The following is a 112,265-nucleotide window of genomic DNA, read 5'->3' on the forward strand; positions in this document are numbered from 1 at the left end:
CCGCCACTTCTGACCGGATGGCTCAGAGTGCCAGCTTTCTCTTCAGACCTGAACGATCCGAAGTTGCCAGCGCATGGTGGTTGGTATGCCCTGTCTGTTCATGCGTAACATGAACGGGTCATTTCGGTGGTATTGATGGCATGAGCCGTGCGCGGTCGGCTTGGTAAGGCTCACGCGACAGCGTGCCATGGCGCTGGTGCTGGTGGCTCTTCCAGTCGGCCATTTCGTGTTGGTGCGCCCGAAGAGTTCGCGCGTTTGGGCGGTGAACCTTCTGACACCATGCCCCTTTGCTTTCGGCCTGCGGCCCGCCACTTCGGCGTTTGTCGCCTTGCCGCAGGATTCCGATTGATAAATCGGCCCGATGCTTTCATCGTCCGACGGCATTCCGCACGAACCGGGTACTGTCATGGACGCACATCATGCTTGAAGAGGCTCAAACACGAACGCTGGCCCTTCAGGCGAGGATGAAGGACCTGAACATCCGGCAGGCGGTGTTCACCGACGAGAGTTCCATTGCCTATCTCGCCGGGTTCTGGGGGTATCTCGGGATTGAGTTCGGGCGGCCCACCATGCTGGTTGTACACGCCGAGGACGCCCCGGTTGTGATCACCCCGCTGATGGAAAGCGAAATGGTGGCGGCCATGACCTGGGTCGAGGATGTGCGGGTCTGGGAGGACATGGGGCAGCGGACCTGGGGGCGCGCTTTGGCTGGTGCTTTGGGTGAGGCACCCGGCGAGATCTGGGTCGAAAAGAGCAGCATTCCGGCCATCGTGCGCAACCACCTGGACGAGGCCTATCCGGGTGTGCCGATCCGGGATATCTCTGCGGTTCTGGGCGACATGCGGATGATCAAGTCACCGTTCGAGATTGCGGTGATGAAAGAGGCGGGGCAGATCGCCGGGGCGATGATGGCGGCTGCGCATGACAGCCTGCGGGAAGGCGCACAGGAATACGAAAGCGCGTTGGCCGTGATCGATGCGGGGACGCGCCGCGCTGCCGCTTTCCTAACGGACAAGGGCTGGGAGCGTTTCATTTCGCCGATGATCCACAACCTTCAGATCCTGCAAAGCGGTCAGGACACCTCCATGGTGCATCGCCGCGCGTCGGTGCGCCACTACCGCCGTGGCGACCCGGTCTACTTCTGCTTTTGCAACATGGCGCAGTTCAAGCAGTACAAGTTGGGGTTTGACCGCATGTTTCACATAGGCGAGGCCAGCGACGAGGCCGCGCGCGTGCAACAGGCGGCCATCGATGCCCAGCAGGCGGCCATCGCTTCGATCCGCCCGGGTATCGAGGCGCAGGAGGTCGCTGCTGCGGCCAACGAGATCTACGCGTCGCGCGGTTTCGAGACGGGGTACCGGACGGGCCGATCCATCGGCATGGCCTATCTCGAGGCGCCGGAGCTGAAAACCGGAGACCGGACCATCCTGCAACCGGGAATGACCTTTGCCGTAGACGGAGGCATCTCCATCGATGGCGTCACGGCAGGGCGTATCGGGGATTCAATCGTGGTGACAGACACCGGCTGTGAGTACATCACGCACTACCCGCGTGAACTCCTGATCACCGATCACTGAGAATGGAGCGCGCCTTCCGTCTTGCCGTTGGCCAGGCACCTGCCGAATTGTCCTCGACCGGGGATCGGCTTGATTGGCTGCGGGACAGTTTGCCCGGCGTTGCGGACCACGGAACAGACTTGCTGCTTCTGCCGGAGCTGTTTGCAACCGGCTACAACATTGCGGACCAGATCGCGCACAGGGCCGAACCGGCCAATGGTAAAATCGCGCAGGCGATCGCAAAAATGGCCGTGGATCACGGAGTTGCCATTCACTACGGGTTCCCCGAGGCCGACGGGGACACCGTGTTCAATGCGGCGCAATGTTTTGGGCCGGACGGACGTCGTTTGGGCGGACACAGGAAATTGCTGATCCCACCCGGTTTCGAGCGCGCGCATTTCACACAGGGTCAGGGCTGTACGCTGTTCACGTATCGCAATGTCCGCATCGCCACGCTCATCTGCTATGATGCGGAGTTTCCTGAAACGGTACGGCATGTGGCGGCTTTGGGGGCGCAGCTGGTCCTTGTGCCAACAGCCCTTGGTGCAGAATGGGATTGGGTCTCGCAACGGATGATCCCGACGCGGGCCTATGAAAACGGCGTGTTTCTTGCTTACGCCAACAGCGCCGGGACTGAAAACGGAATGACGTTTCTGGGACAGAGTTTCATCGCAGCTCCGGGTGGCACTGAACTCGCCCGTGCCGGTTCACAACCGGAGATCATCCGCGGAACGCTGGAAATCGGTAAAGTCGCCGCCGCGCAAGCCCGGCTTCCCTATCTTGAAGATCGCAATTTGCTGGCGTCTGATATCCGCCAGGGCGGTCAGGCACGAAACCCTTCCGGTGCTTCCCGGGGAAGCTGAGCGATCAACCAGTCTTTGAACTGTCTGGCAAAGGCGTTCTCTTTGGCCACTGACAGGTAGTATCCTTCGTTTCCCGTGATCGATGCCGGGTGCGCCCGTTCCAGAAGATCGGTTTCGATCGCGTGTTTGATCAACAACTCGCTGACCAAAGCGACGCCATTGCCGTTTGCGGCAAAGTGGAGGGCCATGCCGTAGGAGTCAGCGAAGATCTGCGGCTCGGGGACCGGTCCGATCTGACGTGACCAGTCTTTCCACCCACTTGTCGTGCCGACGGACTCGATGAGCGGCAATTCATTCAGGTCGCCGGAACGTCTGGGGGACTTGAGGGCGACAAGCCGGTTCGGCGTCAGCAAGTCCGCGTTGTGTCCGACCTGCTTCTCCGATCCGAAACGGATTTCCACGTCCGCGCGGGCCGAGTTGAAATCGTCCGGCCAGATCGCGCTCAGAAACCGCAGTCGAATATGCGGGTGCTTTCTCGAGAAGTCTTCAAGATTGGGTGCGATGATCCACTGGGTCACACTGACCGAAGCTGCAATGGTCAGCAGGTTCTCGGCCGGGCCTGCATCAAATTTGTCCGTGGCTGCCGACAGTGTCCCCAGAGCCGAGCCCACCTGGGGCAACAGCTTTCTGCCTTCATCGGTCAGAGCCAGGCCGCGCGCGTGACGGATGAACAAGGCGACCCGCAGCCGTGTTTCCAAGGCTTTCACCTGTTGGCTGACTGCCGATTGGGTCAGGCCGATTTCGTCACCGGCGGCGGTGAAGCTCAGATGTCGGGCCGCGGCTTCGAAGGCGCGGAACCACGTCAGCGGTGGGAGGGATTTCTTCATGGGTCAAGTCAGCCATTAGCCTTTTTAATACCTAAGCCCACAAATCATTCGTTTGTCAAAATGGCGGCGTTCCTGAACATGACGTTTCAGCGAACAGGAGAGCGGTATGCAGCCCGAGATCAGAAAGATCGTGACCTATGATGAGGAGGTGTTCATCGAAGGTTTCAAGGCCGCAGTCCCCCCGTGGCGCATGTTCGCGGTTGCAGCGGTTGTCCGCAATCCGTGGGCAGGGCGTTTTGTTGAAGATCTCAAGCCTGAAATCCAGGCCTACGGCCCGGTTCTGGGTGAGATGATGACCAATCGGATGATCGCTTTGGCGGGCAGCGGCGATGGGATCGAGGCCTATGGCAAGGCGGCTGTGGTGGGTCTGAATGGCGAGGTCGAACATGCGTCGGGTCTGATCCACACGCTGCGGTTCGGGAATTTCTATCGCGAAGCCGTGGGCGCAAAGTCCTACCTTGCCTTCACCAATACGCGCGGGCCGGCAAATGCGCCGATCATGGTGCCGCTGATGGACAAGAACGATGCAGGACGGCGGTCGCATTACCTGACCATCCAGTTCTCAATCCCGGATGCGCCGCGTGACGACGAGATCGTCGTCGTGCTGGGCGGCGCGACCGGTGGCCGACCGCATCACCGGATTGGAGACCGTTACCAAGACCTCAAGGATCTGGGACATGATCTGGACAACCCGGCCGCGGTCTGAGTTTGGCAGCCTGCGGGCGATCAAGACCGGGCAGGGGCCGCTTGTGCTGCTGATCCACGGCGTCGGTCTGCGCGCTGAGGCGTGGGCTGCACAGATCGACGCGCTCTCGCTGCAGTATCACACGGTCGCGGTGGATATGCCGGGCCATGGGCAAAGCCCATCGCTGCAAGGGCGACCCGGCCTGTCTGACTATACCGATGCCATCGCGGATGGACTGGACACTCCGGCGCTTGTCATTGGCCATTCCATGGGTGCGATGATCGCGTTGGATCTGGCTATTCGTCACACGCATCTGGTGCGCGGTGTGGCCGTGCTGAACGCGATTTATCAGCGGGATCAGGCGGCTTCTGACGCCGTGAAGGCCCGGGCGAACAGTCTTGACGGTGTAACCGTGGCCGATCCGTCCGGACCTCTGGATCGCTGGTTCGGTGATACGCCCTCGTCCGAGCGCACGGCATGCAGGGCGTGGTTGACGGATGTCGATCCCGCTGCGTACCGCTTGGCCTACACCGTGTTCGCCCATGAAAACGGTCCCGACCCAGCCGCGCTGGCGGCGATGTCCTGTCCGGCCCTGTTTCTGACCGGGCGGGATGAGCCCAATTCGACCCCTGCGATGTCGGAGGCCATGGCCGATATTGCGCCTAAAGGCCGGGCGCAGATCGTCGAAACCGCCGCGCATATGATGCCGATGACCCATGCGGATGAGGTGAACGGCGCTCTGCTGCGTTTTGCGCAGGAGGTCCGACTGTGACCGCATTTGACCCATGTGCCCTGACCCGCAGCTTCGGTCTCTGCCTCGGAGAGGCACAGCGCGGCGATGTGCACAGCATCACCGAAAGGATCTGATCCATGGAGTTTTCGCTTTTCGCGCATATGGAGCGCATGACACCCGATCAAAGTCATGAACAGCTGAACTCTGAGTTCATCGAGCTGTGCAAGATGGCCGATGACGCCAGGATGCGGGCGGTTTGGACCGGGGAGCATCATGGTATGGATTTCACCATCACTCCGAACCCCTTGCTGGCGCTGGTCAATCTGGCCAACCATACCCGCCATGTGAAGCTGGGCACGGGAACCGTGATCGCGCCGTTCTGGCATCCGATCAAACTGGCGGGTGAAGCGGCATCAGCCGATCTGATCACCGGAGGCCGGATCGAGTTGGGCATCGCGCGGGGTGCCTATTCCTACGAGTATGAACGTCTCATGCCAGGCATGGATGCCTGGGAGGCCGGGCAGCGGATGCGCGAAATGGCTCCGCTGATTCCAAAACTGTGGGAAGGTGACTGCGCGCATGAGGGCGAGTTCTTCCGGTTTCCGGCAACCACGTCGGCCCCGAAACCGGTGCAGGAGGGTGGCCCGCCGATCTGGATCGCCGCGCGCGATCCCAACAGCCATGAATTCGGCGTCCACAACGGGTTCAACATTCAGGTGACGCCGCTTTGGCAGGGGATCGAAGAAATCGAGACCCTGATGGACCGTTTCAATGCCGCCTGCGACAGCTACGAGGGCAAGCGGCCCAAGATCATGCTTCTGCATCACACCTATGTCGGCAAGGACGCGACGGATGTCGAGCAAGCCGCGAGGGAGCTATCGCGCTTCTATTGTTACTTTGGGGCATGGTTTCAGAACAAACGCCCGGTCCGCCAGGGACTGATCGAGGAACTGAGCGAAGAGGAAATGGCGGCCAACACGATGATGGCACCCGAGAATATCAAGCGCGATCTGACAATCGGAACCTCGCAGGAGGTGATCGACCAGATCAAACGCTACGAAGATCTGGGTTATGATGAATACTCGTTCTGGATCGACAGCGGCATGAGTTTCGAGCGCAAGCGGGACTCGCTCGCGCGGTTCATCGACGACGTTATGCCAGCCTTTCAGTGAGGGACCAGATGGGACAGAAACCACATTACCAGCTTTTCATTGACGGTATCTGGACCGAGGGAGCCGGGGCGCAGGTCATGGCGTCCGAGAACCCGGCCACGGGGGAAAACTGGGCCACGTTCGCCTGCGCAGCGCCGGCGGATGTGGACCGTGCCGTTGCCGCTGCGCGGCGGGTTCTGGACGATCCGGCATGGCGGGACATGACGCAGACGCAACGGGGCAAGCTTCTTTACAGACTGGCCGATCTGATCGAGGAGAATGCACAGGCCATTGGCCGTGTGGAAACCACGGACAGCGGCAAACTGTTGGCCGAGACGGCGGCGCAATCCGCCTATGTGGGTGACTACTACCGCTACTACGCGGGACTGGCTGACAAGATCGAAGGCGCGGTGCTGCCCATAGACAAGCCCGACATGCACGTCTTCACCCGGCGCGAACCCATCGGCGTGGTGGCGGCCATCGTCCCCTGGAATGCGCAGATGTTCCTGACCGCGACGAAGCTGGGTCCGGCACTGGCCGCAGGCTGTTCGGTGGTTCTGAAAGCCTCGGAAGTGGCCCCGGCGCCGATGCTTGAATTCGCGCGGTTGATCGAGGCGGCAGGATTTCCGCACGGTGTGGTTTCGGTCATCACCGGGGATGCAGAGAACTGTGCCATCCCGCTGACCCGTCACCCGGATGTGGACCGGATCGCCTTTACCGGAGGCCCGGAAACCGCGCGGCATGTGGTGCGCAATTCGGCCGAGAATTTTGCTGTCACGACGCTGGAACTTGGTGGCAAGTCGCCCATCCTCGTGTTCGAGGATGCCGATCTTGATGGCGCGGCCAATGGGTTGATCGCGGGGAATTTCGGAGCGTCGGGGCAAAGCTGTGTCGCTGGAAGCCGAGGCTTGATCCAAAGAAATGTCTTTGACGATCTCGTTCAGCGGATCGAAGAGAAAATGCGGGGCATCATCATCGGTGACCCGCTGGCCGCAGATACGCAGATCGGTCCGCTTTGTACCAATGCACAGGTCGCAAAGATCGAAGCCACACTTGAGGCCGCGCGGGCCGGTGGCGCGCGCATCCGGTTTGGCGGTGCGCGTATCGATCGGCCGGGCAATTACATGGCGCCGACCCTGGTCGAATGCCCGGACACCAGTATCGCAACATTGAAAACCGAAATGTTCGGCCCGGTGATGTCGTTGCTGCCGTTCGACACCGAGGACGAGGCCATCGCCATCGCCAATGCGACACCTTTCGGGCTTGGCTCCGGGGTGTTCACCCAGAACGTCGCACGCGCGCATCGGGTGTCCGCGCGACTGAAAGCGGGGATCTGCTGGGTGAACACGTACCGTGCCGTGTCACCGATCGCGCCGTTTGGCGGGTATGATCAATCCGGATACGGGCGCGAGGCCGGGATCGAAGCCGTGTTGGATTACACGCGCACGAAGACCACGTGGATAAACACGTCAGACAGCCCGATGGCCAATCCGTTTGTGATGCGGTGAGGGCGTCACTCCCGCGCGTTGCACGGCCAGATGTCGTCCGCCGTCATCGGAAATGGGAAAGCCCCTTCTTGCGTGCGGACTCGACCCAGTTCGGGACGAAGGGCACGATCTTGTCCTGCGTCGGCACCATCATTTCGATGAAATTCGCCCCGGGATGCGCGATGGCCTCGGCCAGGGCCGGTTCGATCTGGTCTTCCGACGTGATGCGGGTCGCGCGGAAGCCAAAGCCTTCGGCGACCTTCACATAGTCGACGGCACCAAAATCGGTTGTCCAGGGGGCGTCGACATCGTCGAGCAGGATCGCTTCTCCCCGGATCCAGCCGTAGCTGTCGTTGCGCATCAGGACCACGGTGATGTTCTTTCCGCTGCGCCGGATGGTTTCGAAATCGCCCAGCACGAAGGCGAGCGAGCCATCCCCGGTGAGGCAGATCACCGGGCCGCTGCCTGCAAAGGCCGCGCCGATTGCGGCGGGCACGGAATAGCCGAGGGCGCCCATGGAATAGTTGGTCAGGTATCGCCGCCCGGCTTCGCGCACCGACATCAGCGCCGAGGGATAGATCGCCGCAACGCCGGGTTCGGCGGTGACAATGGCATCGGCAGGCAGAAGCCGGTCAAGGGCCTGCGTGAACCGGACGGGGGAAAACGTGCCTTCGGGCATCGGGATATTGGCGTTGAATACCGAGTCGAGCGCCGAACGCTTCACGTCGGTCAAATCCAGCGCGGGGCGGTTCAGATCCGGATGATCGCGGCGAAGCAACTCGAGCATGTAGTCCAGAGTGGCGCGTGCATCGCCGACCAATCCGACCGCCAGCGGGAAGTTGTTGCCCATATGCGCCTCGGCAATGTCGAGCTGCACGAAGGTCTTGGTCTTCGGGTCCCCGTAGAGTTTCCAGTGATTGGTCGAACTGGAGTCGGTGTTCGACCCGATCAGGAACACCGTGTCGGCCTCGTGGGCATAGTCGTTGGCATAGGCCATGCCGCCGCGCGCCCCGATGACGCGAAGGGCAAGTGGGTGGGTTTCCGGCACCGTTCCCTTACCCGGCGTGGTCGTGGCAACAGGAATCTGCAACAGCTCGGCCAGATCCAGAACCGCCTGTCCGGCCCCCGAAATCAGCGCGCCCTGCCCACAGACGATGATGGGCTTGCGGGCTGCGAGCAGCAGATCGATGGTCTGTCTGATCTTCGCATGATCAGCCACCGGACGGTGCGCCGGATAGACCCTGTAGTCGGGTTCGGCATAGAGGTCGGTGATCTCGGCTTCGTCGTGAAAGATATTGATCGGAACCCGCACATGCACCGGCGCCGGACGACCCGAGGTCGCCACCCGAAAGGCGCGGCGCAGCAGGAACGGGATGTCTTGGACGCGAGTCAGGTAGAAGGATTCCTTGCAGATGCTCGCATAGAGCGCCGTCTGGTCGAGTCCGGTCAGACCGTGCTTCTTGTCCTGGTTCACCGGGATGTCGGAGCTGAAGAAGATCACCGGAACGGAGGACAGATAGGCTTCGGCAATGCCCGGAGCGCAATGGGCGACGCCGGGACTGGGGGCTTCGAGAACGGCCGGGCGGCCCGTGACCTTGGCATAGGCTTCGGCGGCAAAGGCGGCGGTGCGTTCGTCGCGGGTCAGAACGAATTCGATGGACGAGGACTCCTGCCATTCCTTGTACCAGCCGATGGTCGTCTCGCCGGGCAATCCGAACACGCAACCCACCTCGTGCAGTTCCAGCATCCGCAGAATGACCTGTGCGCCGTTCATCCGTGTCATGCGCTTTCCTTCATGGTTAGTACGTGTCGGCCCCCGCAATGGCACGGGGGCGGAGTGTTTTGCCCAGCAGTATGGGCGTGAGATACATCGGGATCTGGTAGCAGCCAATAAACAGCAGCACCCGGTCCATCACTTCGGGCGGCAAGGCGACAAGAAACAGTGCGATGTTTCTGTTGCCGGCGATGATGCTGGTGCCGGTGCGGTCGCGGGTTTCATCGTCGACCGGCATGAAGCGATGCGCCAGAAGCTGCATCCCGAAGTTGATCGCGCAGGCAAAGGCAAGCCATCCCGCGAACTGCATGGGTGTCGACAACAATGCCGGGCCTGCGGCACTCATCAGGCCAATGACGATGACGCCCAGCAATATGGCCGACATTCCGTCAAGCGACGCGCGGCCCCCGTCGCCCATGTCGCGCCAGACCAGCAATCGCAGGGCGAACGCCGATCCGACCGCGCCGAAAATCACAGCGATCAGACGGGCGGTGCCGAGCAGAGCTTCGGCGGGCGACTCAACAATCGGTGACAGCGTCAGCACGATGAAGGCCGTCACCGGAAACAGCGCGGTTCCGATCAGCAGGATGCGCATGGCCACTGAAGGATCCTGACCCATCAGGATGGTGAAATTCGCGCTTCCGGTCACGGAAGGCGCCGCCAGAACGAGAACCAGCGCCATGCCCACCGGGGTTGTGGCCATGCCGATGGAGGCCAGACCTGCAAGCGCGAGAAGCGGTGCAACCACTTGGTATATGGCAACCGTTCGCAAGGTGTGACCGATGGCCCTGAAGCCCCCAAGGGTCGCGCGCGGCCCGATGCGCAGAGCCGCCACAAAAAGAAGGATGCTCACCAACTCTGGCAGGTATGGTCGCAGAGTCTGGGCGAGGCCCGGCAGGGCCAGACCTGCCAAAAGGCCCGCGACGAGGCTCCATCGACCGTGCCGGGCAACGAAACCGAGCAGTTGCACTATCGTTGTCGAATGTTTTCGGGCAACCAGGTCGCCAGTTCGGGGAACGCGATCAGGACAAAGACCATGACGACCATGATCAGGAACATCGGGATCGCGGCCTTGGCGATGAAGTTCATCTCGTGGGTTGTCATGCCCTGAAGCACGAAAAGGTTGAACCCGATCGGCGGTGTGATCTGCGCCATTTCCACGACGACAACGATGAAGATGCCGAACCAGATGATGTCGATGCCAGCCTGACGGATCATCGGTTCGACCACTGCCATCGTCAGCACCACGGAAGAAATGCCGTCAAGGAACATGCCGAGGATGATGTAGAAGACCAGCAGGGCCATCAGCAACTCGAAGCGGCTCAGGTCAAGCGAGGCGATCAGATCGGCCAGTCCTCGGGGCAGGCCGGTGAACCCCATGGACAGCGAGAGGAACGCTGCGCCTGCGAGGATCAGCGCGATCATGGCCGAGGTGCGCACCGCGCCCATCAGGCTTTCTGTGAATGTCTCCCAGTTGAGGGAGCCTTGGGTTGCGGCCAGCACCATCGAGCCGATGACGCCAAACGCGGCGGCCTCGGTCGCGGTGGCAAAGCCGAGGTACATGGAGCCGATGACCACGAGGATCAGGCAGATCACCGGGATCAGAAAGCGCGAGTTCTTGACCTTTTCGGCAAAGGTCATGGGGGCTTCGGGGGTCGGATTGAAATCTTTCGAGACGAAAGACATGATCGCAACATAGGCCATGAACATCGAGGCCAGCGCCAGTCCGGGCAGAATACCGGCCATGAACAGCTTGGTGATCGATTCATTGATCGTGACGCCGTAGACGATCAGCGTCAGCGAGGGTGGGATCATCAGGCCCAGCGTCGCCGCGCCGGCCAGGGTGCCGATGACCATGTTTTCGGGGTAGTTGCGTTTGCGCAGTTCCGGGATGGACATCTTGCCGACGGTGGTCAGCGTTGCAGCGGAAGAGCCGGACACGGCCGCAAACACGGTGCAGCCGACGATATTGGTGTGCACAAGCCCGCCCGGCAGCCGCGCAAGCCACGGCGAGAGGCCACGGAACATGTCCTCGGACAATCGCGTTCGGTAAAGGATCTCGCCCATCCAGATGAACAGGGGCAGGGCGGTCAGCGTCCAAGAGGAGGACGCGCCCCAGATGCGGGTGATCATCGCGTCGCCCGGTGGGCGCGAGGTGAAAAGCTCCATCCCCACAAAGGCCACGCCCATCAGCGCGAGGCCGACCCAGACACCGGAGCCAAGGAGGAAGAACAGGACGAAAAGGAAGATTGCGATCGGGGCAAGCTGTTCCATGATGCGTTACTCCGCGTGGCTCTGGTCGACCAGATCGGATTTGATCCTGTGATTGCCGGTCAAAAACAACTGGATCAGGTGATCCCAAAACGCGATGGCCAGAAGAATGGCGCCGACTGCCATCGAGATCTGGGGAATCCAGATCGGTGTCTTGTCGAGGCCCTGGCTGATCTCGTTCCAGCGCCATGACACGTAGGTGCCCTTGACCGCGTACCATGCGAAATAGGTCGCGATCAGGGTTCCCATCGCAAAGCAGAAGGTCTCGCCCCAGCGGCGCATCCGGCCCATGGCGCTAAGCACCAGCGACACCCGGATATGCGCGCCGTGGTTCAGCGCGTAGGCAAATGCAAAGAACGACGCGGCGGCCATGCAGTAGCCGGCGTAATCGGTCGCTCCGGGGAAGGTCGTGCCGGTCCAGCGCGCCAGCATCTGAAGGACGATGATGGTCAGAATGGCGATCAGGAAGACCGACGCAATGATCCCTCCCAACAGATAAAGAAAATCAAGAATGCGCCTGAGCGCGCGCGCTGCCGCCATTGTCCCGGTCCCGTATATTCATGGTGTGAAGCGGGCCAGAGCGACGTCTTGAACAAGACGCATGCTCCGGCCCGTTCGTTTCAGATCAGTTGCCAGCCTTGTAGGCGTCGACGATGGCTTTGCCCGCGTCGCCCGCACCGGCCAGCCATTCCTCGGTCATGGTCGCGCCGATGGCTTGAAGTTCGCTAACGAGAGTGTCGCTGGCGGGCTCCACGGTCATGCCACCTTCACGCAGACCGTTCAGGGTGAAGTCGGTATAATCCTTGGATCGCGCCAGTCCTTCCGCCTTGGCAGCGGCAGCGCAGTCGTTCATCACGCCCTTGGTGGCGTCATCCAGACCGTTCCAGGCATCCATGTTCACGAACACCGCGTTGCGGGGCAGCCATGCGTCCACGATGTAGAAGTGGTTCAGATGCTCCCACACCTTGCGGTCGTATCCGGTCGCGCCGGACGAGATCATGGAGTCGGCCACGCCCGTTGCGAAGGCCTGGCTGATTTCCGCCGCTTCGATCTGGACCGGGATCATGCCGGTGAGTTCTGCCAGACGCGCTGTCGCGGTCGAATAGGAGCGGAACTTCACGCCATTCATATCCGCGACCGAGTTGACCGGATCCCGGAAGTAAAGGCCCTGCGGCGGCCACGGCACCGAATAGAGATAGTGCAGATTGTCTTCTGCCATGACCTCGGCAACTGCGGGGCCTGCGATTTCCCAGAGCTTTTCATGTTCGTCAAAGGACGACACGAGGAACGGGATGGAATCCACGCCATAGAGCGGGTTCTCGTTCTGGTGCGCAGACAGAAGGCGCTCGCCGATATTGGCCTGACCGGTCTGGACGGCGCGCTTGATCTCGTTGCCCGGGAAAAGCGAGCCCGACGGGTGTGTCACGATCTCGAGATTGCCGCCCGTTCCATCGGTCACGCATTTCGCGAAGTTCGCGCCCACTTCCGAGTGGAAGTTCGTGGCGGCATAGGCCATCGGCATGTCCCAGGTCTCGGCCATGGCCGGTGCGGCCACCGAGGCCGCGAGCGCGGCACCTGCGGTCCAGTTCATGAGGTTTTTCATTCTTGGTCTCCCTGTGGTTTGGTACGGATCTTTTTGTGTTGTGATCCCGTCACGCAGAGTAGCGTGCGGGGGAATAGGGGCTCAGGTCAATATTCGGTGTGGTTTTCGACATCATTTGCGCAACGATCCGGCCCGTTCGGGGGCCGCCCGTCAGGCCGACGTGATCGTGACCGAAGGCAACAAAAGCTCCGGCAAGCCCGGGCGCTTCGCCGATCACCGGGATCGAATCCGCCATCGACGGGCGATGGCCCATCCATTCGACGGTTTTCTTCCAGGTGATGCCCGGAATGGCCGCGCGGATATTGCGCTCCAGCAGCTCGAACGGTGCGCGCGAGGGTGCCGCGTCCAGACCGCCGAATTCGACGATCCCGGCAAGGCGCAAACGGCCGTCCATCGGCGTGGCGACGAATTTGCCTGAGGCGACCATGACCGGTGCGCGCGGCATCACGGAGGGTTCCCACAGTTCAAGGTGGTAGCCGCGTTCGCTTTCCAGCGGTGCTTTCAGGCCAAGCTTGGATGCCAGCGGTTTTGACCACGCGCCCGTGGCCAGTACCACGGCGTCGCAGGCAATCGTGTCTCCACCCGCCCGCACGCCCGTCACGCGGCCATTCTCGCGCACGAAATCCGCCACCTCGGCGCGGATGATTTGCGCGCCCTGCGCCTCGGCATGGGCAGCAAGCGCCTTGACATAGGCCCCCGGATCGGAAATCCGGCCGTGGTTTTCAAGGCGCGCTGCGAGGCCGATGTCCGGCGCAAAAACAGGGTCATAGGCGCGGAACGCATCGCCCTCCAGAACATCCCAGTCAAAGCCGTGTTCCTTGCGGACGGACCAGCCGAAGGCGTCCCCATCATAGTGTTTGCGGTCGCGGTAGAGGTAGAGGTAGTCGCTTGGCACGATCCACTTCTCGGCACCCGTGCCTGCGGCAAGGGCCTGATGGTCGGCCAGACTGTCGCCGATGATGGGGGCCAGCGCCGCCGCCCGCCTGCGCACTGTGGCTTCGTTTGCGTGGCCCATATAGGACAGCAGCCAGGGCGCCAGCCGGGGCAGGTATCCCCATTTCAGGAACAGGGGCTGATCGGGGCTGAAGAGCATCCCCGGAGCCTTCTTCCACAGGCCCGGCACCGTGACGGGAATGATGGAACAGCTTGCCAGCACGCCGCCATTGCCGTGGCTTGCCCCCGCCGCCGGTCCCTCGCGGTCGATCAGGATGACGTCATGCCCGCTGCGGTGCAGCCAGATGGCGGTGGACACACCCACGATGCCCGCGCCGATGACGGCGATTTTTCCAGCCGTGCTCATGCGGCCAACCCCTTGGCGATGCCGTAGTGATTGAGCTTGTCCACATCGGGTCTGATCCCAAGGCCCGGCCCGTCGGGCACCTGAACCCGTCCTCCGTCACAGGGGAACGGTGTTTCGAGGATGTCTTCGGCCAGGTAGTAACGCGCCTGGTAGAATTCGCAGCCAAGATCGATGGCCCGGGTTGCCACGATCATGTGCGCGCCCGCAAGGTGGGCAAGGCCCGCCTCGAACATGTCGCCGCCATAGGCCCCAAGGCCGTGGGCCGCAGCCATGTTGGCGACGGCCTGTCCCCGCGCCATGCTTCCGGATTTCATGATCTTGACCGACACGCCATCGCAGATGCCTTCGCGAATGGCGCGGGCCATGTCTTCGGGGCCGAAGACGCTTTCGTCCGCCAGCAGCGGCACATCGATGGCGCGCCGGATTTCCGCCATGAGGTCGTAGAGCGGAGCGCGGACGGGCTGTTCGATGAAGTCGGGCCTGAAGCCGGCGATATCCTGCACCCGCTGAAGGGCGCCTTCGGGCTCCAATCCCTGATTGAAATCAACGCGAACGGCAAAGTCGGGGTAGTCCCGCGCCAGGGCTTCGAGCCGCATCAGGTCGAAGGCGTGGTCGCGGAACCCTGTCTTGAGCTTGACGATCCGCACGCCATCGGCCTGCAGGCGGTCCAGCAAGGCACGGTCCTGGTCGAAATCGGGGTTCGCGAGGGACACCGACAGCGGGATGCTGTCGCGACATTTGCCGCCCAGAAGTGCATGCACGGGCTGACCCGAAATGCGGCCTTCAAGATCGAGAAGCGCGGTATCGAGCGCGGCCTTGGCCTCGGTGCAATGCGCAACGGCCCGGCTTGCATCCAGCATGATCGCGTCGCGGTCCGAGACGCGACGACCAAGCACCAGCGGCCGGATGTAGCGGTTGAGCGCGGCATAGGTCGCTTCGGGTGAGCCGGTGAAGACAACCCAAGGCGAGGCTTCGCCCCAGCCTGTTTCCCCGCCTTCCGCCGTCAGTCGAAGGACGATCACCTCGCAGGCGCCGTCCACCCTGCCGATACCGTGATCGCGTGCAGAGACCACAGGCAGCGAAAGGTACCAAAGGTCAAAGCCGATGATGTTCTGATCAATGTCGCCCATCTGCGAAGGACCCCCATGACATCAGCCTGCCCTTGGGGCATCATCATTTCCAATACAAAATTTTTACGATCTCATAAATTTGTGTGATAGGTTGATCCCATGTCCACGCCGTTTCGCCAGTTCCAAGCCTTTCACGCCATTATGGAACGCGGCACCGTTACCGCCGCTGCCGCGCATCTCGGGATTTCCCAGCCCGCCATCAGCAACCTGCTGGCGCAACTGGAACGGCGGACCAAGCTGAAGCTCTTTGAACGCAGGCGGGGTCGCTTGGTCCCGACACCCGAAGCCGCAGTTCTGTTCGATGAGATCGACACGATCGTCCGAGGGCTTGATCATGTGAATCAGGCTGTCGCCGATCTGCAGAACCGTACGGCCGGGCAGTTGCAGGTCGCAACGAACCACGCGCTGGCGTTCGGCTTCATCCCTGCGGAAATCGCCGCGTTCTGCGAACTGCGTCCGAACCTGACGCTTGCCATGCAGTCCCAGTATTCCGGGAAAATCCAGGAATGGGTCGCGGCCGGTCTCTATGAGATCGGCATTTGCGAGCGCCCCATTCTGCATGAAGGTCTGGAAGAGCGGCGGTTCACCTTTGAAACGCTGTGCGCCATTCCCAACAGCGCGGGTCTGTCCGACCATGCGTGGGTGACGCCAGCGGATCTGGATGATTACCCGTTCATCATCATGGGGGCCGATCACATGGTCACCCGCCGCACGCGTGAAGCCTTTCACGCAAACGGCGCGCATTTCCGCGTTCGGTGTCACACGGACCTGTTTCGAAATGCACTGAACCTGGTGAAACAGGGGTTGGGCGCCGCGATGATCGACCCGTTCACCTTGGCCAGCGATGATGGAGAGGGGTATGTGGTCCGGCGTCTGAACCCGACTGTGCATCTTGACATAGTCATCGTGACGCGGCGGGACCGGCCGATTTCGGTGGTCGGGCAGGAATTTCTTGATCAGATCATTCCCCGTATGGAGAAGATTGCCACAGACACAATGCAGGACAGGATCGAGGCATGAAAGTGCAGGGCGGAAAGGCGATTTATGGAGCGAGCGTCGGGATTCTCATGCTCGAAGCGCGGTTCCCCCGCATCCCCGGCGACATGGGCAACGCGGCAAGCTGGGACTTTCCGGTTCATTACAAGATCGTCCGGGGCGCGTCGCCGGACAGGGTGGTGCGCCGGAACGCCGAAGGCCTATTGCCGGACTTCATCGCCGCCGCGCAGGAACTGGTTGCGGACGGGGTGGACGGGATCACGACCAACTGCGGCTTTCTTTCGATCTTTCAGCACGACATTGCCAAGGCGGTCGGCGTTCCGGTTGCCACCTCGTCGCTGATGCAGACGGCGATGGTGAACGCGCTTCTGCCACCCGGCAAACGGGCCGGGATCCTGACGATCTCGGCCAGCACCCTGACACCTGCGCATCTGGAGGCGGCCGGGGTTCCGCCGGGTACGCCGATCGGCACCACGGAAGGCGGGCGCGAATTCACACGCGCCATTCTGGGGAACGAATTGGAACTGGATGTCGCCGCGGCAGAAGCCGACAATGTGGAGGCGGCACGGCAGCTTGTGTCCGACAATCCCGATATCGGTGCCTTGGTGCTGGAATGCACCAACATGGGGCCTTATGCGCAGGCGATCCGCGAGACGACGGGTCTGCCTGTCTTTTCCATTCCGAACTTCGTGTCGTGGTTTCAGGCGGGACTGGCCCCCAAGCGGTACGGATAGGTCAGTCTGGCCAGAACAGAGCAGGGCAGCCGCGCGGTTGCAGTGACGACGGCTGTTTCCCCAGATCCCGTTTTCAGATGGTATGGCGCAAGCCGGGCCGTTGGGCTTCAGGCAATCTCGACCACATGACTTGGCTCGTTCTTAATGCCATCGGCTGCGTTCACGTGCTGCGGTGATGCGCTGACACCTTCTGGCCACGTGACAAGCAAGATCGCGCACCCCTTCACCCGGTTGCTGCGAATGATTTCGGGCAGCGAACGAACGCTTGCCGAAAGATGCCTTTCGTTTCGCTTGGAGACGTCAACACAAATCTCTACCGGGCTTTCGGGAGGCAGACCGCTTTCCATCAGGTCTTTGGACAGGCGATCCGCCTGGCGGACAGACATGTAAAACGCCGTCGTGGTGCCCGGACCGGAGAGCCGAGTGCTGTCGGGGAAAGGATCGTCGGCGCAACCGGTCCCGGTGGCGAGAACCAGCGTGTTGGCGACACCGCGCTCTGTAAGACTTTTGCCCAGAGACGCGCCTGCGGCCGAGGCGGCCGTCACACCGGGCACAAGTTCGATGGGGATGCCCGCCGCGCGGGCAGCGTCGAGCTCCTCTGTGGCGCGCCCGAAAATGCCCGGGTCGCCGGACTTCAACCTCACCACGCGCCGCCCCTTCAGGGCTTCGGCAACGATTGCACGGTTGATCCGGTCCTGCGGCCAACTGTGCGCGCCGACATGCTTGCCGACAAAGACCGTCTCTGCTCCGGCGCGGACGAGGTCGAGAACGTCCGGGTCAACAAGGCGGTCGTAAAAGACGATGTCGGCTTCCTGCAGGCGGTTGACGGCGCGCAACGTCAACAGATCGCGCGCGCCGGGACCTGCGCCGACAAGGGCGATCTGTCCAACCCGTGCCTTTTCGCAGGACTCCGGTTGAGGAAAGATTGGGAAGGCTGTCATGAGAACGCTCCTGTCATGCCGCGTGCGGAGGAATCCGCTCTGCCCAGAGGGTTTCTGCCACGCGTGCGCTGTCGGCTACGCCCAGCGTATCGAGCGCCAGAGCGGCGGTCCCGGTGACGATCGCGGTTTGGAAATGGTCTTGAGGGGCAGGAAAACTGCCGTCGCCGGGGCTTTGGGCATCGTCATCTGCGAGGCGCCGGGTTTCGTCGCACAATGCCGGTACCGTCTCTTCCCAGGGCGCACCATTGCGGAGACCGAAACCTGCGATCTCTTTTGCGGGATGCCGTTCGAATTCGCCACCGCCGCCCTTGATCACCGACAGGCTCTCCCAACCAAGTTGAGTTGCCGCGTCTGCCTGTAGCAGTCGGTACGACGGATGGAACACGCCCTGGACGCTGGCGCGTGCCCGGGCGGGGTTGAGCATCCGGCAGATGGTGTTGATGCACGAGCGCAGGCCCAGCACATCGCGCAGCCTGAGCAGGTCAAAGAGCCGGGGATGCCATTGCTCCAACGGCAGGTAGGCAATGCGATCTTGCGCCAGCAGTCGGGACAGCGTGGCGGGGGTATCCGCGATGCCGATCCCCGCATCCGTGAGGCCGTTGCGAACCGCCGCGTCAGGGCCGTTGAAGCCGTGCAATAGAACCGTATGTCCAGCCTCCGCGACGAGTTTTGCCGAGAGCAGAAACCAGGGGTGCCCGCGTGTGCGGCCGGCTGCATAGCTGGGCCAGTCCAGATCGACCTGCGGGAGATCCGGTCCCCACTCCTGAGCGGCCTGTGCGAACCCCGCGATTTCCTCAGCTGTTTCGCCTTTCATGCGCAGGAGCATCAGCAAGGCACCGATTGCCGCGGGCTCGGCCCCTTCGGAAAGCATGGACCGCATGGCATCCCGGGCTTCGTCTCTTGTCAAAGAGCGCGACCGCCCCGGACCCCGGCCGAGTGTTCTGACATGTGCGGCGAGGGTCATTCCGCTGCCTCGCGGGTCCGCGCGGCGTGCAGGAGGTCACTGATCTCGGGGCGGCATGATCCGCAATTGGTTCCGGCTCCGAGCGCTTCGCCAATGGCATCGACAGTGATGAGGCCTTTGGTCTCGATCGCGTCGAGGATCGTATTGATGCCCACACCGAAGCACGCGCAAAGGACAGGACCGGGGTTGGGCAAATCGGCGCGGGACCGGCCCGACAAAGGGTCCACCGCTTTGCGACCCGGAAGAGATTGCAGGTAGTCGCGCATAACGGCGACAGGTGACGGTGACGCGAAGAGTGCGCCCGTCAACACGCCGTCCTCGTGCAATGCGACCCGCGCGATGCCTCTGCCTGCGTCAATGACTGAAGCAACTTTCGCGGACCGGGACCCGAACAGGCGCTGCGCTTCGGCTTCCCAATCCGGCACCGGGGCCGACCCTGCCAATTCGGCACGGTATCCCTGCTCTGTCCGGCTTAGAGCCCAGTAATCGGACTGGGGTGACATGGGAGCTCGGGACACGGCAAACCCGTACCATGCCGCCGCGAACCGGGTGACCGACACGACGCCTGCCTTGCTTTCGGGTTGCCCTGAAACGGGATCGGTCACCGGAGCAACGAGCGCATCGATCCGCGCGGATGGGGCCGTTTCGCCTGTCCAATGGATGGGTGCAAAGACGTTGCCCTGCTGGACGGAGTCGGTGATCCGTGCCCGCAGAATGGACGATCCGATTGGGCTTGTGACGCGCACAAGGTCTGCAGCACTCAAACCAAGCGCGGTCGCGTCCGCCGGGTGAATGTCGAGAAATGGCTCAGACAGATGGGCGGAAAGGCGGGGGCTCAGCGAGGTGCGCGTCATGGTATGCCACTGATCGCGCAGCCGCCCGGTGTTCAGCCTGAATGGAAACCGGGGCTCGGTTCTGGCGGCAGGTGGTTTGAACCGTACGGGAATGAACCGGGCTTTCCCGTCAGGGTGGAAAAAGGCACCGTCACCGAAAAACCGGCCGCCCTCGCGGGTGCTGGTGACCGGCCAGCGCCGGGGCTCCATGTCGTCGTAGTGGGTGTCCGAGATATTCGACAGCCCGGACACATCGAAATCCCGTCCGAGTTGAGCAGCAACCTTTGACAGTGCCGCATATTCGCGGAAGATCTCGGCGGGTGACGCGTAGTCGAAGGCGGAGGTAAACCCCATGCGCCGTGCGACCTCGGCCAGAATGTCCCAATCCGGGCGCGCCTGACCCGGAGCGTCGATCACTTTGCGCTGGCGGCTTATTGTTCTGTCGGAATTGGTGACGGTGCCATCCTTTTCCGCCCATGCGGTTGCGGGCAGCAGGACGTCAGCCAAACGTGCCGTGTCCGTGGCGCCGGTGATGTCGCTGACAACCGTGAACGGGCAGGCCGCGATCGCGTCGCGCACCGCGTCTGCGTCCGGCATCGACACGGCCGGGTTGGTGTGGATGATCCACAGTGCCTTGATCCGCCCGTCGCCGACCGCCTGAAACATGTCGACGGCTTTCAGGCCGGGTGCTTCCGGTATGGCAGGGGCGTCCCAGAACTGACGCACGGCGGCGCGGTGATCGGAGTTTTCAAGATCGAGATGGCAGGCCAGCATGTTGGCGAGTCCGCCCACCTCGCGTCCGCCCATCGCATTCGGCTGACCGGTGACCGACAAAGGCCCGCAACCCGGCGTACCGATCCGCCCCGTGGCGAGATGACAGTTCAGAATGGCGTTGACCTTGTCGGACCCGGAGGACGATTGGTTCACGCCCTGGCTGTAGATCGTGACGACCTTTTCGGTCGCGATCCAGAGCCTGCAGAACTCGCTGATTTGTCTGTCGTTCAGTCCTGTTACGGACGCCTGTTCGTTGCGCGCGGCATCCAGCGCACTGTCAAAGCCGTTGGTGTGCGCAACGAAGCCCGGATCAACCGCGCCGCTTTCGTAGATTTCGGAAAGCAGGCGGTTGAACAGCGCGACGTCGCTGCCGGGCTGCAATGCCAGATGCAGATCCGCGTCATTGCAGCTTGCCGTGCGCCGCGGATCGATCACGACGATCTTCGTTCCGCGCGATTTCCGGGCCGCGAGGACGCGTTGGTACAGAACCGGATGGCACCAGGCCAGGTTCGATCCCACCAAAACCACCAGATCCGCCTCATCGAGGTCTTCGTACGTTCCGGGTACGGTGTCGGTTCCGAAAGCGCGTTTGTGACCGGCGACCGAAGAGGCCATGCAAAGCCGCGAATTGGTATCGATATTGGCAGAGCCGATGAAGCCTTTCATGAGCTTGTTGGCGATGTAGTAGTCTTCGGTCAGAAGCTGCCCGGACACGTAGAACGCCACGCTGTCGGGTCCATGGCGCGCAATCGTGTCGGAAAACCGGTCTGCGACCAGTTGCAGCGCGTCGTCCCAGGAGCTCTGTTCTCCATCTACGACTGGGGACAGAAACCGATGGTCAAGACCCACGGTCTCGCCCAGGGCGGATCCCTTGGAACACAGCCGCCCGTGATTGGCCGGATGCTCCGGGTCACCGCGCACCGCAATCCCGCCTTCGCCATCCGGGCGCAGCAGCACGCCGCACCCGACCCCGCAGTAGGGGCAGGTCGAGCGGATTTCGGGCAGACCGGAGCCGTCCATTACGCAGCGCTCCTCTGTCCGACCGCGTCGCCGTCGATCAGGATGCGGTCGCCGTCCAGACGCACCGGATAGGTCTCGATGCGCCCTTCATCCGCGCCCTGCGCCTCGCCGGTGTTCAGATCGAACACCCAGTTGTGCAGCGGACAGGTGACTTTCTGTCCGTGGACGATGCCTTCGACCAAGGGGCCTTGCTTGTGCGGACAGCTGTTTGAAGCGGCAAAGACCTCGGTCTCGGCGGTGCGGAAAACGGCAATGCAGCCAACCTGCGTTTTGAGAAGCCGCGCCCCGCGAACGGGCACGTCGTCGATATGGCCAATGTCGATCCAGCTCATGGACGTGTCCTTCATTCTGCGGCCAAGGGGGTGAGGTCTGCCAGCGGCGCATAGTTCTGCGCTTTGTCTCTGGCGTGTTCGGCCCAAGGGTCTTTGCGGTAGATGCTTTGCGAGACTTCGAACCGCTCAACGAGCGCGCGGCGGTTTTCCACGTCGTCCACCACAACCTCTTTCACCCAGTCGAGCCCGACCTTGCCCACCCACTTGTAAATGCGGTCAAGATACTTGGCGTTCTCGCGATAGGCCTGGGTCACGGCGACGATGACCTCGATGCACTCTTCCTCGGTTGGCACCTGGCACAGAAGCTCTGTTTCCTTCACGTCCATGCCCGCAGCACCCGCGATGCCGATCTGGTAACCGCTGTCGACGCAGATGACTCCGATATCCTTGCAGGTCGCCTCGGCGCAGTTGCGCGGACAGCCGGACACGCCCAGCTTGACCTTGTGCGGTGTCCAAGAGCCCCACAGGATCTTTTCGAGCTTGATGCCGAGCCCTGTGCTGTTCTGCGTGCCAAAGCGGCAATGGTCGGTTCCGACGCAGGTCTTTACCGTGCGCAGGCCCTTGGAATAGGCATGGCCCGAAACCAGCCCGGCCTTGTTCAGATCGGACCAGATATGGGGCAGGTCGGTGACGGGGGCGCCCTTGAAGGTGACGTCACCGCTTGTTGGCGTATCGAGACCGGCCATCAGATTGATCAGCGTGGTTTTGCCGGTGCCGGAGAAGCCGAGGAGCACGAGGAACTCGCCCTCTTGGACATCAAGATCGATGTTCTTGAGCACATGCGTCTGGTTGGTGCCGACGCCATAGCTTTTCGAAACGTTTTTGAAGGACAGGAAGCTCATCTCGGATCACCGGTTGTTTGAGAAGGTGAAGAGCGACTGCAGGGCGTACATCACACGATCCAGCAGGAAGCCGATGATGCCGATGGTCAGAACCGCAACCATGATTTTGGCGAGCGACGAGGACGACCCGTTCTGGAACTCGTCCCAGACGAACTTGCCGAGGCCCGGGTTCTGCGCGAGCATTTCCGCCGCGATCAGCACCATCCAGCCGACGCCCAACGAGAGGCGGAGACCGGTGAAGATGAGCGGAAGGGCAGACGGTAGCACCAGCTTGGTGATCTTCGTCCAGGTGTTCATCTTGAGCACCTTGGAGACGTTGATCAGGTCCTTGTCGATCGACGCCACACCCAGCGCGGTGTTGATGAGGGTCGGCCAGAGCGAGCAGAGCGTCACCGTCACCGCCGAGATCACGAAGCTTTTCGGCAGGAGGCCACCTTCAGTTGCGGCAAGCGCCGAAACGACCATGGTCACGATCGGCAGCCATGCCAGCGGTGAGACTGGTTTGAAAATCTGGATAAGCGGGTTCAGTGCGGCGTTGGCGGTCGGGGACAGGCCAGCGGCAATGCCCAACGGCACGGCGACAACTGTCGCGATCAGGAAGCCGAAGAACACGGTCTTGATCGATGTCCAGATCTGTTCGTAGAAGCTCGGTGCGCCGGTATAGGCGACGGTCTTGACCTCGTCGGCGCGGCCCGCGTCGATGAGCTTCTGGTTGCGCTGCGCCACCATCGCTTCGAACTTTTCACGCTTTGCCGCCTTGGCTTGCGCGTCTTCGTGCAGGTTGACAGCTTCATCCCAGACCTGCGCTGGGCCGGGTACGGCACCGAGGGACGTTTGCACCTTGGGTGCCAAGGTCGCCCAGAGCATCAGGAACGCACAGATGGCAAGGATCGGGACGATCAGCAGACGCCAGATCTCTTTGATCTGCGCTTGCGGGTTGTCACCTGCAACGGCCTTCAGGACTGGGGTCACCCAACTCAGACCCAGAACCTGGAACCATTTGTCGGCAGCGTTGATGCGGGTGAACAGACGTGCGCGCCGGGCTTCGCGGTCTGCTGTGTCTGAGAAATTCGGATCGACGGTTGTCATGGGATCGGGTCCTTTGTGGGAGAGGCGTACGGCGCTCCTCGCTCCCGAGGGAGCTCTTCTCGAAGACGGCCAAGAGCCGGAGGAGCGCGCTGTGTCTGTTAGCCCTGGATTTCGTTTCCAACGACGATTTGCTCACCCTTCAGGCCGATCGGCAGGCTTTCGAGGTAGGCAACCGGAAGTCTGACCGTCTCATCCCAGGAGCCCCGACGCCGTAACGAGCGCTTCGGCCACGTCAGCGACACGCCGGCCCTGATCCATCGCCGTTTTGCGCAAGAGCGCATATGCCGCGTCCTCGTCGATCCCTTTTGCTTTCATCAAAAGGCCCTTGGCGCGGTCGATCACCTTGCGTTCTTCCAGCGCCCGGCGGGTTTCGGCCAGTTCGTTGCGCATCTGGCGCACCATGCTGAACCGCGCGATTGCGGTGTCCATGACGGGTTTGATCCGTTCCGCGGACAATCCGTCAACGACATAGGCCGACACGCCCGCTTCGATTGCGGTCTGCGCCAGCCCGCCAGCTGCACCGGAAACGAACATGGCGACCGGACGTTCCAGCGGACCGGAGGCGAGGGTCAGTTCTTCAAGCATGTCGCGTGTCGGATGGTCGATGTCGATCAACACGATATCGGGCGCATACTCTGCGATCTTTCGTGCCAACCCGCTGGTGTTGCCGACGACATGCACATTGCAGTCGGCGCCGTTCCTCAGCGCATCCACGATCGCAATTGCGCGATCACGATCCTCTTCGACCACAACAACAGTGAGCTGGTTTGCCATGGCTCACGTTTGGATATCTGAAATCCGGATAACAACCTGAAAACGGGTCACGAAACAGCAACGCGCTGCGGAGGTCGCAAAAAGCGCAGGTGTGTGCTCAAATCTTGTGCATTGCGCGTTCGGCGTCGGGCATCCTGGCCTGTCTTCAGGGGGCAGGTGAGGCAGGCCCGGACCCGACCCTCGGGTGCATCCGGGTCCCATCTGACAAGCCGATGCACAAGACCAGTTCGTTGGCCCTTGGAGCGTCTGCAACGCAGAGCGTAACGGTGTCGATGAAGTCGAAGGCCCAGGGGTCATCCTTGTGTCCGAGCGGCAGGTCGATCCGGTCCCCAAGGGAACCGACCTTGTGGTTCGAGGGCATCAGTGACTTTCCACCTCCGATTGCCGCACGGACAGGGGCACCGAGTTTCGGATGCAGGACCGCCGCCCCATGCTCCATCGCGCCTGCGGCACCCACCAGAGCCGCCTTGCCGTAGGCAACGGGCGGATTGGGCAGCATCGACACCAGGTCCTTGGCGAGGTCCGGCCCCAGATCGGTGGCAATGCGGAAGAGGTCCGACAGATCCTCGGCGTCCACGCCCGCAAACGGGTTTTGGACCACTGCCATCGCGGCGGCGCGCGTGACCGGGGCACTGACGCGGCCCAACTCGTCGGCGTGCAGGGTTTCCTTCTGAAACAGGAGCTTTCTCACAATCATGATACGCGTTCCTCTTGCAGGGTGGCACTGGCACCGGATCTGAACATCTCGAAGGAGAGCGCCAGCGGTACGACGCTTGCGAAGAGGGCCATCGCCAACCAGATCGGGCCTTGCGGCTGACCTGTTGCATCAAAGATCGCGCCTGCTGCCGGGGGTGTTGCAAGCATGATCGCGTAGTAGACCGTGAAGAACACGCCCATTCCGAAGGCCCGTACCTCGGGGCGCAGCGCCAGACCGGCCAGCGCCATGATCACCCCGGCAGGGGCCATCCCAACGAGGCCAAAGAGAAGGCTGGCCGTAAGGCCCGCGCCGGGCAGGGCCAGAAGCCACAGAGCCGCAACCGCGCCCGTCATGCATATGGTCAGGACAAGGTCGCGCCGACCGAAGCGATCAACAATCTGGCCGCAGATTGCGCCGGACCCGATCATCAGCCAACTGCCGACGCTGATTGTTCCCGCCGCTGCGATTGCTGAAAGGCCAACCCCCTCGAGCACTTTCGGGCCGAAGGTCAGGTAGGTCACATAGGCTGCGTTGAACACGCCCCATGCGCCCGCTGCGCAAAGCACCAGCCGCCATTCCCGCCCCGTCAGTCTTGGAGCACCGGCCGATTTGGTCGCGGTCATGTGGTCGGGCGCTTTGTAGAACACGAACACCGCCACAGCAGCCACAAGGCAATAGGCCGATGCCACCTGAAACGGAATGCGCCAGCCGTAGGCCTCGGCCAGCCAGGCGTGGCCGACCTGACCCATCGCGATCCCGAAAGGCCAGGACATGACCAGAATGCTCATCGCGGTGGCAACCTCCCGGCCCTCGAACCAGTCAGCGACCATCTTGGTGAAATAGAGCGTCGTAAACAGGAAGCCGGCCCCGGCAATGATCCGTCCGGCCCCGATGCCCATGCCCCCGAAGGCCAAGGACGACACCAGCCCCCCCAGTGCCAGCGCGACAAGTCCAAAGACCACCATCTCGCGATCTGCAACCAGCCGTCCGAGATAGCCCGCCGGCAGGGCCAGGATCAGCCCGGGCGCCATGAAGAGCCCGATCAGAAGGCCGACGCCCGCGTAATCCAGACCGAAGGCGACAACGAGATCGTCACTCACCGAAGAGAGTGTCTGGAACTGAAAACCGAGACCGACCCGAGCCAGGAACAGCAGGGCGAGGATGCGCCAGCGCATTACGCCCAACCGAGCGCACGCAGCGCCTGCATGTCGTTCCAGATCTTGGTCATGTGGGCGATCCTGTTGTCCTCGAACCGCATGACATAAGCGTAGTCTGAAACCACCTCTTTCCCTGTTGGCGCACCAGGTCCGCCCGGTCCTGTTTGAGTGCCGTGAAATTCGGCTGTTGCCACGGCCGTGCCGCGGGCTTCGTCAACGGCAAATGCGGTCAGCACATAGCGGCCATCAGGCACAGGCGTCAGGAGGCCTTTCATCCACTCGCAATAGTCTGCAAGTGACTTGGTCCCGACGAGCGCATCCGCCTGACAGGTGAAGGTTGCATCGTCCTGACACCAGGCTTTGCAGGCATCCCAGCCCTTGCCGGTCTCACAGGCCTCGAAAAATGCGGAGGCGTCTTGGATCATCGTCATTGAAATCACTCCTGATCTTTGCGTTCATCGGACAAAGCCAAGGTTGCAGGAAAGTGGTCGGGTCTGGCATCGGTCAGATGCAGCAACCGATGTGGTAGCGGTGTGGTATAGGGATGACGCAGAGCACAGCGGAGCAAGGCGTACGGAATGATCGATGACTGAACAGCCCAGCGACCGCGAACTGGAGATCGCGACAGCCTATGTGGATGGGCAGACCTACAAGGAGATCGCGCGAAGTCTGGACATTGCGCCGTCGACCGTGCGCACCCACCTCAGGACGGTCTACCGCAAGCTTGGTGTGACGTCGCGGACGGAGCTTGCCAATGCGTTGAGCCAGCGCCATGACGGTACACCCTCGGCACGGGATGACGCGGATCTGATTGCGGAGCTTTCGCTGCAACTGGACGAGGCGATCCGCCGCGAACGCGTGTTGGCGCGTGTATTGCGCATCATCAGCCAGAAGGGCCATGACCTGCCGGCGGTGATTGCTGCCGTGCTCGACCATACACTTGAGATCTGCGAGGCGGAGTTCGGAATCCTTTTCGAGTATTGCGGAGACCTCCGGTTTCGGGCCCGGCATTCGCGCAATATTCCCGAACGTTTTTCGTCGTGGCTGACCGAACAGGACATTTTTTCCGTGGAGCCGGAAACCGGGCTCGGGCGGGTTGCAACGGAACTGGCGACCGTGAACATCGTGGATGTCCGGGGTGAAGACATCTATCGCCATGGCGCGCCGCTGCGGATCGCGACGGCGGAACTGGGCGGCGCGCGGTCTTTTGTGGCTATACCGATGATGTCCGACTCGCGCCTGCTGGGAGCATTCACGATCTATCGGACCCGCGTCCACCCGTTTCGGGACCGCAGTCTCGAGCTGGCTCAGCTGTTCGCAGACCAGGCAGCCATCGCAATCGAAAACGCCGGCCTCAAGGAGGCCCGGGATCACGCAGAAACGGCGCTGGAACCAGCCGCCGTTCCGGTGCCGCCATTGCTTGCGGTTCTGCCCTTCCGCGCCGCGGACGAAACTGACGACGACGCGCGCCGTCTGGGGCGGCGGGTCGCTGCGGAACTGTCGATGGAGCTGTCAAGCAACCCATTGTTCCGTGTGATCGATCAGACATCCAGCTTTTCGCCGCGGCTGATGGGGCAGTCTGCGTTGCAGAGTGCAGAGCGACTTGGTGCCCGTCTGGTCGCCTCGGGTTCGGTCAGGCGTCTTGGCTCAGGACGGTATCGCCTTGCGCTTGAGCTGCACGAGGCCGGGCGCCCGGCTGCGATCCATCAAGATGTCCTGACTTATTCCGAATTGCAAAGATCGGACCTGCTTGAAGACCTCATCACCCGGCTTTGCGCTGCCATCGGCACGCGCGCAGAGCGATCGTTTCTGTCGGCGGCAAAGGAACGTGGAGATCGGAGCCCGTTGGCTCTCGATCAATTCCTCATGGGTTTGGAGCATCACCACGTTCACAACGAAGAGGGCTATCTTGAAGCCCGGCGGCACTTCGAGAATGCGGTCTCTCTTGATGCCGGGTTTGCACGGGCCGAGGCTGCGCTTGCGATCACCTACGTTCGCGAGTGGTTCTGGAAAAGTGATAACCGGGAACTGCTGGATGTCGCTGAGGACTATGCCCGCAGGGCCTTGACGATGGATTCAGAGGACGCCTGGTCGCTGACCGTGTCCGGCGTTGTCGCGCTTTACAAACGGCGGCACGGAGAGGCGGCTGCCCATTTCGAAGCCGCGCTGGAGCGGGCACCCTACGATGCGTATGTGGTGTCGCGGGCCGGGCTGGGGCGGTTTTACAGCGGCAATTTCGAGGATGCGGCGCAGCTGTTTCAGCGCGCTATTATCCTCGACCCGCTTCATGCCGATCGCCAGCGCGGGATGCTGGGCCATGCCTACCTGCACCTCGGGCGGTACGATGAAGCGCTGGCCGCGCTGCGGGCGGTGCGGGACCCCTTGCTTTGGGAGCTTGCCTGGATGGCAGCGTGTCAGGCTCTGTCCGGTGACGAGAGCTACCGGGACACATCCGACAGATACAGGAATATGCTGGGACCGAAGGTCCAATCCTACAGGGCACCGACCCGCCCGTTCAAAAATGAAGCGGACATGCTGAGACTGGACGCGGCCATGAAACTTGCGGGGCTGATCTAGAGCCGGATTGGCTTTTCGGAACTGTCCGTCCGTCTGACGCGGTTGGCGGTGACGTGTCTACTCCTGACCCATGAACCGCGGATCGCCCGTCGCCCAGGCGACGCCATCCCCCCGATCCATGCCTTCGATCAGCGCCATGTCCGCCGCATCGATCTCGAAGCCGAAAAGATCGATGTTCTGCCGCATCCGTGCGGGGTTCAGGCTTTTGGGGAGAACGCCAAATCCTTTCTGGACCCCCCAGCGCAACAGGACCTGGGCTTCCGTGACCCCGTATTTCGCGGCCATCGCCTTGAACGGAGAGTCCTCGTCTGTGCTTGCCGCCTGCATCTCGGATGTCTTGGCGCTGTCCTGTCCGGGTTCGGCGCGCCATGTCGAGAGGGGAACGAGAGAGCTGTAGGCAATCGGTGCGATCCCGTTCGCAGCCATGAAGCCGAGCAATTCGGGCTTCTGGGACCAAGGGTGCAATTCGATCTGATTGTATTCCGGCATAGGCAGGCCAGCCGCGCGGATTTCTTCGATATGCGCCTCGGTGTAGTTGCTGACCCCAATGGACCGGGCCTTCCCGGCAGCCTTCAGATCGACAAGCGCCCGCCACTCGTTCACCCGTTCCTGTCCGCCAGAGGGGGCATGGATGAGGTAGAGATTGACATGGTCGAGCCCGAGCGCCTGGAGAGACGTTTCGAAGGCAGACATCGTTTCGTCATAGCCTTTCGGGGCGTCACCCCATGCGGCATTTCCCGGCCAGAGCTTCGTGGTGACGAAGAGATCAGAGCGGTCGAGGCCGCAGGCAGACAGGCCGCGTCGGATGCCTTCGCCAACGCCCGCTTCGTTGTGATACCCGGCTGCTGTGTCGATATGACGGTAGCCTGCTTCGATTGCCGCTGCGACCGCAGCGGGGGCATCATCATTCGAAATGAGGTACGTTCCGAACCCGACGATAGGCAGGCCGGTCGAAGTGGTCGGGGTTCCGTTGGCCAGACTGTTCATTTCGTGTTTCCCTCTTGAATTCTTGGCTTCGTGGTCAGTTGCCTGATTGGAGATTGTATAGGCAAAGAAAGATTGCGTTTCTTGCTTATTGATCCGCCAAAGTTGACTGTTCGTCCAAGATGCCGGAAGAATGTTAAATTCAAGAATAGATGTGCTACCACGCTACGGGACAGGATTTTGGGACGCCATATGCAGCCGGAGCAGATAGAAGCAGCGCGGGATCTTGCCCTTTCGGGCGCCAGTGATGGCGTGACGCGACTTGGGCTGGGTGAGGCGGTGGTGCTCCGTCAGAGCCATCCGACCGATATCGAAGGTACGCTCTACCGGCCTCTTTTGTGCCTGATCCTGCAAGGGGCAAAGGATGTCTCTGCAGGTGCGATTTCCGTTCGTTGTCCGGCGGGACATGCGATCATCGTCAGCCATGATCTGCCGGTGTCGTCGCGCATCACGCACGCGTCGGAGGATGCGCCATATGTTGCCTTCGTGCTGCCCATCGATCTGGGACTTCTGCGCGGGTTTTTCGATCTTGTTCCCGATGTCCCGGATGGTGCCGAAGACGAGCGTGCGCTTACATGTCATCCGGCTGAACCAGGCCTGCTTGATGCGGTTGCACGGTTCATCGCACTTTCGAGAGATCCCGCTGCAGCGCCGCTGCTGGGGCCAATCCTCCTGCAGGAAATCCACGCGCGGCTTCTTCTTTCGGCTCAGGGGGCCATTCTGAGGCGTTTCCTGCACCGTGAGGACCCGTCGCGGCAGGTCGCTCAGGCCATTGCGTCCATTCGCGCGTCAATAGACGAACCGCTGTCCGTGTCTGCGTTGGCGGAACGCACGGGCATGAGCAGGTCCTCGTTCCATGCGCATTTCAAGGCAGTTACCGGGCTGACACCGGGTCAGTATCAGAAGGATATCCGTCTGCTTGAGGCCCGACGCCTCATCGCAGAAGGCAAGGCTTCGATTTCTGCCGTGGCGTTCGATGTCGGCTACGAAAGCCCAGCACATTTCAGCCGGGACTACTCCAGGAAATTCGGGTATTCGCCGCGTGAAGAGCGCACTGGCAGACGGAATGTCCTGGAAGACGAGGTTACATGATCTGCAAAGCCTGCGCGCCTGCTGCATGATCCGCTCCTTGCGGTTTCATCCGGGACAAAAGCCGCTAATACTTGGGCATGGCACAAGACCCTCACCGTTTTGACATTGGCCCGGGCGACGACGCGATGTGGGCTGTCGTTACTGTTGCGCAGGGCGGATATGACATGCTGTCCTATCGCCGTGTCCGTAAGCCACGCCCCGGGCGCGGCGAAATTCTTCTGCAGGTGCTGGCCGCGGGTGTGAACAACACCGAGATCAATACGCGTTTGGGGTGGTACTCCTCATCGGTCACAGACGGGACAGAGCAGACGGCGGGTGCGGTGGCGGCGGCGGCTGAGCAAAAAGCCGATGGCGGATGGAATGCCGCAACGCCGTTTCCGTTCATTCAGGGCACGGATTGCTGCGGGCGCGTTGTTGGCGTCGGTGAAGATGTGGAGCGGCAGATGATCGGCAAACGCGCACTTGTGCGTGCGTGTATGCGTCCCAGAGGATTCGCATCACCGGAGAACATCTGGATGGGATCGGATTTCGACGGTGCTTTCGCGCAGTTCGTGGTTGTTCCTGCATCCGAGGTGTTTCCGGTCGACTGCGCCTGGTCCGATGCTGAACTGGCAACCATTCCCTGTGCCTATGGGACAGCAGAAAACATGCTGCACCGTGTCGGACTGTCAAAGGGAGAGCGTGTCCTCGTCGCAGGCGCTTCGGGTGGGGTCGGCTCTGCCGCCGTTCAACTGGCGCTGCGGCGCGGGGCAGAGGTCATTGCCATCGCGGCCCGTTCAAAGCACGCGGACATGCGGTCACTCGGCGCTGTGGAACTTGTCGATCGGAACGATGACCTTTTGACCCTTCTGGGCGAAAATGCCGTCGATGTCGTGGTCGACAATGTGGCCGGTCCCGGGTTTCCCGCGATGCTGAAGCTGCTGCGGCGTCGTGGGCGCTATGTGTCTTCAGGGGCCATCGCCGGTCCTGTTGTGTCGCTCGACATGCGTGACATGTATCTCAAGGACATCACGCTCTTCGGGTCGACTGGCTGGGACGCGCCCGTGTTCCCCGATCTGATCCGCTATATCGAAAACGGAGAGATCAAACCGCTTGTTGCTGCCACTTATCCGTTGAACCAGATCGCCGATGCCCAAAAAGCGTTCCTGAAGAAAACTCATGTCGGCAATTTCGTTCTGTTGCCGCCGGGTATGGATTGATCCCGCAAAGAACCGTCAAGCCACCATCGTTAACGGGTATCGAGAGATACAGAGCCATCGGCCGTTGCCTCTTGCCCCGTGTCTACCCTCCGATGAACACTGTCCGCGCGACCATCATTTTCGGGTCTCCCAAAAGTGTCCCGCAGCCCGCCATATCGACAATCCAGCGTGCTGCAGGGCGTCCGTGGATCAAGACGGTTGCGCTGCCTTTTGCAATCGGGGGCATGGGCAGCGGTGGTACGAAAGCCGGCGGTGGACCAATCATCGGTGGGTGGGCCGGGCCGGCACTTGTCATGCCGGAGCAAAGCACGAAATCCCCCATAACCGCTGCGGGCATTTTCTCGGTAAGCACAGTGACCGGGCGCCCGGGCGACGGAACAGCGATCAGGCCGCTGGGTACGACCGTATCATGTGTCACCGGGTCTGTGAGACGGGCTCCTGGGAACATATCGCTGGGTCTTTCGACTGCGGATTATCGGCCACGGGCACGTCACGATGCCCGACCGCTTCATCCCAAGGGTGTCTGCATATGCCGTTCCAGTCAACCAAAAGCTGCCAATCCATAAAGGAGGGCAGGGGTTTGAACCGCCGTTGCCTCTCGCTTGTCCACAGTGCAGAGTTCAGGGACATCTCCGACCCGACAGCGCGGGTGCCGTTTGCGGTGCAACCCGTTGATGGGCGGAACTCACGCAAGAGGCTGACGCGCTGGCAGATGGCGGTGTGGCCGATGCCATCGCCAAGGACTTCGATGGAAAGGACGTCCTATGAAGATCGACGGAACCCATTACCGCTCGTTGTGGTGGAACCACGACAGGGATGTTCTCGAGATCATCGACCAACGGTGGCTGCCGCATGACTTCCGGGTGATCCCGGTCGAAACGATGCAAGACTTCGCGGATGCGATCTTTGAGATGCGTGTGCGTGGCGCGCCTTTGATCGGGGCGACGGCGGCCTATGGGATGGCTCTGGCGATGGCGGAAGACCCGTCTGACGCCAATATGGATGCTGCCTGGTCGTATCTGGAAAAGACGCGACCTACGGCGATCAACCTGCGTTGGGCGCTCGACCGCTGCCGGGCTGCATTGCGGCCAGTGGCGGAAGGGGACCGGGCGGCGGCCGCCCTGGCTCTTGCGCACGACATTGCGGATGAGGATGTGGAGATCAACCGCCGCATCGGTGAGAACGGTCTTGCCCTCATCCGGGAGATCGCAGCGAAGAAACCGGCGGGGGAGCCGGTGCGTCTGCTGACCCATTGCAACGCGGGTTGGCTTGCTACGGTGGATTGGGGCACGGCGACAAGCCCGATGTATCATGCACATGATGCTGGCATCCCCTTGCATGTCTGGGTCGATGAAACCCGACCGCGCAATCAGGGCGCGCTGACCTCATGGGAGCTGGGCAAACATGGTGTTCCGCACACCTATATCACCGACAATGCAGGCGGGCATCTGATGCAGCACGGGATGGTGGACATGGTCATCACCGGCACGGACCGCACCACGCGACAGGGGGATGTGTGCAACAAGATCGGCACATACCTGAAAGCGCTGGCAGCCCATGACAACGGCGTGCCGTTCTACGTGGCGCTGCCGTCGCCCACGATAGACTGGACCGTGACCGATGGCGTGGCCGAGATTCCCATCGAAGAACGCAACGCCCGCGAGGTCACCCATGTGCAGGGCGTTCTCGATGCCGGTGATATAGGCGCGGTGCAGGTCACTCCCGAACGCACGCCGGGCGGCAATCCTGCCTTTGACGTCACGCCGAACCGTCTGGTGACAGGTCTGATCACTGAACGCGGTGTATGCGATGCATCCGAAGAGGGGCTTGCGTCGCTTTTCCCCGAATTCGCCCGCGCGGCGGAGTAGGGCAGCCGATGCCTGCCGCACAATTCGGAATAACGCGCAGCACCTCGGTGGAGGAAACGCTTTTCGCCGGTGCGCGTTGCGAAGGGGCCGCTGGACCTGTGCTGGCCTCAGTGCAAAACGGATTTGTGGCCCGCCGCGCCACCGGAACGTGCCGGGACCACACCCGGTTGGAGATGCAGGCATGACACCCGGACAGTCGACCGCTTTGCCGGACACCACAGTAACGCGTCAGGCGCTGATAGAAGCGTGTCTCTGGATGAACGAACGTCATCTCAATCAGGGCACTTCGGGCAATATTTCGGCCCGCGTGGGCGAGGGGCTTTTGATCACCCCGTCCGGCGTGCCGTACGAAGATCTGAGCCCGGATGCCTTGGTGACGATCCCTCTGACGGGACAACCAAAGGCTGAAGGTCCGAAGCCCTCGTCTGAGTGGCGCTTTCACCAGAGACTGCATCAGGCGCGTCCGGACATGCCGGTGGTGCTCCATGCGCACCCGCCCTATTGCAGTATCCTTGCGGTCCAGCGCAGGCCCATTCCGGCATGTCACTACATGATTGCCGCCTTTGGCGGGAATGACGTGCCGCTGGTGGACTACGCGCTTTTCGGCAGTTCGGAGCTTTGTGAGAACATGGCCGAGATCATGTCTGACCGGCATGGCTGTCTGATGGCCAATCACGGCGCGACCGTACTGGGCGAAACCATAGCCAGGGCGCGCTGGCGTCTCGAGGAACTGGAAACGCTGGCGCGGACATATCTGTTCAGCAGCATCGGCGGCGCCCCCCATATCCTGTCTGATGCGGAAATCGCCGAGGTCCTGGTTGCGTTCCAGACATACGGTCCGCAGGACCAAGGCGAACGGAAAGCCTGACCTGCAAAGAGTGAGCGACCTGAAAGCGAGCATATTGCAGAGACCGGTGACTTGGCGTCAGTATGAAGGGCAGGCCACGACACAGGAGACAGTGCGATGTTACCCACACTTGGTATTCTCCTGACTTGCCAACTGATCGGAGAGGCGGTTGCCCGGACGCTCGCTCTGCCCATTCCGGGACCGGTTCTTGGGCTTGCGCTTCTGATCGCTGCGCTGCTTGTACGCCCCGGTCTTGTTGAAACCCTGCGCACCACCGTCGGCGTGATCCTGGCCAACCTTTCGCTGATGTTCGTGCCGGCGGGTGTCGGTGTGATCGGCAATCTCGACGTGCTGTCGGGTGATTGGTTTGCGCTGCTGTGTATCCTTGTGCTGTCCACGATCCTTGCCATGCTGGCGGCCGTGGGTACGTTCATCGGGGTCCGGCGTCTGACCGAGATGCGTCGGGCATGACCAACGTCGCCAATCTTTGGAGCTACCTCTCCACGACGCCGCTGATGTGGCTGACGGCCACGCTGCTGGCGTATCTCGCGGCAAGCACATTTGCGCGACGTCTCGGGCATCCGCCCTGGGCCAATCCTGTTCTGATGGCGGTTCTGCTGATTGCCCCTGTTCTGTGGATTTCCGGCACTGACTACGCGACCTATTTCGAAGGCGCCCAGTTCATTCACTTCCTGCTCGGGCCTGCAACCGTCGCGCTGGCCTTCCCCTTGTGGGAGAACCGCGAGACGATCCGCAGTTCGGTGGCCCCGATCCTTCTTGCCCTGCTTGCCGGATCGGTTGTGGCTGCCGGTTCGGCCATTCTGCTGGCGCGGGCTTTTGGCCTGCCGGACGAGGTGCTTCTGTCGCTTGCGCCGAAATCCACCACGGCCCCTGTCGCTTTGGGAATTGCCGAAGCGGTCGGGGGCGTCCCGAGCTTGACGGCGGTTCTGGTGATCCTCACCGGTATCATCGGTGCGATCACCGTCACACCGCTTATGAACCTGCTGCGTATCGAGGACTGGCGCGCTCGGGGCTTCGCGGTCGGTGTCGCAGCACATGGCATCGGAACGGCGCGCGCGTTTCAGGTGAACCCCGTGGCAGGGGCTTATGCGGGCATTGCGATGGCTCTGAATGCGCTGCTGACCAGTCTCATCGTGCCGGTTCTTGTTCGCTGGCTTGTCTAGATGAGTTCGGTGCGCTGCGCGACGTCGCGCAGCGCCTCCAGAAGGCGCCGCTGCGTTGGAGTGGGAGACCATGTCCTGCGGGTCGCAATGCCAATCGGGCGACCGGGGTCGCCAATCTCGATCGGAAGGCGGCAAATGGTGCCGTTGCGCACGTCCTGTGCCGTCTGGTGCGTCGACAGCATGGTCAGGCGCGGCCCAAGGGTCAGCAGCGACCGGATCAGTGCCATGGAGCTGGCCTCGATGGGCGCCGCAGTCGGGGTTATCGCATGATGGTCGAGGAAGCGGTCGAACTGGTTCCGGGTCGGCGTGCCCTGACGGGGAACGATCCAGCCGAATGGGGACAGATCGGACGGCAGGATTTGCGTCTTCCCCGCAAGAGGATGGTCGGGGCCGCAGAAAATGCCGAGATGATCGTAGAACAGCATGCCCTGTGAAATGTCCTCACCCGGTGAAGGGTCGCGCAACGCGCCGATGATCATGTCGATCCGTCCGTCGCGCAGTTCGTTCAGCAGGTCAGGATAGGGACCATCGACAACGTTGATTTCCGTCAGCGGGAAAGATCCGGTCACCCATGCGATCGCCTGTGGAAGCAAATGGCTTCGCGCCAGAGGCAGGCTTCCGATCACCACCCTGGCGTTTGCCGGTCCATGCAATTGGCCCAGTTCCTCCATAGCCTGTGCAAGTTCGACAAAAGCCAGCCGCGCCGCACGGCTGAGACTTTTTGCTGCCGGCGTAAGTGAAATACCGGACACGGATTTGCGGTACAGCGAAAATCCCGCCAGCGTCTGCAGGTCCTGCGCGACGCGGTAGATCGTTGGTTGCGCCAGTCCAAGGGCGCGCGCGGCAGACGAATAGCTGCCGTGATCCGCGATTGCCGTCAGAGCGCGCAGTTGTGTCCAGCGCACGGAGTGGCGAAACGCCGGGTTTGTTGCGGATTTTGCCTGACCGGCAGCAGATGCATACCCCGTCTCCAGACCCTCCAGCGCACGCCATACACGGGGGTGAAACACTGCGCCCGCCTCGGTCGGTGACATCCCCAGACGGTGTCGGATGAACAACTGTGCCTGAACAAGTGTTTCCAGTTTTCCAACGGCTTGGGTGATTGCTGGCTGTGACAGGTTTACCCGTTCCGACGCTCCTTTGATGGTTCCAAGAGTGTGAATCGCCGAATAGGCGGACAGGTGTCGCAGGTTGAAATCAGGCAATTCCATACAGCACCTATAGGTTTCTTGAATGTCTCTGACCAGTCTTTGAAATGGTCAACCGGCATCGGATCGGGCATCCTGTTCAAGGGAGTATTCAGGAGGAGGGACGCATGAGCGACCGGAAAACAGCGCTGGTGCTTTCAGCGCACGCTGCCGATTTTGTCTGGCGCTGCGGCGGGGCGATCGCTCTGCATCAGAAGCTGGGGTATGACGTGACCGTTGTCTGCCTGTCCTTTGGCGAGCGGGGGGAAAGTGCGCGTCTTTGGAAGGATGGAAAGACGCTGACGGAGGTTAAATCCATCCGTCGCAAAGAAGCAGAGAACGCGGCCAAGGCGTTGAACGTTCACGACCTCCAGTTCTTCGATCTGGGAGATTATCCTCTGGTCGTGGATGATCAGAACAAGATGCGGCTGGTGGACGTTCTACGTGCGGTGCAGCCCAAATTCATGCTGAGCCATTCGAAATACGACCCCTACAACACCGACCACATGTATACGAGCGAACTGGCGCTTGAAGTGCGGATGATCGCGCAGGCCTGGGGCCACAATCCCGGCGAGAAAGTGCTTGGCGCGCCGCAGCTCTATCTGTTCGAGCCGCACCAGACCGAACAGATGGGTTGGAAGCCGGATGTGTTCCTCGACATCACCGAGGTCTGGGACCAGAAGCGCGCGGCCATCGAATGCATGGAGGGCCAGCATCACCTCTGGGATTATTACACCAATGTGGCCGAGAACCGGGGAAACCATTTCCGGCGCAACTCGGGCGGTCAGGCCGGGGGACGTCCGGCCAAGTATGCCGAAGGCTTCCAGTCTGTCTTTCCCCGCACGGTGGATGAACTGTGATGGGGGTCGTTGTTCAGAACATCGACCGGGCCGATGCCGAGGTCATCGAGGGTCTCGCCGCCTGCGGGGTGGCGACCGTACACGAGGCCCAAGGGCGCACGGGCTTGCTCGCGTCCTATATGCGGCCGATTTATCGCGGCGCGGCGATTGGCGGATCCGCCGTCACAATCCTTGCGCCGCCCGCCGACAACTGGATGCTGCACGTGGCCATCGAGCAGATCAAACCCGGAGATGTGCTGGTGCTGGCCACCACCTCTCCGTCAGATGCCGGGTATTTCGGAGACCTGCTGGCCACGTCTGCACAGGCGCGCGGTTGTCGCGGCCTGATCATCGACGCAGGTGTGCGGGATGTCGTCGATCTTGAGAAGATGGGGTTCCCCGTCTGGTCGAAAGCCATCTGCGCGCAGGGCACGATCAAGGAAACGCTTGGGTCGGTGAATGTGCCTGTGGTCTGCGCCGGTGCGGCGGTCGCGCCCGGCGATGTGATCGTCGCGGATGACGACGGGGTGTGCGTCGTGAAACGGACCGAGGCCTCGGACGTGCTGGAACGTGCGCAGGCGCGGGTCGCCAATGAAGAGGCCAAACGCAAGCGGTTGGCGTCGGGTGAACTGGGGCTCGACATGTATCAGATGCGAGAGCGGCTGGCCGAGAAGGGCCTGCGCTATGTCTGACGGCGTTCGTTGCATGTGGATGCGCGGCGGCACCTCAAAGGGCGGGTACTTTCTTGCGGATGACCTGCCCGCGGACCGGGACGCTTTCCTGTTGCGCGTCATGGGCAGTCCGGATCCCCGGCAGATAGACGGCATGGGAGGGGCGGATCCGCTGACCTCAAAGGTGGCGGTGGTCAAACCGTCGGAGCGTCCCGGAGTGGATGTGGACTACCTGTTCCTGCAGGTGGCCGTCGATCAGCCGTTGGTTCTGGACGGGCAGAACTGCGGCAATATTCTTGCCGGGGTTGCACCCTTTGCCATCGAGCGTGGGCTGGTTGCCGGACAGGACGGCCAGACCCGTGTCACGATCTACATGGAGAACACCGGCCAGACCGCGATTGCGACCGTTCAGACGCCGGGCGGTGTGCCGAACTATGACGGCGAGGCGTCCATTCACGGTGTGCCGGGACGCGCGGCGGCGATCCCTCTGGAATTCGTGGAGACCGCCGGATCAACCTGTGGTGCGCTTCTTCCCAGCGGCAACGCCCGCGACACGGTTGCAGGTGTCAACGTGACGATGATCGACAACGGGATGCCGGTGGTCGTGCTCCGCGCTTCGGATGTGGGCATCGCTGGAACCGAAAGCCGCGAAGAACTGGACACGAATGATGCGTTGAAGGCGCGGCTTGAGGAAATCCGTCTGGCCTGTGGGCCATTGATGAACCTGGGCGATGTATCGAAGACATCGGTTCCGAAGATGACCATGGTCAGTGCCCCGACGCAGGGCGGCGTGATCTCGACCCGAACGTTCATCCCGCACCGCTGCCATGCGTCCATCGGGGTGTTTGGAGCGGTGAGCGTGGCAACGGCGTGTCTGTTGCCCGGATCGGTGACCGAAGGTTTGGCACAGGTCCCCGACGGCTTGGAGAAGCAGATGCCCATCGAACATCCCATCGGGGAAACCAGCATCATCGCGCAGATGTCAGAAAGCGGTGAAGTGACCTCTGCCGCTGTTCTGCGCACTGCGCGCAAGCTGATGGACGGTGTGGTGTTTGCCTGAGCTTATCTCTCGCCGCGCCGGTACGGGGCCATGAGCGCCTCTGGCACTTCCGCGCGGCGGGCGACAAGAATCAGTGCGACGATGGACAGCACATAGGGTGCCATCAGGAACAACTGATAGGGCACGCCCTCAACCACCGTTTGCAGGCGCAACTGGTAGGCGTCGAAGAATGCAAAAAGAAGCGCGCCGATCAACGCCTTGCCAGGACGCCACGACGCGAACACCACCAGCGCAATGCAGATCCAGCCACGCCCCTGCACCATTTCCGGGAAGAACGAATTGAACGCCGCCGTGGTCAGGAATGCCCCGCCAAGACCCATCAACGCCGACCCCGCAACTATCGCCCCGATCCGTAGCGCGTTTGGGTTCAGCCCCTGCGCTTCGACCGCATGGGGGTTCTCGCCGGTCATGCGAATCGCCAGCCCCAAGGGTGTGCGCGCCAGCACATAGGCGAGCACCGCGACCGATATGAGCGCGAGGTAAGTCGGCGCTGTCTGGCTGAAGAGGATCGGGCCAAGGACCGGGATATCCGACAGCCCCGGAATATCGAGCGGTTTGAACGGCGTAATCGTCGGCGGGGTTTCCCCGACCTGCACGATCAGACGGTAGAGATAATAAGCCAAAGCCGACGCAAAGAGCGTGATCCCAAGCCCCGACACATGCTGCGACAGACCCAGAGGCACTGTCAGTCCGGCATGGAGAAGACCCATCAACCCACCGCTCGCCGCTGCGATCACCAGCCCCATCCACAGGTCGCCGCCCAGATACACGGTCAGCCACCCGGCCATCGCGCCCATCGTCATGATCCCCTCGATACCGAGGTTCAGGACGCCCGCGCGTTCGCACAGGAGCGCGCCCAGAACGCCAAAGATCAGCGGCGTGGCAATCCGCAGGACAGCGGCCCAGAGGCTTGTATTGGTCAAAAGCTCCAGTGCTTCGATCATCGGCGCAGCCTGTAGGTTGTGAAGAGGAGGGCGACCAGCATGGTCAGCAGCGACAGCGCGACGATCACATCCGCGATGAAGCTGGGCACACCCGTCGCGCGGCTCATCGCGTCGGCCCCGACAAACACCGTCGCCACAAAGATTGCCGCTGCCACCACGCCCGCCGGGTGCAATGCGGCGAGCATGGCGACTACGATACCGGCATAGCCAAAGCCCGGCGACATGGTGGTGGTCACTCCTCCGGTGACTCCCATCACCTCGACCGCGCCCGCAAGACCGGCCAACGCGCCCGAGACCAGTGCAACGCCCATGATCGTGCGGGGCAATGAGATGCCCGCAAACGCCGCCGCGCGGGCGTTCAGACCCGCGGCGCGGGTTTCGACGCCGAACACGGTGCGCGTCAGCACCAGCCAGACCACGCCCGCCGCCGCGATGGCGAACAGGAGGCCGATATGTAGCCGTGTGCGCGGCACCAGATCGGGCAGGCGGTAATCGCCGTCTACAGGCACCGATTGCGGCCAGCCAAAGGCGAGCGGGTCGCGCAACGGGCCTTCGATCATCAAGCCGATGAACAGGATCACGATGAAATTCAGCAGCAGAGTGGTCACCACCTCATCGACCCCAAACCGCAACCGCAGATAGGCCGGACCGGCCAGCAGCACCGCGCCAGCCGCCATGCCGCAGACCATCAGCACCGCGACGCCGATCGGGCCGGGCAGGCCCAGCGAATGCCCGATCCACGCCGTGACCAACGCTCCGACATAGAACTGCCCCTCGCCGCCGATGTTCCAGAGCCGTGCACGGAACGCGACCGCCGCCGCCAGCCCGGTCAGGATCAGTGGTGTCGCACGGGTCAGCATCTCGGTGATCGACAGGCGCGATCCCAAGGCGCCGCGCAGCATCTCGGCATAGGCGCTGAGCGGGTTCACCCCCGCCGCGCCAATCAGGCCCGCCGCCAGCACAAGCGCCGCGAAGATCGCTACCAAGGGTGCGGTGGCGACCAAAGCCAGCGGCACGGTCTCGCGTCGTTCAAGCCGCATCGCTGTCCTCCCACACGCCTGCCATCATCAGGCCCAGCTTTCGGGAATCCGCCTCGCCCGCCATGACGGGTTGCGACAGCCGCCCTTTGACGATGGCCTGGATGCGGTCCGACAGTTGCACCGCCTCTTCCAGTTCTTCCGAGATCAGCAGGATCGCCGCGCCTTCGGCCCGTGCGGCAAGCAACTCCGCATGAACCGCCGCAATCGCCCCTTCGTCGAGACCGCGTGTGGGCTGGTTCGCCAGCAGAAAGCGCGGCCCGGTGGCAAGGCAGCGACCAAGGATCAGCTTTTGCATATTGCCGCCTGACAGGAGCCGGATGCGCGTGTCGGGGCTGGCCCCGCGCACGTCAAACCGTTTGATCAGATCAGCCGCATGGGCGCGCGCGTCAGTTCGTCTGACGAACCCGGATTTCGAGAACTCTGTGCTGCGCAACCGCTCCAGCACGGCGTTTTCCCAAACGGTCATCTCGCCGACAGCGCCCTCTGCATGTCGGTCCTCGGGCACCCGCGCGGCACCGGCCCGGATCAACCCGCGCGGTCCAAGATGCCCCGCATCGATCCCGTCAAGCGTTAGTGTCCCCGAACTGGGATGCATCAGACCGGAGAGCAGCGCGCCCAGTGCCCCTTGTCCGTTGCCCGACACGCCGACAATGCCGAGGATTTCACCGGCATGGACAGTGAAGGACACGTCGTCCAGCTTCGTATCCCCGTCATCCGTCACCGTCACCCGATCCGCCACCAGAACCGGCGCGCCGATGCTCTGGTCCTGTCGAACGGGTCGCTCCACCCGACGTCCGACCATCAGTTCCGCCAGTTCAGCGGGCGAGGTCAGGGCGGTCGTGCGTTCCGCCACCATTTTGCCGCCACGCAGCACCGCCACGCGGTCGGACGCTGCCATCACCTCGTGCAGTTTGTGGCTGATGAAGATCAGCGACAGCCCGTCTTTCGTCATGCCGCGCAGGGTTTCAAACAGCCGCTCCGCTTCGGGCCGGGCCAGTACGGCGGTTGGCTCATCGAGGATCAGAATACGCGCATCACGGTAGAGCGCCTTGAGGATTTCGATACGCTGCCGCTCGCCAACCGAGAGGCGCGAGACCTTGCTGTCGGGGTCGACAGGAAGGCCGAACCGCTCGGAAATCGCCATCAGCTTCTTGCGAGCCGCCGCCGTATCCGACCGCAGCCGCCCCAGCGGTTCCGACCCAAGCATAACGTTTTCCAGAACGGTCAGGTTGCCCGCCAGCGTGAAATGCTGGTGCACCATGCCCACGCCCGCCGCAATCGCCGCGCGCGGCTTGCCGGGGGGCAGGGGGTCGCCAAAGACGCGCACCTCACCTTCGTCAGCTTCGTAGTGGCCAAAGAGGATGTTCATCAGGGTTGTCTTGCCTGCACCGTTCTCGCCCAGGAGAGCCAGGATTTCCCCTTGGGCCAGTGACAGCGACACGTTCTCATTCGCCGTCAACGCGCCGAACCGTTTGGTGATGTTGGAGAGTTCGAGAACGGCGGTCATGTCGGCAGTCCGGCAATTGGGTGCGGGAAGGGAATATCGGTACAATGCGCAAGACAGGCCGCCAGCGCCAGCAGGTCTGCGTCTTTTCCCAGTGGTCCAAGAAGCTGCGCGCCGATGGGCAGACCGTTTCGAAACCCCGCCGGAAAGGCCAGCGCGGGCAACCCAGCGACATTTGCCAGCGTTGCCATCGGCGCGATCTCGGCCATCCGGGCAAAGCGGACCTCGGGCGATGTCTCCGCGTCCGGGAAGCTGCCGATCCTGGGCGGTGGGCCTGAAAGAACGGGCATCAGGATCGCATCGAAATCTTCGAACAACGCTGCAGCCTCATGGCTCAAGCGCGCCACATCGCGGGTCAGGGCGAAAACTTCGGTTCCGGTCATGGCCCGCCCTTCGGTGGCGATGGACGCAGCGATGGGGGTTATGTCTGGTTCACTTAGGTCGAGGGCATCCACCCATTCCGCCAGAGAGACCGTCAGGATGGCACGGGCAACCCGGTCGCATTCGGCCGCGAGTTCGGAGGGTGGCGGAATGTCGGTCACGACATGCCCCTGCGCCGTCAACGTGTCGGCGGTATTTCGGAGCACGGCTGCAGTCTCGACCGACGCGCCGGGCGGCAGGCAGAGGCCAATGCGTTTCGGCTCCGACGTCGCGACGGGCGAAGTCCCCGCCACCGCATGAAACACCGTCTCTACATCCCGCAGGCTGCGTGCAACGACAAGTTCCGATGCGATCCCCATCAGGTGATTGCCGAAATCCGGGCCTTCCGGGACCGCCCCGCGAGAGGGCTTCGATCCCCACAATCCGCAACACGCAGCGGGCACGCGGATCGAACCGGCCGCGTCTGTGGCATGAGCAATGGCAACGATCCCGGTTGCCACGGCCAAGACGGCACCGCCTGAAGACCCTCCCGCAGAGAGCGCGGGATCGAACGGGTTGGCCGCAGGCGGTGTCCCGCGTGGTTCGGTGGTCAGGGCAAGTCCGAATTCCGGAACGGAGGTCAGACCAAACGGAACCAGCCCCGCCGCGCGGAAGGTTGCAAAGATTGCGCTGTCCTCGAACGGGTCAGGCAATCGGTCACGCAGGGCTGGCACGCCAGCGGCAATTCCCAACCCGCGTGCTGATGAACCGAGGTCCTTGCCCAGGAACGGCACGCCTGAAAATGGCCCTTGCGCCGGTGCGTCAGCCAGTGCCAGAGCGTCAGCCTCCGGCAAGACCCGCGCCACCGCGCCGGGAACCTCGCACACTCGCGCAAGGCTCGCCGCCATCACTTCGCGGGCAGTTACCTGCCCGTCAGCAATGGCGGCAGCAAGGGCCGTCGCGTCCGTCACGGACGATCAGGCAGGCTCGTTAGCGTCGATCGGCACCTCGAATTCGCCCGCCTGAATGGCCGCGCGTTTCGCTTCCATCGCGGGCACAGCGTCGGCAGGCACCATGCCGTCCACATAGATCAACTCGTTGCCGCCATGCGCCATGAACGAATACTCGGTATAGTCGCGACCGACCGGATTGCCCGCAATCACGTCGGCCACAATGGCCTCAATCGTCGGGCCATAGTTCCAGATCGCGTTGGCAAAGACGGTTTCCGGGTAGCGCGGCGTGTAGTCGATGAGCGAGCCAATCGCCTTGACCCCACGCGCCTGCGCGCCGTCCGCCGTGCCGATGCGTTCGCCGAACAGAATGTCTGCGCCGGAATCGATCTGCGCAATCGCAGCTTCCTGCGCGCGCGCCGGGTCGAACCACGCTCCGATAAAGCCGTTGAGGAAGGTCGCGTCGGCGTTCACCTCTTTCACGCCCATGCGGAACGCGTTGATGAGCAGGTTCACCTCGGGGATCGGGTATCCGCCGACCGAACCGAAGACATTGCTTTCGGACATCTTGCCCGCGAGCATCCCGGCAAGATAGGCGGCTTCGTGGTTGCGGGTGCCGAAGACGCCAAAGTTGTCGCCTTCCGGCCCGCCCGAGGACCCCATAAGGAACGCGGTTTCCGGATAATCCGCCGCGACCTCACGCGCCTCGCGCTCCACTGCATAGGACTCGCCCCAGACCAGTTGCACACCGCTTTCCGCGTATTCCCGCATCGCGCGGGGATAGTCGGTCGCCGCGACACCTTCTGAGAACTCGTATTCGATCAGCCCGGATTCGGCCGCTTGCTGCATCGCCAGATGAATCCGGCTGTTCCACGCGTTCTCGACCGGCGAGGCATGGACGCCCGCTACTTTCACGACAGTCTGCGCATTCACGCGGCGGATATAGGCGGGCAGGGCCAGCGTGGCGGCAGCGCCGACAAGCAGGCTTCGACGGGTTGTGGTCAGGGTCATGGCAGCATCCTCTGTGTTGGGTTTGGTTTATGTGTCTTGCGGCGGGGCATAGTCCGCCGGGTTCACGCTGTCGGGACGTCCCTCCAGCAAAAGCTGTGCAATACGCGGTGCAGTGCGCGACAGAACCTTGCCGCCTTTGATCACCGCCAGACGTGTCGCCTTGAGGCGCACCGCCTCGATCGGGTCGCGGGCTTGCAGCAGGACCATGTTCGCCGGACCACCCTCGCGCAGCGTCGGGTCCGGCAGACCCATCGCCAGGGCACCCCCAATCGTGACCGAATGGAACGCCCAGGCCATCGCCTCGCGCGAGGTCATGGGCACGGCATGAACGCCCATATGCGCCACTTCGAGCATGTCGGCCGAGCCCAGCGGATACCACGGGTCCATCGTGCAATCCTGTCCGAAGGCCACGTTCACCCCGGCGGCACGCAGTTCCTGCACCCGGGTCAGACCCCGGCGGCGCGGATAGGTGTCAGAGCGTCCCTGCAGCGTGATGTTGATGAGCGGATTTGGAACCACGTTCATGCCTGACTCCGCAATCAGCGGAATCAGTTTGGAGGCGTAGTAATTGTCGTAGGAATGCATCGCGGTCACGTGGCTGGCGACAACGCGCCCACCCAGACCAAGCCGCGTGGTTTCCGCCGCGAGCGTTTCCACGTGGCGCGACATCGGATCATCGCTTTCGTCGCAATGCAGATCGACGGGCAGCCCGCGATGTGCCGCGATCTCGCACAGGCGTTTGACCGACCGCGCGCCGTCTTCCATCGTGCGCTCAAAATGCGGGATGCCGCCGACCACGTCGACACCCATGTCGAGCGCGCGCAGCAGGTTTTCTTCCGCGCCCGAAGCACGGAACAACCCGTCCTGCGGAAAGGCCACCAGTTGCAGGTCGATATAGGGGGCAACTTTTTTGCGCACCTCAAGCAGCGCCTCGACCCCGATCAGGGGGGCTGTGCTCACATCGACATGGCTACGGATCGATAAGAGCCCCTGCGCCACCGCCAGATCGCAATAGCGCAAGGCCCGTTCGACCACCGCCTCGACGGTCAGCATCGGCTTCAACTCGCCCCAGAGCGCGATGCCTTCCAAAAGGGTGCCTGACTGGTTCAATCGGGGCAGGCCGAGGCTCAGGGTCGCGTCCATGTGAAAATGCGGATCGACAAAAGGAGGGGACACAAGCTGCCCTTGGGCGTCGATCATCTCAGCCGCGTCGCCCGGAGTGTTCTGACCAATCGCGGCGATTGTGCCGTCCTTGATCGCGATGTTCACGGGGCCACGCCCGTCCGGCAAAAATGCCTCTTTGATCAGCAGATCAAACATAGTCCCACCAGATAGAATCCCCGCACGATACGCCCGGTGCGGCTTTTTCCCAAGCGTTTAGAAAAACTTGAGCAAGAAAAAGCGGGACAGGCGTTTTTTTCGCGGGCAAGCCCGTCGGGCGCTTGGATGTGATCAGTTCTTAGGCAAATGCGTCTTGGCACTCTCCATAAACGGGAGAGCTGACCCGTCGTCTTATCGTTCGTCGGCTTCCGGGTTGTGGCCCATTGCGCGATTCCGGTGAAGCAGAGTGCGCGTCCAGAACGTGTCCGAGGGTCCTGCGCGACGCGTTTGGCATCCGCATAAGACATCCATGCGGGTTCACTGTACAGGCCACGGAAAGGTCACGCGTTTTCAATTATTCCGTCGAGGCCCGCCAGATTGGGCAGGGGAAGCACCCGCAAAAGTTCTGCAAATCCCGTGCGGCAGGCCGCGCCGTGCCATCTGTCGGAAAACAGACATTCCGGAAAGGCGGGAACACGCAAAATCAGCCGCCGCCACTCATGGACGACCGTTACTCGCAGGGCAGTGCGCTGAAGGTCCGTCATGGCGGTGAAATCGGTGTCCTGCAGCAAGAGTTGCAAGTGTCTGTTCAGTTCCTGCGATGCGTGCTGCACCTCCGTTGGGCAAAGCTTGTCCGAAACCCATTGCGGTACCGATTGCCCGCGTTGAAACGGTAACACCATCTGCTCGGTGCCTTCCGGGGCCTGTGTCGTGAGAACCGATCTTGCGCTGATCTGAACCGCGTTCTTGTCCGGTCCGCTTTGATCGGAGGAGGTCGACGGATCATCCATCACGAGGAAGACGGGGCCATCCCAAGGCGCAGGTCCATAGACGCGCGGCCATGCGCAGTTGGTTTCTGCGCGGCCTTTGGCTGTCAGGCCGTACCGAGTCTGCCGTCCCGTGCGGTGGCTTTCGATCCAGCCTTCTTTTCTCAACCGATGCAGCGCGACCCGCGTGGCTTCGGGTTTTATCCCGATGGCCGATGTCAGAGCATTGACGGTGGCTCCACTCAGCCGCGCATCGGGTGCAACAGCGAGGTCACCGAACATCGTCACCAAAAGAGACCACACGCGAGGCGGCGTGGGGCCCAGCAGGCGGGAGATGAGGTGATCGAACTCGGCATCAAACATGACCCACCGTTACGCCGCCCGGCTCGCTACGCCAAGACTCAGTGCGGTTCGGAATAAGCGTTCATGGTCAGAAGTTCATATTCTGCAACAGGCTCGTCGTCGTGATTGCGCAGGATCACGTGCCAGCGGACTTCGCCATAGCTGTCGGTCCTGCGGGTTTTCTTCTTCACCGTCAGCTGAACCTTGATCCGATCCCCGGCGCTCACCGGTTTCTGAAACCGCAGGGAGTCGAGGCCCGTATTGGCCAGCACCGGGCCTTCGTCCGGATCGACGAACAGGCCTGCGGCAAAACTCAGAAGCAGATAGCCATGCGCCACGCGACCGGGGAAGAACGGGTTACGCTTGGCGGCGTCCTCATCCATGTGGGCATAGAAGGTGTCTCCGGTGAACTGCGCAAAATGTTCGATGTCGTCCAGCGTCACCTCGCGCTCGGCGGTGTGCAGCGTTTCCCCGATCTGCACCTCATCGAAGCTGCGTCTGAACGGATGTGCAGGGCCTTGCGTGGTTGCGGCGCCCGGCACCCATTCGCCCGTCACGGCTTTGAGGATGTCTGGGCTGCCCTGCACGGCGGTGCGTTGCATATAGTGCAGCACCCCGCGCACCCCGCCCAGCTCCTCACCGCCACCCGCACGACCGGGACCGCCGTGGACCATGTGGGGCAGGGGGGAGCCATGCCCCGTCGCCTCGGCCATGCTGTCGCTGTTGTTGAAATACAGCCGCCCGTGATAGGCACCCGCGCCCATAACCACTTCGCGGGCGACCTCGGGATCATGGGTGATGACCGACGCCACAAGGCTGCCTGCGCCCCGGTTCACGAGTGAAACCGCATGGGACAAATCGCGGTAGCCCATGACGGTCGCCACCGGGCCGAAGGCCTCGGTGTCATGCACATGGCTGGCCGCATCCGGGTCTGCGCAATGGTAAAGCATCGGCGGCAAGAATGCGCCTTTGGCAGCATCGGCCCCGCGTAAGTCAAACGCATCAGGATCGCCGAACACACGTTCCGCCTCTGTGCTCAAAGTCGCGCATTTCGCCAGCACGTCGCGCCGTTGACCATCTGACACCAGTGCCCCCATACGGGTTGCCGGATCGCGAGGGTCACCGATCACCGTGTCGCGCAGACGGTCGGATACAGCAGCAATCACCGCATCGACCTGCGCCTGAGGCGCGATGATCCGGCGGATGGCGGTGCATTTCTGCCCCGCCTTGGTGGTCATCTCGCGGTGGACTTCCTTGACGAAGAGATCGAACTCCGGCGTGCCGGGAAGCGCGTCCGGGCCGAGGATCGAGGCATTCAGACTGTCCTGTTCTGCCACAAACCGCACCGAGTTGCGCAGCAGGTTCGGCGCGCTGCGCAGGGTGTGGGCTGTATCGGCAGAGCCGGTAAAGCTGACCACATCCTGAGGGCCGAGGTGATCCAGCAGATCACCCAAACCGCCAGTCACGAGCTGAATTGTACCATTTGGTAAAATTCCGCTCTCCAGCATCAACCGCACACAGGCTTCGGTCACGTAGCACGTCGTCGTCGCTGGTTTCACGATGGCGGGAACGCCGGCCAGCAGGGTCGGGGCCAGCTTTTCCAGCATCCCCCAGACCGGGAAGTTGAACGCGTTGATATGGACCGCCACACCCTGCAACGGGGTGCAGACGTGTTGGCCGACAAAACTGCCCTTCCGTGACAACTGCTCGACACCGCCATCGAGATAGACATGCCCATCCGGCATCTCGCGCCGACCCTTGGAGGCGATGACAAGCATCGTCCCGATGCCGCCATCCACGTCGATCAGGTGGTCCTTCTGCGTAGCGCCGGTGGAAAAGCTGAGGTCATAGAGCACCTGTTTGTGCTCTTGCAGGTAGAGCGCCAGGGCCTTGAGCATCCGGGCGCGGTCATGGAATGTCATGGCCCGCAAGGCGGGTGCTCCGACGGTCAGAGCGTGGTCGATCATCGCGCCTGCATCGACCTGCGCACGGCCCGCACGCGCGATAACTTCGCCAGTCACCGCATCGCGAATGTCCCGCGCGCTGCTGTCCGGAGCAAGCCAGTCACCGGCCACGAAACTCTGAATGTCCTGAACTGTCATGCTGGCCCCCCTTTTCCCTGTCTAACTATTTGACCGGGCGCGAACTTCATGCAAGCGTCGCGTCTATGACACCAGATGATCGAGCCCAAAAAGCCGCAGAAAAAATGTGGCAACAGGACCATGCCTCGCAATGGATGGGGATGGAACTGACGCATATCGCCGAGGGCGAGGCGGTCATGGAACTGACCGTGAAAAAACACCACTGCAACGGTCACGGCATGTGCCATGGCGGGGTGATTTTTACGCTGGCCGACAGCGCCTTTGCCTTTGCCTGCAACAGCCGCAATCAGGTCACCGTCGCGCAGCACAATTCGATCACCTACATCGCCTCGGGCCGGTTGGGGGATCGCCTGCGTGCCACGGCGACCGAGATCTCGTTGACGGGGCGCAGCGGCATCACCGATGTGCAGGTGACCAATCAGGCAGGGGTACTGATTGCCGAATTCCGGGGGCTGTCACGTTCGATCAAGGGAACGGTGTTCGACGAAGCGTAGGGGAGGCGCTGGGCACATGAAAGATTTGTCACCGAAACCGGGTGATCTGGACCCGATCGAAACCGCGTCGATCGACGAGATCCGCGCGCTGCAACTGGACCGCCTGCGCTGGTCGCTGCGGCACGCCTATGACAACGTGCCGATGTACCGTGCCAAGTTCGACGCGGCGGGGGTGCATCCGGATGACCTGCGCGACCTGTCCGATCTGGCGAAGTTTCCGTTTACGCTGAAGTCGGATCTGCGGGACAATTACCCCTTCGGTCTTTTCGCCGTGCCGCGCGAACAGATCGCACGGATTCATGCGTCTTCGGGCACGACGGGCAAGCCGACCGTGGTGGGCTACACGAAGAACGACATCGACATGTGGGCGAGTGTGGTTGCGCGGTCGCTGCGGGCGTCGGGCCTGCGGGCGGGTGACATGGTGCATGTCGCCTATGGCTATGGCCTTTTCACAGGCGGGCTTGGCGCGCATTACGGTGTGGAAAAGCTGGGCGGCACGGTGGTGCCGATGGGCGGGGGACAGACCGAAAAGCAGGTCGGGTTGATCACCGATTTCAAGCCCAAGGGCATCATGGTCACGCCGTCTTATATCCTCAACATCCTTGAGGCGTTCCACAAAGCGGGGCTTGATCCGCTCGAGTCCTCGTTGGAGGTTGGCGTGTTCGGTGCGGAGCCCTGGACCAACGCGATGCGGCGCGAAATCGAGGACGCCTTCGACATGCACGCGGTCGACATCTACGGCCTGTCCGAGGTGATCGGGCCGGGTGTTGCCAATGAATGTGTGGAAACCAAGGATGGGCTGCACATCTGGGAAGATCACTTCTACCCCGAGATCATCAACCCCGAGACCGGTGAGGTCTTGCCCGATGGCGAGAAAGGCGAGTTGGTCTTTACCACGATCACCAAGGAAGGCATGCCCGTCATCCGCTACCGCACCCGCGATCTGACGCGGCTCTTGCCGGGCACCGCGCGGTCGATGCGACGGATGGAAAAGGTGACGGGCCGCAGCGACGACATGATGATCCTGCGCGGCGTGAACGTGTTCCCGACCCAGATTGAGGAAGAGGTCATGGCGACCGGCGGGCTGGCCCCGTACTTCCAGATCGAGCTTTACACCGCAGGCCGGATGGACGCGATGCGGGTGTTGGTTGAGGCCACGCCGGACGCTGCGGACGAGTTGTCCCGCACGGCAGCGACGCGGATGCTGGTCAAGCGGATCAAGGATCACATCGGCATCTCGACCGAGGTCGAGGTGGGCGATCCGGGGTCCGTGGCGCGGTCTCAGGGCAAGGCGGTGCGCGTTGTGGACAAGCGCAATCCGAGCTGACGGTTACTGGTCGTAATCGACAACGACGCGCTTGGTGATCGGGTAGGACTGACAGGACAGGACGTAGCCCGCCGCGACCTCGTAATCCTCAAGCGCGTGGTTGGCGACCATATCCACTTCGCCTTCGATCACCTTGCATTTGCAGGTCGAACACACCCCGGCGCGGCAGGCATGGGGCGCATCCAGCGCGTTGTCCAGCGCGGCTTCGAGGATCGTCATGTCGCGGCCCATTTCAAAACTGCGGGTCATGCCGTCGAGTGTGATGCTGGCTGCAATCGCGTCCGTGGCCGCCCCATCGGCAGCTTTGGTGCGCCGTTCCAGCCGCCCGGTCTGGGCGCTGGCGAAAAGCTCGAACTTGATCTGGTCCTTGCTCAGCCCGTGATCCTTGAGCGCCTGCGCGATGGCTTTCATCATCGGCTCCGGCCCGCAGATGAATGCGGTGTCGACGTTTTTGATGTCGATCCAATGCTCGAACAGTGCGGCGCATTTTTCGCCATCGACACGGCCCTGGAAGAGGTCGATGTCCTGCGCGTCGGTTTCCAGAATGTGGATGATGGTGAAGCGCCCCATATAGAGGTTCTTGAGGTCTTCCAGCTCTTCCCGGAACATGATCGTGCTGACGCTGCGGTTGGCATAGACCAGCGTGACCTGCGATTTCGGTTCCGCCGTCAGCACGGTTTTCAGGATCGACAGAACGGGGGTGATCCCCGACCCGCCCGCAAAGGCAAGGTAGGTCTTGGCCTTGTCCGGCTCGATGGGCGTGTTGAATTTTCCCATCGGCTCCATCGCGTCGATGGTCATGCCCGGTTGCAGGTCATTGTTGGCCCATTGCGAGAACGCGCCGTCCGACACTTTCTTGATCCCCACGCGCAGCACGCCTTCTTCCGCGCCCGAGCAGATCGAATAGGAGCGGCGAAGTTCGGTGCCGTCGAAATCGCGTTTGAAGGTCAGGTATTGGCCTTGGGTGAAGGTGAAATCCCCTCCGTCGCGGGCCTCAAGCGTGATAGCCACGGCATCGCGGGTGGTCTTTTCGACAGCGGTGACGGTCAGGGGATAAAAACGCGCCATATCAGGGCCTTACGGTCAGATGCATTTGAAATAGTCGAACGGCTCAAGGCAGTCGTCACACCGCCAATGCGCCTTGCACGGGGTGGAGCCGAACTGGCTTATCCGGGTGAGTTGCGTGCCGCCGCAGCGCGGGCAGGCGTCGGGGCCACCGGCGGGCGAGGGGGGCGCGATGCCGTATTCGGTCAGCTTGGCGCGGCCCTTGTCGGACAGCCAGTCGGTTGTCCAGGGCGGCGCAATCTGGGTCTTGATCCGGACGTTTGTGATGCCTCGGTCGTGCAGGGCGGTTTCGATGTCCATCGCAATCACCGATGTGGCGGGGCAGCCCGAATAGGTCGGGGTCACAGCCACTTCGAGCGTATCGCCCTGCCATGCCACGTCCCGGACGATGCCGAGATCGACAACCGAGATCACCGGGATCTCGGGGTCCGGCACCTGATCCAGCCAGTTCCAGATGGTGGACAGGTCGGGTGTCATCTTACCAGGCGGCGCCAGGATAGGCGCGCTGGAGCCACTGCATCTGGGTCAGCATGTGGCCCAGATGTTCGGAATGGCGGAACCCGGTCTTGCCGCCCGATTGGGCATAGGTGCTGTCGGGTTTGGTCAGCGTCGCCTCAGTGAGAATGGCGTCGATCCGTGTGTCGAAGCGGGCGCGCAGGGCCTTCAGATCGGGCGCGATCCCGGCGGCAAGCATGGCGTCGTCAACGGCGTCGGGTGTGAACATCTCACCGACATAGGGCCAGAGCAGATCAAGCGCGGCCTGCATCCGGCGGTGGCTTTCCTCGGTCCCGTCGCCAAGGCCGATCACGGTCTCGGACGAGCGGTCGAGGTGGTAGGTCACCTCTTTCAGCGCCTTTGCGGCAATTGCCGCGATGCGGTCGTCGGAGGCGCGAGTCAGGTCGGTCAGAAGTTCGAGGTGGAACGCGTCAAACAGGCACTGCCGCATCAGGGTCTGGCCGAAATCGCCGTTGGGCTGTTCCACCAGCAACAGGTTGCGGAAATCCCAGACGTCGCGGTGCATCGCCAGATCATCGGCGGAGCGCCCGGAGCCTTCAACCTCTCCGGCGAGGCCCAGCCACATCTGCGTCTGGCCGATCAGGTCCAGCGCGGTGTTGGCGAGCGCGATGTCCTCTTCCAGCACCGGCGCGTGACCGCACCATTCGCTGACCCGGTGACCGAGCACCAGCGTGTTGTCCCCCAGACGCAGGAGGTATTCGAACAGGGCGGTTTGGTCGGTCATCACATGTGACCCGCTTCATCGGGAATGTCGAAGAAAGTCGGGTGGCGGTAAACCTTGCTTTCCGACGGCTCGTAAAGCGGGCCTTTGTCCGAAGGCGATGAGGCGGTGATGTGCTGTGCCTCGACCACCCAGATGCTGACGCCTTCGTTGCGGCGGGTGTAGACGTCGCGCGCGTTCTTGATCGCCATTTCGGCGTCCGGCGCGTGCAGACTGCCAACATGGCGGTGGTTCAGCCCGTGCTGACCGCGGATGAAAACCTCCCAAAGGGGCCATTCCTGAGACATCTGCCGCTCCTCCTATTCCGCTGCCAGCTTGGCCGCGCGTTTCTTCGCGGCATGGGCCATGAGCCCTTCGCGTACCCAAGCGCCGTCGTCCCACGCCTTGTTGCGCGCGGCGAGGCGTTCGGTGTTGCAGGGGCCGTTGCCTTGGATCACGTCGAAGAATTCGGACCAATCCGGTTCGGCAAAATCGTAGCCGCCTTTGTCTTCGTTCCAGCGCAGGGTTTCATCCGGCACGGTCAGGCCAAGGAACTCGGCCTGCGGCACGGTCTGATCGACGAACTTCTGACGCAGGTCGTCATTGGTGTTCATCTTGATCTTCCACTTCATCGACTGCGCGGAATGCACAGAGTCCTTGTCGGACGGGCCGAACATCATCAGCGACGGGTACCAGAAGCGGTTGAGCGCATCCTGCGCCATCTTCTTTTGCACGGGTGTGCCTTGGGCCATCTTCATCATGATGCTGTAGCCCTGCCGCTGATGGAACGACTCTTCCTTGCAGATGCGGATCATCGCGCGGGAATACGGGCCATAGGAGGTCCGCTGGAGCGGCACCTGGTTCATGATCGCCGCGCCATCGACAAGCCAACCCACCGCGCCCATGTCGGCCCAGGTGAGCGTCGGGTAATTGAAGATCGACGAGTATTTCATCCGGCCATCGAGCAGCATCTCGGTCAGTTCGTCCCGGCTGACCCCCAGCGTCTCAGCCGCGCAGTAGAGGTAGAGGCCATGGCCAGCCTCATCCTGCACCTTGGCAAGGAGGATCGCCTTGCGTTCGAGCGTCGGCGCACGCGTGATCCAGTTGCCCTCCGGCAATTGGCCGACGATTTCGGAATGGGCATGCTGGCCGATCTGGCGGATCAGCGTCTTGCGATAGCCTTCCGGCATCCAGTCCTTGGGTTCGATCTTTTCTCCGGCATCGATACGGGCCTGAAAAGCGGCCAGTTTTTCCGGATCCTCCGCTGTCGCTTCGGACTGAACCATCTGCGCGTACATGATGCCAACCTTCGTTGAATGGAATGCGGTGACGTGGGTGCCCGCGGGCATTTGGCGCGGAAATTATCTCAGTTGGGCGAGTCGGGCAAGAATTTCGTTACAAAAAATGCATCGACCACTCATCATGGTAACATGTTTGTGGATCGTGCCAGAAACTGAGGTCATCGTCAGGCAGAGACAACGGCTTCGATGTCGTTTTGCATCTGATCGACTGCCGCATGCAGCCTCGTAATGAAGGCCCGGCTTGCCATTGATTGGGTCGCGTAGCCGGGAGTCAGGATGGAAACTCCATTCGAAATCCGGGGTGTGAAACGCCGGATGGATAACCGGGCGTTTTCAGGGGCCTGAAGCAGGTGGCTGTAGGCGGTGATCATGTCGCAGACCATCACGCAGGCCCCTGCGGCCACGAATTGCAGTCCTGGAAGGAACGTGCGCAGTTCCAGACGTTTGTGGAATGTGCAGCCTGCGTCCTGAAACGCGGCCTCTGTCTGCACCGCCGTGCGGTGTTCGTCAAAGAGCACTGCCATTGGACGACCGTCCAGATCCTGCGGTGTAACCACCCTTGCCTTGGCCAAAGGATCGTCCGGAGGCAGGATGCAGACGCACTCCAGATCGTAGTCCGTCTGGCGGATCGAGGCACGGGGTTCAGGTGTCTCTGAAAACCCGACGTCGAACTGCTGTGAGGCAATGAGGTCTTCGATCACGTCCGAAGACCGCATGATCAGGGACACTTCCAGATCGTCCTTACCATCGAGGAAACCTGTCAGCAGTCGGGGCAGAAAAACACTTGATGCTGCCGGGTGACACGCGACCTTGAGCTTGCCGGATTGAAGGCTGCTGATGCGTTCGAGGGTGCGCTCCGTGCGGTCGACGCGCTCGAGGATGTCTTCACACTCCTCAAGAAAGAAATGCGCCTCGGGGGTGGGGGTCAGCTTGCCCTGTTTCCGGACGAAGAGGGCGAAACCAAGCTGGTCTTCCAGGGTCTGCACCATGGTCGAGACAGCGGGTTGGGTCCGGCCCACGGTTCGTGCGGCCTGACTGATCGAGCCTGAACGCATCACTTCTCGGAAGGTCGACAATTGGCGCAGGGAAAGGTGCATTTGCATATAAATCCAATTAATGGAGTCAGAGATATTATGAAATTGATTTTATGCTCTTTGTCCAGTGTGATTGTCCCAACGCCCACGGAACAATCGGTGGGGTGGGGGACAGATGGACAATTTTGCGAAATATCTGCTGACAGCGCTGATCTGCATCGTGGCGCTGGGCCAGTTCGTTCAGGTCATCACGCGCTATGTGTTGCAGGTGCCCGTCATGGGGTTGGAAGAGACAATGCTCTATCCGACGCTTTGGCTCTACATTCTGGGCTCGGTTAACGCCTCTCGCGAGAACACCCATATCCGGGCCAATGTTCTGGAGATCTTTATCAAGACCGACCGGGGCCACACGATCCTTGCCATCATCGGTGAAGTGATCAGCCTGATCGTCGGCCTTTGGCTCCTGTCCTGGGCATGGGATTACACGCGGTACGCGTGGCGTGTCTGGCGGGAAAGCCCGACGCTCTACATCCCGACCTTCTATTCCGACATCGCATTGGTGACCGGGTTGGGACTGATGATGGTCTACACCGCGTGGCACCTGTGGCGTCACATTCGCAGCCTGCGCACAGGAGACCCGGCATGATCGAGATCGCGCTTATTGCCATCGCCGTTCTGGTGATCACGCTGACCCTTGGGGTGCCTTTGCCCTACTGTTTCGGTGCGGCGCTGATGATCATGTATTTCATCGGTGACGTGACGATGAAGGGCATGATGCTCTGGGGGTTCCAGCAGCTTGGAAACCCGGTGCTGCTGGCCATTCCACTGTTCGTATTGGCCGGAACGATCATGTCCGAAAGCGGTATCGCGGCCTCTCTGCTGCGCTTCGTCAATGCCTTCATCGGCCATGTGCGTGGTGGGTTGGGTGTGGTTGCCGCAGTCTCGTGCGCGGTGATCGGGGCGATTTCCGGCTCGGGCCTGACCGGCATCGCGGCTATCGGACCTCTGCTGATCCCCGAGATGGAAAAGCGTGGTTATCCCCGTGAATACGCCACCGCGCTGATCGCGAACTCGTCTATTCTCGGCCTGCTGATCCCGCCCTCGGTGACGATGATCGTTTATGGCTGGGTTACGGATACATCGATCCTCGCCTGTTTCCTTGCGACGCTTGGGCCGGGGCTGCTGATCATGGTGGCGTTCTCGGTGATCAACCTCGTGATGGCGCGGAAATTCAATCTGCACCTTGATGACAAGCCGACCTTTTCGGAACTGAGCGGAGAGGTGGCGCGCCGTGGCTTCCATGCCTTCCCGGCGCTGCTGATGCCGGTGATCATCCTGGGCGGCATCTATGGGGGCGTGATGACCCCGACCGAGGCGGCGGCTGTTGCGGTGATCTATGCGGTTCCGGTTGGCTTCCTGATCTACAAGGGCCTCAAGTGGGAGAACTTCCTGTCGGCCGGGCGCGAAGCTGCTACCGCCGTTGGCGCGATCATGATGATGATCCTGTTCTCCATGATCCTGAGCCAGATGTTCGTCTACGAAAGCATTCCGCAGCAATTGGTGCAGGGCATCTTCTCGATCACCGAGAACAAGGTCCTGCTGCTGATCCTCATCAACATCCTGCTGTTTCTGGTGGGCATGGTGGTGAACGACGTGACCGCGATCATCCTGATTGCGCCGCTGCTTCTGCCGCTGATGCAGGCGATCGGGGTCAGCCCGGTGCAGTTCGCCGCAATCATGGGTGTGAACACCGCGATGGGCGGGGTCACGCCGCCCTATGCGTCGATCCTCTATCTGGGCGCGCGCATCGGCAAGGTGAAGGTCACCAAGGTGATCCCGCCGGCCATGAAACTCATCCTGTTCGGCTATGTGCCGGTGGTCTTCCTGACCTCGCTCTGGCCCGACCTGTCGCTCTTTCTGCCGCGCTTCTTCGGCTACGACGTCGCGCCCTGACTTTCCTGAACTCTGCAATCCAATCTGGAGGAACTCACAATGAAACATGCAATGCTGACCACTGCCGCCGCCGCGCTGATGGTTCTGGGCTCTTACGCCGAGGCCCAAGACCTCAAGATGAGCCATGTCCGCCCGCAGGACGCCACCATTGACGTGGAGCTGCGCGCCTTCTCGAAAGCAGTGGCAGACGCCACCGGCGGTGACGTGAACGTGGAAATCTTCCCGGCGTCGGCGCTGGGCGACTACACCACCGTGCAGGAACGCATCAGCGTGGGGGCCATCGACATGGCGACCCAGCCTGCCGCGACGGCAGCGGACCGCCGGATGCAGATTTCGTCCTTCCCGTATCTTGCCGGGAACTGGGATCAGGCCCGCGCAGTCTATGGTCCGGGCGGCGTTGTCCGCGAGGTGATGGCAGGGCTGTATTCCGAGCAGGACATCACCATGCTCGCCGCCTATCCGGTCTATTTCGGGGGTATTTCGCTGAACGTGGAAAACCCGAATGCCGGCTCGGTCGAACCGAACGGGATCAAGGTGCGCGTGCCGGGGATCAAGAGCTTCCAGCTGACCGGTGAAGCACTGGGCTATATCCCGTCGCCGATCCCGTTCTCCGAAGCTTTCACTGCCGTTCAGACCGGTGTTGTGGACGGCGTGATCGGGTCGGGCGCAGAAGGCTACTACGCCTCGTTCCGCGATGTGACCAAGACCTACATCCCTGCCAATACCCACTTTGAAGTCTGGTACATGATCATTTCGAACGAAAGCCTTGCGAGCCTTTCGGACGAAGATCAGGCCGCCCTCAAAGAGCAGGCGGCGGCCTTTGAGGCAACTCGTTGGGAAGTGGCGGAAGCCGACCAGGCGCGCAACGAGCAGCGTCTTGTTGATGAGCTGGGCGCGACCGTGGTTGCGCTGAGCGATGACGAACTGGCGGCGATGGCTGCAAAGACCCGTGCCGATGTCTGGCCCGCGGTTCTTGAAGATGTGGGTGCTGACTGGGGTCAGTCCATTCTCGACAAGGTTGCCGCAGCGGGCAACTGAGTCAATTATGGGCGGGGCGGCTTTGCCGTTCCCGCCCGACATACTCATCACTTGGGACGAACACATGGAAACCGACTATGCCATCATCGGAGGCGGGGTTGTTGGCCTTTCGGTCGCGTGGGGATTGCTCCGGCGCGGTCGCAAGGTCACCGTAATCGATGGCGACGACGGATCCTTTCGGGCGAGCCGCGGGAATTTCGGGTTGGTCTGGGTTCAGTCCAAGGGCATGAACCAACCACGCTATGCCAGTTGGTCGCAGGAGTCCGCCGCAATCTGGGCGGAGTTCGCCAGTGAACTGCGAGACAACACAGGCAAGACTGTCCCGCTGGAACAGAAGGGCGGCTACGACTTTCATTTCTCGGAGGAAAGCCTCGACAGGACAGTCGCGCAGTACGAAGTCCTGAAAGAGAAGCTCGGTGGGAACTATCCCTACGAGGTTTTGGGGCACAATGCGCTTCGCAAGGAAGAACCGCATATCGGCCCAAAGGTTGTCGGCGCGATTCTGCATCACCAAGACGGACACGCGAATCCGCTGAAACTGTTGATGGCCCTTGCCGCAGACGTGCGCCGCCTTGGCGGACGGGTTCTGAACGGCAAGACGGTCACCCAGGTGGACAAGAACGATGCGTTCCGTTTGGCTTGTTCGGACGGCACCTTGATTTCGTCTGAGAAACTGATCCTGTCGGCCGGGCTTGGGGCTGCCAAGCTGGGGCCGATGTTGGGGTTCAAAGCGCCGATCCGTCCGCAGCGCGGGCAGGTGCTGATTACGGAAAAGCTGCCCAAGATGATCAACCGGCCGTCGCTCATTGCGCGACAGGTCGACGAGGGTGGGATCCAGATCGGAGCGACCAATGAGGAGGTCGGCTTCAACGATCACGTGACCCAGCCGGGTCTCTCGGGTCTGGCTGCCGATGCAATCGCGACCTATCCGGCACTGGCTCGGGCGCAACTGGTGCGCAGTTGGGGTGCGCTGCGGGTGCTGTCTCCGGATGGCCTGCCGATTTACCAGGAAAGCTCGGACATGCCCGGCGCCTTTCTTGTTACCTGTCACAGTGGCATCACCCTTGCCGCCGCCCACGCACGCCTTCTGCCGGATTGGCTGGAAGGCACGGAGGCAGCCCCGAATCTGGAGGTCTTCAGTGAAGCCCGTTTCACCGTTTCTTGAGATGGACGAGACACCGCGCGTCGAGGTGGTTTTCGACGGGGCGCGGCTGAGCCTGCCCGACGGAGCCAACCTCGCTGCGGCGTTGCTGGCAGCGGGAGTGGATGTTTTTCGGAACACGCCGGTTTCCGGTGCGCCGCGCGCGCCCTTCTGCATGATGGGGGCCTGCTTCGATTGCCTTGTCGAGATTGACGGGGTGGTGCGACAGGCCTGCATGGTCGATGTGTCCGACGGTCTGGTTGTCGGCAAACCCCATCGGGCGGAGGCACAGCATGCAGACCTATGATCTCGCCATTATCGGGGCCGGTCCGGCTGGTATGGCCGCCGCAGCCGAGGCTGCCGCTGCTGGCCTGAGTGTGGCACTGTTGGATGAGCAATCACGCGCTGGCGGGCAGATCTACCGCGATGTCGACCGTGTTACCAAGGATCGTACCGATATTCTCGGCGCGGATTACACCTATGGAAAGACGCTGACAGCCGGGCTGGCGCACGAGTTGGTGACACACATCGCCGGGGCCGTGGTCTGGGCGATAGAGGACGGTTTCCGTATTTCGTTCACAAAGGATGGCAAAGGCGCACAGCTGTCTGCCGAAAGGGTTCTCTTGGCGACAGGTGCGCTGGAACGCCCGATGCCGGTTCCCGGCTGGACCCTGCCGGGGGTCATGACGGCAGGCGCTGGGCAGATCCTGCTGAAACAGTCCGGCGTTCTGGCGCGAAAGGGAGTTCTCGTTGGAGCCGGTCCGCTTCTCTACCTGATTGCTGCACAGATGGTGAGGGCCGGTACGCCACCGGCCGCCTTGGTCGAAACTCAGACGAAGGCGAACATGGCCGTGGCCATGCGCCATCTGGGTGGCGCGCTGCGAGGCTGGCGATATCTGCTCAAGGGGCTGTCGATGCTGGCCGAGATCCGGCGCGCCGGTGTGCCTCGGTATGTCGGGGCATCCGAGATCAGTATCGACGGGCAGTCCAAGGCGGAAGCAGTGTGTTTCACCCAAGGTGGGACACGCCACCGGATCGATTGCGACACCGTCTTCATTCATCACGGGGTCGTACCCAATACCCAGGCCGCGCGCTCACTTGGCGTGACGCATCGCTGGAGCGACATGCAGGCCTGTTTCGTGCCGGTCCTTGACGCCTGGGGGCAAAGCAATCTGGACCGTGTCTTTGTCGCAGGCGATGGCGGCGGAATTGGAGGTGCCAAAGCCGCAGAACATGCCGGTCGTCTGTCTGCGCTCCGGATTGCAGAGATCGCCGGGCGGCTGACCGAAGGAGAACGGGATCGAAAAGCTGCACCCTTCAGAGCCGCGCTTGCAAAGGAACGTGCTGCGCGGCCGTTCCTCGATAGCGCCTATCCGCCCTATGCAGAGGCGCTGTCACCGTCAGACGCAACTATTGTCTGTCGGTGTGAGGAAGTCACCGCCGGCGATATCCGGGGTTACGCGAAACTGGGTTGCCTTGGTCCGAACCAGACCAAGGCGTTTGGTCGAGCCGGAATGGGCCCCTGTCAGGGCCGCTACTGCGGTCTGACGGTGACTGCGCTGCTGGCAGAAGCCAACGCGCAGTCCCCTGATGCGACGGGCTATTATCGCATCAGGCCGCCGCTGAAGCCGGTCACGCTTGGAGAGCTTGCCGCGATGGAGACATCAGAGGCGACTGCCGCCGAATAGGCCGGGGGCAGGCCGACCGTCTTCACGTTTGCGAGGATTTCAGACGCGGCTGTGTCACGCCGCGGTCTTGACGTGCACACACGCCTTGCTGGTTGGTCCAGACTGCCGGACATGCACGTGTCATGTTAAAGAGGAATGTGGTGGCGTGGGGGGGACTCGAACCCCCGACCTAACGATTATGAGTCGTTCGCTCTAACCAACTGAGCTACCGCGCCAGACCGCCGCGTGAGTACGGGCGACGCCGCGTGGCGTCAAGGGCTAATCTTGCGTTTTTGGCGGTTCTCGGTCCGGTTTGCACGTGCAGTGTCACAACGCTTGCCCGAGGTCGCGGACGCATCGGCGCGTCCGCGAATTTCAGTCGGTTGAAAATCAGCCGATTGCGATTATTTGACGATTTTTTCGTCCTTGACGAACATGTTTGCCCACGCCCGGTCGATCAGTTCCGGTGTCATCTTGTAGGGCCAGCCTTCGAAGTCACAGACCGCGATCATCTGGTCGATCAGGAAGACCGGCTGATAGTTCGCGTACACGTTCTTGATCGTCGGATACTTGGTTTTCAGAAGATGAATCAGCGACTTTTCACACAGCTGCATCTTCTTCTTTTTCGCCACCATCGAGAAGATCTTGAGGAAGTTCTGCTGATCCGGCCCGTCGATCTTGATCTTGAAGAAGATCCGGCGCAGGGCGGCCTGGTCGAAGATTTCGTTCGGGTGGAAGTTGGTCGAGAAGATCACCAGAGTGTCGAACGGCACTTCGAATTTTTCGCCCGACTGAAGCGCAAGGATATCGCGCGATTCCTCGAGAGGGACAATCCAGCGGTTGACCAGTTTCTGCGGTGGTTCGGCCTGGCGGCCAAGGTCGTCCACGATGAAGATGCCGCCGGTGGACTTCAGCTGAAGCGGCGCCTGATAGGTGCGGGCGGTCGGGTTGTAGACCAGATCGAGCATGTCGAGTGACAGTTCACCGCCCGTGATCACCGTTGGCCGTGCGCAGAGCACGTAACGCGTGTCGAACCGGTTGGTCAGACGCAGCCCGCTCGAGGCTGCCGCGCTTTCTGCCGCGCTGTGGACGATCGGGTCGTAAACCGTGATCACCTGACCAGCATATTCGATCGCATGCGGGATGTAGATCTTGTCTCCCATGGCGTCGCGGATACCGTTCGAGATCGATGATTTGCCGTTCCCCGGAGGCCCGTACATCAGGATCGACCGGCCCGCGCCGACGGCGGGGCCGAGGTTATCCAGAAGGTCAGGCGGAAGGATCAGGTGGCCCATCGCATCTGTCAGCTGCTGGCGCGAGATGTGAATGTTGCGGATCGATTGGCGTTTGACCTGTTCGGCATAGATCAGAAGAGGTACGGGCATCGCCCCGTAGTATTCGGACTGCGCCAACGCATCCAACGAACGGGCCTTGCCGGAATCCGTCAACTGGTACCCCATTTCCGAGCCGTTATTGGCGTTCAGTGTACCTGTCGCCTCAAGCAGAAGTTGTCCGCGCGCATAATCGATCAGTTCCTGCGCAATCGGTACGGGCAGGCAGATCGCCTTCGAGATCGCCGTTGCCGTCGAAACGTTCTTGCGGAACATGGTCTTGATCATGATGTCCCGCATCATGACCGGCTGAAGCGCCATATCTTCCATGCGCTTGGGCGGAGGAGGCGCCATGACGGCGCTGCTTTGCATGTTCATCGATAGCCCCGGATCGGTATTGCCTGACTCACTTTGGCGTACCGTCGCAGGCTAATGTGGCAACAGAAGGGCCAGCACTTGACCGCGTGTTGGCAGTTTACCGACCGAACCAAATCCCCAGCGCGAGGTATATCGCCAGGGTACCACCGAGGGCGAGACCCATCGGAAACTTGGCATTGGTCCAGCTTGCCCAATGCGGCGCGATTTTCCTGAGCCCGGTGTATTTGCCGATCCTGTGCGCGACAAAGGCCGCCAGCAGGTTTGCGGCGAAAAGGGCCACAAGGAAACGGACATCTCCGACATGGATGAAGGGAGCGGCGGCGGCGGCGAATTTGGCGTCGCCCGCCCCCATGACACCGCCGGCGTTCAGGGCAATCCCTGCCACAAGAACCACGATCAGGTGGATGTAGCGCCACAGATAGACGTCAAACGGCAATGCCACCAAGCCAACAACCGCGAACACGAGAAACAAAAGAACAACCATCTGGTTCGGAATGCGCATGTCGCGCATGTCCGAAAAAGTCACATAGATGCAGATGGGAAGCACAAATGGCAGGAAAACCAGTGCCGAGAACGCCGAGATATCCATGAGGACACTCAGTTCACGACATTGGATTCAAGGGCCTTGAGGCTCCGTGCTGCGGCTTCGAAATGCTGCGGATGGGTGTCGATCGCTTCGCGCATCAGCCCCTGGCCGGTCACGACGTCTCCGCGTTTGACGGCGGCAAGGCCCATCGAATGAAGCAGTTCCGCGCGTTCGATCTGGGTCATCGGGACAACGGGAAGAACATAGTTTCCCTGTGCGCCACGGGCGAGAACGAGGTTGTTCTTGGCCGTGAACAGCGAGTTGTCGTTCTGGATGGCCTGTGTGAACAGGCGCTCCGCACCGGCATAGTCGCCACGGGTCAACTTGGAGAACCCCCAGTTGTTCATGACCGAAGCCGGCGTTGTCGTCAGTCCGACCGCAGTTTCATAGAAACTGTCCGCCTTGTCCCATTCCTTGTTGCTGTCAGCGATCATCGCTTCGAGCCGGTAGCGTTTGTAGGTTTCATGGGTCGGCGCAATGGCGTCGAGCACGGTTTCGGCGCGGTCCCATTCGTTGTTGCGGATCAGCGCATCGGCAAGTTCGACACGGTCGCTGTTGGTGGCTTCCTCGTGGTCGACCACGCGTGCCCAGGCAGCAACACCTTCGGTGTGCCGCTTGGCCCGGATCAGCGAAATCGCCAAGCCACGCAGCAGGTCAACCCGCTCTGGTTCGGCTTTGCTGGCGCGCTGGAAATAGGCGACGGCTTCATTGGGATCAGAGACCGTCAGCATCACTTCGTTCAGATTGGTCCCGTCGATGACGTTGACCCCCTGAAATTCGCGATCCACAGCTTCGGTATCAATGCCTTTTTCGCACGCGGAAAGTGCGAAAGCCCCTGCAATACACAGGGTCACGATAAAGGGATGGCGCATTTTTTGCGTCCTTTACTGCTCTGCCTCTTTACTGCGCTGGGCGGATCAGAAAGTCACTGCTGCCGCGCCGCACAAGTTTGTATTCTTGTTCTATGTCGGCACCATACTGCGAATTTTCCAATTTTGCGAGTGCCAAGCGAAGATTATCGCGAATTGCAACACTTTCGCCATTGTCGAGCGCGAAGGCTCTGCGAAACACCTGTGCGGCCTCGGCGGTTTCGCCTCTCTCGATCAGGACGACACCCAGATTGTTCCACGCCTCGGGGCTGTCGGGATCGTCCTTCGTGGCGCGGCGCAACAGGTCTTCGGCCTGGTTGAGCCGGCCCAGGGCCAGATTGACCGACCCAAGGGCGCTGACGACTTCGGGCGTCAAACCCTGCTCTGCAGCCGCAAGACGGAAAGAGCTGAGCGCAAGTTCATACTCGCCCGCCGCCATAAGGCGGTGGCCCACGGTCAGTTGATCAACTGCGGCCCCCCTTGGATCGACACTTGGTGCAAAAACGGTGTCGCCAGATGCGGAAAAACCGCCCGGTCCACAGGCGGCCAATCCGAGTATCAGAATTCCGGGCCAGAACCGGCCTAGACTCATTGCCCCATCGTTCCTCCGATCTCACCGAGCTGCTGAATGCCGACGACCGAAGGACCCACAAGAATGATCAACAGCGGCGGCACCGTCAGCATCATTGTGGTCAATGTCATTTTGGTTGGCAACTTGTTTGCCTTTTCTTCGGCGCGCATCACGCGTTTGTCACGCATTTCAGCCGCATAGACGCGCAGCGCGTCCGAGATCGGGGTACCGAAACTCTGGCTCTGGTTGAGAACGGTCACAAAGGACATCACATCCTGAACACCGCAGCGTTCGCCCATGTCGTTGAGAACGGCGGACTTGTCCTTACCGGCTTTCATCTCGTAGCTGACGAGTTCGAATTCATCGGCAAGGCTGGGGTAGGAGGCCCGCAGTTCCTTGCTGACGCGTACGATGGCCTGATCCATCGACTGACCTGCTTCGACACAGACAAGCATCATGTCGAGGCTGTCAGGGAAACCGCTTTCGATTTCTTCCTGCCGCGTCTGCACGCGTTTGGTGATCCAGTATTTCGGGAACAGATAGCCCGCAGCGCCCGGTCCGAGCGTATAGAGCACGGTTTGCTGTGTTGTTGCCTGAGAGGGATCCATGATCAGCATGAAATACGCGACGCCAATGATGAGGCCGCCAATCCCGAGCGCAAACTGGGCGAAATAGTAAAGCTGAACTGCGTCTTTCGTCCGATAGCCGGCCTGAAGAAGTTTCATCCGGACGTCGGACAATTCCTTCGCGTCCTGCGGCTCAAGGAACTGAGCGTATTTGTTCAGCTTCTCATTCTTCTTCTTGTCGCGAAGCACCGCGCGGGTTTCTTCGTCCAGCGATTTCCGACCGGAATTCGCATCAAGGCGATCCATCGGATTGGACCGGGACACGAAGAACATCGGGATCGCGAGGATCAGGAGAAGAACGCCGAGACCGGCGATGAGGATCATCGGACCGGCAGGGCCAAGCAGATCGACGGCGAATTGGTTGAAAGCTTGCATGGTCCGGTCCTCAGACTTTGATGTTCACGAGCGCACGCATCACGAAGAGGTTCGCTGTCAGGAATGCAGCGACCACGAAGCACGCGGGGATGAACCACGGGTGGTCGAGAACTTCGTCGTAGTAATGCGGGTCGGTGATCTGAATGACGATCAGAGCGCCGACAGGGAAACCCGACAGGAATTTGCCGGACCACTGGGCCTCGGCGGTGATCGCCTTGACCCTGCGGAACAGGCGGAAGCGGGCCCGGATAACCTTGGCCAGACCTTCGAGGATCTCGGCAAGGTTACCACCCGACTGCTGCTGGATGGACACGGCGACCGCGAGAAAGCGCAAGTCCTGCATATCGAGGCGTTCGGCCATGGCCTTGAGCGCTTCGCCGATGTCGCGGCCATAGCTGGCTTCATCTGCGATGATGCCGAACTCGGTCGCCAGCGGGTCCTTGATTTCCTTCGACACGATCGAGATCGCAGACGAAAACGGGTGACCCACCCGCAGCGAGCGCACCATCAGTTCAACGGCGTCAGGCAGTTGTTCCTCGATCATGCCAACACGCTTGTTGGCCTTACTGTTGACCCAGAAGAAAACGCCGCCGACACCCATGGCCAGACCCATGACGATCCGTACTGGAAGCTGCGCTTCGGTTCCGATTGTCAGGCCGACAAACGCCACGAAACTGACAGCGATCATCACCATGATCAGCTGTTTCGGTGTAAAGGCGATGGCCGCTTTTTGTGCCCGGTCTGCGAGGATCGAGTAAAGCGGCAACCCGCGGGACGACATGTGCTGATCCATCTCCTTGCGGAGCTTGGCCAGCACTTCATCCCGCTTGGTGCCCTTGTCGAGCATCTCGAGCCGGCGGTTTACCCGCTTGTTCAGGCTGATGGATTTGCCGAACGCGACAAGATACACGCCTTCAACAAGCACCAAGACAGCCACGAAGATGAGGCCGTAGACAATCGGTTCTGCGCTGAGTGTCATAATCAGTAGTTTCCGTTGAAGGGTTCATAGATCGACGGCGGCAGGTCATAGCCCCACATCTTGAAGCGCTCGGAATAGTTCGAACGCACGCCGGTCGCGGTGAAGTGGCCGATAATCTTGTTCTCCGGAGTCAGACCGACGCGCTGGAAGCGGAAGATTTCCTGCATGGAAATCACTTCGCCCTCCATCCCGGTGATCTCGGTGATCGAGGTCATGCGGCGCGAGCCGTCCTGAAGACGCGAGGCCTGCACGATCAGGTTCACAGCCGAAGAGATCTGAGACCGCATCGCCTTGAGCGGCATTTCGATCCCGGCCATGGCGATCATGTTTTCCAGACGGCTTACGCCGTCTCGGGCGCTGTTGGCGTGGATTGTGGTCATCGAGCCGTCGTGGCCTGTGTTCATGGCCTGCAACATGTCGATCACTTCCTCGCCGCGCGTTTCGCCGACGATGATACGGTCGGGGCGCATACGCAGCGCGTTCTTGAGACAGTCGCGCGGGGTCACGGCACCTTTGCCTTCGACGTTTGGTGGACGGCTTTCCATCCGGCCCACATGGGTCTGCTGGAGCTGAAGTTCCGCCGTATCCTCGATTGTCAGGATGCGTTCGCTGTCATCGATGAAGGACGATAGCGCGTTGAGCGTGGTCGTCTTACCGGAACCTGTACCGCCCGACACGATCACGTTCAGACGCGTCGCAACCGCCGCCTGCAAATAGACGGCCATTTCCTCGGTAAAGGCGCCGAAATTCACCAGATCGTCGATGCTCAGCTTGTCGGTCTTGAACTTACGGATGGAGACCAGCGATCCGTCAACCGCAATCGGCGGAACCATCGCGTTGAAACGCGACCCGTCCTGCAAGCGGGCGTCCACATAGGGGTTCGATTCATCGACACGGCGGCCCACGGCGGACACGATCTTGTCGATGATCCGCATCAGGTGCTTTTCGTCTTTGAAGGTCACGTCGCTGAGCTGCAGCTTACCGCCGCGTTCAACGAAGATCTGATGCGGGCCGTTGACCAGAATATCGCTGACGGTTTCGTCTTTCAGCAGCGTTTCAAGGGGACCAAGCCCCTTGACCTCATCGTAGAGTTCCTGGTTCAGAGACAACCGCTCTTCGCGGTTCAGAACCATGCCTTTTTCCTGAAGGCTCTCCGTGGTGATTGCGCTGATTTCTTCCTTCAGCTCGGATTCCGTCGCCTGATCCAGAGCCGCGAGGTTGAGGTTGTCCAGAAGTGCGCGGTGCAGCTCGAGCTTGATCTCGCTCAGGCGCTCTTTGCGCTTCTTGTCTCGATCGGCGGATTCAGCAACGGCCGCCTTCTTGGGCAGAACTTTCCGCATCACCTTTGACGGTGAGGGCGTATTCGCCGCCTCTGCCTTGGGGGCTGGGGCGGCGTTCGCGGCAACGGCGGCTGCAGACGGCTTTTTGTAGCGCGAAAACATATCCTGACTCCTTAGGCAGCTTCTGCGTCGGAGCGACCGACTTCATAGAGCGACTGGGCGAGCTTCGCGATTTCCTTGCGCAGCGGGTTTTTGGGTTGCTGCAGGGCAAGCGGTTGACCGTGATCACCCGATTCCGCAACTGCCCTGCCGCCGTCCGGCATGTGCAGATCGACCGAGATATCGAGGCTTTCCTGCATCCGCTTGAGGCGGCTCTTGCCCTGAAGGTCGGTGAATTTCGGGGCCCGGTTCAGAACAAAGCGGATCTTGTCGAACGGCAGATCTTCAGACTGCAGCGCGCGCTTGAGCCGGAAGGTGTTCTGCGCCGAGCGCATGTCGAGTTCGATGATCCCGAAATAGACCTGCGCTGCGTACAGCACAGTTTCCGACCATTGTACGAGGCTCGGCGGCATGTCGACCACGACAAAGTCGAAATGCTGTGCGGCGGTGTCCAAAAGGGTCTGAATTTCGGTTTGTCCGACAATGTCGAGCGGTGGAAGATCGGCGGGCGAGGTGAACACCTGCAGCCGGTCTTCGAAGGTCACAAGCGCCTGCCCGAAGCTGTCCTCGTCCATGGATTCAATATCCGTCAGCAGCTCGAGCACTGCTTCACGGCGTGGCACATCCAGATAGGTCGAGACCGCCCCGAATTGCAGGCCGAGGTCGATGATGCAGACACGCGGCGGCTTGTCCTTGGTCACCGTGGCCAGTTCCCAGGCGAGATTGGTCGCAAATGTGCTGGCGCCGCAGCCGCCGGCCATTCCCTGAACGGCAATGATCACGCCGTCCCCGTCGTTTGACAGTTTGACACCGTTTTCGTCAGTACGGGTGCTGACCTGGGGTGCAGGCACGCTGCGCATGCGTTCGACTGCAGCCGCCAATTCGCCTTCGGGCAAGGGGTAGGGGACAAACTCATCCGCGCCCTGGCGCAGAAGATGATGCAACGCTGAGGGCGTCACATCATGTGCGATCAGAACGACCTTGATCTTGCGTGCCTTGGCCGCTGCGATGATCGAGGACAGGTGATCGACATTGGCCTCGTCGTCTTCGTCAATGGCCAGTGCGACAAATTCCAAATGCTCTCCATCCTCCTGCGAGAAGAAATGCGTGGCTTCGTCAAAGCCAAGATCGCCCCACGCCTCTCCAAGGATGGCTTCCATGTCTTCGATCAGAAGGTCGAATTCCTGAACATCCCGGCTGATTGTGCACGCGACAAGCGGTGCGGGTTCCGGGGTGCTTGGAAGGATACTCGTCATTTGCCTCGTTTCCTCTAACTTCATGACGCCTGTGCGCGACTGTCTGAGCGCACCCCAGGCGTCGATCCCGACTCGTCGGGAAAGACTGCTACAGTCCGAAGTTCGGTGGAAAACTTGGCAACATTGGGGCCGAATTACCGAAATTGTACGGTATTTCAGGCCGATGGCATGGCCCCTTTCGGGGCCATCGCCTTATTGTTCTGTCTGGAAATCAGAGCCTTGGATGCCCGCAAGGCCAGTCGCGGGAACCGCGCTGTTGATGTATTCGCGGTAGATGATCTCGGCGTATTTGCCTTCGAGCACCATCGGATGCGAACCGACAAAGCCCGACACCTCGGTCACCGTCCGGCGGTTGCGCCGTTCGCGGCCTTCGGTCACGATCAGCGGCTGGGTTTCGCCGAAGGACACAACGGCCTCAAGGCGCGACTTGCTGATCCCCTGCGAGGCCAGGAAGTTCACCACTGCGTGGGCACGGCTCAGGCCAAGCCGTTTGTTGTAGGCTTCGCTGCCAACCTTGTCCGTGTGACCGTAGACGCGGAAGCGCACTTCGGGGAACTGACGGATCCAGTTCGCCTGTTCACGCAGTGTATCGCGAGCCCCCTGGTCAAGAACTGCGCTGTTGAAGGCGAAGTTGACCGTGGTCATCACGTCGCTGGCGAACCGCTGTGACAGATCATAGGTGTAGCGCTTTTCGCCATTCATGATCTGCACGTTGTTCATGGTGGCGTTGCCGAAATTACCGGTGTCCACCAAGGAGCCTGCTTCGCGGTTGAACGCGCTGTAGACCGGATCGCTGCTGGCGCAGGCGGCCAGAAGGGCGAGGCCGGTCAGGGCTGCGGGAATGCGGAGGTTTTTCTGAACTGCCATCGCCTCAATCCATCACATAGCCATAGGAACCGCTGAAGTCCTGTTTGGCCACTTCGCCCGCCGCACCGCGCAGATTACGCGAATCGCTGGCGACGCGTCCGAAGAGGAACAGGTCTTTTTCGGTGGGAGGACGGACCCGGTCGGTCGGCAGGGCAAGCGCCTCGCCGCGAGTCGGGGTCACAAGATGCGGTGTGATGATGATCACGAGCTCGGATTGTTCGCGGCGGTATTCGGCGCTGCGGAACAGGGCGCCCAGAACCGGAATATCGCCCAGCCACGGGATCTGATCGTTCAGGTCGCGGAAGTCGTCCTGAAGGAGGCCCGCAATCGCAAAGCTTTCGCCATCACGCAGTTCGACAGTTGTCGATGTCTCGCGGCGACGGAAACCGTCGATCCGGATTGCGCCGATATCGACCCCGCTGTCCGGGTCAAGCGACGACACGGCTGCTTCAAGCTCGAGGTTGATCACGTCCTTGTCGAGAACGCGCGGAATGAAGTTGAGTTCGACACCGAACGGTTTGAACTCCACCGCGATGGTGCCGTTGTCCTGAGAGACCGGAACCGGATACTCGCCGCCGGCCAGGAATTTTGCTTCCTGACCCGAGAGCGATGTCAGGTTCGGTTCGGCCAGAGTGCGAACAACACCTTTTGATTCAAGGGCTTCGAGGAGGATGCCAACTTCAAGCCCGCCAGCATTGAAGCCGAAGAGGATGGCGTTCTGCGCATCTGCCGAAGAGGCGAGCTTGTCGGCCACACTGTCCACCGCAGCGCGCGGGGCGGCGTTTCCGGTGCCCAGTTCGAGGCCCAGGTCGCCATCAAGCACGGTGCCACCTGTCGCCAGAGACGACCGCAGCGATTTTGCAACCGAGCGCTGCATCTCTGCAAACCGAACCTTGAGCATCACCTGCTGAACACCGCCAACCGTCATGAGGTTGGACACGCGCTCGGGCGCGTAGCGGGCGGCAAGGTCGAGGGCCCGCTGCATCCGAATGGTGCTCGACACGGTTCCTGACAGCACGATCCCGTCATTGGCGGACCGCACTTCGATTTTCTCGTCCGGAAGAATCTGACGCAGGCGTTCCTTGAACTCGGTCAGATCCGGAGCGACCTTCACATCGACATTGGTGATCAGCTGCCCATTGGCATCCAGAATGGTCAATGTCGTCGTGCCGGGGGTTTTGCCCAGCACGTAAATGGTGCGATCCGACAGCGACGAGATGTCGGCAATCGAAGGGTTCGCGATGCTCAACTCTGCGAATGGGACTTCGCTCTCAACCACCACCGCACGGTTCATGGGGACGTTGAGAGAGGATTCGGTGTTCGTTCGGATGACGCGCAGCGTTTCAGCGTAGACCGCGTGCGCCATCGGAGTAATAGCAAGAACCGCACCCAGCAGGGCGGCCTTGAGTGGACTGCTCATATACATGTGACCTGCCTTTCCGATCACGCCTCTGAAGTGGGTCTTTTCGCCCGATATTGCGACCAACGTGCGCCAAGTCGCGTTTTAATTCAAGAATCAATGATTTCAGTGCTTCGCTTCATGTGGATAAGGCGCAACATTCCGTTGCGCCTTTCCGAGAGTCAGTTCTGCAAGTCTCACCACATCGGGTGTAGGACACGTCAGTTGGTACAAGGGATGGGCGTTTCGATGATTTCGCCGGCCTTGCGGGTCCGGATGGTACAAACCTGAATGGATTGCGCTTTTGCCTCCGGTTCGCGCTCACGAAGCCCGAGAAGTGACCGCTGGTCGACCTCGATCACCTCAGCGACGGTATCGTCGTTGCGGCCCATCAGAGACAGGGACAGGCGGCCGGTGGACTGAGCCTGCGCCAGTGATGCGACCTGCTGCGGGGTCGCCGCAACGGTCACTGTCCGCGCGATGGTTGCGTCGGTGGTTTCGGTTTCCGATGTCTGGTCAATCGCGATCAGTTTGATGCCGGTTTCGATCAGCTTGGTCACATCACCGTTCGGAAGATCGGGACCATTGCCGCGGACGCGTCCGGTCCAGTAGACGTCCACACGGTCGCTTGGGCGCAGGAAGCCCGAAACACCGGTAGCCACATCGACCTTGATGGCAAAGGCGCGCTGACCGCGTTCGAGACGCGAGGTCAGTCCGGCATCCGCGCCGGGCTCACTCACCTTGATTTCCATGAACGCTTCGTTCTTTTCGATCTGGCGCAGGGCCACGCGGACCGGAGCACCTTCAGCGTTCAGCGGGTTTTCCGCATCGAAAAAGGTGTCAGGCAGGGTCTGCTTCGGCCACGGCATCAGGGCCATGTCCTCGGGCATGATCTGCTCACCATAGTCGATGGCACGCGTTGCGACGTAAATTTCTTGAACCGGAACGCTCTCGATTGCTTTGCTGCGTTCCTGTTCCAGCGCGCTCTGGTAAGCGCCGATATAGTTCTGGGCCATGTAGACTGCGAACCCGGCCAAAGCCAGACCAGCCAACAGGACAAGTCCAAAAACGATGCGCATTTTGCCTCCTTACATGCTCGGATTCATGCGGCCGAACGGCGCTGAACATGATTCAAGCTTTGGGAGTATCGGAACAATATGTCTCCGCTTTGGGGACATTGTGGCGAAATTTGGAAGATGGTTTCGCAACACTCACGCGTCTTCAGAGAGGCGTGATTGCGCAATGAGGCTGGCGGCAGCGCGGTGAAGGACTCGCGAGTCAGCACCGGAAATGCAAAAGGGGGCGCGTGATGCGCCCCCTCAGGAATAAATCCTCGAGTGAGAGGATTAGTCGCCTGCGCCGCCGCCCAGGTAGTCCTGTGCACCGAGAACCGAGTTGCCGGTTGCGGTCAGAACGGTCTGGGTGTTGCCCTGGATCGCGCCGTAGGCTGCGATTGCCAGACCCACAACAGCTGCGGTCAGAACGACCCAGTCAACTGTCACGGCACCGTTTTCGTCTTTGCGGAAATTCTTGATGAACTTGATCATGTTAGTCTCCATAGTCCTAGTTTGCTCACGTTGGCCAAGCTCAGGACCATAATGCGAGCGCTCTCTCATTCGCTCTATCCCGTCTTGGATGATCTCTTATACTCCCCGCATTGGGGCAGCATTTGGGCGGCATTGGTCCGATTTTGGAGAATGCGAAAAAATCGATGTGTTTTGCGTTAAGATCTTGATTCTTAATGAGATAAAAATGAGTATCCCGTTAATTTTTTTCTTTGGACGTTGAATCTCTGGTGATTTGGCAACGCTGAAGACGCGGATTCAGAAACGAAATGGTTTTGGACGGTGAATTGTGCAAAGCTGGGAAAAAATCGGGCATCGAGCAGGAGCCTGGACATGATCAGACTGGCACTCGTGGCGGCTTCCGCCATGTTTTTCTGTGCAACCGCCGTTCCGGCGGACCCACCGCCGTTTCCGGAATTCTCGGCAAAACGGGTGAAGCCCCCAAGCACAGGCACCAAGAAACGGATCACGGTTCAGATCGCACCCCAGGCCCCGTCCGTCGTGGCGGCACCTCAGGCCCCTACGGCCCAATCCCGGGCGTCTGGTGGCGACACATTCGCCTGGTTCTGGAACGATGTATCCCCGTCGCTCGAGGCCAAGGGACCGGGGCGGCTTGAACCGGCGCTGGTGCGCCTTTCGAATCCGCCCTCAGGGCAAGGTGTCCCGTCACCGCGCCTTCAGGACATGCAGAATATCGCGGAACGCTTTGGGCGGGATATTCTTCTACACACGGTCGGCACCCGCGTTTCACCGGCGCTTGCCCTGGCCGTCATCGCTGTGGAATCATCTGGCCGGTCCGATGCGCTCAGTTCGGCTGGTGCGCAGGGGTTGATGCAGTTGATGCCCGCAACCGCAGAACGCTTTGGCGTAGAGGACAGGCTGTCTCCTGCACAGAACATCAAGGGCGGTGTCGCTTTCCTCGACTTCCTGATGAAGACCTTCGACAACGACGTGATTCTCGTACTTGCGGGATACAACGCTGGCGAAAACGCGGTTCTCAACAACAAGGGCGTTCCGGACTACGCTGAGACCCGCGCGTATGTGCCCAAGGTGCTCCAGGCTTTCCAGACTGCAAAAGGCCTGTGCCTGACACCGCCGCAACTGGTCACGGATGGCTGCGTGTTCCGCGTGGCGTCACGGTAGAACCGCGCCGGGATTCATGATTCCCTTAGGGTCCAACGCATCCTTGATGGCGCGCATCGCAGCAAGCTTCACCGGATCGCCATAGCGTTCGAGATCGGCCTTCTTGGCCCGACCGACGCCATGTTCCGCGCTGAAGGTTCCTCCCAGTTCGGCGGAGATGTCATGGACCAGCCGCTTGATCGCTTTGGTTTCGTCGAGGAATTCATCGCGTGACCGCCCCTCGGGCGGGAAGACGTTGAAATGCAGATTGCCGTCTCCCACATGGCCGAAGCAATTTATACGGAAATCCCCAACCTGCGCGATTGCCTGCCGGACGCGGGCGATGAAGCTGGGCAGTTCACCAAGAGGTACAGACACATCGTGGCTCGACACCGCGCCGATACGCCTGTTCGCCTCGGGGATCTGCTCGCGGACGGCCCAGAATTCATCACGCTGCGCCTCTGACTGGGCGATCACGGCATCCGTCACGATGCCCTCGGCCTCGGCATCCACAAACAGAGTCTCAAGCGCCTCCTGCGGGTCCAGTCCCCGGGGCAGGCCGATATCCATCAGGATCATCCATTCAGGATGGTGGGACCCAAACGGTCTGCGCACATCGGGAAGCTTTTCGGCAAGAAAGTCGAGCCCGGTTCGGTGCATCAATTCGAACGCGCTGATGCTTTCACCCAGTCGCGACTTGGCCAGGGAAAGAAGCTCAAGCGCGGCTTCGGCATCGCGGATCACAAAGACGGCCGTACCAAGGCTCGCCGGACGGGGGAACAGTTTGAGCGAGGCACCGGTGATCACACCAAGCGTGCCCTCGGATCCGATCAGCAGATTGCGCAGGTCGTAACCGGTGTTGTCCTTGCGCAGACGTTTCAGCCCGTTCCAGACGCGTCCATCGGGCAGCACGGCTTCAAGCCCCAGGCAGAGATCACGCGTATTGCCATATCGCAGCACGTTCACACCGCCTGCATTGGTGCCCAGAAGCCCGCCAATCCGCGCGGAGCCTTCTGACGCCAGCGACAGGGGAAACAGCCGATCCACCTCTGCGGCGGCGGCCTGAATGTTGGCAAGGATCACACCCGCATCGGCGATCAGAACGTTTTCCTGCGGATAGACCGCGCGGATTCGGGTCATGCGCTCCAGTGACAGGATCAGCGGTGTCTCGGGTTCACCCTCGGGCGCGATCTGGCCGCCAACCAGCCCGGTCCCGCCGCCATAGGGCACAATGCCAACACCAGCCTCGTTGCAGGCTTTGACCAGGTCCGACACTTCTTCGGTGCTGCGGGGTCTGGCGACAAAACCACGGGCACCCTGCCAACGCCCCCGGGGTTCTTCGAGATAGGATTGTTCGGCACGGGCGAACATGTCGGCAGGAAAGCCTGAGGACAGACGTTCAACAAAACTGCTGTCCGCTGAATCGCGTGGCATGAAGGTGTGTCTCCGAATGCGTTAATCCGTTGCGTCGCGAAGCCATTCCGGACGCAGGACAACCACCGTAGGACGGGACGGCAGATCGCGCAATGACAGTTCGAGATATGACGCATCCCGGCGGTCGATCACGAAGCTGTCCTGAACCTCTTCGATGAATGCCTCCAGCGCGAAACCCGAAAACCAGTGCATCGGGATCACCACGCTTGACCGAAGCCTGTCGACGATCCGCACCATCATTTCGCGCGGAAGCGTATAGCCGCCATCGACCGGCACCATGACGACGTCCAGTCTTCCGATGGCTGCGTATTGCTGCTCGTTCGGCTCGTGGTGGAGGTGGCCCAGATGGCCGATGCACAGCCCTTCGACTTCAAAGATGAAAATCGAATTGCCGTTCTCCTCGACGCCACTGAATTGCGAGCGGATGTCGGTCGACACATTTCGGACGAGCATTTCGCCCAGATCAAGATGGTGGTCGATTCCCTCGCCAAACGGTCCCCAGCCGGGAAGGACATGCGGGATCGCCGGGTCGGGATTCGCGGTCCAATGGGTCTCATGCGCGTGGTTCATGGTCACGACATCGGGGATCAGAGCGGTATTGCCGAGAAACCCGGTGAAATCCGTGGCCACGTTCAGACCACCAGGGGTCTGCAGCAGGAAAGTGGCGTGCGCCAGATAGTTTATGCGGACGCTGAATTCTGGAACCGGGTTCGTCCAGGACGCTTTCTGGATGTACGCTGCGCCGGGCGTGGCATCCGCAATGGCAAGGCAATGGCTTGGGCGGCGGCTTTCCTGTGCAACCGCGGCGTTGCCCATGATCGCGATGGCCAGTGCCATCCAGAGTGATTTGAAACGCATTCAGCACCTCCTGCTCCGAAGATAGCGCAGGCACTGGTTCGGTCTAGGAAAACTGCAATGAACGACGACAGCCGCTTTTACGCTAAGTTGCCACGTCCTTTCGGAAGGTTTTGGCCCTAGCCGACATCGGTGCGCCCGCGCCGGTCCAGACGCAATGCTGCATAGAGAACATGCGTGCGCCAGCGCCCGTCGATCTGAAGGTAGCTTTGCGCCACACCTTCATATTTGAAGCCTGCTTTTTCCAGCAGGCCTCGGGACGCTTTGTTTTCAGGCAGGCACGCCGCTTCGATCCGGCTCAGGTCCAATCGGTCGAATGCGTAATGCACGACGGCATCAATCGCTTCGCGCATATATCCCTGCCGCGCAAACGGTTCGCCGATCCAATAACCCAGCGTCCCCGCCTGTGCCGGCCCGCGACGGATGTTGTCGAGCGTGATAGCTCCCAGAAGCATGTCATCGCTTCGCCGCAACAGAAACAGCGGCACGGCCGACCCGTTGCCGATGGCACGATTTGCCCAATACACGCGGTTTGTAAAAGCACGGCGGGTCAGGTGGTCGTCTGCCCAGCTGGGTTCCCATTTGGCAAGAAACGCTTCGCTGTCGCGGCGAAGCGCGCTCCATGGATTGAAATCGCTGTGCATAGGAGGGCGCAAGACCATGCGTTCGGTATCGAGCCGAAGCTTGCGCCGCAGACTGAGCATCAGGCCACGCGTCGCAGCTGCAGAGCAGGGAGGTCGGGCGCCGCAGCCACCGGGCCATAGAGCGCCATGGCGGCCGGAGCCTGTCCGACAAGCTGCTCGGCGAACGCGCGCACATCCCCCGTCGTGACGCTGTCGATCCGCGACACCGTTTCCTCAAGCGGGGGAACGTGTCCCCAGATTTGGGTCATGCGGGCAAGGCGCTCTGTCCGCGAGGATGGGCTTTCCAATCCCATAAGCAGCCCGGCTTTCATCTGCGCCCGCGCACGGGCCACCTCTTCGGGTGTCATGTCTTCTGCGGCGCGCTTCATCTCGTCGATCGTGAGGTTCGTGAGATCAAAGATTTCTTCACCGCTGGTGCCGGCATAAATCGTGGTCATGCCGGTGTCGGAATATGCGCCTGTCTGGGCAAAGATCGTGTAGCACAGTCCGCGCTTTTCCCGGATTTGCTGAAACAGGCGGCTCGACATTCCGCCGCCAAGGGCAACGGAATACACCTGCGCGGCATAGAAACTCGGATCGCGGTAGCCGGGAGATTCAAACGCTAACGCAATATGCGCCTGCTCGAGGTCTTTGACATGGCGGCTCTCCCCGCCATGGAACGTCGCGGCATCTGCCATCCGCGCAGGCCGCGAAGCCATGTCTCCGAACAACTGCTCAGCCTGTGAAACAATCGCGTCGTGATCAACTGCTCCGGCTGCCGACAGAATCATTTGATCCGGTCCATAATGCTCCGAAACAAATGTGACGAGATCGTCTTTTGAAAAGGCCGACACGCGGCCCGACTCGCCCAGGATGGTGCGTCCCAGTGCCTGATCGGGATAGGCGCGTTCCTGCAACCAGTCGAAGATGATGTCGTCCGGTGTATCGGCGGCCTGTCCGATCTCCTGCAGGATCACATGGCGCTCGACCTCGATCTCTTTCGGGTCGAAGACGGGATTGCGCAGAATATCCGCCACCACGTCAAGCGCGAGGCTCACATCGTTGCGCAGAACGCGGGCGTAATAGGCGGTCACCTCGCGCGAGGTATAGGCATTGATATAGCCGCCCACGTCCTCGATGGCCTCCGCGATCTGCAGCGCGCTGCGGGTCTCCGTCCCCTTGAACGCCATGTGCTCAAGGAAATGCGCGATGCCGTTCTGCTCGGGGCGCTCGTGGCGGCCACCGGCCGTGACCCATATCCCGATGGCGGCACTTTCCAGACCGGGCATGTGCTCGGTCACGATGCGGAAGCCGTTGGGGAGTGTTGCAGTCTGGACGGTCAAGAGGCGATCCGATCTTTGATGAGGGCTTCAAGCTGGTCGAGGTCGTTTGCCACGCGGGTGACGCGTTCGGCGCGGTCGAAGAGGTCTGCCATGCGTTCGGGCAGGGGCGGGCGCACACCGCTGGCCTGTTCTACGGCGTCGGGGAACTTGGCGGGATGTGCGGTGGCCAGTGTGATCATCGGCGTAGCCGGGTCGCGCTGGTCTTCGGCCACCTTCACGCCAATGGCCGAGTGCGGGCAAAGCAACTCGCCCATGTGCCGATGGGCATGGGTGATCATGCTTAGCGTTTCATCCTCGGACACGCGGCCACTGTCATAGTGATCGCGCAGCACCTCCATCGCGCCCTGGCTGACGTGGAAACCGCCTGCCTTGAGCTCGTCCATCAACTGCGACACCGCGTTGCCGTCGCGGTTGTAGGCGTCAAACAGCGCGCGTTCGAAATTCGAGGACACCTGAATGTCCATCGACGGGCTGATCGACGGGGTCACGCTGTCGGTGACATAGCCTCCTGTCGTCAGGCAGCGGTGCAGGATGTCGTTCTGGTTCGTCGCCACCACCAGACGGTCAATCGGCAGGCCCATCCGTTTGGCGATGTAGCCCGCGAAGATGTCGCCGAAATTGCCGGTCGGGACGGTAAAGCTGACGGTACGGTCCGGTGCGCCCAAGGACACGGCGGACGAGAAGTAATAGACCACCTGCGCCAGCACGCGGCCCCAGTTGATCGAGTTCACGCCGGCAAGTTTCACCGCGTCGCGGAATTCGAAATGGTTGAACATGTCCTTCAGACGCGCCTGACAGTCGTCGAACGTCCCATCCAGCGCCAGGGCGTGGACGTTCGATTCCACAGGCGTTGTCATCTGGCGGCGCTGCACCTCGGAAACCCGGCCATGCGGGTAGAGAATGAACACGTCCACCGCATCCAACCCCCGGAACGCCTCGATCGCGGCAGAGCCGGTGTCGCCCGAAGTCGCGCCCACGATGGTCACACGCTTGCCGCTGCGGCTCAGCGCCTCCTGGAACATCTGGCCGATCAGCTGCATCGCAAAATCCTTGAACGCGAGCGTCGGGCCATGGAACAGCTCCAGCAGGAAATGGCCATTGCCCAACTGCACCAGAGGCGCGCGGGCATCGTGGCCGAACCCGGCATAGGCCTTGGCGATCAGGTCGGCGAACACTTCGTCGGTGAAGGCATCGCCAACGAAGGGCCGCATCACGCGGAACGCGATCTCTTCATAGGACAGGCCGTGCATGGCGCGGATGTCACCGGCGCTGAGCGTCGGGATGGTTTCGGGAACATAAAGACCGCCGTCGCGGGCAAGGCCCGACAGCATCGTGTCTTCAAATCCAAGCGCCGGGGCTTTTCCGCGGGTCGAGATATACTGCATCGGGCCTCAGCCTTCCTTCGTCTGTCGCATGCGCCATACCAGCGCGATTGTTCCGATCAGCCAGACAACGGCCAGCGCATACCAGGTGATCGCGTATTGCAGGTGATCGTTCGGAATGCCGCTGGTGTCCACCGGCAGGGCCGTCACTTGCGCGTCCGGCGGCGACATGTTGCGGGCAATCACCAAAAGCGGTTCGGTGCCCAGCACCTCGGCCATCGGCGCAACGTCCCGTGCGAACCATGTATTGCCGTCAATGTCATTCTCCGGGGTGGCAGAGGTGCGATCATCCGGCCAGTGCAGATTGCCGGTGATCGTCTTTTCGCCACCCTCGCGCGTGGTGTCGCGCGCATCGACCGGGATGAACCCACGATCGACAAGAATACGGCGGCCATCCTCGGTCACAAAGGGTGAAATCACCCGATACCCGGCGCCGATCCGTTTCTGCGAGACCAGAACGAACAGTTCCCCCGGTTCGACCATACCTGTCAACTCGACAGGCTGGTACCTGTCGGTCTCCGGGTCTGCGATCGCAGGAAGGGGGGCCGGGTCGCCACCGATCCGCGTTTCGATCTCTGTCAGGACGCCCCGCTTCCACTCCAGCCGCTGCATCTGCCATGTGCCCAGCCACACAAGGATGGCGGTGCCGATCAAACCGAACAGCAAGGGCAGGGCGATACGTTGCAAAGGTGGCTCCCGAGAGTGACAAAGGCGCGCCGATCCGGCGCGCCTTGCTTTATCCCTGAGTGTCGATCCGGTTCAAGCCGGAAAGCCCGTTCAGCCTGGCTCAGCCGCCCCAGACGTAGACGGCTGCAAAGAGGAAGAGCCACACCACGTCCACGAAGTGCCAGTACCACGCTGCCGCCTCGAAGCCGATGTGCTTCTCCGGAGTGAAGTGACCGCGCATCAGACGCAGCAGGCAGACGAACAGGAAGATCGTGCCGATGATCACGTGTGCCCCGTGGAAACCGGTCGCCATAAAGAAGTTGGCGCCGTAGATGTTGCCCGAGAAGCCGAAAGCCGCGTGGCTGTATTCGTAGGCCTGAAGCAGCGTGAAGATGAAGCCGAGCGCGATGGCGATGATCAGGCCCCACTTCATGTCTTCGCGGTTATCCTCGTGGACCAGCGCGTGGTGCGCCCATGTTGCCGCCGCACCCGAACACAGCAGGATCAGCGTGTTGATCAGCGGCAGGTGCCACGGGTCGAACGTTTCGATCCCTGCCGGCGGCCAGACACCGTCGATCGCCGGGCTGTCCGGACCCATCGGGTACATGGCGTGCTTGAAGAAGCTCCAGAACCACGCCGCGAAGAACATCACTTCGGACATGATGAACAGGATGAAGCCGTATTTCAGGCCGATCCGCACGACGGGCGTGTGATCGCCAACCTGACTCTCAGCCACGACGTCCGACCACCACGCGAACATCACGTAGAGAACGCCAACCAGTCCGATAAGGAACAGCCACGGGCCGCTGTCGTGCATCCAGAGCACCGCCCCGAAGAGCATCGCGAACCCGGAGACCGCGCCGATGAACGGCCAGACGGAGGGGTTCAGGATGTGATAGTCATGATCTTTTGCGTGCGCCATTTTGGTCCCTCGTGGCTATAGGCGTTAGTTCAGTGAACCGCTGTCGTTCGTGTTGACGTCGAGCATGGCCTGCATCTCTTCGGTCAACTCGATCTCGTGGAACGTGTACGACAGGGTAATGTGTTTCGCGAATTTCGCGTCAGCGTCATTCATGATGTCGGGATCGACGAAGAAGCTCACGGGCATCTCGACACGTTCTCCCGGCATCAGAATCTGCTCTTCAAAGCAGAAACATGCGATCTTCGAGAAATAGAGCCCCGCACCGTATGGTGCGACGTTGTAGCTTGCCGTGCCTGCAATCGGCCGGTCGGTCGGGTTGTAGGCTTCGTAGAAGGCCAGACCTTCTTCGCCAAGCCGCAGTTCGACCTCAAGCTGCCTCGGCTTGAACTCCCACGGCATCCCGCGTTCAAGCGATGCGTCAAAGCGCACCTTGATCGTGCGGTCAACGATATCCGTGCTTCCGGCTTCGGCGACGTTTGTCGCCCCGCCATACCCGGTAACGCGGCAGAACCAGTCATAAAGCGGGACCGACGCCCATGCGAGCGCGCCCATCACGATAACAACGCCGACGCCCTGGAGAGCCGTCTTTTTCTTCGGATCAAGCGGTTTCATTCACTCACCGATGTTGTTGCCGGGGTTTCGTAATCCCCGCGTGTGACTTTGACGACCGTGAGACCAAATACGATGGCAATCAGTCCTGCAAGAACGAGACCGACACCCACGTTCCGGCCATAACGGCGCTGATGAAGTTCGTGTTGTTTCGACAGGCTCATGCCCACACCCCGATCTTGTCCAGACCTGCTTCGATCAGGATCGCACCGAAATGGGCGAAAAGGTAGAGCAGCGAGAGCTTGAAGAACTTGCGCTCGACAAGGAAGTTGTCCTCTTCAGACATATCCTCGTCCCGGCGCCAGATCTGGATTGCGCCGCGCAGGAACATCGCGTTCAGCACAACGGATGTGGCGATGTAGATCGGCCCGCCAATGGAGGTGAAGCCCGCCGCGACGGCAAGAACCGCCAGAAGCACGGTGTAAACAAGGATATGAACGCGTGTCGCGCGGCGACCGTGGGTGACGGTCAGCATCGGCACGTCCGCATTGTCGTAATCCTTGCGCATGAACAGCGCCAACGCCCAGAAATGCGGGGGAGTCCACATGAAGGTCAGGCAGAACATCAGGACGGATTCAACACTCACGCCGCCGGTTGCCGCCGCCCATCCGATCATCGGAGGGAAGGCGCCTGCCGCACCACCGATAACGATGTTCTGCGGGGTCCAGCGCTTGAGCCACATCGTGTAGATCACGACGTAAAAGAAGATGGTGAAGGCCAGCAGACCAGCGGCGACCCAGTTGGTCGCAAGACCCAGGAACACGACCGAAAAGGCCGACAGCGCGATGCCGATGGCAAACGCCTCATCACCGGTGACTTTGCCCGCAGGGATCGGGCGGCGCTGGGTGCGCTTCATAACGGCGTCGATATCGGCATCCCACCACATGTTCAGCGCACCGGACGCGCCGCCGCCGATGGCGATGAACAGGATCGCGCAAAATGCAATGAACGGATGCACAGCGTTGGGGGCGGCCAGCAGCCCGACAAAGGCGGTAAACACGACAAGCGTCATCACGCGCGGCTTCAGAAGCGCGAAATAATCGCTGAACTGCGCCTCGTTCTGGGCGCTGTGCGACTGTGTGTTGATGCTTGTATCGGTCACGTGTGTCTCAACTGCGTTGGGTCAGTAGGGGCCGGTCAGGGTGGCGCACGCGTGGCCGCGTGCGCCGGATGCTCTTAGTTGGTCAGAAGCGTGCGGACATCAACATAGCCGCCTTCGTTCTTCGACGCTTCAAGCCATGCGTCGTAGGTCGCTTCGCTGACCACTTTGACGGTGATCGGCATGTATGCGTGGGCAAGGCCGCACAGTTCGGAACACTGACCGAAATACACGCCTTCCTTTTCTGCGGTGAACCACAGTTCAGCCAGCCGGCCCGGAACAGCGTCCTGCTTCACGCCGAAGGCCGGAATGGTCCACGAATGGATCACGTCCGCACCGGTCACCTGCATCACGACGGTCTTGCCAACGGGCACGACCACGGCGGTGTCTGTGGCCAGCAGGAAATCTTCTTTCTGGTAGCCTGCTTCGGTCAGCTGCGCTTCGACTTCCGGCGTCAGGCGATTGTCACCGCCGGTGAAGGGCGAGCCAATCATGTAGCCGTCATACGCGAGGTCTTCGCCGATGTACTCGTAGCCCCAGTACCACTGGTAGCCCGTCACCTTGATGGTCAGGTCGCCTTCCGGAATTTCCTGCTGCTTGAACAGCACCGGGAGCGAGAACGCACCGATGAATACCAGAATCAGGATCGGGCCGACGGTCCACGCAATCTCAAGCGGGGTGTTGTGGGTAAAGCTGGACGGATTCGGGTTTGCACGGCGGTTGTAACGCACAATGCAGTAGGCCAGCAGCGCCGTGACGAACAGCACGATGGCGGTGATGATGATGAGGATCATCCCATCCAGCCACTGAAGATCGCGCGCCAGTTCGGTTGCCGCGGGTTGGAAGCCTGTCCCGCCATCCACCGGCACGCCGATTGTCTCCAGCGTTTGCTGGGCAAAAGCGGAGGATGCGGCGAATGTGGTGGCCAGACCCAAGAGCAAAAATTTGAGTTGCATGTCTTACCCTGATCGGTTGCGTGTAGTGTCGATTGTCACGAGATACCCGAACACAGCCGAAGCCGCGCCAAACCTCCCGTTGTCTTGGGAGCGGTTAAAACCATATTCTGTGCAGCAGTTAAAGAAGCTTGCTTGCGGCAAAAAAGCGCTTTCTTTGATCTGGATCAAATTTCACCTCTGGGGGCACCATGACCGACACCTCTTTTCAGCCATTCGACACGCATCTCGATCAGGACAGGGCGCTTGCTCAGTTGCGCGAGGCTGTAGCGGGGGCGGATGATGGCGAATTGTTCCTCGAACGGCGCCGGTCCGAAGTGCTCGTTTTCGACGATGGGCGGGTGAAAACCGCCAGCTACGACGCGTCCGAAGGCTTCGGCCTGCGCGCGGTGCGCGGCGAGGTCGCCGGGTATGCTCATTCCACCGACATCTCCGAATCGGCGATCAGGCGTGCTGTCGAAACCGCGCGCCTTGCCGTAGGTGAGGGGGGCGGAACTCTGGCTGACAAACCGTCAGGAACAAACACCCGGCTCTACACCGATGCCGATCCCATCGCAGGACACAGCTTTCCGGTCAAAGTCGACACCCTGCGCGAGATTGACGCTTTCGCCCGCGCCCTCGATCCGCGTGTCGTTCAGGTCAGCGCCACGATCGCAGCCTCCCTTCAGGAAGTGGCAATCCTGCGTCCCGAAGGCATTCTGGTCTCCGACACCCGGCCCATGACCCGTGTGAATGTAAGCGTGATCGTCGAGGAAAACGGCCGCCGCGAATCGGGAACTGCGGGCGGCGGCGGTCGTGTGCTTCTGAACGGGCTGCTCGATCCGGCTGACTGGCAGGCCAAGGCACGCGAGGCACTGCGCATCGCTTTGGTGAACCTTGATGCAGTTCCGGCACCCGCAGGTGTGATGGACATCGTACTGGGCCCGGGATGGCCCGGCATCCTGCTGCATGAGGCCGTCGGGCATGGGCTTGAGGGTGATTTCAACCGCAAGGGCAGTTCCGCCTTTGCGGGGCTGATGGGCCAGCAGGTCGCGGCCAAGGGTGTGACCGTTCTGGACGACGGTACCATCCCCGACCGTCGTGGCTCGATCACAATCGACGACGAAGGCACTCCGTCAGGCAAGAACGTGCTGATCGAGGACGGGAAACTCGTGGGCTACATGCAGGACCGCCAGAACGCGCGACTCATGGGCGTGGCGCCCACCGGCAACGGGCGGCGCGAAAGCTATGCGCATATCCCGATGCCGCGTATGACCAACACCTATATGCTGGGCGGCGAGTCCGACCCGGCGGATATCGTGGCTGACCTCAAGGATGGCATCTGGGCGGTCGGCTTTGGTGGTGGGCAGGTCGATATCACGAACGGCAAATTCGTCTTTTCCTGCACCGAGGCCTACCGCGTGAAGGACGGCAAGGTCGGCGCTCCGGTCAAAGGTGCCACGCTGATCGGAGACGGGGCCACGGCGCTCCAGCAGATTCGCGCGCTGGGCAACGACATGGCGCTGGATCCGGGCATGGGCAATTGCGGCAAACAGGGTCAGTGGGTGCCGGTCGGGGTCGGCCAACCCACCGTGATGATCGGCGGCCTGACGGTTGGCGGCGCGCAGGCCGCCTAAAAGACTCGCGGATTATCAGTGGCTTGTCGGGCGCGCCGGGAAATTCTCCTGCCGCGCCCGATCTGATTCACCTGTGATTAACCAGTCGCCGACTATTCCTGTTCAGGCAAGCAGACGGGGACAGGATGCCATTGGAACACATATCTTCCACTCACCCCCTACTCCCACCCACCACGGAAGACCAAAAGGTCGACTGGCTCCGTCTCTTGCGCTCGCGCCGGGTGGGGATCAGCACGTTTTATCGGCTCATGGGCGATCACGGATCGGCCGCTGCCGCGCTCGAGCACCTGCCAGAAGTCGCCCGCGCCGCCGGTGTCGAAAACTACGAGGTCTGTCCCGAAGCCGTCATCCAGAATGAACTCAACCGGGTGCAGGCGGTTGGGGCGGTCCTGATCTGCCGGGGGGACAAGGACTATCCTCAGGCGTTGTTGGATCTTGACGACGCGCCACCGCTTCTTTGGGCCATCGGCACCACCGACATTCTCAACCAGCCGCAGATCGCGCTGGTTGGCGCACGCAATGCGTCCTCGCTCGGTGGGCGCATGGCCCGCGCGCTGGCCACCGGTCTGGGGGAGGCGGGCTTTGTCATCACGTCCGGTCTGGCCCGCGGTGTCGATACCGCCGCGCATATGGCCGCGCTCGATACGGGAACGGTGGCTGTGCTCGGTGGCGGGGTCGACGTGCTGTATCCGGCCGAAAACGCCAGACTTGCGGAAGACATCGCGTCCCGCGGGGGCGTCAGACTCAGCGAACAACCGATGGGTCTGCAGCCGCAGGCGCGGCATTTTCCCGCGCGCAACCGGATCATCTCCGGTCTGGCAAAGGCCGTTGTCGTGGTCGAGGCTGCCGCGAAATCCGGTTCTCTGATCACCGCACGCACCGCGCTCGATCAGGGAAGGGAGGTCATGGCGGTCCCGGGCCACCCGTTCGATGCTCGGGCCAGCGGGTGCAACATGTTGCTGCGGGATGGCGCGCGCCTGGTGCGCAGCGCCGAAGATGTGATCGAAGCCCTAACACCTCTTGTCCAGCCGGTGCCGAACCCGCAGCACGGGCAACAGGCTCCAACCGAAAATACTGCCCGTTCGTTGGCTGAGGTCGCACAGCTGCATCAGCAGATCCTCGATCGGCTGGGCCCGTCGCCGGTCGGAGAAGACCAGTTGATCCGGGATCTTGGCGCACCGTCGCGCGCCGTCTCTCCGGCCCTGACCGATCTTGAGCTCGAAGGTCGCATCAGCCGCCAGCCTGGCGGTCTGATTTCCCGTGTGGGTTGAGCCTTCGGCAGCAAAAAGCCCGCGCTTTTTGCCCGTTTCCCTAAAGGGAAACGCCAGCCTCCGAACCATCGTATTCAGTTGGTCCCAACCGGGTCAGAGCGAGGCGCCAATTGACAATTCCCGCTTGCGTACCACCTCTAGCGCCGCCATATGCGGTACACCCAAGGCGGTCTTGGAACGGTAGGAGAGGTGGTCTTTTTATGCCAGTTGTCGTTGTCGAATCCCCGGCAAAAGCCAAAACGATCAATAAGTATCTGGGGTCTGACTACACAGTTCTGGCGTCCTACGGGCACGTGCGCGACCTGCCGCCGAAGGACGGCTCCGTGGACACCGAGAACGGCTTCGACATGAAGTGGGAGGTCGCGTCGGAGTCGCGCAAGCACGTCGCCGCCATCGCCGATGCGCTCAAATCCGATGATGCGATCATTCTCGCGACCGACCCTGATCGTGAGGGCGAGGCAATTTCCTGGCATCTGAAAGAAGCCCTGACCAAGCGCCGTGCGATCAAGAAGACCACCGATGTAAAACGTGTCACGTTCAACGCCATCACCAAGGCCGCCGTCACGGAAGCCATGGCAAACCCGCGTGACATCGACGCGCCGCTGGTCGAGGCCTATCTGGCCCGCCGGGCGCTCGACTATCTCGTGGGGTTCAATCTGTCGCCTGTGCTCTGGCGCAAACTGCCCGGAGCGCGCAGCGCAGGACGGGTGCAGTCCGTGTGCCTGAGACTCATCGTCGAACGCGAAATGGAGATCGAGGCGTTCAAACCCCGTGAATACTGGTCGGTCAAGGCGCTGCTGTCCACGCCGCGCGGTCAGGAATACGAGGCGCGCCTGACGGTTCTCGCAGGCAGGAAACTCGACCGCTACGACATCGAGAATGAAACGCAGGCCGAACTGGCGGTGCAGGCGATCACCAGCCGCGACCTGACCGTGCAGTCCGTTGAGGCAAAACCCGGCTCCCGCAACCCGTCGGCACCGTTCATGACCTCGACGCTTCAGCAGGAGGCCAGCCGCAAGTTCGGCATGGGCGCGCGTCAGACGATGAATGCGGCGCAGCGGCTCTACGAGGCGGGGCACATCACCTATATGCGGACCGACGGGATCGACATGGCCCCGGAAGCCGTGGAACAGGCCCGCGCGGCGATCAAGGATCGCTACGGGGCCGACTATGTTCCAAGCCAGCCGCGCCTGTACAAGAACAAGGCAAAGAACGCTCAGGAAGCGCACGAATGTATCCGCCCTACCGACATGTCGCGGGATGCGCAGTCGCTGAAACTGTCGGAGCCGGACCAGCGCAAGCTGTATGATCTGATCTGGAAGCGCACGCTGGCCTGTCAGATGGAATCGGCCCGGCTGGAACGCACCACCGTGGATGTCGGAAGCGCCGATGGACAGGTCGTGCTGCGCGCCACCGGTCAGGTGGTGCTGTTCGACGGCTTCCTCCGTGTCTACGAAGAAGGCCGCGATGATGCCGTGGTCGATGACGACGACAAGCGCCTGCCGCAGATCATGCAGGGCGAAAAGGCCGAAAAGCGCTCGATCACGCCGGATCAGCACTTCACCCAACCGCCGCCGCGCTACACCGAGGCGACGCTGGTCAAGAAGATGGAAGAACTGGGTATCGGGCGTCCGTCGACCTATGCCAGCATCATCACCACGATCCAGGATCGCGAATATGTCCGCAAGGAACAGAACCGCCTGATTCCCGAAGACAAGGGCCGGATCGTCACGATCTTCCTGCTCAACTTCTTCAAGCGCTACGTGGAATACGATTTCACTGCCGCGCTCGAGGACGAGCTTGACCACGTCAGTGCCGGGGAGGCCGATTACAAAGACCTGCTGAGCCGCTTCTGGCGCGATTTCTCGGCCGCGATTGCCGAAACCTCGGACCTGCGGATCACCGAAGTGCTCGACGTTCTGGACGAAGCGCTGGCCCCGCAGCTTTATCCGCCACGAGACGATGGCAGCGACCCGCGTGTCTGTCCGAAATGCGGGCAGGGACGTCTGCATCTGAAGACCTCGCGCACTGGTGGGTTCGTGGGATGTGGCAACTACCCCGAATGTACCTACACGCGCCCCATCGCCGGCGAGGGGGCCGAAGGCGACGAACGTGTGCTGGGCGAACACGAGGGCGAGGAAGTCTGGCTCAAGTCCGGCCGCTTCGGGCCATATGTCCAGAAAGGTGAACCGACGCCGGAAAATAAGAAACCGCCGCGCGCCAGCCTGCCCAAGGCCAAGGGCGATTTCCTGCCGGGTTGGTCGCCGGACGACATGACGCTGGAAAAGGCGGTCACGCTTCTGACCCTGCCGCGCGTTGTCGGGATGCACCCCGACGGCGGCGAGGTGAAATCCAACCTTGGCCGCTTCGGCCCCTATATCATGCACCAGCTGCCTGATGAGGCGAAGCCCGTCTACGTGAACCTCAAGGAATTCCAGGACGTCTTCGAAATCGGCATGAACCGCGCGGTCGAGTTGCTGGCCGAGAAGCGGGCAAATCCGGGCCGTGGTCGCGGGGCTGCGGCCAAGCCGCTACGGGAACTCGGTGAGCACCCACAGGATGGCGGTATGATCGCCGTGATGGAAGGGCGCTACGGTCCGTACGTCAAATGGGAAAAGGTCAACGCCACCCTGCCCAAAGACGTCGAACCCGACGCGGTGACCATGGACATGGCAGTTGCTCTGATCGCGGAAAAAGCCGCCAAGAAAGGCAGCAAGAAAAAGGCGCCCGCGAAAAAGACCGCCGCAAAGAAGAAGACGACAAAGAAATCCTGATCCGTCAGGCAATTACAGGCGAAAAAAGTGTCAACAAAACGCGACATGCGCGAAGTTGACACATCCTTTTGCTTACCTGCCTGCCGTTGACTTACCCCCTCTGACACGCCAAAACGGCGGTGCGTTGAACAGCGGGGGATTACCGAATGAAAAAGGTCTATGGATCTGCAACCGAAGCGCTCGAAGGCGTCCTGTCCGATGGTATGCTGATCGCGGCCGGGGGCTTTGGCCTGAGCGGCATTCCCGAACTGCTGCTGGCGGCGATCCGGGACAGCGGTGTGAAGGACCTGACCTTTGCCTCGAACAATGCAGGCGTCGATGATTTCGGCATCGGCATCCTGCTTCAGACCCGCCAGGTCAAAAAGATGATCAGCTCCTATGTGGGCGAAAACGCAGAATTCATGCGTCAGTACCTCTCGGGTGAACTCGAACTCGAGTTCAATCCGCAGGGCACGCTGGCCGAGCGGATGCGCGCAGGTGGCGCCGGCATCCCTGGGTTCTACACAAAGACCGGCGTCGGCACCGTGATCGCGGAAGGCAAGGATCACCGCGACTTCAACGGCCAGACCTACATCATGGAAGAGGGCATCTTCGCCGATCTGTCCATCGTCAAGGCATGGAAGGCCGATACGACCGGCAACGCCATTTTCCGCAAGACAGCCCGCAACTTCAATCCGCCGGCGGCGATGTGCGGCAAGATCTGCATCATGGAAGTCGAGGAAATCGTCGAACCGGGTGAACTGGATCCCGATCACATTCACCTGCCGGGCATCTACGTGCACCGGATCATTCAGGGTGAGCACGAAAAGCGCATCGAACAGCGCACCACCCGCCCGCGCCCAGCGGCCTGAGTCAGGACAGCAACCGAAAACGCCGTGGAACGATTTGTTGAGAAACCAAAACTGACATCCGTTCTGGACGACAGCCAGGCGCTTGCCGGGTTTTCCCGTCTGAGCGTTGCCATGGTGATCACCAATCCGAATTCCGACGACAATCCGATCGTCTACATCAACGACGCATTCGAACGGATCACCGGTTACCAGCGCTCAACTGTGATCGGGCGCAACTGCCGGTTCCTTCAGGGGCCAGAGACCGATCAGGAGTCGGTGCGCCAGATCCGGTCCGCCATCGAGGCCGGAGAGGATGTCACCGTCGATATCGTCAACTATCGCTCCACCGGTGAATCCTTCATGAACCGTCTGCTGATCGCACCGATCAATGGCGTCAATGGCAAACCGGTTTACTTCCTCGGAATTCAGAAAGAACTGCGCGACGAGGAACTGGATCGGTCTCACGATGAAACACGCCTGCATCTCGACACGGTCTGTTCGCGCGTCAGCAAGGATCTCGGACTGATCGTCAGTTCGTTGGTGGATCGCGGCGAGGATGCAACGCCTGTCAACGAGGAAGACCGCCGCAAGCAGCTGCGGATGCTCGACGTGCTCCCGCGCCGTCTGGAATGTCTGCAATTCGTGTATGAAGAGATGAAACTCGCGGACGAACAGTGGAACCGCGATGGCGTCGACCTTGGCTCGCTCCTGTCACGCATCTCGCACACGATTGCGCATAACGAAGGGCGTCCCGGCGTGCGTTTCGTGTCGCTGGTTGAACCGCTCGAAGTGAATCTTGAAACCGCGATCCGCGTGGCGCTGATCACGTTCGAGCTTGTGTCCAACGCGTTTCAGCATGCGTTCGATGGGCTGGATCAGGGCTATCTGGAGCTGCGGGTGAACAGGCTGGCTGCGGGCGGATTGCGCATGACAATCGCCGATGACGGCGTCGGGATCCCGGCAAAGAAAGCCTTTCCACCGCCGGATTCGGTTGGCGGCCGGTTGGTCTCCGCCCTGCTCGAAGGGCTCGACGCAACCATAAATGTGGCGCGGGGCGCCGCCGGGACGGTCGTCATGATTGATGTGCCGGTCGGATTTACCGATTACAGGGAATAACGCCGCACATTGCGGATCAGAGGATAAACGAGGGGAACACGAACATGGGTTGGGATCGCAATCAGATGGCCGAACGGGCGGCAAAAGAGCTTGAGGACGGCATGTATGTGAACCTCGGCATCGGTATCCCGACGCTGGTGTCGAACTACATCCCCGAAGGCATGACCGTGACCCTGCAATCCGAGAACGGGATGCTCGGCATGGGGCCGTTTCCCTATGAGGGCGATGAAGACCCTGACCTGATCAACGCCGGCAAGCAGACGATCACCGAACTGCCACACACCTCATACTTCGACAGCGCCACGAGCTTTGGCATGATCCGCGGCGGGAAGATTGCGATGGCGATCCTCGGTGCCATGGAAGTCGATGAAAAAGGCGATCTGGCAAACTGGATGATCCCCGGCAAGCTGGTCAAGGGCATGGGCGGCGCGATGGATCTCGTTGCGGGCGTCGGTCGTGTGGTTGTGGTCATGGACCACACCAACAAGCACGGCGAATCCAAGGTTCTCAAGGAATGTACGCTGCCGCTCACCGGTGCCGGTGTTGTGGACCGGATCATCACCAACCTCGGTGTGCTCGACGTGACCCACAAGGGACTGCACATCCAGGAACTCGCCCCCGGCGTCACCCGCGAAGAGATGATCGCGGCGACCGAGGCGACGATTGTCTGACCCCGAGATCGTTCGCGAACAGCAGGGTGCGAAAGGCCGCTATGTGCTCCGCCTGGGCGATGCCGAGGCGGAGCTGACCTATTCAGTGGCGTCCCCGACGCTCGTGATCGCGGATCACACCGGTGTGCCGGATGCTCTGCGGGGTACCGGCGCTGGCCTGAGACTGGTCCAGAGGCTGATTGCGGATGCCCGGGCCGAAGGCTTCAGGATCGTTCCGCTGTGCCCGTTCGTAAACGCGCAGCGCCGCAAACACCCCGAATGGTCGGACGCATTCAACGTCTAGGGCGTGCGCGGAGCGTCAACGCATCACGCCGCGTCCTTCCGACGGTAACGGCCCTGTCCCTAAAGCCCTTCGAACGCGCACAGCGCGTGCACGTCCATACCCATAGCTTCGAGTTTCTTGCGGCCACCCAGATCGGGAAGGTCGATGATGAACGCACAGCCGATCACCTCACCGCCAAGCCGCTCGATCAGTTTCAGCCCGGCTTCTGCCGTGCCGCCCGTGGCAAGAAGGTCATCGACCAGAAGGATCTTTTCACCCGGCTGGATCGCATCATCGTGGATCTCCACGATCGCCTCGCCATATTCCAGCGTATATTCCTCGGAAATCACGGCACCCGGCAGTTTGCCTTTCTTGCGCACCGGAACAAACCCGACTGACAGCTGATGCGCAATTGCGCCGCCAAGGATGAACCCGCGCGCTTCAAGCCCAACCACCTTGTCGAACCGCTCACCGGCATACGGGTGGAGCAACTGGTCGATGGCCATGCGGAACCCTCGCGCGTCGGCGAAGAGCGTTGTCACATCGCGGAACATGATCCCTTCGTGCGGGAAGTCTACGATGGTGCGGATGTAGTCTTTGACGGTCTTGGTGGTTTTGCTCATGTCAATCTCAGCTTGTACGACGGGCCATGGCAGTCAGCGCGCCCATGGCAATAAGGGTAACGCCCCCGGCGCGGGTCAGTCCCCCGATCACGGAGGGCTTGCCGACCCAACTCCGCAGCCGGTCAGCGGCCAGCGCATAAGCGAAGGCGTTGAGGGCGGCAAGCGTCACGAAGGTGGCGATCAGGATCGCAAACTGCGGCAGGAGCGGGGCCTCGGCGGTGATGAACTGCGGAACGAAGGCGATGAAAAACGCGATGGATTTCGGGTTCAGCGCGGTCACCAGCGCTGCATGGGCAAAGACCGATTGCGCATTGATGTCGGGGTCTGTCTCGGGCAAGGCGGCACTCGGCGCGGCGCGCAACAGCTTGATCCCCAGCCACACGAGATAGATCGCGCCCACCCATTTCAGCACGGTGAACAGTGTGGCCGAGGCCAATACGAGCGCACCAAGACCCGCCAGCGACAGGCTCATGGCAATGAAATCTCCCAGCGCGACACCACTGGCCGAGGCGATGGCGACACGCTGGCCCTGACTGAGCGCATAGGAGAGCACCAGCAGAACCGTCGGGCCGGGGATCATCAGCAAGGCGGTAGAGGCGGCAACAAAGGCCAGCCAGATATCGAAGCTCATGCAGGACGTCCTTTCAGGTCTTCGGCCCAGAAAGCACGCGGCCCGCAACCGCGTCCAGCTTTTTGATCATCCCGGGGTCGCGCGCCTCGGGTGCCGTGATCAGTGCGTGCTCCAGCGCGGTGTCGCAGCCTTGCGAACAGGGCGCACGGTCGGTGCCGAGCAGCGCAGGCAGGTTGCGGATCATCGCCCGCGCGGCGTCCGCGTTCCCGGTCAGAACACGAATTATGTCTGTCACCTCGACCGCGTCATGGCCCGGATGCCAGCAGTCGTAATCGGTGACCATCGCCACACTGGCGTAACACAACTCTGCCTCACGGGCGAGTTTCGCTTCGGGCATATTGGTCATCCCAATGACTGAACAGCCCCATTGGTCCCGATAGAGATTGGATTCCGCCAAGGTCGAGAACTGCGGCCCCTCCATCGCCAGATAGGTACCGCCCTCATGCACCGTCACACCTGCCTTGCGCGCCGCTTCGGCACAGGTCGCCCCCAATCCGCCGCACACCGGATGGGCCATCGACACATGTGCCACGCAACCGGAGCCAAAGAAGGACTTGGTGCGGGCAAAGGTGCGGTCGATGAATTGGTCCACGATGACAAAGTCGCCCGGAGCCATCTCCTCGCGGAACGACCCGCAGGCGCTTACGCTGATCACATCCGTGACGCCGAGCCGCTTCAGCGCGTCGATATTGGCCCGGTAGGGAACATCCGAAGGGCTGTGAACATGGCCGCGCCCGTGCCGGGGCAGGAACACGATCTCCAGCCCGTCCAGCACCCCACAGAACAGCGCATCCGAAGGCGCGCCCCACGGGGTCTCTACGCGCGTCCAGTCCGCGTCCGTCAACCCGTCTACGGCATAAAGCCCTGATCCGCCGATCACGCCAAGCTTACGCGGTGCCATACCTGTCCTCCGTCCTGTCGTCCGGCACAGTCTTGCAGCCTGCGGGCGCTGCTTCAAGGCGCAGTCCACCCTGTTGCCTGCACGCAACGCATGGCGGCCTCCCGTGTCCTGCAATGGTCATTCCGGGCGGAACCGTCTATCCGGCCCCTTTCACGCGAACAGGTTGGAACTCTCCATGCCCAAAGGTCTCTTGGCGTCTTTCGCCAATCGTCTTGCCATACCCGATCTGAGCCTGATGCCGAAAGAGCGCCTGACCCCGGGCCGCATCCGGATCGAACTGCTCTCCGGCCTCACCGTCGCACTGGCTCTGGTGCCCGAGGCGGTGGCCTTCGCCTTTGTCGCCGGGGTGCATCCGTTGGTCGGTCTTTACGCGGCCTTTCTCGTCGGCCTGATCACTGCGCTGATCGGCGGGCGTCCCGGCATGATTTCGGGGGCGACCGGTGCTTTGGCGGTGGTCATGGTGGCGCTGGTGGCCGAACATGGCGTGGAATACCTGTTTGCGACCGTGGTCCTGATGGGGCTTCTCCAGATCACTGCGGGGGCACTGAAATGGGGGAAGTTCATCCGACTTGTTCCGCATCCTGTGATGCTGGGCTTCGTGAACGGCCTCGCCATCGTGATCTTCCTTGCCCAACTTGGGCAGTTCAAGGTGCCCGGTACGCTTGAAAACACCGGTCACGGCATGGGCGGCGGGGAATGGCTGTCTGGAATGCAACTCTACCTGATGCTGGGTCTGACGGCGCTGACCATGGCGATCATCTGGGTCATGCCGCGCATCAGCCGCGTAGTGCCTGCGCCGCTGGTCGGCATTGCCGTGGTGGCCGCACTGGTGATCGGCTTCAATCTTGATGTGCCGCGCGTCGGCGATCTCGCATCGATTCAGGGCGGATTGCCCAGCTTCCACATTCCGATGGTGCCGCTGACCTGGGAAACGTTCGAAATCATCCTGCCTTACGCGGTGATCCTCGCCGCCATCGGCCTGATCGAAAGCCTGCTGACCCTGAACCTTGTTGGCGAGATCACCGGAGAGCGCGGTGGTGCCTCGCAGGAATGTATTGCGCAGGGCGTGGCCAATACGGTGACCGGCTTCTTCGGCGGGATGGGGGGCTGTGCGATGATCGGCCAGTCGATGATCAATGTGAAATCGGGAGGACGCACCCGGATCGCGGGCATCGCCGCTGCGCTGTTCCTGCTGATCTTCATTCTGTTCGCAGCGCCGTTGATCGAACTGATCCCGCTGGCCGCTCTTGTGGGGGTGATGTTCATGGTGGTGATCGGAACCTTTGCTTGGAACTCGCTGACGATCCTGCGCAAGGTGCCGCTCACCGATGCTTTCGTGATCCTGCTGGTCACCGTTGTGACCGTTCTCGAAGACCTTGCGGTGGCCGTCGTCGTAGGGGTGATCGTGTCCGCGCTTGCCTATGCATGGAACAATGCGCGCCGCATCCATGCCATCACCCGTGACAGCGCGACCGAGAAGGGCGCCAAAGTCTATGAAATTCAGGGCCCGCTGTTCTTTGGGTCCTCCGATGGGTTCAACGAACTGTTCACGGTCGAAACCGACCCGGACACCGTGATCATCGACTTTGCCGCAAGCCGTGTGGTGGACCAGTCGGCTCTACAGGCCATCGAAGCGGTGGCCGCCAAATACGAGGCCGCCGGAAAGCGCGTGCTGCTCCGCCATCTGAGCCGCGATTGCCACCGACTCCTTGCCAAGGCGGGACACCTCATGGTCGACAGTGATGACGACCCTGACTACGCGCTGGCGGTCGATTATGGCGTTCGGACGGGCATTCTTGGCGACCACTGAGGTCGCCAAGTCCCTGATATTAAGGCTTTCCGTGTCTTTGTGATGGTTTTGACCGCATAGGTTGATCGATGGTAAGGGTCGTAAAAATATAGAAAAATTCCCGCAAAATGGCTCGAAAAGGGAACCAAACTCGTCAAAGTGCTGCCCCATTCAGAGGGCAAAACATCATCATTCAAGTCGGGATGGAGCGAAAGAGAGAGCGCTCAACACACAGTCCTGTGCTTGGGAACGTGAGCAAACTAGGACTTTGGAGAGTATCATGATCAAGTTCATCAAAAACTTCCGCAAGGACGAAAACGGTGCCGTGACAGTTGACTGGGTCGTTCTGACCGCAGCTGTTGTGGGTCTGGCCATCGCAGCCTACGGCGCGATCCAGGGCAACACCGACACAGTTCTGACCGCAACCGGCAACTCGGTTCTTGGTGCACAGGACTACCTTGGCGGTGGCGCAGGCGACTAATTCGCCGGTCATTCGACACAGAATTCAGGAAAAGGGCGCCTCGGGCGCCCTTTTTCTATGCCCGTCGCATTCGCGTCAGCCTGCTCTGCGGCTCAGCCCTGCTTCGGAAGAAACGCCTCGACCGCAGCGGTGGCGATCACAAGCGTCATGCCGCTGTCCGGGTTGGTCACGTTCAGCCCGCCTTCCACCGCTGTCACACTTGCGCGACCGCGTGGCAATCCCTTGACCAGTTCGGCACAATCCACCTTCTCAGGTTCGGCCACGCCCACCGTCACCTGGACCCGCATCTGCTCATGCGGCAGACCGGTGGCGTCAAAGAGCGGGATCGAGGAATGGCGGATCGCGTCTTCGATCGCGCGGGCGGCGGCCTTGGTGTAGTCCATGCCGTATTGGTCGTTGCCCATGCCCATTTCGATGATGAAACGCTGATCGGTCATGCCACGTCCTCCAGATCAAGCGCCACCGAGATTGCGACATTGGCGATCACCGTCGGTTTGCCGCCATCGGTGCGCGGCACATCAAGCCCACCTTTGCGGGCAATCACAGTGACCTGGCCATAAGGGAAGATCGCCGCGATGGTGCCCGTGTCGAGCGCGTCGGGGTTCTGCACGCCCACCTCGACGGTGATCTGCATGTCGGATTTGTCCTTGCCGTAAAGCTCGGCGAGGTTGATCGAATTGTGCCAGAGCGCATCGCGCACGGCGCGCGCGGCGGCTTCGGTGTAATCCTGTCGGCGCAGGGACGAGCCCATGCCGAATTCGGTCAGCAGACGTTTGACGGCCATATCGTGTTAACCTTTTGTTAAAGGACCGGATCGGACCCAATGTTTCGCGCGCGAAACAATTCGAACCGGTTGTGCCTTTGGCACTCAAACCATCCGGGGGATGGTTTGAGGTGAGAATGGGCGGAGCCCCGGGTACAAGACATGACCTATTCTCCGGGGCGCTTCAGGCTGAACTTTTCGCGGATCACCGAATAATCGCGGTAGCCCATGCGGGTCAGCGGGTTGAAGCTGAGAACGTCGAACTCGCCATCCTTGATGCAATCGTCGCGCATGTGAACGCCGGTGACTTCTCCGAAGACGGCGAAATTGGCCTCTCCGGGCAGCTTGACGATCTGCGTCAGTTTGCATTCCAGCGTAGCGGGGGCGTTCGCCACGCGCGGGCAGTTGATCGTGTCGCACTCGGCCTTGTCGATGCCCGCATGGGCGAACTCGTCCACATTGCGGTCCCACGGGCCAGAGGTGAGGTTCATCGCGTCGCGCATGGCGTATTCGACGATGTTCACCGCAAAGACTCCGGTATCGCGGATCTGCGCCACGCTGTCCTTGGTGTCGCCGCGATCCTCTTTGGCGGAGGTGGACGCGAACATCACCTGCGGCGGGACGTAAGCCACGGCGTTGAAGAAGGAGTAGGGCGCAAGATTGTCCTGACGGTCGCTGCCGCGTGTCGAGATCCAGCCGATGGGGCGGGGGGTGACGATGGCGTTGAACGGGTTGTGCGGCAGGCCGTGGCCGTCTTCGGGGCGGTAGAACATAAGGGCAAGCTCCCTGTTTGCCGATTGTTTTCCTGCGTGATAGGCCGTTTCGCAGCGGAATGCACGGGGGTGTGCCGCACGTCAACGAAGAGCGGTGTCATGTTCACCCTTAGCCCGGAAACCAAAGACGACTGGTGGGAGGTCGAAGCCCTCTATGACCTGTGTTTCGCACCGGGGCGCGAGGCGCTGTCCTCTTACCGGTTGCGGGATGGCATCCCGCCGGTGGCAAGCCTGAGCCGCGTGGCGCGGGACGAGCAGGGGATCCTCGGCGGTGCGATCCGGTATTGGCCGGTCAGGGTGTCAGGTCACCGGGTGCTGTTGCTGGGGCCGGTGGCGGTTCACCCTACGGCGCAGGGCGAAGGGCTGGGCGGTGCGCTCATTCGCGACAGTCTGGATCAGGCGCGCAGCGAAGGCTGGGCGCGGGTGCTGCTGGTGGGGGATGCGCCCTATTACCAGCGGTTCGGATTCTGGAAGATCGACGGGGTCGAGATGCCGCCGCCGACCAACCCGGACCGGGTTCTGGCACTGGAGTTGGAGCCGGGCGCCTGGGACGGGGTGCAGGGCTCTGTCCAGCGCGACGCTTGAACCGTACGGTAAACAACCCCAAGTTTACGGTATGACAGGAACCGACCTCGTGCCGCTTGATACACAGACCGCGATCACCCAGTTGGCCCGCCGGCACAAGGCGGCCGGTGGGGTGGGCTTGCAGGTGCTTAACATGATCGGTGGCCGGGCCGAGAACCTTCTGGAAAGGTTGCCGGACCCGGTGAAGGTTGGTCTTGAAGGTGCAACCGAGCGCGCGCTCAGGGTCGCGCTGCACGCTGCGAAACAGTCGCGCGGTGTGGTGCCTGACCAGAAAGGATGGCTCAACACCGCTGTCACCACGGCGATGGGGGCTGTTGGTGGGGCTGGCGGATTGCCGACGGCGCTGGCGGAACTGCCCGTCACAACAACAGTGCTGTTACGCGCCATTCAGGGTGTGGCGGCGGAGTATGAATTTGATCCGAACGATCCCGATGTGCTTGCCGATTGCCTGACCGTGTTTGCCAGCGCGGGGCCGCTGGCGGATGACGACGGGGCCAATATGGCGTTTCTGACGACACGGGTGACGCTGACCGGGACGGCGGTGCATGGAATCATGAAATCCGTTGCGCCGAAGCTGGCGACGGTTCTGGGGCAGAAGCTTGCTGCACAGACGGTTCCGATCCTTGGAGCGGCTGCAGGGGCGGCTACGAACTATGCCTACACCAGCTATTATCAGGAAATGGCCCATGTGCATTTTGGGCTGCGGCGGCTGGCGCGCGACTCGGGAATGTCTGAAACTGCGCTGGTCGAAGAACTGCGCCGTGCAGTGAAAACACTCTGAATTTGACGTAAATCGCGCGTTCGGTTCACCCTATCTTAACGTTAATGGCGGAAATTGGTCCTGTCCCCGGATGAATTCGGGGGCATGAGCGGGCGGGGCGTTGTGATCCAATCATGATCCGGCACCGGAGCAGGGCGCACCCGTTCGCCGCACAGGCTCTGACAGCACGCGGTCCGGAAAACCCGGCTTTGGTCAGCCAGAAAGGCTGTGGCGTGCTGTCGGGGTGTCTGACTGGATTGGGGAACTTGCGTGGGGTGTGGTGCGTGAGATCAAACAGGTTGCGGATGTGACGCCACCGCTAATGCGCACCAACATGCCCGTGCAAAGCACGGGCAGCGCCCGAACCGCCCCCACGGGGCGGGCGCTTTCCGCCCACCCCTCGGTTCGGGCGCGACGCAGGGGGACAATTGGAACAGCGGAGCCACGCTGTTCCGCCGTTTATGAATTCGTTGAGTTCCAGGCATCGAGCATGGGCAAGGATGATGCGTGAGGCTACGCACACCCAATGAGGGATGTGGATGATGCATTAGGCGATGCGGCCTTAGTGTAACTAGGGCGCCGTCTCTGGCATCTTCTGAACGCTCTAACTCAACCCGCGCAGATACTCCATCACGGCGGGGCGCACGGATTGTTCTCCCGCATCCCGCGCGTCGTGGATGACCTTGCGCACGTCATCAAGGTTGCAGCGCCGGAGCAGGTGTTTGACCGGGCCGACGGAGGCCGGGCGCATGGAGAGTGAATGCAGGCCGATGGCCGCCAGACACAGCGCTTCGACCGGGCGGCCTGCGTCTTCGCCGCAGAAGGACAGGCGGGTGTTGGTGGCCGCGCAGCGGGCAACGATGTCTTCGATGAAGGTCAGGAAGCTGACATTCAGCGTGTCATAGCGGCGGCGGACGCGTTCGTTCTCGCGGTCGGCGGCGAAGAAGAACTGTTTGAGGTCATTGCCGCCGATTGACAGGAATTCGACCTCTTCGTAGAACCGCTTGCTGGCAAAGGCGAGTGACGGGGTTTCCAGCATCGCGCCGATTTCCAGCTTCTCGGGCAGGGTGTGTCCGAGTTTCTTCTCGCGTGCGACGGCTTTGTCCACCTCGGCTCGGGCAAGGCGGTATTCGTCGTACTGCGCGATGAAGGGGAACATGATCGACAACGGGCGGCCATTGGCGGCGCGGAGCAGGGCCTGAAGCTGCATGCGCATGACGCCCGGTTTGTCCAGGCCGACCCGGATTGCGCGCCAGCCGAGGGCGGGATTCGGCTCTTCCTCGGCGGCCATATAGGGCAGAACCTTGTCCGAGCCGATATCGAGCGTGCGGAACACCACGCGCTTGCCCTGCGCCGCGTCAAGGACACGGGCATAGAGGGCGGCGAGTTCTGTCCGTTTGGGCATCTGGCTGCGGACAAGGAACTGCAGTTCGGTGCGGAAGAGTCCGACGCCTTCGGCGCCCGAGCTTTCGAGCGAGGGCAGGTCCGCCATCAGGCCTGCGTTCATGTCGAGGCGGATGGTCTTGCCACAGAGCGTCACGGCCGGCTTGTCTCGGATCGAGGCGTAGCGTTCCTGCGCCTTCGCCTGCATCGCCATCTTGTCGCGGAAGGCGTTCACCACAGTGTCGTCCGGGCGCAGGTGCACGACGCCCTGATCGCCGTCGACCATGACGTGATCGCCGTTCAGCGCTTCGATCTGGATGCGCTTGGCGTTGATGACGAGTGGGATCGCCAGCGCCCGCGCGACGATGGCGGCGTGGCTGCCGACGGATCCTTCCTCGAGGATGATGCCGCGCAACTGACGGCCGTATTCGAGCAGTTCGCCGGGACCGATATTGCGCGCGACGAGGATCGGGTCTTCGGGCAGGGCCGCGCCGGTCTTGTTGCCCTGTCCGGTGAGGATGCGCAGCAATCGGTTCGACAGGTCGTCGAGGTCGTGCAGCCGTTCGCGCAGATAGGCGTCGGTGGCCTGCAGCATGCGGGCGCGCACGTCGGACTGTTCTTTTTCGACGGCGGCTTCGGCGCTCAGACCGCGGTCGATGTTTTCTTCCATCCGGCGCATCCAGCCTTTGGAGTTGGCGAACATGCGATAGGCTTCGAGCACCTGCACCTGTTCGCTGTCGCCCGAGGCCACCGCCAGCAGTTGATCGACGCTGATCCGAAGGTTTTCGACCGCTTCGGTGAGACGGGCGCGCTCTTTGGCCGGGTCGTCGGCAACAAGGTTGGTCACGACGACGCGCGGTTCATGCAGCCAGACATGGCCTTCGGCGGTGCCTTCCTGCGCGGTGACGCCCCGGATCAGCACCGGTTGGGTGTGGCGGGCGCGCAAGGCGGCGCCTTCGCCGACAAATGCACCAAGCTCGGTCATTTCCGCCAGAACCATGGCGACGACTTCGAGCGCGTAGATTTCGTCGGCGCTGAATTCGCGGGCTTCCTTGGACTGGACAACCAGAACGCCCAGCTTTTCACCCAGGCGCTGGATCGGGACGCCGAGGAAGCTGGAGTAAATCTCTTCCCCGGTTTCCGGCATGTAGCGGAAGCCCTTGGCAGACGGGGCGTCGGCGGCGTTGATCACCTTTCCGGTGCGGGCGACGCGGCCGACAAGGCCTTCGCCCAGCTTCATCCGGGTCTGGTGCACCGATTCGGGATTGAGACCCTGCGTCGCGCAGAGTTCCAGCGTTTCGTCGTCGCGGAAGAGGTAGATGGAGCACACTTCGGTGCCCATGGAATCGGCGGTCAGATGGGTGATCTGGTCCAGCCGTTCCTGACCAGCCGCCTGGCTGGCCATTGTATCGCGCAGCCGTCCCAGCAGCTTGCGGCTTTCGCTTTCCGCGCGCTCAACCATTCTCTGCCCCTCGCGCCCCGTCTGACGTGACGGTGATGGTCACGCGGTCAGGCGGCTTTCTCCAATTCAAAGGCATCATGCAGTGCCTGAACCGCAAGTTCCATGTATTTCCGGTCGATCAACACGGAAATCTTGATCTCGGAAGTTGTAATGACCTTGATGTTGATCCCCTCTTTGGAAAGGACCTGAAACATCTTGGCTGCCACGCCCGTGTGACTGCGCATTCCGATGCCCACGACCGAAACTTTGGCAACGGCTGTGTCTGCAACGATGTCGTGGAAGTTGATTTTGCCGGCGGCCTTGGCCTCCATCATCGCCTTTTCGGCGCGCTGGACCTGATTGGTCGGGCAGGAGAAGGTCATGTCGGTGCGGCCTTCCTCCGAGATGTTCTGCACGATCATGTCGACGTTCACGCCCGCCTCGGAAAGCGGGGTGAAGATCGCCGCGGCGATGCCGGGGCGGTCGGCGACGGAGACGAGGGTCATCTTGGCCTCGTCGCGGGAATAGGCCACTCCGGCCACAACATTGCTTTCCATGATGTCCTCCTCGTCGCAGACCAGTGTTCCTGCGTCGTCAGATTGTTCCTCGAAACTGCTGAGCACGCGCAGTTTCACCTTATACCGCATCGCCAGTTCGACCGAGCGGGTCTGCAGCACTTTTGCGCCCAGTGACGCGAGTTCCAGCATTTCCTCGAATGCGATGCGGTCCAGCTTGCGGGCCTTGTCGCAGATGCGCGGGTCAGTGGTGTAGACGCCGTCCACATCGGTGTAGATGTCGCAACGTTCGGCACCGAAGGCGGCGGCGAAGGCAACGGCGGTGGTGTCGGACCCACCGCGACCCAGTGTAGTGATGCGGCCTTCTGGGCTAATGCCCTGGAACCCCGCGACTACCGCGACTTTCATGCCTTCTCCGAACTTGCGCATGATGTTTTCGGGCGGGATGTCTTCGATCCGCGCGGCGGAGTGGGCCGAGGTTGTCTTGACCGGCACCTGCCAGCCTTGCCAGCTGCGCGCGGGTACGTCCATTTCCTGAAGCGTCAGAGCCATCAGACCGGCGGTGACGTTTTCGCCCGAGGACACGACGGCGTCGTATTCGCGCGCGTCGAAGAGCGGCGAGGTTTCCTCGACGAAGCCCACGAGTTTGTTGGTTTCCCCGGACATGGCCGAGACGATAACGATCACGTCATAGCCTTTGGCCACTTCGACGCCGACACGCTTTGCAGCGCGCTTGATGCGGTCAAGCGTGGCGACGGAGGTTCCGCCGAATTTCATCACGAGAACGGGCATAAGGGCCTCCCGGGTCAGACTCAGCGGTCCTTTACGTTGGGTGGGGCAGGCGCGCAAGAGCGGCAGGTGTCGCGGGCTGCTTACGTGTCCCTATAGTCAACAGCCGAGAAGGTGTCGGCGTTGAGATGGGTTTCCTTGCCGGGGACGACATCGGTATTCTGGGCGGCCACGGCCTGCCAGCCGCCGGGGCCCTTTTGAAGCACGAAGATCAGGATGGTGCTTCGATCGCCTGCAATGCTGCCGTCGGGCGCACTTTGGCCGGACAGATGGAACCGACAATGGACCACGGCATGATCCGGCCCGAGTGTTCGGGTCGTCACGACGCCCGGTTTCAGTGTGCTGTCTGCGAAGAAGGATTTCAGTGCGTAATCATGCGCTTTCGAAATTGCCGTGCGGTTGCGCCACCAGAGGCCGGTGACATTCACGAAATCCGCATCGTCTGAGAAAAGCGCACCGATCCTGTGTCCGTCCCGGCTGTGCCATGCATCGGCAAAGGCTTTTGGAAAGTCTTCTGGTGTGGCGACTGTCAAAACGGAATCGCGTCGCCGTTCCACATCTCGAAACAGCCTGTTGTGTCGAGTGACAGCGCATCGAACCGGTTCAGAAGCCCGGTGGCGGATTCTTCGGTGCCGATATCTGCGGCACTTGTACCCATATCGGTCCGGACCCATCCCGGGTGGTAGATTCCCACAGGAATGCCCTGGGGTTTCAAATCGGCGGCGAGGTTGCGACCCAGGTTGAGGGCGGCGGCCTTGGAGGCGCGGTAGATATAGCTTTGGCCACCGGCACGGGTGCTCGACCCCATCTGCGAGGAAATGATGGCGATCTTCGGAGCGTTCGAGCGTTGAAGGTGGGGCAGGAAGGCCATTACCGTCAGGTAAACGCCGGTGACATTGGTTGCGAATGTGTCGGCCCAAAGCGCCGTGTCGGTCAGGCTGTCAACGGGTTTGCCTTTTTCGAGGTAGACCCCGGCGTTGCAGACGAGGAGATCGATATCGGTGTCCTTCAGCCGGTTGGCCAGCGCGGCGCAGCTTTCCGGGTCGCGGACGTCAAGAGGAAGAAGCGCATTGTCATCCGACGTGCGGGCGGTGCCGAAAGCTGTCTGTCCACGGGCGTGTGCGGCCGACAGCAGCGCAGCGCCGATGCCGCGATTTGCGCCGGTGATCAGTACCGACATCAGTTGGATTTCCGTGTGGGTGTAAAGGGCAGGGGGGCCACGGGCACACCTTCTTCGATCAGCTTCTTCGCCTCGTCGCCCCGGGTTTCGCCCCAGATCGGCCGTTCGGGCGCTTCGCCGGAGTGGATGGCGCGGGCTTCTTTGGCGAAGTTCCGTCCGACGTAGTCAGAGTTCTTTTCGACGTATTTCTTGAGCTCTGCCAATGCCTGCTCTGCCGGGCTTGCCGGTTCCGACAGTTTGGGCCGGGTCGGAGGCTTGGTGTCTTTCTCTGCCGTGCTGACCCGTGGGGCCATCATGGCCTTGGACACGTCCGAAGTGCCGCAGACCGAACAGTTGACCAGCCCGGAGGCGTGCAGTTTGTCGAAGGCGGTTCCGGACTGGAACCAGCTGTCGAACTGGTGATCATTGGCGCATTTCAGTGTAAACTGGATCATTGCGGTGCCTGTGGCGTCTGCTCTGCCTTGTCAATTCGGTGATACCGTAAAAATAAGCGACTTGCCAAAGACATCAAGCGTTCAGCGTCTTGGTGATGTCGTGCATCAGTTGTTCGAAATCGGCTTCCTGGCGCAGCGCCTGTTTCGCCGCCTGTCCCATTGCGACCTGATCCTGTGCTGTTTTCAACTGCATCAGGGCCGCAGAAATGCTGTCGGCATCCGGACACATCCGCGCGGCGTTGGCGTGTTCCAGCCGTTGATATGCAGCGCGGAAATTGGCGGTGTCTGGTCCGTGCAGGATCGCAGAACCGAAGGCCGCCGGTTCGTAGGGCGTGTGTCCGCCGCGATCGGTCAGTGACCCGGCGACAAAAGTCACACCGGCCAGCGCATACCACAGGTGCATCTCTCCGAAGGTGTCGGCCAGATAGACCTGCGTTCCGTTCGGATCGTCACCCGTGCTGCGTCGGGCCAGAGACAGCCCGTGCTCGACGATCATCGCAGCCACCGCGTCGGCCCGTTTGGGGTGGCGCGGTGCGAGGATCAACCGGAGATCCGGGCGCTGCTTCAGGGTTTGCAGATGGGCCTGCAGAACGATGGCGTCCTCGCCTTCATGTGTGGAGGCCGCAAGCCATGTGTCCGCGCGGGCGAACGCCGCTTGCAGATCGTCGGATGGGCTGTCCGTTGGCGGGGTGTAGAGGGCCTTGAGGTCAAAAATCGGACCCTGCGCACCCGTCGGCAGACCGAACTGGGCAAAGCGCCGGGCCGAGTCCGGGTCTTGTGCGGACAGGAAGCCGAGTTTGCCCATGACACGGGCCACCATTGGTTTGAAACGTTGCCACCCCTTGGCAGAGCGTTCGGTCAGCCGGCCGCCAAGCACCAGAACAGGACCGGGCGTGTCGAGGATGCGCTGCGGCCACAGATCGGATTCCAGTGTGATATGCGCGGTGACGCCCCAGTTCCGTATGACCCGGCGCGTCGGGCCGGGCAGGTCGACCGGCGCCAGCAGAACATGGGTGTTCGGCAGCGCCCATCCCTTTGCGAGTGCCAGCGCACTGTCGGTGTTGACGGTGATCAGCAGGCTGCGCCCCTGCGTGGTCAGCCGGTCGATCACAGGCCGTGCCGATGCAAGTTCACCGTTCGACGCCGCGTGCAGCCAGATGCGGTCCTGCTTTTCCGGGGCAGGGACAAGGCCCAGTCGGGCGCGCAGAGCATCCCTGTCGCCTGCGATGGCCCGGGTCATCAGTTCCCTGCTGGCCAGCAGCGTCATCAGGAGGCGGTAAAGCAGCACTGTCAGATCCGTCGTCGCGCCGCCGGGTCAGGCCGGCGCACGTTTGAGGCGCTGATCCGCACCCGAGGGGGTCAGCAGGAGCGCGTCCTGGATGTGCCGCTCCAGTACCTTCAGCAAAACGTGGTTGTCGAACCGTTCTTCGGCCACATGACGTGCGCGTGCGGACATGGCGGGCAGGTCAGGCACGGCGATCGCGGAGGCGATGGCCTCGGCAAAGCCGTCTTCGTCATTCTCTTCCACCAGGAAACCCGTTTCGCCTTCGTCGATGGCTTCGGGAATGCCCGCGTGTCGTGTGGAGACCGTGATGCAGCCGCAGGCCATGGCTTCCTGGATCGCCGTAGGCAGCCCCTCGGTGTTGCCATCGCGGGCAGTGATCGAGTGCTGCATGAAAAACTGCGTGCTCATCAGCCGGTCGCGCACGGTGTTGTGCGGCTGGGCACCGTGAAAGCGCAGCTTGTCGCTGACACCCAGTTCCTCGGCAAGGGCGCGGGTGGGCTCGAGAAGGGGGCCGTCACCTATGAAGTCGAGCCGTGCATCGGGCAGATCGCGGGTCGCTGTCGCGAAAGCGCGCAGGGTGGTCATCGGGGCTTTCTTTTCGACAAATCGGCCAACGGCCAGAAAGCTGAGTGGTACCTTGGCCTGCGGTGCAAAGCGACGGATGTCGACCCCAGAGGGGATGACCGTGCTGTTGGGATGGGTGATCCCGTGCTTGGCAAGGTTGTCGAGCAGGAAGCGCGAGACCGAGAACACGCCCGCAAGCCGTGGCATCATCTTGCGATAGGCAGAGCGCATCCGTTCGGTGCGGATTGCCTTGGACGCATCGGTGCCCCGGAAGTAGGTGAAGATCGGAATGTCCAGCGCGTTGGCCAGCGGTGCCAGGGCGAGCGCCTGCGTTCCGAACTCGGCCAGAACCACATCGACACGTTCATCGCGCAGGAACTTCACAAGTGCATCCTTTGCCTCGCCGAAGGGCAGGCGGGAGGTCCCGTGCTCCAGCCGATTGCGCAGAAGCCACCAGGGCGCAACCATGATGTCGCGTCCGGACAGCCCGTCGCGGCGCACGAAGTACGGCTTGCCATAGGGATTGTCGCCCCGGAACCGACCGCAGACCACAACCGTGTTGCCACCGAACAGGTGTTCGATGTGGCGGTTGATGAATGTTTCGCCGCCGAGGTGGTATTCGCCAGTCGCAATCGCTGCGCGCATGAGCAAGGGTCCGAAAGATAACGACCCTTTAGGTATCAGCGCAGTGTGCCGCCAGCAAGGTCGGACGTGTCGTCGGATTTCTCATATTCTTGCGGCGCGTATTGGCCGGTCAGCCGAACATCAGTGCCGGTTTCTGTACCGCGATCAACGTACCGAGGATCGGTGCGCCCAGTTCATTGCGCAGGCGCGCGTGCTTGATCATCTTCGGTTTCGGAAATCCGGCCTCGGCCAGAGTCTTTTGCATGTAAGCGTCGGTATGCTTGTGACGTCCAGACGGATAGAGCTTGAACCCGGTGGCGACATCGGGGTCGTTCTCGTGCTCGACGGTCAGCAGCAGCCAGCCTCCGGGGGTAAGGATGCTGGATAGATTGCGTAACACTGTGTTCAGAGCCCCGAAATAGACAAGGACGTCTGCGCAGACGATCATGTCGAACTTGCCTTCGGGATAGGTGACGATTTCGGACAGGTCGGTGCGGGCCAGATAATCATAGCCGCCCTTCTGGCGGGAAATCTCGAGCATCTTCACCGACAGGTCGATCCCGTGCAGTTCTTTCGCATAGGGCCGAAGAAAGCCCGCACACAGGCCAGTGCCGCAGCCGGCATCCAGAATACGGCGGGTTCCGGTCTTGGGCAGGTTCAGTTCCTCCAGCGCAGTAAACACCATGCTGGGGCCATTATTGTCGAGCTTGGTAAGCTGCTTGTCGTAGTCGTCGGCAAATTCGTCGAACAATTCCACAGCCATACCATGCTGGTCCTCGGCTGTTTTCTTCATGCCTTTGGACGCGAGGAAGAAATCCAGTTTGGCGCGCTGGGTCTTGGTCTTGCAGTGCTTTTTCGCCCGTTCTAGGCAGGCGCGGGAGGCGTCGTCGCAATTGAGGTGATCGAAGATCATCGCAAAGTGAATCGCGCCGTTGAACTTGTTGTCGGTCAGATCGCAATAGCGTTGCGTGATTGCCATTGCGTCGTCCAGTCGGTCGCGATGCACAAGAAAGGCGGCATAACCAACAGCCACTGTGAGGTTGTCCGGCGCGGTGTCGATGGCCTTGCGGCAGAGCACTTCGGCCTCGTCATAGCGCTCGAGATCCGCAAGCGCCTCGGCGGCGGGAAGCAAAGCGCGCTCGGGGTCTTCGAGGCGGTCCATGACCAACTGAAGTTTGGCATAGGAGTTTTCGAACACGGAATTGGCAATGTCCGTGTGGCCGAGATCCCGAACCAGCAACCCGACCTTGATTCCGGCGTTCACAGGAAGGCCGGGCGTTTTCAGGATGCTTTCACACAACTCCATGGCCTCATCGACATCTCCCGCGTCGATCAGCGCACGCGCCTCTTCGATCCTTCCGACAATCCTTGCAACTTCGGCTTCGTCAATCTCCAGGACGACAGGCGCCGCTTCGGTGGTCCGATCCGACTGCATCTCTGCCACGGCTTAATCCCTCAACAAATTCACCCGAAGAGTGTGCGGCGGTCCGAGACACAAATCCAGAGTTCTCTTGACAAAAAAACTCGCGGTGCGAGGCGGCAGCACGCAATCTCGGCTGTTTGCGCGGTCTGCACTGCTTTGGGTGAGGATGGTGCTGCTGGAGAGAATTGAACTCTCGACCTCTCCCTTACCAAGGGAGTGCTCTACCTCTGAGCTACAGCAGCGCCGGGGCGCCTTGGTTGGCGTGGCGGGTGATTAGACGCAAACGGAAATCGGTGCAAGCGCAATCTGGACCCTTTTTTGCCTCTGGGATAGGAAGTGTCCATGACGCAGAAAACCTCATCGGGAAAATCGACGGCGCAGGCGCGGGAAGACAGGCTCAAGGCCGCGCTCAAGGCCAACATGGCCAAGCGCAAGGCGCAGGCGCGCGCGCGTTCTGCCGGAACGGCGGATGAGGCAAAAGACAACAAGAGTACGAGCGAGGGCAGTTAAGTTCGATGGACCAGATTATCGTGACGGGGAACGGCCCGCTGAACGGGCAGATTCCCATTGCGGGCGCAAAGAATGCCTGCCTGACATTGATGCCGGCGACGCTATTGAGCGATGAACCGCTGACACTCACCAATGCGCCGCGTCTGAGCGACATCCGCACCATGACGACGCTGTTGCAGTCGCTTGGGGCCGAAGTGCAGGCGTTGCAGGACGGACAGGTGTTGGCCATGTCGAGCCACGACCTGACCTCGACGCGTGCCGAATACGACATCGTGCGCAAGATGCGGGCATCGATTCTCGTGTTGGGGCCCTTGCTGGCGCGGTTCGGACATGCCGAGGTTTCGCTGCCCGGCGGCTGTGCGATTGGCGCGCGCCCGGTGGATCTGCACCTCAAGGCGTTCGAGG

At 61.5% G+C, this 112,265-nt stretch carries 113 protein-coding genes and 2 tRNA genes (1 of these 115 running past the window's edge); 41 read left to right on the top strand and 74 right to left on the bottom strand.

Going from position 1 to position 112,265, the window contains the following annotated elements:
* The first annotated feature begins 187 nt into the window (after window positions 1–187).
* The 3 genes from MGEO_RS21335 (at window position 188) to MGEO_RS06590 (ending at window position 2,419) form a co-directional block, all read left to right on the top strand.
* Window positions 188–349: a hypothetical protein gene (locus tag MGEO_RS21335; protein WP_158090979.1), complete on the top strand. Its 162-nt coding sequence runs from the start codon at window positions 188–190 to the stop codon at window positions 347–349.
* 70 nt (window positions 350–419) lie between these two features.
* Window positions 420–1,577, top strand: coding sequence for a M24 family metallopeptidase (locus MGEO_RS06585; protein WP_085635934.1), 1,158 nt, complete (start codon window positions 420–422; stop codon window positions 1,575–1,577).
* Window positions 1,578–1,579: 2 nt separating this feature from the next.
* The gene (locus MGEO_RS06590) at window positions 1,580–2,419 is read left to right on the top strand and encodes a carbon-nitrogen hydrolase family protein (RefSeq protein ID WP_085635935.1); all 840 of its coding nucleotides are present in this window, start codon (window positions 1,580–1,582) and stop codon (window positions 2,417–2,419) included.
* Here the strand turns inward: MGEO_RS06590 and MGEO_RS06595 are convergent.
* Window positions 2,380–3,246, bottom strand: coding sequence for a LysR family transcriptional regulator (locus MGEO_RS06595; RefSeq protein ID WP_085635936.1), 867 nt, complete (start codon window positions 3,244–3,246; stop codon window positions 2,380–2,382). The genes MGEO_RS06590 and MGEO_RS06595 overlap by 40 nt on opposite strands.
* 106 nt (window positions 3,247–3,352) lie before the next feature.
* Here MGEO_RS06595 and MGEO_RS06600 point away from each other — a divergent pair, with 106 nt between their 5' ends.
* The 4 genes from MGEO_RS06600 to MGEO_RS06615 all read left to right on the top strand — a co-directional run bounded on the left by MGEO_RS06600 (window position 3,353) and on the right by MGEO_RS06615 (window position 7,323).
* Window positions 3,353–3,952: an amino acid synthesis family protein gene (locus MGEO_RS06600; protein WP_085635937.1), complete on the top strand. Its 600-nt coding sequence runs from the start codon at window positions 3,353–3,355 to the stop codon at window positions 3,950–3,952.
* Entirely contained in the window at window positions 3,924–4,703 is a 780-nt protein-coding gene (locus tag MGEO_RS06605; RefSeq protein ID WP_085635938.1) for an alpha/beta fold hydrolase, read from the top strand. The genes MGEO_RS06600 and MGEO_RS06605 overlap by 29 nt, the downstream gene beginning before the upstream one ends.
* A gap of 98 nt (window positions 4,704–4,801) precedes the next feature.
* Entirely contained in the window at window positions 4,802–5,836 is a 1,035-nt protein-coding gene (locus tag MGEO_RS06610; protein WP_085635939.1) for an LLM class flavin-dependent oxidoreductase, read from the top strand.
* 8 nt (window positions 5,837–5,844) lie between these two features.
* A complete protein-coding gene (locus MGEO_RS06615) occupies window positions 5,845–7,323 on the top strand; it encodes an aldehyde dehydrogenase (protein WP_085635940.1) in 1,479 nt (492 codons plus the stop codon).
* A gap of 43 nt (window positions 7,324–7,366) precedes the next feature.
* Here the strand turns inward: MGEO_RS06615 and MGEO_RS06620 are convergent, their stop codons facing one another.
* The 7 genes from MGEO_RS06620 to MGEO_RS06650 all read right to left on the bottom strand — a co-directional run bounded on the left by MGEO_RS06620 (window position 7,367) and on the right by MGEO_RS06650 (window position 15,380).
* A complete protein-coding gene (locus MGEO_RS06620; protein ID WP_085635941.1) occupies window positions 7,367–9,085 on the bottom strand; it encodes a thiamine pyrophosphate-binding protein in 1,719 nt (572 codons plus the stop codon).
* 16 nt (window positions 9,086–9,101) lie between these two features.
* Window positions 9,102–10,046: a hypothetical protein gene (locus MGEO_RS06625; protein ID WP_233139731.1), complete on the bottom strand. Its 945-nt coding sequence runs from the start codon at window positions 10,044–10,046 to the stop codon at window positions 9,102–9,104.
* Window positions 10,046–11,350 (bottom strand): TRAP transporter large permease, encoded by a 1,305-nt coding sequence (locus MGEO_RS06630; protein ID WP_085635943.1) that lies wholly within the window; start codon window positions 11,348–11,350, stop codon window positions 10,046–10,048. Before MGEO_RS06630 ends, MGEO_RS06625 begins: the two co-directional genes overlap by 1 nt.
* Before the next feature lie 6 nt (window positions 11,351–11,356).
* Window positions 11,357–11,887, bottom strand: a complete 531-nt coding sequence (locus tag MGEO_RS06635) for a TRAP transporter small permease (RefSeq protein ID WP_085635944.1) — start codon at window positions 11,885–11,887, stop codon at window positions 11,357–11,359.
* Window positions 11,888–11,972: 85 nt separating this feature from the next.
* A complete protein-coding gene (locus MGEO_RS06640) occupies window positions 11,973–12,950 on the bottom strand; it encodes a TRAP transporter substrate-binding protein (protein ID WP_085635945.1) in 978 nt (325 codons plus the stop codon).
* Between the two features lie 49 nt (window positions 12,951–12,999).
* Entirely contained in the window at window positions 13,000–14,250 is a 1,251-nt protein-coding gene (locus tag MGEO_RS06645) for an NAD(P)/FAD-dependent oxidoreductase (protein WP_085635946.1), read from the bottom strand.
* A complete protein-coding gene (locus tag MGEO_RS06650) occupies window positions 14,247–15,380 on the bottom strand; it encodes an enolase C-terminal domain-like protein (protein ID WP_085635947.1) in 1,134 nt (377 codons plus the stop codon). The genes MGEO_RS06645 and MGEO_RS06650 overlap by 4 nt, the downstream gene beginning before the upstream one ends.
* Before the next feature lie 99 nt (window positions 15,381–15,479).
* On the opposite strand from MGEO_RS06650, the gene MGEO_RS06655 reads away from it, so the two are divergent.
* Both MGEO_RS06655 and MGEO_RS06660 read left to right on the top strand, forming a co-directional pair.
* Window positions 15,480–16,400 (top strand): LysR family transcriptional regulator, encoded by a 921-nt coding sequence (locus MGEO_RS06655; RefSeq protein WP_085635948.1) that lies wholly within the window; start codon window positions 15,480–15,482, stop codon window positions 16,398–16,400.
* Window positions 16,397–17,110 carry an aspartate/glutamate racemase family protein gene (locus MGEO_RS06660; protein WP_085635949.1) on the top strand — a complete coding sequence of 238 codons (714 nt, stop codon included), beginning with the start codon at window positions 16,397–16,399 and terminating at the stop codon, window positions 17,108–17,110. The genes MGEO_RS06655 and MGEO_RS06660 overlap by 4 nt, the downstream gene beginning before the upstream one ends.
* Before the next feature lie 107 nt (window positions 17,111–17,217).
* On the opposite strand, the gene cobA is transcribed toward MGEO_RS06660, so the two are convergent.
* The 10 genes from cobA to MGEO_RS06710 all read right to left on the bottom strand — a co-directional run bounded on the left by cobA (window position 17,218) and on the right by MGEO_RS06710 (window position 26,964).
* Complete coding sequence (cobA, locus tag MGEO_RS06665) at window positions 17,218–18,051, bottom strand: uroporphyrinogen-III C-methyltransferase (RefSeq protein WP_085635950.1); 834 nt, start codon at window positions 18,049–18,051, stop codon at window positions 17,218–17,220.
* Window positions 18,052–18,064: 13 nt separating this feature from the next.
* The gene (locus MGEO_RS06670; RefSeq protein ID WP_085635951.1) at window positions 18,065–19,015 is read right to left on the bottom strand and encodes a glycosyl transferase family protein; all 951 of its coding nucleotides are present in this window, start codon (window positions 19,013–19,015) and stop codon (window positions 18,065–18,067) included.
* The gene (locus MGEO_RS06675) at window positions 19,012–21,642 is read right to left on the bottom strand and encodes a nitrate reductase (protein WP_085635952.1); all 2,631 of its coding nucleotides are present in this window, start codon (window positions 21,640–21,642) and stop codon (window positions 19,012–19,014) included. Before MGEO_RS06675 ends, MGEO_RS06670 begins: the two co-directional genes overlap by 4 nt.
* Window positions 21,642–21,974 carry a nitrite reductase small subunit NirD gene (gene nirD, locus MGEO_RS06680; protein ID WP_085635953.1) on the bottom strand — a complete coding sequence of 111 codons (333 nt, stop codon included), beginning with the start codon at window positions 21,972–21,974 and terminating at the stop codon, window positions 21,642–21,644. Before nirD ends, MGEO_RS06675 begins: the two co-directional genes overlap by 1 nt.
* 11 nt (window positions 21,975–21,985) lie before the next feature.
* Window positions 21,986–22,816, bottom strand: coding sequence for an ATP-binding cassette domain-containing protein (locus MGEO_RS06685; protein ID WP_085635954.1), 831 nt, complete (start codon window positions 22,814–22,816; stop codon window positions 21,986–21,988).
* A 6-nt stretch (window positions 22,817–22,822) separates the two neighbouring features.
* Window positions 22,823–23,905, bottom strand: coding sequence for an ABC transporter permease (locus MGEO_RS06690; protein ID WP_085635955.1), 1,083 nt, complete (start codon window positions 23,903–23,905; stop codon window positions 22,823–22,825).
* 189 nt (window positions 23,906–24,094) lie between these two features.
* Window positions 24,095–24,679 (bottom strand): ANTAR domain-containing response regulator, encoded by a 585-nt coding sequence (locus tag MGEO_RS06695; RefSeq protein ID WP_085635956.1) that lies wholly within the window; start codon window positions 24,677–24,679, stop codon window positions 24,095–24,097.
* A 145-nt stretch (window positions 24,680–24,824) separates the two neighbouring features.
* Window positions 24,825–25,376, bottom strand: coding sequence for an amino acid synthesis family protein (locus MGEO_RS06700; RefSeq protein ID WP_085635957.1), 552 nt, complete (start codon window positions 25,374–25,376; stop codon window positions 24,825–24,827).
* Window positions 25,373–26,551: an MFS transporter gene (locus tag MGEO_RS06705; RefSeq protein WP_085635958.1), complete on the bottom strand. Its 1,179-nt coding sequence runs from the start codon at window positions 26,549–26,551 to the stop codon at window positions 25,373–25,375. Before MGEO_RS06705 ends, MGEO_RS06700 begins: the two co-directional genes overlap by 4 nt.
* Window positions 26,551–26,964, bottom strand: a complete 414-nt coding sequence (locus MGEO_RS06710) for a nuclear transport factor 2 family protein (RefSeq protein WP_085635959.1) — start codon at window positions 26,962–26,964, stop codon at window positions 26,551–26,553. The genes MGEO_RS06705 and MGEO_RS06710 overlap by 1 nt, the downstream gene beginning before the upstream one ends.
* 154 nt (window positions 26,965–27,118) lie before the next feature.
* Here MGEO_RS06710 and MGEO_RS06715 point away from each other — a divergent pair, with 154 nt between their 5' ends.
* Complete coding sequence (locus MGEO_RS06715; RefSeq protein WP_085635960.1) at window positions 27,119–29,110, top strand: LuxR C-terminal-related transcriptional regulator; 1,992 nt, start codon at window positions 27,119–27,121, stop codon at window positions 29,108–29,110.
* A gap of 57 nt (window positions 29,111–29,167) precedes the next feature.
* Here MGEO_RS06715 and MGEO_RS06720 read toward each other — a convergent pair whose 3' ends face one another.
* Complete coding sequence (locus MGEO_RS06720; protein ID WP_085635961.1) at window positions 29,168–30,097, bottom strand: aldo/keto reductase; 930 nt, start codon at window positions 30,095–30,097, stop codon at window positions 29,168–29,170.
* A 189-nt stretch (window positions 30,098–30,286) separates the two neighbouring features.
* On the opposite strand from MGEO_RS06720, the gene MGEO_RS06725 reads away from it, so the two are divergent.
* Entirely contained in the window at window positions 30,287–31,186 is a 900-nt protein-coding gene (locus tag MGEO_RS06725) for an AraC family transcriptional regulator (protein WP_085635962.1), read from the top strand.
* 77 nt (window positions 31,187–31,263) lie between these two features.
* Complete coding sequence (locus MGEO_RS06730; protein ID WP_085635963.1) at window positions 31,264–32,385, top strand: zinc-binding dehydrogenase; 1,122 nt, start codon at window positions 31,264–31,266, stop codon at window positions 32,383–32,385.
* Between the two features lie 82 nt (window positions 32,386–32,467).
* On the opposite strand, the gene MGEO_RS06735 is transcribed toward MGEO_RS06730, so the two are convergent.
* Window positions 32,468–32,833, bottom strand: coding sequence for a PAAR domain-containing protein (locus MGEO_RS06735; protein ID WP_085635964.1), 366 nt, complete (start codon window positions 32,831–32,833; stop codon window positions 32,468–32,470).
* A 316-nt stretch (window positions 32,834–33,149) separates the two neighbouring features.
* Between MGEO_RS06735 and mtnA the strand changes: the two genes are divergently transcribed.
* The 4 genes from mtnA (at window position 33,150) to MGEO_RS06755 (ending at window position 36,284) form a co-directional block, all read left to right on the top strand.
* Window positions 33,150–34,253, top strand: a complete 1,104-nt coding sequence (gene mtnA / locus MGEO_RS06740; protein ID WP_085635965.1) for an S-methyl-5-thioribose-1-phosphate isomerase — start codon at window positions 33,150–33,152, stop codon at window positions 34,251–34,253.
* 181 nt (window positions 34,254–34,434) lie between these two features.
* Entirely contained in the window at window positions 34,435–35,121 is a 687-nt protein-coding gene (locus MGEO_RS06745; RefSeq protein WP_085635966.1) for a class II aldolase/adducin family protein, read from the top strand.
* A 96-nt stretch (window positions 35,122–35,217) separates the two neighbouring features.
* Complete coding sequence (locus MGEO_RS06750; protein ID WP_085635967.1) at window positions 35,218–35,571, top strand: CidA/LrgA family protein; 354 nt, start codon at window positions 35,218–35,220, stop codon at window positions 35,569–35,571.
* Window positions 35,568–36,284 (top strand): LrgB family protein, encoded by a 717-nt coding sequence (locus MGEO_RS06755; RefSeq protein ID WP_085635968.1) that lies wholly within the window; start codon window positions 35,568–35,570, stop codon window positions 36,282–36,284. Before MGEO_RS06750 ends, MGEO_RS06755 begins: the two co-directional genes overlap by 4 nt.
* Here the strand turns inward: MGEO_RS06755 and MGEO_RS06760 are convergent.
* Window positions 36,281–37,495 (bottom strand): LysR family transcriptional regulator, encoded by a 1,215-nt coding sequence (locus MGEO_RS06760; protein WP_085635969.1) that lies wholly within the window; start codon window positions 37,493–37,495, stop codon window positions 36,281–36,283. The two genes, MGEO_RS06755 and MGEO_RS06760, sit on opposite strands and share 4 nt — an antisense overlap.
* A gap of 104 nt (window positions 37,496–37,599) precedes the next feature.
* Between MGEO_RS06760 and MGEO_RS06765 the strand changes: the two genes are divergently transcribed.
* From MGEO_RS06765 to MGEO_RS06775, 3 genes are read left to right on the top strand one after another with little or no spacing between them, the layout of a single operon-like run.
* On the top strand, window positions 37,600–38,331 hold the full coding sequence (locus MGEO_RS06765; RefSeq protein ID WP_085635970.1) for a PIG-L deacetylase family protein: 732 nt from the start codon (window positions 37,600–37,602) through the stop codon (window positions 38,329–38,331).
* Window positions 38,331–39,002: a 4-carboxy-4-hydroxy-2-oxoadipate aldolase/oxaloacetate decarboxylase gene (locus tag MGEO_RS06770; protein ID WP_085635971.1), complete on the top strand. Its 672-nt coding sequence runs from the start codon at window positions 38,331–38,333 to the stop codon at window positions 39,000–39,002. Before MGEO_RS06765 ends, MGEO_RS06770 begins: the two co-directional genes overlap by 1 nt.
* Entirely contained in the window at window positions 38,995–40,041 is a 1,047-nt protein-coding gene (locus MGEO_RS06775; RefSeq protein ID WP_085635972.1) for a 4-oxalomesaconate tautomerase, read from the top strand. Before MGEO_RS06770 ends, MGEO_RS06775 begins: the two co-directional genes overlap by 8 nt.
* Window positions 40,042–40,043: 2 nt before the next feature.
* Here the strand turns inward: MGEO_RS06775 and MGEO_RS06780 are convergent, their stop codons facing one another.
* The 8 genes from MGEO_RS06780 to paaZ form a co-directional block, all read right to left on the bottom strand.
* Window positions 40,044–40,985, bottom strand: a complete 942-nt coding sequence (locus MGEO_RS06780; RefSeq protein WP_085635973.1) for an ABC transporter permease — start codon at window positions 40,983–40,985, stop codon at window positions 40,044–40,046.
* The gene (locus tag MGEO_RS06785) at window positions 40,982–42,025 is read right to left on the bottom strand and encodes an ABC transporter permease (protein ID WP_085635974.1); all 1,044 of its coding nucleotides are present in this window, start codon (window positions 42,023–42,025) and stop codon (window positions 40,982–40,984) included. Before MGEO_RS06785 ends, MGEO_RS06780 begins: the two co-directional genes overlap by 4 nt.
* The gene (locus tag MGEO_RS06790; RefSeq protein WP_085635975.1) at window positions 42,015–43,532 is read right to left on the bottom strand and encodes an ABC transporter ATP-binding protein; all 1,518 of its coding nucleotides are present in this window, start codon (window positions 43,530–43,532) and stop codon (window positions 42,015–42,017) included. The genes MGEO_RS06785 and MGEO_RS06790 overlap by 11 nt, the downstream gene beginning before the upstream one ends.
* Window positions 43,529–44,860: an amidase gene (locus MGEO_RS06795; protein WP_085635976.1), complete on the bottom strand. Its 1,332-nt coding sequence runs from the start codon at window positions 44,858–44,860 to the stop codon at window positions 43,529–43,531. Before MGEO_RS06795 ends, MGEO_RS06790 begins: the two co-directional genes overlap by 4 nt.
* Before the next feature lie 6 nt (window positions 44,861–44,866).
* Window positions 44,867–45,850 (bottom strand): BMP family protein, encoded by a 984-nt coding sequence (locus MGEO_RS06800; protein ID WP_085635977.1) that lies wholly within the window; start codon window positions 45,848–45,850, stop codon window positions 44,867–44,869.
* 27 nt (window positions 45,851–45,877) lie between these two features.
* Complete coding sequence (locus tag MGEO_RS06805) at window positions 45,878–47,170, bottom strand: amidohydrolase family protein (RefSeq protein WP_085635978.1); 1,293 nt, start codon at window positions 47,168–47,170, stop codon at window positions 45,878–45,880.
* Window positions 47,171–47,511: 341 nt separating this feature from the next.
* The gene (locus MGEO_RS06810) at window positions 47,512–48,300 is read right to left on the bottom strand and encodes a PaaX family transcriptional regulator C-terminal domain-containing protein (protein WP_085635979.1); all 789 of its coding nucleotides are present in this window, start codon (window positions 48,298–48,300) and stop codon (window positions 47,512–47,514) included.
* Window positions 48,301–48,338: 38 nt separating this feature from the next.
* Window positions 48,339–50,381, bottom strand: coding sequence for a phenylacetic acid degradation bifunctional protein PaaZ (gene paaZ / locus MGEO_RS06815; RefSeq protein WP_085635980.1), 2,043 nt, complete (start codon window positions 50,379–50,381; stop codon window positions 48,339–48,341).
* 65 nt (window positions 50,382–50,446) lie between these two features.
* Between paaZ and paaI the strand changes: the two genes are divergently transcribed.
* Window positions 50,447–50,875 (top strand): hydroxyphenylacetyl-CoA thioesterase PaaI, encoded by a 429-nt coding sequence (gene paaI / locus MGEO_RS06820; RefSeq protein WP_085635981.1) that lies wholly within the window; start codon window positions 50,447–50,449, stop codon window positions 50,873–50,875.
* Window positions 50,876–50,891: 16 nt separating this feature from the next.
* A complete protein-coding gene (gene paaK / locus MGEO_RS06825) occupies window positions 50,892–52,202 on the top strand; it encodes a phenylacetate--CoA ligase PaaK (RefSeq protein ID WP_085635982.1) in 1,311 nt (436 codons plus the stop codon).
* A 3-nt stretch (window positions 52,203–52,205) separates the two neighbouring features.
* Here paaK and MGEO_RS06830 read toward each other — a convergent pair whose 3' ends face one another.
* The 6 genes from MGEO_RS06830 to MGEO_RS06855 form a co-directional block, all read right to left on the bottom strand.
* Entirely contained in the window at window positions 52,206–53,270 is a 1,065-nt protein-coding gene (locus MGEO_RS06830; protein ID WP_085635983.1) for a 2Fe-2S iron-sulfur cluster-binding protein, read from the bottom strand.
* Window positions 53,271–53,285: 15 nt separating this feature from the next.
* Complete coding sequence (paaD, locus tag MGEO_RS06835) at window positions 53,286–53,744, bottom strand: 1,2-phenylacetyl-CoA epoxidase subunit PaaD (protein WP_085635984.1); 459 nt, start codon at window positions 53,742–53,744, stop codon at window positions 53,286–53,288.
* 1 nt (window position 53,745) lies between these two features.
* A complete protein-coding gene (paaC, locus tag MGEO_RS06840; RefSeq protein ID WP_085635985.1) occupies window positions 53,746–54,507 on the bottom strand; it encodes a 1,2-phenylacetyl-CoA epoxidase subunit PaaC in 762 nt (253 codons plus the stop codon).
* Window positions 54,507–54,791 carry a 1,2-phenylacetyl-CoA epoxidase subunit PaaB gene (gene paaB / locus MGEO_RS06845; RefSeq protein WP_085635986.1) on the bottom strand — a complete coding sequence of 95 codons (285 nt, stop codon included), beginning with the start codon at window positions 54,789–54,791 and terminating at the stop codon, window positions 54,507–54,509. Before paaB ends, paaC begins: the two co-directional genes overlap by 1 nt.
* A gap of 12 nt (window positions 54,792–54,803) precedes the next feature.
* The gene (paaA, locus tag MGEO_RS06850; RefSeq protein WP_085636130.1) at window positions 54,804–55,781 is read right to left on the bottom strand and encodes a 1,2-phenylacetyl-CoA epoxidase subunit PaaA; all 978 of its coding nucleotides are present in this window, start codon (window positions 55,779–55,781) and stop codon (window positions 54,804–54,806) included.
* A gap of 167 nt (window positions 55,782–55,948) precedes the next feature.
* Complete coding sequence (locus tag MGEO_RS06855) at window positions 55,949–56,887, bottom strand: LysR family transcriptional regulator (RefSeq protein ID WP_233139733.1); 939 nt, start codon at window positions 56,885–56,887, stop codon at window positions 55,949–55,951.
* Between the two features lie 106 nt (window positions 56,888–56,993).
* On the opposite strand from MGEO_RS06855, the gene MGEO_RS06860 reads away from it, so the two are divergent.
* The 6 genes from MGEO_RS06860 to MGEO_RS06885 all read left to right on the top strand — a co-directional run bounded on the left by MGEO_RS06860 (window position 56,994) and on the right by MGEO_RS06885 (window position 62,638).
* Window positions 56,994–57,464: a TRAP transporter small permease gene (locus tag MGEO_RS06860; RefSeq protein WP_085635987.1), complete on the top strand. Its 471-nt coding sequence runs from the start codon at window positions 56,994–56,996 to the stop codon at window positions 57,462–57,464.
* The gene (locus MGEO_RS06865) at window positions 57,461–58,771 is read left to right on the top strand and encodes a TRAP transporter large permease (protein WP_085635988.1); all 1,311 of its coding nucleotides are present in this window, start codon (window positions 57,461–57,463) and stop codon (window positions 58,769–58,771) included. The genes MGEO_RS06860 and MGEO_RS06865 overlap by 4 nt, the downstream gene beginning before the upstream one ends.
* 39 nt (window positions 58,772–58,810) lie before the next feature.
* Complete coding sequence (gene dctP, locus MGEO_RS06870; RefSeq protein ID WP_085635989.1) at window positions 58,811–59,809, top strand: TRAP transporter substrate-binding protein DctP; 999 nt, start codon at window positions 58,811–58,813, stop codon at window positions 59,807–59,809.
* Between the two features lie 64 nt (window positions 59,810–59,873).
* Window positions 59,874–60,974, top strand: a complete 1,101-nt coding sequence (locus tag MGEO_RS06875) for an NAD(P)/FAD-dependent oxidoreductase (RefSeq protein WP_085636132.1) — start codon at window positions 59,874–59,876, stop codon at window positions 60,972–60,974.
* Window positions 60,949–61,257, top strand: a complete 309-nt coding sequence (locus MGEO_RS06880; protein ID WP_198948090.1) for a (2Fe-2S)-binding protein — start codon at window positions 60,949–60,951, stop codon at window positions 61,255–61,257. The genes MGEO_RS06875 and MGEO_RS06880 overlap by 26 nt, the downstream gene beginning before the upstream one ends.
* Window positions 61,244–62,638 (top strand): FAD/NAD(P)-dependent oxidoreductase, encoded by a 1,395-nt coding sequence (locus MGEO_RS06885; RefSeq protein WP_085635991.1) that lies wholly within the window; start codon window positions 61,244–61,246, stop codon window positions 62,636–62,638. Before MGEO_RS06880 ends, MGEO_RS06885 begins: the two co-directional genes overlap by 14 nt.
* Before the next feature lie 138 nt (window positions 62,639–62,776).
* On the opposite strand, the gene MGEO_RS06890 is transcribed toward MGEO_RS06885, so the two are convergent.
* The 13 genes from MGEO_RS06890 to MGEO_RS06950 form a co-directional block, all read right to left on the bottom strand.
* A tRNA-Met gene (locus MGEO_RS06890) sits at window positions 62,777–62,853 on the bottom strand.
* Window positions 62,854–63,021: 168 nt separating this feature from the next.
* Window positions 63,022–64,326 (bottom strand): ATPase, encoded by a 1,305-nt coding sequence (locus MGEO_RS06895; protein WP_085635992.1) that lies wholly within the window; start codon window positions 64,324–64,326, stop codon window positions 63,022–63,024.
* A 97-nt stretch (window positions 64,327–64,423) separates the two neighbouring features.
* Window positions 64,424–64,915, bottom strand: a complete 492-nt coding sequence (locus tag MGEO_RS06900; protein ID WP_085635993.1) for a prepilin peptidase — start codon at window positions 64,913–64,915, stop codon at window positions 64,424–64,426.
* Between the two features lie 8 nt (window positions 64,916–64,923).
* Window positions 64,924–65,784: a tetratricopeptide repeat protein gene (locus tag MGEO_RS06905; protein WP_085635994.1), complete on the bottom strand. Its 861-nt coding sequence runs from the start codon at window positions 65,782–65,784 to the stop codon at window positions 64,924–64,926.
* A gap of 28 nt (window positions 65,785–65,812) precedes the next feature.
* A complete protein-coding gene (locus tag MGEO_RS06910) occupies window positions 65,813–66,373 on the bottom strand; it encodes a tetratricopeptide repeat protein (protein ID WP_085635995.1) in 561 nt (186 codons plus the stop codon).
* A complete protein-coding gene (locus MGEO_RS06915; RefSeq protein WP_085635996.1) occupies window positions 66,370–67,353 on the bottom strand; it encodes a type II secretion system F family protein in 984 nt (327 codons plus the stop codon). The genes MGEO_RS06910 and MGEO_RS06915 overlap by 4 nt, the downstream gene beginning before the upstream one ends.
* A 10-nt stretch (window positions 67,354–67,363) precedes the next feature.
* On the bottom strand, window positions 67,364–68,332 hold the full coding sequence (locus MGEO_RS06920) for a type II secretion system F family protein (RefSeq protein WP_085635997.1): 969 nt from the start codon (window positions 68,330–68,332) through the stop codon (window positions 67,364–67,366).
* 2 nt (window positions 68,333–68,334) lie between these two features.
* Window positions 68,335–69,774, bottom strand: a complete 1,440-nt coding sequence (locus MGEO_RS06925; RefSeq protein ID WP_085635998.1) for a CpaF family protein — start codon at window positions 69,772–69,774, stop codon at window positions 68,335–68,337.
* 11 nt (window positions 69,775–69,785) lie between these two features.
* Window positions 69,786–71,027, bottom strand: a complete 1,242-nt coding sequence (locus MGEO_RS06930; RefSeq protein WP_085635999.1) for an AAA family ATPase — start codon at window positions 71,025–71,027, stop codon at window positions 69,786–69,788.
* Window positions 71,028–71,219: 192 nt separating this feature from the next.
* A complete protein-coding gene (locus MGEO_RS06935; RefSeq protein WP_085636000.1) occupies window positions 71,220–71,894 on the bottom strand; it encodes an OmpA family protein in 675 nt (224 codons plus the stop codon).
* A 4-nt stretch (window positions 71,895–71,898) separates the two neighbouring features.
* Window positions 71,899–73,320 (bottom strand): type II and III secretion system protein family protein, encoded by a 1,422-nt coding sequence (locus MGEO_RS06940; RefSeq protein ID WP_085636001.1) that lies wholly within the window; start codon window positions 73,318–73,320, stop codon window positions 71,899–71,901.
* Window positions 73,321–73,514: 194 nt separating this feature from the next.
* The gene (gene cpaB, locus MGEO_RS06945) at window positions 73,515–74,372 is read right to left on the bottom strand and encodes a Flp pilus assembly protein CpaB (protein ID WP_085636002.1); all 858 of its coding nucleotides are present in this window, start codon (window positions 74,370–74,372) and stop codon (window positions 73,515–73,517) included.
* A 267-nt stretch (window positions 74,373–74,639) separates the two neighbouring features.
* Window positions 74,640–74,840 (bottom strand): Flp family type IVb pilin, encoded by a 201-nt coding sequence (locus MGEO_RS06950; RefSeq protein WP_085636003.1) that lies wholly within the window; start codon window positions 74,838–74,840, stop codon window positions 74,640–74,642.
* 351 nt (window positions 74,841–75,191) lie between these two features.
* Here MGEO_RS06950 and MGEO_RS06955 point away from each other — a divergent pair, with 351 nt between their 5' ends.
* A complete protein-coding gene (locus MGEO_RS06955) occupies window positions 75,192–76,001 on the top strand; it encodes a lytic transglycosylase domain-containing protein (protein WP_085636004.1) in 810 nt (269 codons plus the stop codon).
* Here the strand turns inward: MGEO_RS06955 and MGEO_RS06960 are convergent.
* From MGEO_RS06960 to coxB, 11 genes are all read right to left on the bottom strand, one after another.
* Entirely contained in the window at window positions 75,993–77,414 is a 1,422-nt protein-coding gene (locus tag MGEO_RS06960; RefSeq protein WP_085636005.1) for an FAD-binding oxidoreductase, read from the bottom strand. The two genes, MGEO_RS06955 and MGEO_RS06960, sit on opposite strands and share 9 nt — an antisense overlap.
* A gap of 21 nt (window positions 77,415–77,435) precedes the next feature.
* The gene (locus tag MGEO_RS06965) at window positions 77,436–78,272 is read right to left on the bottom strand and encodes an MBL fold metallo-hydrolase (protein ID WP_085636006.1); all 837 of its coding nucleotides are present in this window, start codon (window positions 78,270–78,272) and stop codon (window positions 77,436–77,438) included.
* A gap of 116 nt (window positions 78,273–78,388) precedes the next feature.
* Complete coding sequence (locus MGEO_RS06970) at window positions 78,389–78,973, bottom strand: GNAT family N-acetyltransferase (protein WP_085636007.1); 585 nt, start codon at window positions 78,971–78,973, stop codon at window positions 78,389–78,391.
* On the bottom strand, window positions 78,973–80,235 hold the full coding sequence (locus MGEO_RS06975; protein WP_085636008.1) for a M16 family metallopeptidase: 1,263 nt from the start codon (window positions 80,233–80,235) through the stop codon (window positions 78,973–78,975). The genes MGEO_RS06970 and MGEO_RS06975 overlap by 1 nt, the downstream gene beginning before the upstream one ends.
* The gene (thrC, locus tag MGEO_RS06980; RefSeq protein ID WP_085636009.1) at window positions 80,232–81,620 is read right to left on the bottom strand and encodes a threonine synthase; all 1,389 of its coding nucleotides are present in this window, start codon (window positions 81,618–81,620) and stop codon (window positions 80,232–80,234) included. The genes MGEO_RS06975 and thrC overlap by 4 nt, the downstream gene beginning before the upstream one ends.
* Window positions 81,621–81,626: 6 nt before the next feature.
* Window positions 81,627–82,304, bottom strand: coding sequence for an SURF1 family protein (locus MGEO_RS06985; RefSeq protein WP_085636010.1), 678 nt, complete (start codon window positions 82,302–82,304; stop codon window positions 81,627–81,629).
* Between the two features lie 100 nt (window positions 82,305–82,404).
* Window positions 82,405–83,205 carry a cytochrome c oxidase subunit 3 gene (locus MGEO_RS06990; RefSeq protein ID WP_085636011.1) on the bottom strand — a complete coding sequence of 267 codons (801 nt, stop codon included), beginning with the start codon at window positions 83,203–83,205 and terminating at the stop codon, window positions 82,405–82,407.
* 24 nt (window positions 83,206–83,229) lie between these two features.
* The gene (locus MGEO_RS06995; RefSeq protein ID WP_085636012.1) at window positions 83,230–83,817 is read right to left on the bottom strand and encodes a cytochrome c oxidase assembly protein; all 588 of its coding nucleotides are present in this window, start codon (window positions 83,815–83,817) and stop codon (window positions 83,230–83,232) included.
* The gene (locus tag MGEO_RS21550; protein ID WP_170102895.1) at window positions 83,814–83,978 is read right to left on the bottom strand and encodes a hypothetical protein; all 165 of its coding nucleotides are present in this window, start codon (window positions 83,976–83,978) and stop codon (window positions 83,814–83,816) included. The genes MGEO_RS06995 and MGEO_RS21550 overlap by 4 nt, the downstream gene beginning before the upstream one ends.
* Complete coding sequence (cyoE, locus tag MGEO_RS07000; protein ID WP_085636013.1) at window positions 83,975–84,916, bottom strand: heme o synthase; 942 nt, start codon at window positions 84,914–84,916, stop codon at window positions 83,975–83,977. Before cyoE ends, MGEO_RS21550 begins: the two co-directional genes overlap by 4 nt.
* A gap of 74 nt (window positions 84,917–84,990) precedes the next feature.
* Window positions 84,991–85,869: a cytochrome c oxidase subunit II gene (gene coxB / locus MGEO_RS07005; RefSeq protein WP_085636014.1), complete on the bottom strand. Its 879-nt coding sequence runs from the start codon at window positions 85,867–85,869 to the stop codon at window positions 84,991–84,993.
* Window positions 85,870–86,057: 188 nt separating this feature from the next.
* Here coxB and tldD point away from each other — a divergent pair, with 188 nt between their 5' ends.
* From tldD to MGEO_RS07040, 7 genes are all read left to right on the top strand, one after another.
* Window positions 86,058–87,482 carry a metalloprotease TldD gene (gene tldD, locus MGEO_RS07010; protein ID WP_085636015.1) on the top strand — a complete coding sequence of 475 codons (1,425 nt, stop codon included), beginning with the start codon at window positions 86,058–86,060 and terminating at the stop codon, window positions 87,480–87,482.
* A 125-nt stretch (window positions 87,483–87,607) separates the two neighbouring features.
* Window positions 87,608–88,753: a DNA-processing protein DprA gene (dprA, locus tag MGEO_RS07015; protein ID WP_085636016.1), complete on the top strand. Its 1,146-nt coding sequence runs from the start codon at window positions 87,608–87,610 to the stop codon at window positions 88,751–88,753.
* A 200-nt stretch (window positions 88,754–88,953) separates the two neighbouring features.
* Window positions 88,954–91,527: a type I DNA topoisomerase gene (topA, locus tag MGEO_RS07020; RefSeq protein WP_085636017.1), complete on the top strand. Its 2,574-nt coding sequence runs from the start codon at window positions 88,954–88,956 to the stop codon at window positions 91,525–91,527.
* A gap of 146 nt (window positions 91,528–91,673) precedes the next feature.
* On the top strand, window positions 91,674–92,378 hold the full coding sequence (locus MGEO_RS07025) for a CoA transferase subunit A (RefSeq protein ID WP_085636018.1): 705 nt from the start codon (window positions 91,674–91,676) through the stop codon (window positions 92,376–92,378).
* A gap of 24 nt (window positions 92,379–92,402) precedes the next feature.
* Window positions 92,403–93,473, top strand: coding sequence for a PAS domain-containing protein (locus MGEO_RS07030; protein WP_233139736.1), 1,071 nt, complete (start codon window positions 92,403–92,405; stop codon window positions 93,471–93,473).
* Window positions 93,474–93,517: 44 nt separating this feature from the next.
* On the top strand, window positions 93,518–94,144 hold the full coding sequence (locus MGEO_RS07035; protein ID WP_085636019.1) for a 3-oxoacid CoA-transferase subunit B: 627 nt from the start codon (window positions 93,518–93,520) through the stop codon (window positions 94,142–94,144).
* Window positions 94,137–94,427: a GNAT family N-acetyltransferase gene (locus MGEO_RS07040; protein ID WP_085636020.1), complete on the top strand. Its 291-nt coding sequence runs from the start codon at window positions 94,137–94,139 to the stop codon at window positions 94,425–94,427. Before MGEO_RS07035 ends, MGEO_RS07040 begins: the two co-directional genes overlap by 8 nt.
* A gap of 59 nt (window positions 94,428–94,486) precedes the next feature.
* Here the strand turns inward: MGEO_RS07040 and MGEO_RS07045 are convergent, their stop codons facing one another.
* From MGEO_RS07045 to MGEO_RS07055, 3 genes are read right to left on the bottom strand one after another with little or no spacing between them, the layout of a single operon-like run.
* Window positions 94,487–95,029 carry an adenine phosphoribosyltransferase gene (locus tag MGEO_RS07045; protein ID WP_085636021.1) on the bottom strand — a complete coding sequence of 181 codons (543 nt, stop codon included), beginning with the start codon at window positions 95,027–95,029 and terminating at the stop codon, window positions 94,487–94,489.
* A gap of 7 nt (window positions 95,030–95,036) precedes the next feature.
* Window positions 95,037–95,660, bottom strand: coding sequence for a LysE family translocator (locus MGEO_RS07050; protein WP_085636022.1), 624 nt, complete (start codon window positions 95,658–95,660; stop codon window positions 95,037–95,039).
* Between the two features lie 13 nt (window positions 95,661–95,673).
* On the bottom strand, window positions 95,674–96,561 hold the full coding sequence (locus MGEO_RS07055) for an S-methyl-5'-thioadenosine phosphorylase (RefSeq protein ID WP_085636023.1): 888 nt from the start codon (window positions 96,559–96,561) through the stop codon (window positions 95,674–95,676).
* Between the two features lie 175 nt (window positions 96,562–96,736).
* Between MGEO_RS07055 and MGEO_RS07060 the strand changes: the two genes are divergently transcribed.
* Window positions 96,737–98,371: a SulP family inorganic anion transporter gene (locus MGEO_RS07060; RefSeq protein ID WP_085636024.1), complete on the top strand. Its 1,635-nt coding sequence runs from the start codon at window positions 96,737–96,739 to the stop codon at window positions 98,369–98,371.
* A gap of 259 nt (window positions 98,372–98,630) precedes the next feature.
* The gene (locus MGEO_RS07065) at window positions 98,631–98,831 is read left to right on the top strand and encodes a Flp family type IVb pilin (RefSeq protein WP_085636025.1); all 201 of its coding nucleotides are present in this window, start codon (window positions 98,631–98,633) and stop codon (window positions 98,829–98,831) included.
* A gap of 92 nt (window positions 98,832–98,923) precedes the next feature.
* On the opposite strand, the gene MGEO_RS07070 is transcribed toward MGEO_RS07065, so the two are convergent.
* The 3 genes from MGEO_RS07070 to MGEO_RS07080 form a co-directional block, all read right to left on the bottom strand.
* Window positions 98,924–99,268, bottom strand: coding sequence for a Lin0512 family protein (locus tag MGEO_RS07070; protein ID WP_085636026.1), 345 nt, complete (start codon window positions 99,266–99,268; stop codon window positions 98,924–98,926).
* Entirely contained in the window at window positions 99,265–99,615 is a 351-nt protein-coding gene (locus MGEO_RS07075) for a Lin0512 family protein (protein WP_085636027.1), read from the bottom strand. The genes MGEO_RS07070 and MGEO_RS07075 overlap by 4 nt, the downstream gene beginning before the upstream one ends.
* Window positions 99,616–99,761: 146 nt before the next feature.
* Entirely contained in the window at window positions 99,762–100,367 is a 606-nt protein-coding gene (locus tag MGEO_RS07080; RefSeq protein ID WP_085636028.1) for a flavin reductase family protein, read from the bottom strand.
* 99 nt (window positions 100,368–100,466) lie between these two features.
* Between MGEO_RS07080 and MGEO_RS07085 the strand changes: the two genes are divergently transcribed.
* Complete coding sequence (locus MGEO_RS07085; RefSeq protein WP_085636029.1) at window positions 100,467–100,952, top strand: GNAT family N-acetyltransferase; 486 nt, start codon at window positions 100,467–100,469, stop codon at window positions 100,950–100,952.
* 31 nt (window positions 100,953–100,983) lie between these two features.
* Window positions 100,984–101,733: an EcsC family protein gene (locus MGEO_RS07090; RefSeq protein ID WP_085636030.1), complete on the top strand. Its 750-nt coding sequence runs from the start codon at window positions 100,984–100,986 to the stop codon at window positions 101,731–101,733.
* Window positions 101,734–102,316: 583 nt separating this feature from the next.
* Here MGEO_RS07090 and ptsP read toward each other — a convergent pair.
* The 9 genes from ptsP to MGEO_RS07135 form a co-directional block, all read right to left on the bottom strand.
* Complete coding sequence (gene ptsP / locus MGEO_RS07095) at window positions 102,317–104,557, bottom strand: phosphoenolpyruvate--protein phosphotransferase (protein ID WP_085636031.1); 2,241 nt, start codon at window positions 104,555–104,557, stop codon at window positions 102,317–102,319.
* Between the two features lie 47 nt (window positions 104,558–104,604).
* Entirely contained in the window at window positions 104,605–105,843 is a 1,239-nt protein-coding gene (locus tag MGEO_RS07100; protein WP_085636032.1) for an aspartate kinase, read from the bottom strand.
* An 80-nt stretch (window positions 105,844–105,923) separates the two neighbouring features.
* Window positions 105,924–106,373, bottom strand: a complete 450-nt coding sequence (locus tag MGEO_RS07105) for an SgcJ/EcaC family oxidoreductase (protein ID WP_085636134.1) — start codon at window positions 106,371–106,373, stop codon at window positions 105,924–105,926.
* Entirely contained in the window at window positions 106,370–107,020 is a 651-nt protein-coding gene (locus MGEO_RS07110) for an SDR family oxidoreductase (RefSeq protein WP_085636033.1), read from the bottom strand. Before MGEO_RS07110 ends, MGEO_RS07105 begins: the two co-directional genes overlap by 4 nt.
* Window positions 107,020–107,454, bottom strand: a complete 435-nt coding sequence (locus tag MGEO_RS07115; protein ID WP_085636034.1) for a DUF1178 family protein — start codon at window positions 107,452–107,454, stop codon at window positions 107,020–107,022. Before MGEO_RS07115 ends, MGEO_RS07110 begins: the two co-directional genes overlap by 1 nt.
* A 73-nt stretch (window positions 107,455–107,527) precedes the next feature.
* A complete protein-coding gene (locus tag MGEO_RS07120; protein WP_085636035.1) occupies window positions 107,528–108,742 on the bottom strand; it encodes a 3-deoxy-D-manno-octulosonic acid transferase in 1,215 nt (404 codons plus the stop codon).
* 27 nt (window positions 108,743–108,769) lie between these two features.
* Window positions 108,770–109,948: a glycosyltransferase gene (locus MGEO_RS07125; protein WP_085636036.1), complete on the bottom strand. Its 1,179-nt coding sequence runs from the start codon at window positions 109,946–109,948 to the stop codon at window positions 108,770–108,772.
* Window positions 109,949–110,057: 109 nt separating this feature from the next.
* Window positions 110,058–111,362, bottom strand: coding sequence for a methyltransferase domain-containing protein (locus tag MGEO_RS07130; RefSeq protein WP_106299149.1), 1,305 nt, complete (start codon window positions 111,360–111,362; stop codon window positions 110,058–110,060).
* A gap of 155 nt (window positions 111,363–111,517) precedes the next feature.
* Window positions 111,518–111,592: transfer RNA gene (locus MGEO_RS07135), tRNA-Thr, on the bottom strand.
* Between the two features lie 100 nt (window positions 111,593–111,692).
* Here MGEO_RS07135 and MGEO_RS21555 point away from each other — a divergent pair.
* Both MGEO_RS21555 and murA read left to right on the top strand, forming a co-directional pair.
* Complete coding sequence (locus tag MGEO_RS21555; protein WP_170102896.1) at window positions 111,693–111,860, top strand: hypothetical protein; 168 nt, start codon at window positions 111,693–111,695, stop codon at window positions 111,858–111,860.
* Window positions 111,861–111,865: 5 nt separating this feature from the next.
* Window positions 111,866–112,265, top strand: the 5' end (the start) of a protein-coding gene (gene murA / locus MGEO_RS07140) for a UDP-N-acetylglucosamine 1-carboxyvinyltransferase (protein WP_085636038.1). 872 nt of this gene lie beyond the right edge of the window; the window shows 400 of its 1,272 coding nt (coding positions 1–400); its start codon is at window positions 111,866–111,868; its stop codon lies off the right edge, out of view.

This window comes from Marivita geojedonensis (assembly GCF_002115805.1).
GTDB classification, from domain to species: Bacteria; Pseudomonadota; Alphaproteobacteria; order Rhodobacterales; family Rhodobacteraceae; genus Marivita; species Marivita geojedonensis.

Bases quoted from the DNA above. Each gene is read 5' to 3' on its own strand.
- MGEO_RS06600 (WP_085635937.1), top strand. From the start codon at position 3,353: ATGCAGCCCGAGATCAGAAAGATCGTGACCTATGATGAGGAGGTGTTC.
- MGEO_RS21555 (WP_170102896.1), top strand. From the start codon at position 111,693: ATGACGCAGAAAACCTCATCGGGAAAATCGACGGCGCAGGCGCGGGAA.
- paaC (WP_085635985.1), bottom strand. From the start codon at position 54,507: ATGACCGACCAAACCGCCCTGTTCGAATACCTCCTGCGTCTGGGGGAC.
- MGEO_RS06690 (WP_085635955.1), bottom strand. From the start codon at position 23,905: ATGACAACCGTCGATCCGAATTTCTCAGACACAGCAGACCGCGAAGCC.
- MGEO_RS06735 (WP_085635964.1), bottom strand. From the start codon at position 32,833: ATGTTCCCAGGAGCCCGTCTCACAGACCCGGTGACACATGATACGGTC.
- MGEO_RS06885 (WP_085635991.1), top strand. From the start codon at position 61,244: ATGCAGACCTATGATCTCGCCATTATCGGGGCCGGTCCGGCTGGTATG.
- MGEO_RS06630 (WP_085635943.1), bottom strand. From the start codon at position 11,350: ATGGAACAGCTTGCCCCGATCGCAATCTTCCTTTTCGTCCTGTTCTTC.
- MGEO_RS07070 (WP_085636026.1), bottom strand. From the start codon at position 99,268: ATGACCGATCAGCGTTTCATCATCGAAATGGGCATGGGCAACGACCAA.
- paaZ (WP_085635980.1), bottom strand. From the start codon at position 50,381: ATGACAGTTCAGGACATTCAGAGTTTCGTGGCCGGTGACTGGCTTGCT.
- MGEO_RS06925 (WP_085635998.1), bottom strand. From the start codon at position 69,774: ATGTTTTCGCGCTACAAAAAGCCGTCTGCAGCCGCCGTTGCCGCGAAC.
- MGEO_RS06745 (WP_085635966.1), top strand. From the start codon at position 34,435: ATGACACCCGGACAGTCGACCGCTTTGCCGGACACCACAGTAACGCGT.
- MGEO_RS06670 (WP_085635951.1), bottom strand. From the start codon at position 19,015: ATGACCCTCGCCGCACATGTCAGAACACTCGGCCGGGGTCCGGGGCGG.
- MGEO_RS06935 (WP_085636000.1), bottom strand. From the start codon at position 71,894: ATGGCAGTTCAGAAAAACCTCCGCATTCCCGCAGCCCTGACCGGCCTC.
- MGEO_RS07130 (WP_106299149.1), bottom strand. From the start codon at position 111,362: ATGCAGTCGGATCGGACCACCGAAGCGGCGCCTGTCGTCCTGGAGATT.
- MGEO_RS06640 (WP_085635945.1), bottom strand. From the start codon at position 12,950: ATGAAAAACCTCATGAACTGGACCGCAGGTGCCGCGCTCGCGGCCTCG.
- MGEO_RS06940 (WP_085636001.1), bottom strand. From the start codon at position 73,320: ATGTATATGAGCAGTCCACTCAAGGCCGCCCTGCTGGGTGCGGTTCTT.
- MGEO_RS07115 (WP_085636034.1), bottom strand. From the start codon at position 107,454: ATGATCCAGTTTACACTGAAATGCGCCAATGATCACCAGTTCGACAGC.
- MGEO_RS07065 (WP_085636025.1), top strand. From the start codon at position 98,631: ATGATCAAGTTCATCAAAAACTTCCGCAAGGACGAAAACGGTGCCGTG.
- MGEO_RS06990 (WP_085636011.1), bottom strand. From the start codon at position 83,205: ATGGCGCACGCAAAAGATCATGACTATCACATCCTGAACCCCTCCGTC.
- mtnA (WP_085635965.1), top strand. From the start codon at position 33,150: ATGAAGATCGACGGAACCCATTACCGCTCGTTGTGGTGGAACCACGAC.
- MGEO_RS06610 (WP_085635939.1), top strand. From the start codon at position 4,802: ATGGAGTTTTCGCTTTTCGCGCATATGGAGCGCATGACACCCGATCAA.
- MGEO_RS07050 (WP_085636022.1), bottom strand. From the start codon at position 95,660: ATGAGCTTCGATATCTGGCTGGCCTTTGTTGCCGCCTCTACCGCCTTG.
- MGEO_RS06800 (WP_085635977.1), bottom strand. From the start codon at position 45,850: ATGACCCTGACCACAACCCGTCGAAGCCTGCTTGTCGGCGCTGCCGCC.
- MGEO_RS21335 (WP_158090979.1), top strand. From the start codon at position 188: ATGGCGCTGGTGCTGGTGGCTCTTCCAGTCGGCCATTTCGTGTTGGTG.
- MGEO_RS06730 (WP_085635963.1), top strand. From the start codon at position 31,264: ATGGCACAAGACCCTCACCGTTTTGACATTGGCCCGGGCGACGACGCG.
- MGEO_RS06635 (WP_085635944.1), bottom strand. From the start codon at position 11,887: ATGGCGGCAGCGCGCGCGCTCAGGCGCATTCTTGATTTTCTTTATCTG.
- MGEO_RS06930 (WP_085635999.1), bottom strand. From the start codon at position 71,027: ATGACGAGTATCCTTCCAAGCACCCCGGAACCCGCACCGCTTGTCGCG.
- MGEO_RS06650 (WP_085635947.1), bottom strand. From the start codon at position 15,380: ATGGGCGACATTGATCAGAACATCATCGGCTTTGACCTTTGGTACCTT.
- MGEO_RS06605 (WP_085635938.1), top strand. From the start codon at position 3,924: ATGATCTGGACAACCCGGCCGCGGTCTGAGTTTGGCAGCCTGCGGGCG.
- MGEO_RS06965 (WP_085636006.1), bottom strand. From the start codon at position 78,272: ATGCGTTTCAAATCACTCTGGATGGCACTGGCCATCGCGATCATGGGC.
- MGEO_RS06765 (WP_085635970.1), top strand. From the start codon at position 37,600: ATGAGCGACCGGAAAACAGCGCTGGTGCTTTCAGCGCACGCTGCCGAT.
- paaI (WP_085635981.1), top strand. From the start codon at position 50,447: ATGACACCAGATGATCGAGCCCAAAAAGCCGCAGAAAAAATGTGGCAA.
- MGEO_RS07100 (WP_085636032.1), bottom strand. From the start codon at position 105,843: ATGCCCGTTCTCGTGATGAAATTCGGCGGAACCTCCGTCGCCACGCTT.
- nirD (WP_085635953.1), bottom strand. From the start codon at position 21,974: ATGAGCTGGATCGACATTGGCCATATCGACGACGTGCCCGTTCGCGGG.
- MGEO_RS06720 (WP_085635961.1), bottom strand. From the start codon at position 30,097: ATGAACAGTCTGGCCAACGGAACCCCGACCACTTCGACCGGCCTGCCT.
- MGEO_RS07035 (WP_085636019.1), top strand. From the start codon at position 93,518: ATGGGTTGGGATCGCAATCAGATGGCCGAACGGGCGGCAAAAGAGCTT.
- MGEO_RS07085 (WP_085636029.1), top strand. From the start codon at position 100,467: ATGTTCACCCTTAGCCCGGAAACCAAAGACGACTGGTGGGAGGTCGAA.
- MGEO_RS06710 (WP_085635959.1), bottom strand. From the start codon at position 26,964: ATGACGATGATCCAAGACGCCTCCGCATTTTTCGAGGCCTGTGAGACC.
- MGEO_RS06770 (WP_085635971.1), top strand. From the start codon at position 38,331: ATGGGGGTCGTTGTTCAGAACATCGACCGGGCCGATGCCGAGGTCATC.
- MGEO_RS06830 (WP_085635983.1), bottom strand. From the start codon at position 53,270: ATGGCGCGTTTTTATCCCCTGACCGTCACCGCTGTCGAAAAGACCACC.
- cobA (WP_085635950.1), bottom strand. From the start codon at position 18,051: ATGACAGCCTTCCCAATCTTTCCTCAACCGGAGTCCTGCGAAAAGGCA.
- MGEO_RS06645 (WP_085635946.1), bottom strand. From the start codon at position 14,250: ATGAGCACGGCTGGAAAAATCGCCGTCATCGGCGCGGGCATCGTGGGT.
- MGEO_RS06590 (WP_085635935.1), top strand. From the start codon at position 1,580: ATGGAGCGCGCCTTCCGTCTTGCCGTTGGCCAGGCACCTGCCGAATTG.
- dctP (WP_085635989.1), top strand. From the start codon at position 58,811: ATGAAACATGCAATGCTGACCACTGCCGCCGCCGCGCTGATGGTTCTG.
- paaD (WP_085635984.1), bottom strand. From the start codon at position 53,744: ATGACACCCGACCTGTCCACCATCTGGAACTGGCTGGATCAGGTGCCG.
- MGEO_RS07075 (WP_085636027.1), bottom strand. From the start codon at position 99,615: ATGGCCGTCAAACGTCTGCTGACCGAATTCGGCATGGGCTCGTCCCTG.
- MGEO_RS06780 (WP_085635973.1), bottom strand. From the start codon at position 40,985: ATGATCGAAGCACTGGAGCTTTTGACCAATACAAGCCTCTGGGCCGCT.
- MGEO_RS06755 (WP_085635968.1), top strand. From the start codon at position 35,568: ATGACCAACGTCGCCAATCTTTGGAGCTACCTCTCCACGACGCCGCTG.
- MGEO_RS06955 (WP_085636004.1), top strand. From the start codon at position 75,192: ATGATCAGACTGGCACTCGTGGCGGCTTCCGCCATGTTTTTCTGTGCA.
- paaA (WP_085636130.1), bottom strand. From the start codon at position 55,781: ATGTACGCGCAGATGGTTCAGTCCGAAGCGACAGCGGAGGATCCGGAA.
- dprA (WP_085636016.1), top strand. From the start codon at position 87,608: ATGCCATTGGAACACATATCTTCCACTCACCCCCTACTCCCACCCACC.
- topA (WP_085636017.1), top strand. From the start codon at position 88,954: ATGCCAGTTGTCGTTGTCGAATCCCCGGCAAAAGCCAAAACGATCAAT.
- coxB (WP_085636014.1), bottom strand. From the start codon at position 85,869: ATGCAACTCAAATTTTTGCTCTTGGGTCTGGCCACCACATTCGCCGCA.
- MGEO_RS07080 (WP_085636028.1), bottom strand. From the start codon at position 100,367: ATGTTCTACCGCCCCGAAGACGGCCACGGCCTGCCGCACAACCCGTTC.
- ptsP (WP_085636031.1), bottom strand. From the start codon at position 104,557: ATGGTTGAGCGCGCGGAAAGCGAAAGCCGCAAGCTGCTGGGACGGCTG.
- MGEO_RS06805 (WP_085635978.1), bottom strand. From the start codon at position 47,170: ATGTTTGATCTGCTGATCAAAGAGGCATTTTTGCCGGACGGGCGTGGC.
- MGEO_RS06615 (WP_085635940.1), top strand. From the start codon at position 5,845: ATGGGACAGAAACCACATTACCAGCTTTTCATTGACGGTATCTGGACC.
- MGEO_RS06685 (WP_085635954.1), bottom strand. From the start codon at position 22,816: ATGAGCTTCCTGTCCTTCAAAAACGTTTCGAAAAGCTATGGCGTCGGC.
- MGEO_RS06700 (WP_085635957.1), bottom strand. From the start codon at position 25,376: ATGATTGTGAGAAAGCTCCTGTTTCAGAAGGAAACCCTGCACGCCGAC.
- MGEO_RS06655 (WP_085635948.1), top strand. From the start codon at position 15,480: ATGTCCACGCCGTTTCGCCAGTTCCAAGCCTTTCACGCCATTATGGAA.
- MGEO_RS06760 (WP_085635969.1), bottom strand. From the start codon at position 37,495: ATGGAATTGCCTGATTTCAACCTGCGACACCTGTCCGCCTATTCGGCG.
- MGEO_RS07125 (WP_085636036.1), bottom strand. From the start codon at position 109,948: ATGCGCGCAGCGATTGCGACTGGCGAATACCACCTCGGCGGCGAAACA.
- MGEO_RS07055 (WP_085636023.1), bottom strand. From the start codon at position 96,561: ATGGCACCGCGTAAGCTTGGCGTGATCGGCGGATCAGGGCTTTATGCC.
- MGEO_RS06595 (WP_085635936.1), bottom strand. From the start codon at position 3,246: ATGAAGAAATCCCTCCCACCGCTGACGTGGTTCCGCGCCTTCGAAGCC.
- MGEO_RS06905 (WP_085635994.1), bottom strand. From the start codon at position 65,784: ATGCGCCATCCCTTTATCGTGACCCTGTGTATTGCAGGGGCTTTCGCA.
- tldD (WP_085636015.1), top strand. From the start codon at position 86,058: ATGACCGACACCTCTTTTCAGCCATTCGACACGCATCTCGATCAGGAC.
- MGEO_RS06675 (WP_085635952.1), bottom strand. From the start codon at position 21,642: ATGGACGGCTCCGGTCTGCCCGAAATCCGCTCGACCTGCCCCTACTGC.
- MGEO_RS06875 (WP_085636132.1), top strand. From the start codon at position 59,874: ATGGAAACCGACTATGCCATCATCGGAGGCGGGGTTGTTGGCCTTTCG.
- paaK (WP_085635982.1), top strand. From the start codon at position 50,892: ATGAAAGATTTGTCACCGAAACCGGGTGATCTGGACCCGATCGAAACC.
- MGEO_RS06790 (WP_085635975.1), bottom strand. From the start codon at position 43,532: ATGACCGCCGTTCTCGAACTCTCCAACATCACCAAACGGTTCGGCGCG.
- MGEO_RS06750 (WP_085635967.1), top strand. From the start codon at position 35,218: ATGTTACCCACACTTGGTATTCTCCTGACTTGCCAACTGATCGGAGAG.
- cpaB (WP_085636002.1), bottom strand. From the start codon at position 74,372: ATGCGCATCGTTTTTGGACTTGTCCTGTTGGCTGGTCTGGCTTTGGCC.
- MGEO_RS07110 (WP_085636033.1), bottom strand. From the start codon at position 107,020: ATGTCGGTACTGATCACCGGCGCAAATCGCGGCATCGGCGCTGCGCTG.
- MGEO_RS21550 (WP_170102895.1), bottom strand. From the start codon at position 83,978: ATGAGCCTGTCGAAACAACACGAACTTCATCAGCGCCGTTATGGCCGG.
- MGEO_RS06920 (WP_085635997.1), bottom strand. From the start codon at position 68,332: ATGACACTCAGCGCAGAACCGATTGTCTACGGCCTCATCTTCGTGGCT.
- MGEO_RS06810 (WP_085635979.1), bottom strand. From the start codon at position 48,300: ATGTTTGATGCCGAGTTCGATCACCTCATCTCCCGCCTGCTGGGCCCC.
- MGEO_RS06725 (WP_085635962.1), top strand. From the start codon at position 30,287: ATGCAGCCGGAGCAGATAGAAGCAGCGCGGGATCTTGCCCTTTCGGGC.
- MGEO_RS06715 (WP_085635960.1), top strand. From the start codon at position 27,119: ATGACTGAACAGCCCAGCGACCGCGAACTGGAGATCGCGACAGCCTAT.
- MGEO_RS06865 (WP_085635988.1), top strand. From the start codon at position 57,461: ATGATCGAGATCGCGCTTATTGCCATCGCCGTTCTGGTGATCACGCTG.
- MGEO_RS06910 (WP_085635995.1), bottom strand. From the start codon at position 66,373: ATGAGTCTAGGCCGGTTCTGGCCCGGAATTCTGATACTCGGATTGGCC.
- MGEO_RS06620 (WP_085635941.1), bottom strand. From the start codon at position 9,085: ATGACACGGATGAACGGCGCACAGGTCATTCTGCGGATGCTGGAACTG.
- MGEO_RS06660 (WP_085635949.1), top strand. From the start codon at position 16,397: ATGAAAGTGCAGGGCGGAAAGGCGATTTATGGAGCGAGCGTCGGGATT.
- MGEO_RS06860 (WP_085635987.1), top strand. From the start codon at position 56,994: ATGGACAATTTTGCGAAATATCTGCTGACAGCGCTGATCTGCATCGTG.
- MGEO_RS06705 (WP_085635958.1), bottom strand. From the start codon at position 26,551: ATGCGCTGGCGCATCCTCGCCCTGCTGTTCCTGGCTCGGGTCGGTCTC.
- MGEO_RS07025 (WP_085636018.1), top strand. From the start codon at position 91,674: ATGAAAAAGGTCTATGGATCTGCAACCGAAGCGCTCGAAGGCGTCCTG.
- thrC (WP_085636009.1), bottom strand. From the start codon at position 81,620: ATGCAGTATATCTCGACCCGCGGAAAAGCCCCGGCGCTTGGATTTGAA.
- MGEO_RS06775 (WP_085635972.1), top strand. From the start codon at position 38,995: ATGTCTGACGGCGTTCGTTGCATGTGGATGCGCGGCGGCACCTCAAAG.
- MGEO_RS06585 (WP_085635934.1), top strand. From the start codon at position 420: ATGCTTGAAGAGGCTCAAACACGAACGCTGGCCCTTCAGGCGAGGATG.
- MGEO_RS06900 (WP_085635993.1), bottom strand. From the start codon at position 64,915: ATGGATATCTCGGCGTTCTCGGCACTGGTTTTCCTGCCATTTGTGCTT.
- paaB (WP_085635986.1), bottom strand. From the start codon at position 54,791: ATGTCTCAGGAATGGCCCCTTTGGGAGGTTTTCATCCGCGGTCAGCAC.
- MGEO_RS07090 (WP_085636030.1), top strand. From the start codon at position 100,984: ATGACAGGAACCGACCTCGTGCCGCTTGATACACAGACCGCGATCACC.
- MGEO_RS06970 (WP_085636007.1), bottom strand. From the start codon at position 78,973: ATGCTCAGTCTGCGGCGCAAGCTTCGGCTCGATACCGAACGCATGGTC.
- MGEO_RS06950 (WP_085636003.1), bottom strand. From the start codon at position 74,840: ATGATCAAGTTCATCAAGAATTTCCGCAAAGACGAAAACGGTGCCGTG.
- MGEO_RS06960 (WP_085636005.1), bottom strand. From the start codon at position 77,414: ATGCCACGCGATTCAGCGGACAGCAGTTTTGTTGAACGTCTGTCCTCA.
- MGEO_RS06855 (WP_233139733.1), bottom strand. From the start codon at position 56,887: ATGCAAATGCACCTTTCCCTGCGCCAATTGTCGACCTTCCGAGAAGTG.
- MGEO_RS06785 (WP_085635974.1), bottom strand. From the start codon at position 42,025: ATGCGGCTTGAACGACGCGAGACCGTGCCGCTGGCTTTGGTCGCCACC.
- MGEO_RS06995 (WP_085636012.1), bottom strand. From the start codon at position 83,817: ATGAAACCGCTTGATCCGAAGAAAAAGACGGCTCTCCAGGGCGTCGGC.
- MGEO_RS06695 (WP_085635956.1), bottom strand. From the start codon at position 24,679: ATGGCAAACCAGCTCACTGTTGTTGTGGTCGAAGAGGATCGTGATCGC.
- MGEO_RS06895 (WP_085635992.1), bottom strand. From the start codon at position 64,326: ATGAACATGCAAAGCAGCGCCGTCATGGCGCCTCCTCCGCCCAAGCGC.
- MGEO_RS06915 (WP_085635996.1), bottom strand. From the start codon at position 67,353: ATGCAAGCTTTCAACCAATTCGCCGTCGATCTGCTTGGCCCTGCCGGT.
- MGEO_RS07060 (WP_085636024.1), top strand. From the start codon at position 96,737: ATGCCCAAAGGTCTCTTGGCGTCTTTCGCCAATCGTCTTGCCATACCC.
- MGEO_RS07045 (WP_085636021.1), bottom strand. From the start codon at position 95,029: ATGAGCAAAACCACCAAGACCGTCAAAGACTACATCCGCACCATCGTA.